Below are 111,251 nucleotides of genomic sequence, written 5' to 3'. Positions count from 1 at the left end.
GGCGGCACCCTGGCGGACGTGGCCCGGCTGCTGCGCGCCCCGGTGCTGGTGGTGGCCTCGGCGGGCCTGGGCACGCTGAACACCACCGAACTGACGGCCCGTGAACTCCGGTTGCGTGAGATCGAGTTGCTGGGTGTCGTGATCGGCAGCTGGCCCGACTCCCCTGATCTCGCGTCGCGTTGCAATGTGGCGGATCTGCCGGTCGTGTCGGGCGCACCGCTGCTCGGTGCGCTGCCCGCGGGTGCCGGGTCGCTCGCGCCCGCCGACTTCCGCCGGGTGGCCCCGGGTTGGCTGGCGCCACGCCTGGACGGCAGCTGGGACGCGGAGGCGTTCCGGGCGCGGGAGACGGACGGCAACGACGGCTGAGTACGGGGCGGGCGAGGGGCTCGGCCGGGCTGGGGGCGCTGTCGTAGGGCTCAGCCCGGCGGGGAGCCGCCTTCGGCGAGCAGCCGGACCAGTTCGATCCGGGAGCGGATGCCCAGGCGGGTGAACACGCCCCGCAGATGGTGGTCGATCGTGCGCGGGCTGAGCGCCAGCCGGGCGGCGATCTCCCGGTTGGTGGCGCCCTCCGCGGCCATCCGGGCGACGAGCAGTTGCTGCGCGGTCAGCCGTGCGGCCGGGTCGTCGGGCCCGCGCGCGGGTGCGGCGGGGGTGCCCAGCGCGCGCAGTTCGGTACGGGCCTGGTCTGCGCAGTGCGGTGCGCCGAAGGATTCGAACGCGGCCAGGGCGCCGTGCAGCCGGTCGCGTGCCTCCGCCCGCCTGCGCAGGCGGCGCAGCGCACTGCCGAACAGCAGCTCCGTTCTGGCGCGTTCGAAGTCGCGGGTGCCGTGTGCGTGCAGGTCGAGTGCCGTGCGGTAGTGCTCGACGGCCCCCGCGCCGGGGGTGAGCAGGGCCCGGCACCGCGCGCTGAGCGCCAGGTCGTCGGCGCTGCGCACGGCGCTCGCCCACCGGTGGTAGTCGGCGTGGGCCGTACGGGCGACCCGGGTGTCGCCGGTGCGGACGGCGGCCTCGACGTAGTGCGGGGTGGCCAGGTGCCGGACGGCCCGGTGCCCGTGGCCGGGGCCGAACCCCGCGAGGGCGCGCAGCCGGGTGGCGGCGGTGTCGAAGCGGCCGGTGGCCACGTCGAGGAAGGCGAGCGCCCACTGGGCGAGGGCGGCGGGCAGACCGAGGCCGTGGGCGAGGGCGTACCCACGGGCGGCGGCGGCGCGCTCCCGGCACAGGTCGCCGTCGCCGGTGATCGCGGCGAACATGGCCAGGGCCGCCTGGAGATGACAGGCACCGTTGTCCTGACCCGCGGCGTACGCCTGGTGCAGGGCGTGCGCGGTGGCCGCCTCGGCGGCGCGCGGCCGGCCGGTCCAGAAGTCGGCGTACGCCCGGAACTCCATGGCCTGCGCCGCGGTGGCCGTCGCCCCTCGCACCCGTGCCGAGTCGGCGGCGCGCAGGGTGGCGGTGGCGGCGCGGGCGTGGTCGCCCAGCATCAGGGCGGCGATCCCGGCGTGCACGAGCAGGGTGGGGTCGCCCCCGCCGTCGATCCGGCCCTCGCGGTCGAGTCCACTCCCGGAGCCACGGCGCCCGGCCGTTCTCTCCAGGTGGTCGCGCGCGTCCTCGTAACGCCCTTCGACGGCGGCCGTGATCCCGGCGAGCACTCCGGGTACGCCGACTCCCGAGCGCACGGCGACCCGTACCGCCTCCCGGCACCGGCGCAGGTCACCGGTGTAGACGGCGGCCTCGGTGGCCCGTACGAGGAGCAGCGGCACCGGGATACCGGCCGGTGGCGGTGAGGCGGACACCGACAGACCCGCCGTCGCCCGGCGCGTCCCGGCGCGGGCGCCGCCGGACGGGTCCGCGCCGCGCCGCGGCCCGGCGGCCGCGCGGGTACCGGACCCGCCCCCACGGACCTCGCCCCGGACCGCTACCACCGGAACCTCGCGGCCGTCCGCCGGGCCTGATGGGCCGTCCGCCGGGACCGAGGGGCCACCCGAGAGGGCCGGCGGGCCGCCCCCGGAGACCGTCGAGGCACCCGTGGCCGACAAGCCACCCGGGGAAACCGTCGAGGCGCCCTCCGAGGCCGACGAGTCGCCCGAAGAGGCCGAGGGGCCGCCCGCCGCGGCCGGCAGGCCGTCCGTGGAAGTCGGCAGGTCCTCCGAGGACGTCGGCGGGCCGTCCGGCGGAGGCGACGGGACCGGGCCGTCGCCGGTGCGCCGGGGTCGGCGGCGGCCCGACGGCCCGGCGGGGGCGCGGCCGGCCCCCGCCGCGCCGCCGCTCTCGTCCTCCGCCGGGACGGCGTCGGCGTCCCCCGCGGCGACCCCGCTGTCGTCGCCCTGTCGTGCCGCCGCCCGCAGCAGGGCGTCGAAGGCCTCGAAGGCGTTGCCTGCGCGCAGGGCGAGCATGCCGGTCAGCGCGTCGTCGACGGTGGCGGCGGTCAGCCGACGGGCGCGGTCGGCCTCGCCGCAGTGCCAGGCGTCCACGGCGGCACGGGCGAGCAGCCGGGCCTGTTCGCCCGGTTCGGGGGAGAGCGCGGCCGCGCGTTCGACGAGCGCGCGGGCCAGTGCGGGGCGGCCCGCCGCGCGTGCCCGCACCGCCGCCGCGTCCAGTTCGACCGCCAGCCGCCCGCTCGGGCCCCACGCACCCGCGCCCCGGTGCCAGGAGCGGCGGGGCGCCTCTCCCACCCCGCGCAGCACGCGGGCCAGCAGTCGGTGGGCGTCGCGCCGGTCCGCCGGTTCCGCGGTCTCGTAGGCGGCGACCCTCGTCCAGGCGTCGCGGAAGACGACCCCGCCCGTCGCCGCGTGCGCGACACCGGCGGCCTCGGCGGCGGCCAGCGGCCGGGTGTCGAGTCGGGCGGCCGTGACCGCGCGCAGGAAGGCGTGGGTGGGGACCGGATACTGGTCGGCCGCGGCGAGCAGGAGCAGCAGCCGGGTGTCGTCCGGCAGGGTTCGGATCTCCCGCCGGTGTTCGCGCAGCAGTCCGGGCGCGAGGTCGCCGGGCTCCGTGGGCAGCGGGTCGAGGCCGGCCGCCTGCCGTTCGGTCAGCCGCGGCAGCAGTTCGGCGGCGGCGCGCGGATCGCCGTACACGGCCCGCAACGCCCGGATCCGGACCCCTTCGGGGAGCCCGGCGACCGGGGACCGCGGGGCGTCGAGGAGCGGCGGGGGCGAAGTGCTCTCAGGAGGTGGGGGGTTCACCGGAGTCACCACACAACTGACGTTACTGGCGCGTTAATTGAGCAGTAAAGACCGGCGGTTCCACTGATGCGGCGCGCGTAGACCCGGCCGGACACTCCTGATGACCCCACCCGTCTCAGGAGGCACCATGCAACGCCACAGGCGTCGTATCGCCGCGGCCGTCCCCGCCGTCGCGGCATCGCTCCTCGTGTCACTCTCCGTCTCCGCCCCCACCGCGCACGCGGCGTCCCACAACCCGGTCGTCTTCGTGCACGGCATCAGCAGTTCGTCGAGCAGCTGGGACGACTGGACCGCCGACTTCGAGGCCGACGGCTACTCCTCGGCCGAGCTGGACGAGTGGTCGTACGACTGGTCGCAGTCGAACGTCACCACCGCCCGGCAACTGGCCACCGAGATCCAGGGTGTCCTGGCCAGGACCGGTGCGTCCAAGGTCGACATCGTCGCTCACTCCATGGGTGTGCTCAGCGCGCGTTACTACCTGAAGAACCTGGGCGGAACGTCGTACGTGGACGACTTCGTCTCCACCGCCGGCGTCAACCACGGCACGACCACCGCCTCGTGGTGCTCGTGGCTGTACACGTCGTGCGCCGAGATGTACACCGGCAGTTCGTTCCTGACCTCGCTCAACTCCGGCGACGAGACGCCGGGCAGCGTGTCGTACGCCAGTTACTGGTCCGACTGCGACGAAGTGCTCACCCCGGACACCACCGCGGTCCTCGGCGGCGCGACGAACGTCGAGGTCGGCTGCGTCTCGCACACCGACATGAACAACGACTACGGCGTGTACGAGCAGGTCCGGGACTTCGTCGCCTGATACCTGTCCGGCGGTTGCCGCCGTCCACCGGGAGGACGGGGCGGGCGGGAACCGCCGGACGGACCCCGGCCGCCCGTGCGCGACGCGGACGTCCGTCCTGGCGGATCGGCGCGGGCGGGGGGGTGCGAAGGGGCTCCGCGGGGGACAATCCCCGTAGGGCCCCGTTCTGCCCGGGAGGTCGCCATGCCCGCACGGCCCGTCAACTCAGGCCGGGTGGCCGGGGATCCCGTCCACCATCCGCTGTTCGCCCGCTACTACGCCCGCGTGAGCGTCACCGCCGAGACCAGGCTGGGCATGGGCCGCGTGCGGGAGCGGCTGCTCGCCGGACTCTCGGGGCGGGTGATCGAGATCGGGGCCGGCAACGGGCTGAACTTCGCCCGCTATCCGCGCGCGGTCTCCGAGGTCGTCGCGATCGAGCCCGAGCGGCTGCTGCGGCACGCGGCGATGGAGGCGGCGCTGCGCTGCGAGGTCCCGGTGGACGTCGTGCCGGGCGCGGCGGAGGCGCTGCCGGTCAAGAGCGAGGCGTTCGACGCGGTCGTCCTCAGTCTGGTGCTGTGCAGTGTGCGCGATGTGGAGCGGGCGCTGGCCGAGGCGAGGCGGGTCCTGCGGCCCGGGGGCCAGGTGCGGTTCTTCGAGCACGGCAGGGGCGGCGGCCCGGTGATGACGGCCACCCAGCGCCTGCTGGACCGCACGGTGTGGCCGCGGCTGGCCGGCGGCTGCCATCTGGCCCGGGACCCGGTCGGCGCGCTGCGTGACGCCGGGTTCCTGATCGGCCCCTACCGAAGCCTGGCACTGCCGGAGAAGGGACCCCGGCTGCCCACCTCGTTCTGTGTGCTGGGCACGGCCTGGCGCCCCGGGCCGACCGGCTGACCACCGCGGGCCTTGGGGTTCCGGAGCTCTCAGAGCTCCGGACAAAAGCGGGGGCCGATCAGCGGACGGTGTCCGGTGCGTGCGATCGCAAGACGCCGGAAGGTCCTTGTAGCGGAGCTACCAGGGCCTTTCGGCAACGCCGCGAGCGTGCGTGCCGGACACCGTCCGCCGGGCCCCGCTTTTGTCCGGAGCTCTCAGGCGCTCCACTGCCGCAGTTCGCGCGCGATGTCGTCGACGGAGGCCTCGCCGCTCTTCACCAGGCGGGCCAGGTCACGCACCCGCTCCGGCGTGGTGACCACCTTGAGGCCGCTGGCGACGAGGTAGCCGTAGGCGACCGCGGACGCGAACAGCGCGTTGGAACGCTCCAGCGCCGGTATGTGGATGAGGAGTTGGAGCAGCGCCGCACCGCGGGCGTGGGGACTGTCGTAGACGGGGACGTCGAAGATCTCGGCCTGGTGGCGGGCGACCGCGGCGACGAGGGCTCCCCAGTCGGTGACCCGGGCGTCGCCCGGTGTCCGCTGTTCGGCGAGCATGAGCAGCCAGGCCAGATCGATCCTGAGGTCGGACAACGGATCAGCCGCGGCCTTCGCGCCGGCGGTCGCCGTCCGTGCCCAGGTCCTCGGCGAAGACGGCCTCGTACTGCTTCATGAAGTCCGCGGCGGCCTCCACGAAGGCGTGCCCCGCCTCTCCGGTGTCCTGTCTGACCAGTTCCTCGATGTAGCGGTTGACGCTCACACCACGGGCCAGGGCGCGTTCGCGCGCCGCGCGGGCGGTGCCCTCGTCCACGCGTACGTTCAGCTGAGTCTTCGCCATGTCTCGAAGCTAGCGCCGGAGCGCTAGCACCGGCAAGTGCCTCCGTGGCCGCCGCGCTCCGCCCGGCGGAGCATGCCCCTTACATCGGTATCGGTCGCTCGCCCGACCTCCGGCGGAGAGCGCCTCGGTCCCAGGGGGGATACCGGCTGTGGGGCGGGTCACACTACGCTCGGCCCGACGACGAGTCGGCACGTCCACGCGAGCGAGGAGGCAGCCTTGTCCACACCTGCTGCGGAGCACGCCCCCGACCGGGCACCGGCCGGCGGAGTCGCGGCCCGCGCCCGAGGTCTGACCAAGGCGTACGGCTCGGGCGAGACGTCGGTGCTCGCCCTGGACTCGGTCGACGTCGACATCGCGCGCGGCCGCTTCACCGCGGTGATGGGCCCCTCGGGTTCGGGGAAGTCCACGCTGATGCACTGCCTGGCGGGGCTCGACACCGTGTCGGCCGGGCAGGTGTGGCTCGGCGACACCGAGATCACCGGGCTCAAGGACCGCGAGCTGACCCGGCTGCGCCGGGACCGGATCGGTTTCATGTTCCAGTCGTTCAACCTCATACCGACGCTGAACGCGGCCGAGAACATCACCCTGCCCATGGACATCGCGGGCCAGAAGCCGGACCCGAAGTGGCTGGACCAGGTCATCGACACGCTCGGCCTGCGCGACCGGCTCCGGCACCGGCCCGCCCAGCTCTCCGGCGGTCAGCAGCAGCGCGTCGCCTGCGCCCGCGCGCTCGCCTCCCGGCCGGAACTGATCTTCGCCGACGAACCGACCGGCAACCTGGACTCGCGCGCGGGCCTGGAGGTGCTCGGCTTCCTGCGCGAGGCCGTCGACGACCTCGGCCAGACGGTCGTCATGGTGACCCACGACCCGGGCGCCGCCGCCCACTCCGACCTGGTGCTCTTCCTCGCGGACGGGCGGATCGTGGACGAGATGGAGCGGCCCACCGCGGAGGCCGTGCTGGAACGGATGCGGCTGTTCACCACCGCCGGAGCCGCTTCCGCGTCCACGTCCGCGTCCCCGGGTCCCGGCACCCCCGGCCACCCCGGCGGGGAGGACTGAGCCGGTGCTGAAGGCGACCCTGAGAAATTTCCTCGCCCACAAGGGGCGGCTGCTGCTGTCCGCGCTGGCGGTCGTCCTGTCCGTCGCGTTCGTCGCGGGCAGCCTGATCTTCTCCGACACCGTCACCCGCACCTTCGACCGGCTGTTCGCGTCCACCTCCGCGGATGTGACGATCGAGGCGAAGCAGGACCTCAAGTCGTCCGTGCCGACCGGCGCGGTGCAGACGGTGCCCGCCGCGCTCGCGGACCGGGTGGCCGGGGTCGACGGTGTCGCGGCCGTCCACCCCGACGTGAGCGTCGAGAACGTCACGGTCGTCGACAGCAAGAACGAGTCGGTCGGGCCGACCACCGGCGCTCCCACCATCGCCAACGACTGGAACCCGACCGACCGCAGCCCGGTGAAGCTGACCTCCGGCCATGCCCCGCACGGCGCCGGCGAGGCCCTGCTCGACGCGGACACCGCGGACAAGAAGAACGTACGGATCGGCGACACGCTCACCGTGCTGGCGCAGCCCGGGACCTTCAAGGTCGAGGTCGTCGGCATCGCCACCTTCACCACCACCAACCCGGGCGCGGCGCTGGTCTTCCTGGACCCCGCCGTGGCCCGGACCGAGCTGCTGGGCGCCGCCGACCGCGTGACGAGCATCTCGCTGGACGCGGCGCCGGGGGTGAGCGACACCGAGCTCGAGCGACGGGTCACCGCCGCCGTGGGCGCCGGCTCCTACGAGGTGCGCACCGCCGACGAGCAGGCCAAGTCGGCGTCCGCCGACCTCGGCGGATTCCTGGACGTCATCAAGTACGTCATGCTCGGCTTCGCCGGGATCTCCGTGCTGGTCGGGGTGTTCCTGATCGTCAACACCTTCTCGATGCTCATCGCCCAGCGCACCCGCGAACTGGGGCTGCTGCGGGCCCTCGGCGCCGACCGGCGGCAGGTGCGGCGGTCCGTGCTCACCGAGGCGGTGCTGCTCGGCCTGGTCGGCTCCACGCTGGGGCTGGCGGCCGGGATCGGGCTGGCGGCCGGGCTGATCAAGCTCATGGGCGCGTTCGGCATGAACCTGAAGGCCACGGAGATGGTCGTCGGCTGGGCGACGCCGGTGGCGTCGTACGTCGTCGGTGTCGGGGTCACCTTCGTGGCGGCCTACCTCCCGGCCCGGCGGGCGGCCCGGGTGTCGCCGATGGCCGCCCTCGCGGACGCCGACATCGCCGGGGTGGGACGGCCGCTCAAGGTGCGCGCGGTGGTGGGTTCGGTGGTCGGGGCGCTCGGCGCGGCCGCCCTGGTGGGTTGCGCGACGGCGACGAAGACCGCCTCGGCCGCCTCCCTGCTGGGTCTGGGCGTCGTCCTCACCCTGATCGCCACCGTGATCGCGGGCCCGCTGCTGGTGCGTCCGGTGATCCGGGTGCTCGGCGGGGCCTTCCCGGCCCTGTTCGGCTCCGTCGGCCGGATGAGCCAGCGCAACGCCCTGCGCAACCCCCGCCGTACCGGCGCCACGGCGTCCGCGCTGATGGTGGGGCTCGCGCTGGTCGGCGGGATGTCGGTGGCCAGTGCCTCCATGTCCCGGTCCTTCGACCAGCAGATCGACCGGACGCTGGGCGCCGACTTCGTGATCCAGAACAGCAACTACACGCCGTTCTCCCAGGAGGTCACGGACCGGGTGCGCGCCACCGACGGCGTCGACCTCGTCGTGCGGCAGCGGTTCGCGCCGGTCGCGGTGCGGCTGCCGGACGGCAAGCGGGTCGAGACGACCGCGGCGGGCTACGACTCCCAGGTGGACGAGGTCGCGCATGTGACGTACGCCGAGGGCGGCTCGGCGGCCGCGCTCGCGGACGGCGCCATGGGCATGGACGCGAAGTTCGCCGCGGAACACGGCGTACGGCTCGGCAGCGTGCTCCCGGTCGAGTTCCCCGGCGACCGCAGGACCGAGCTGAAGGTGGGCGCGCTCACCGACCAGGAGTCGTCCGGCGGCTTCGGCACGCAGGGCGGGCTGTTCTTCGGCCTCGGCACGGTCGAGAAGTTCCTCCCCGGCGGCCAGGACTCCGCGCTGTACGTGAACGCGGCCGCCGGCACCGGTGCCGACCGGCTGCGGCCCCTCCTGGAGAAGACGCTCGACCCGTACCCGCAGGTGCAGGTGCGCGACCAGGCCGACTACAAGAAGCTCGTCCACGACCAGATCGCCGTGCTGCTGTACCTCGTGTACGCGCTGCTGGGGCTCGCGATCGTGATCGCGGTGCTCGGTGTGGTCAACACCCTCGCCCTGTCGGTGGTGGAGCGCACCAGGGAGATCGGACTGCTGCGCGCGATCGGGCTGGCCCGGCGGCAGTTGCGCCGGATGATCCGGCTGGAGTCGGTGGTGATCGCGGTGTTCGGGGCGGTACTGGGACTCGCGCTGGGACTCGTGTGGGGCGTGTGCACGCAGCAGGTGCTGGCGCTCCAGGGCATGAAGGCCCTGGCGATCCCCTGGGGCACGATCGTCGCGGTGGTGATCGGTTCGGCGGTGGTCGGCGTGGTGGCGGCCCTGCTGCCGGCCCTGCGCGCGTCGCGGATGAACGTGCTGGCGGCCATCGCGCACGAGTGACCGGAGCGGGAGCCGAGGTGGGGCGGGGGTCGTCCACATACTGGAATTGATCACCCCGCCCCGTCGGCCGTGGTGCGATCACCGTATGACTGACCTACGGATACGGGCCGCCGCGCCCGACGACCTGGACACCGTGCTGGCCTTCTGGAGGACGGCCGCCGAGGGCACGAGCATCTCCGACGACCGGGACGGGGTGGAGCGGCTGGTCGCCCGCGACCCCGGGGCGCTGATCCTGGCCGAACGGGACGGCCTGCTGGTCGGCACGGTGATCGCGGGCTTCGACGGCTGGCGCTGCCATCTGTACCGGCTCGCGGTGGATCCGGAGCGCCGACGTCAGGGCATCGGTGCGGCGCTGCTGGCCGCCGCCGAGGAGCGCTTCGTGCGGCTCGGCGGCCGGCGTCTCGACGCGATGGTGCTGACCCGCAACGAGACCGCGCACCATGCCTGGCGGGCGGCCGGGTACACGCCCGAGGAACAGTGGCGGCGCTGGGTGAAGCCGATCGCCGACTGATCGCGCCCCGCCCGGGGAGGGCCCTTTGCCTTTCCTTTACTATTGAGGGGCGTGCTTCCCGTTCCTCTACCGAAAGGCGTGAGCGTCCTCCCCATGGGCGAGCCTCCCAGTACCCGCCGTCGCGCACATCCCCCCTCCCTGCCGGATCATGGGACGGAGGTGACCCGATGACCGAAGTGCTCCTCCTGCTGCTGGCGATCCTGCTCTGCGTCGTCTGCGGCGCCTTCGTGGCCGCCGAGTTCTCTCTCACCACCGTCGACCGCAACGAACTGGCGCGCGCCGCCGAGCGCGGTGAGCGCGGCGCCGCGGGCGCCCTGAAGGCCGTACGGAACCTGACGTTCCAGCTGTCCGGGGCCCAACTCGGCATCACGGTCACCAACCTGGTGGTCGGCATGCTCGCCGAGCCGTCCATCGCCAAGCTGATCGCGGGCCCGCTGGAGGCCCTCGGCATCTCCGCCGCCACGGCGCGGTCGGCCGCCCTGGTCCTGGGCACGGCCCTGTCCACGGTGGTCCTGATGGTGGTCGGCGAGCTGGTGCCCAAGAACTGGGCCATCTCCTCCCCGCTGGCCGTGGCCAAGCGGGTGGGCACCCCGCAGCGCTGGTTCAGCGCCGCCTTCCGGCCCTTCATCACCCACCTGAACAACATGGCGAACCGTTTCGTGCGCCGCTTCGGCATCGAACCCGCCGAGGAGCTGGCCTCCGCGCGCAGCCCGCAGGAACTCGTGGCCCTCGCCCGGCACTCCGCCCGGCAGGGCGCCCTGGAGCCGGACACGGCCGAACTGTTCGTGCGCACCCTGAACCTCGCCGATCTGACCGCCGAGAACGTGATGACACCGCGCGTCCAGGTCATCGCCCTCGACGCCCAGGCGACCTGCGCGGACGTCGCGAACGCCACCCGGGCGACGGGCCTGTCCCGCTTCCCGGTGTACCGGGACAGCCTGGACGCGGTGGTCGGCATCGCGCACATCAAGGACGTGCTGAAGGTGGCCGCGGACCGCCGGCCGCGCACGCCCGTCTCCACGATCATGCGCGAGCCGCTGCTCGTACCGGAGTCCCTGACCGTGAACCGGCTCCTGGACCGGCTGGGCGGGAGACGCACCATGGCCGTGGTGATCGACGAGTACGGCGGTACGGCGGGCGTCGCGACCCTGGAGGACATCGTCGAGGAGGTCGTCGGCGAGGTCCGCGACGAACACGATCCGCACGAGACCCCCGATCTCGCCCCGGCCGGCACCGACGCGGACGGCCGCGCCGTGTACTCGGTGGACGGCGCCGCCCGCACCGACCAGCTCGCGCGCGTGGGCCTGCGCTCGCCGGAGGGACCGTACGAGACGCTGGCCGGTCTCGTCGCGGCGGAACTCGGCCACATCCCGCGGGTCGGCGACCGGGTGGACGTCGCCGGATGGCGCATGGACGTGGTGGACGCGTCCGGGCACAGGGCCGCGCGCGTGCTGCTGCACGCGCCGCTCGACGACGCCGACGACGCGGCCGACGAGAAGGGGGCGGACCGATGAGCGCCGCAGCACCGGCCGAGGCGGACGGACCGATGAGCGCCGCAGCACCGGCCGAGGCGGACGGACCGATGAACGTCGCAGCACCGTCGAAGGGGGCCGGACGATGATCGCGGCACAGCTGCTGATCGGCTTCGCGACCCTCGTCGTGAACGCCTTCTTCGTGGGCGCGGAGTTCGCGCTGATCTCCGTGCGCCGCAGCCAGATCGAGCCGTACGCCGAACAGGGCGACCGCCGGGCCAGGAACGTGCTGTGGGGTCTGGAGCACGTGTCCGTCCTGATGGCGGCCGCGCAGCTGGGCATCACCCTGTGCACCCTGGTGCTCGGCGTGGTCGCCGAGCCCGCGATCGCGCATCTGCTGGAGCCGGTGTTCCACGCGCTGGGCGTCCCGGCCGGAGCGGGCCACGCGGTGTCCTTCGTGATCGCCCTGACCCTGGCGACGTATCTGCACATGCTGCTGGGCGAGATGGTGCCCAAGAACATCGCGCTCGCGGAGCCGGCCCGCACCGCGATGCTGCTCGGCCCCCCGCTGGTGACGCTGTCGCGCGCGCTGCGCCCGGTGATCTTCGCGATCAACGCCTTCGCGAACGGTCTGCTGAAGCTGCTGCGGATCGAGACGAAGGACGAGGTCGCGGCGACGTTCTCGGACGCCGAACTCGCCCAGATCGTCAAGGACGCGGGTGAGGCGGGCCTCATCGACGACCGCGCGCAGGAGCGCCTGCACGACGCCCTGGAACTGGGCCGCAGGCCCGTGCGCGACGTCTCCCTGCCGCTGGAGAGCGTCGTGTACGCGCGCGTGGGTGTCACACCGGAGGAGCTGGAGCGGCTCGCGGCCGAGTCGGGGTTCTCCCGCTTCCCGGTCGCCGACGAGGGCCGCCGGATCGTCGGCTACCTCCATGTGAAGGACGCGCTGGACGCCGCGCCCCGGGATCTGCCGTTCCGGCTGCGGGACATGCGCCCCATCGCGCGGGTGCGGGAGAACACCCCGCTGGACGACGTGCTCACCGCGATGCGGAGCAGCCGTACGCACCTGGCGGTCGTGCTGGGCGACGACGGGCGACTGGCGGGCCTGGTGACCATGGAGGACGTCCTGCGGGAGCTGTTCGGCCAGCTGACGTGAGCGGACCCCTCGCCGCCTCCGCCCGCGCGGGGGTGGCGAGGGGTGTCCGAGCCGTACGGAGGTGGCGCGGGGGCGCGTGGGGCGCGCGGAGGTGGCGCGGGGGCGGGTGGAGGTTGTGAGAAGGCCGACCGACCGGCGGGTATGGAGCCGGGATACCATCTCTGACGCCATGCAGACGAACCCCACTCCCCTGTACACCAGCCTCGTCGCCGTCGGCGACTCCTTCACCGAGGGCATGTCGGACCGCATGTCCGACGGCTCCTACCGCGGCTGGGCGGACCTCCTCGCGGCCCGGATGGCCGCCCGGACGCCCGGCTTCCGCTACGCCAACCTCGCGGTGCGCGGCAAGCTGATCGGCCAGATCGTCGACGAGCAGGTGCCGGTCGCCGCCGCGATGGGCGCCGATGTGATCACCCTGGTCGGCGGCCTCAACGACACCCTGCGCCCCAAGTGCGACATGGGCCGGGTCCGAGGCCTGCTGACCGAGGCCGTCGAGCAGCTCGCCCCGTCGTGCAAGCAGCTCGTGCTGATGCGCAGCCCGGGACGGCAGGGGCCGGTCCTGGACCGGTTCCGGCCGCGCATGGAGGAGCTGTTCGAGTGCGTCGACGGACTGGCGGCGCGGCACGGCGCGCTGGTCGTCGACCTGTACGGGGCGCCCTCGCTCGGCGACCCACGGCTGTGGGACGTGGACCGGCTGCACCTGACGGCGGAGGGCCACCGCCGGGTCGCGGAGGCGGTGTGGCAGCGGCTCGGCCACCCGGCCGAGGACGCGCAGTGGCAGACGCCGATGCCGGCCACCGCGCCGCCCGGCTGGCTCGACCGGCGCGTCGCGGACGTGCGCTTCACCCGGGAGTACCTGCTGCCGTGGATAGGCCGTCGCCTGACGGGCCGCTCCTCCGGCGACGGCCTCCCCCCGAAGCGCCCCGACCTCCTGCCCTACGAGGACCCGGCGGCGTAGGGCCTCCGCCCCCGTGTCGCCCCCGCGGTCGTCGGCTTCCGGGGACCACGGGGGACGCCGACGACTCCGCCGCGTCGCTCTCGTACGTTCCTACGAAGAAGCCCGTGGCGCTGGCCTGCACTAATCGCCAGTAGAATCCGTACACGTGACTTCTGCGCCCGCCAAGCCCCGCATCCCGAACGTCCTCGCCGGACGCTACGCCTCCACCGAGCTCGCCATGCTCTGGTCGCCCGAGCAGAAGGTGAAGCTGGAGCGTCAGCTCTGGCTCGCCGTGCTGCGGGCCCAGAAGGACCTCGGGATCGAGGTGCCGGACGCCGCGATCGCCGACTACGAGCGCGTGCTCGACACGGTCGACCTCGCCTCGATCGCCGAGCGCGAGAAGGTCACCCGGCATGACGTCAAGGCCCGCATCGAGGAGTTCAACGACCTCGCCGGGCACGAGCACGTCCACAAGGGCATGACCTCCCGCGACCTCACGGAGAACGTCGAGCAACTGCAGATCCGGCTCTCGCTGGAGCTGGTCCGCGACCGCACGGTGGCCGTCCTGGCCCGGCTGGGCAGGCTGGCGGCCGAGTACGGCGAGCTGGTCATGGCCGGACGCTCGCACAACGTCGCCGCCCAGGCCACCACCCTCGGCAAGCGCTTCGCGACCGCCGCGGACGAGCTGCTCGTCGCCTACGGCCGGGTCGAGGAGCTGCTCGGCCGCTACCCGCTGCGCGGCATCAAGGGTCCGGTCGGCACGGCCCAGGACATGCTGGACCTGCTCGGCGGCGACGCGGCGAAGCTCGCCGAACTGGAGGACCGGATCGCCCGGCACCTCGGCTTCTCGCAGGCGTTCACCTCGGTCGGCCAGGTCTACCCGCGCTCGCTGGACTACGAGGTCGTCACCGCGCTGGTGCAGCTGGCCGCCGCGCCTTCGTCGCTGGCCAAGACGATCCGGCTGATGGCCGGGCACGAGCTGGTGACCGAGGGCTTCAAGCCGGGCCAGGTCGGCTCGTCCGCGATGCCGCACAAGATGAACACCCGCTCCTGCGAGCGCGTCAACGGCCTGACGGTGATCCTGCGCGGCTACGCCTCGATGACCGGCGAGCTGGCGGGTGACCAGTGGAACGAGGGCGACGTGTCCTGCTCGGTGGTGCGCCGGGTCGCGCTGCCGGACGCGTTCTTCGCGCTGGACGGCCTGCTGGAGACGTTCCTGACCGTGCTGGACGAGTTCGGCGCGTTCCCGGCGGTCGTGGCCCGGGAACTGGACCGCTACCTGCCGTTCCTCGCCACCACCAAGGTGCTCATGGGTGCCGTGCGCGCGGGCGTGGGCCGCGAGGTCGCGCACGAGGCCATCAAGGAGAACGCGGTCGCCTCGGCGCTGGCGATGCGTGAGCAGGGTGCCGAGCGCAACGAACTCCTCGACAAGCTCGCCGCCGACGAGCGCCTCCCGCTCGACCGCGCGCAGCTCGACGCGCTGATGGCGGACAAGCTGTCCTTCACCGGCGCGGCGGCGGCCCAGGTGGGCGTCGTCGTGGGCCGGGTCGAGGAGATCGTGAAGCAGCGCCCGGAGGCGGCCGGCTACACCCCCGGAGCGATCCTCTGACTCGCTTCACCCAGGCGGAACTGGAGGCCGCCCGCGACCGCGTCGTCCCGGACGTGGTCGCGGAGGGTCTCCGTGTGCTGTTCTGCGGGATCAATCCCGGGCTGATGTCCGCGGCCACGGGCCACCACTTCGCCCGCCCCGGCAACCGCTTCTGGCCGGTGCTGCACCTGTCCGGGTTCACCCCGAGGCTCATGCGGCCCGCGGAGCAGGGGGAGCTGCCGGCGTACGGGCTCGGCATCACGAACGTGGTGGCACGGGCCACCGCGCGGGCCGACGAGCTGAGCGCCGCCGAGTACCGCGAGGGCGGGACCCTGCTGGCCGCGAAGGTGACACGGCTGCGGCCGCGCTGGCTGGCGGTCGTGGGTGTCACGGCGTACCGGGTCGCGTTCGACGAGCGCAAGGCACAGGTGGGGCCCCAGGAGCGGATGATCGGCGACACGCGCGTGTGGGTGCTGCCGAATCCCAGCGGGCTGAACGCGCACTGGACGACGGCGACCATGGCGGAGGAGTTCGCGCGGCTGCGCGAGGCCGCACAGGCCTGACGCTGACGCGTGTGGCACACCCTCGGGGAGTCCGACCCGCCCGGCCCCCGGCATCCGGCGCACCGGACGCGAGCCCGGCCCGTCATGGCGGGCCCGCGTCCGTGACCACGGCGATGAGCCGGAACGGCAGTTCCTCGTCCCACCGGGACACGCCGAGCGCCGGCCGGCGTTCCGTCTCCGGCGGCCGCCACAGATGCGGGTCCGGCACGTGGCTGCTGAGCGCGCCCCAGGGCTCGGGTATCTCCTCGCCGGCCATGTCCCGGTCGAAGATGCTCGCCGGGCCGAATGTCTGTGGTGCTCCCCAGCGGGCGGTCAGCCGCTCCGTCAGGCGTCCCTGCGGCACAGCCGCCACGCCCCGGCGAGCAGGGCGGCCGCCGCCCACGACGCGGTCACCGCGAGGCCTTTCCACGGGCCGAGGCTGCCGTCCCAGGTCCGGTGCAGTGCCACCTGGCCTGCACGGTCGGGCAGGAATTCGGTGACGCCGCCCGCCGTGTCCCCGATCACGAACGAAACGACGAGGATGAAGGGGATCAGGAGGGAGAGCGCGCCCACCCCGCTGCGCAGCAGGGCCGTGAGGCCGACCGCGAGGAGCGCCATCAGCGTGAGGTAGATCCCGCAGCCCACGACACCGCGGACCTGTTCACCCGTGGTGAGGGCGTTCCCGGCGTCGCCGGGCCTCGCTCCGGCGACGAGCAGCGCGGCAAGGGCGGTGGCCAGTCCCACGGCCAGCACCGGTAGGGCGACGGCGGTCGCCTTGGCCGCGAACCACCGGCCGCGGTGCGGCACCGCGGCGAGCGAGAGCCGTAGCGCTCCCCCGTGGCACTCCGAGGCGACCGCCGTCGCGCCGAAGGAGATCGCGGCGATCTGGCCGGGCGTGACACCGGACAGCGCCATGAACAGCGGGTCGAAGTCCGGGTCGGGCGCGTCCGGGACACTCACGATCGCGGAGAACGCCGTGGTCGCCGCGAACAGCGCGAACAGCGTCCCGAGCAGCGAGCGGAGGGTGCGGATCTTCAGCCACTCGGAGTGGAGGACGGGTACGAACGGCATGTCAGGCCTCCTGCGGCTGAGCGGTGAACTCGGTCTCTGCGGACGTCAGATCGAGGTAGGCCTGCTCCAAGGTGCCCTCTTCGGCCGTCAGTTCGAGGAGCGGGACGCCCGCGGCGGACGCCAGCCGGCCGACGTCGTCCACGCGCGCGTGCTCCACGGTCCAGTGCCCGTCGGCGTGCCCGACGACCCGGTGGCCGTGCGGGGCGAGGGCCCTCTCGAGTGCCGCGGGGTCCGTCGTGCGGATCCGCACCCGGGGCCGCACCCGCGCGTGGATGAACTCCCGCGTGGGGGTGTCGGCCAGGAGGCGTCCCCGGCCCAGGACCACGAGGTGGTCGGCGAAGGACGCGGTCTCGTTCATGAGGTGGCTGGAGACCAGGACCGTGCGGCCCTCGGCGGCGAGCCGGCGCAGCAACGCGCGGATCCAGATGATGCCTTCGGGATCGAGCCCGTTGGAGGGCTCGTCGAGCATCACCACCGCGGGGTCCCCGAGCAGGGCCGCGGCGATGCCCAGCCGCTGGCGCATGCCCAGGGAGTACGTCCGCACCCGGCGGCGCGCCACCGCCGCGAGGCCGGTCTCCTCCAGCACCTCGCCGACCCGGCGGCCGGGGATGCGGTTGCTCGCGGCCAGGATCCGCAGATGGTCGCGGCCGGTGCGGGACCCGTGCGCGGCCCCGGCGTCGAGCAGCGCGCCCACCCGGCGCAGGGGGTCGGTGAGCGTGGCATAGGGACGGCCGCCGATCGTGGCGGTTCCGGAGGTCGGCCGGTCGAGGCCGAGCGCGAGCCGCATGGTGGTGGACTTGCCCGCTCCGTTGGGTCCGAGGAAGCCGGTGACCCGGCCGGGCAGCACGCGGAAGGTGAGACGGTCCACGGCGCGCCGGTCCCCGAACTCCTTGGTGAGGTCCTGTACGTCGATGCTGGTCATGGCGACAGCCTTGCCGTTCCACGGCGTCGGGTCCTCCCCCGCGGGTGGAGGACGTCTCCCCCGCCCGGGGGAGGTCCGTTGTCGGTGGGGGCTGGCACGATGTCGCAATGGTCCGACTGCTGCGCCCGTTCGGACGGGCGGTGACGTACACACGGCTGCTGCATCTGTTCATCGCGATCGTGTGGCCGAGCATGTGGCTGTTCGTCGAGGAGGCGTGGTGGACCTGGGTGTTCGCGGCCGTGCTCCTCGTCCCCGCCGGGCTGGTACCCGCGATGCGCACCGTGGAGGGGCTCCAGGCCAGACTGCTGCTGACCGGTCACGGGCACGACAGCGGGAGCACCGGCATCGTCGTCGCGCCGTCCGCCGCCTGGGGCGACCGGGGGCGGCTCGTGGTGTGGCTGGAGGTGCGGCTGCTGCTGGGCTGTGTGACCGCCATGTCGGTCGTCCGGCTCCTCCTCACCGTGGTGGACCTGGTGCGGTCGGCCTTCGGCCGGAACGCCGGGGAGGGGTGGCTGTTCTTCCTCGAGGGCCATCACCGCTGGCACGTCCTGCTGGTGCCGCCGGTGCTGGCCGCGTTGGGGGTGGCCGTGGTCGTCCCGGGCCGGATGATCACCGCGCTGGCACCCCGGCTGCTGGGCCCCTCCCCCGCCGAACGTCTCGCCGCCCTGGAGGAGCGCACCGAGCAACTCCTCGAACGCAACCGGATCGCGCGGGAGTTGCACGACTCCATAGGTCACGCGCTGACCGTGGCGGTGGTCCAGGCGGGCGCCGCGCGTGCCGCGGGGGACCCGGCGTTCACCGAGCGGGCGCTCGGCGCCATCGAGGACACCGGGCGGGCCGCCCTCGAAGACCTGGAGCGGGTCCTCGGCGTCCTGCGCGAGTCGGGGCGGCCCGTCGGCAGCCGGCCGACGCTGACCGACGCCGACCGGCTGCTCGACTCCGCGCGCGCTTCCGGGGCCAAGGTCGACGCCGAACTCGCCGGACCTCTCGACACGCTGCCCGGACCCGTCTCCCGGGAGGGTTACCGCATCCTCCAGGAGGCCCTGACGAACGTGCTGCGGCACGCGGGAGCCGTACCCGTCCGGGTGCGTGTCGAGGTCGCCGACGGCGCACTCGCGCTGGAGGTGCGCAATCCGCTTCCGGCGGGTGCCACGGAGGCCGGCCGGGGCAGCGGCCTGCGCGGGATGCACGAGCGGGCCGCGTTGCTCGGCGGCCGGGCGCGAACGGGTCCCGAGGATGGCGACTGGCAGGTGCACGCGGAACTGCCGCTGCGCTGATCTACGCTGGCCGGATGCCGCTCACCGTTCTCCTCGTCGACGACGAACCCCTCGTACGCGCCGGTCTGCGGGCCGTGTTGGAGTCACAGCCCGACATCACGGTGGTCGGCGAGGCGGCGGACGGCGCGGCGGTGATCCCGCTGGTGCGGCGGTTGCGGCCCGACGTCGTCGCCATGGACGTACGCATGCCCCTGATGGACGGGATCGAGGCCACCCGCGCGGTGCTGCGGACGGTCGACGACCCACCGAAGATCATCGTGGTGACCACGTTCGAGAACGACGAGTACGTGTACGACGCGCTGCGCGCGGGCGCCGACGGCTTTCTGCTCAAGCGGGCCCGGCCGGCCGAGATCGTGCACGCGGTACGGCTGGTCGCCGAGGGCGGCTCGCTGCTCTTCCCGGCCTCGGTGCGGCAGTTGGCCGCCGAGTACGGCGGCCGGACCGGGAACGTGCAGGCCCGGGCGGTACTGGAGCGGGCCCGGCTGACGGAGCGGGAGGCGGAGGTGCTGCGCCTCATGACCCGGGGCCTGTCCAACGGGGAGATAGCAGCCCGGCTGACGGTCGGTACCGAGACGGTGAAGTCGCACGTCAGCGCCGTACTGGCCAAGCTGGGGGCACGGGACCGCACACAGGCGGTGATCACGGCGTACGAGTCGGGGTTCGTGACACCGAGCTGAAACGGTACGCCCGGGGCGGACCCGGGTGCCCGGAGCTCGCCGGGCCCCTCCGCGCCGAGTACGATCCGGCCAACACGCGCACGAGCTGGGAGGACGGACGTTGGGGCGGCTGACCGGCGGGGATCCCTCGCTGCTGCGGAGGATCAACTCCGCGGTGGTGCTGCACGCGCTGCGTGCCACGGACTGCGCGACGCTGACCGAGATCACCCGGGTGACGGGGCTGTCCCGGCCCACGGTCGAGGGCGTCGTCGAGGACCTCATCGTGGGCGGGCTGGTCGTCGAGACGGCCGCCGAGGAGGGCGCGACGCGGCGCCAGGGGCGGCCCGCGCGCCGGTTCAGGTTCCGTGCGGAGGCCGGTCATCTGCTGGGGCTGGAGATCGGCCCGCACCGGGTCGCCGCGCTCCTGGCCGACCTGGACGGCCGGATCATAGGGGCCCAGGCCAAGGACGTCGAGGAGACGGCCCCCGCCGACGACCGCCTGGAGCGGCTGCGCACGGCGGTCGCCGAGCTGCTGCGGCGGGCCGGGGTGCCCCGGAACTCGCTGCGCGCGGTGGGAGTGGCGACGCCCGGGATCGTCGAGGCGGACGGCACCGTACGGCTGGGCACCGCGCTGCCCGAGTGGACCGGGCTGCGTCTCGGCGAACGGCTGAGCCGTTCCTTCAAGTGCCCGGTGCTGGTCGAGAACGACGCGAACGCGGCGGCCGTCGCCGAGCACTGGAAGGGCTCCGCCAGGGAGTCGGACGACATCGTGTTCGTGCTGGCCGGGCTGAGCCCGGGGGCCGGTTCGCTGATCGGCGGGCGGCTGCACCGCGGGTTCGGCGGGGCGGCCGGCGAGATCGGGGCGCTGCATCTGCTGGGCCGGGAGGTCACTCCGGAGACGCTGCTGTCGACCACGGACGAGCCGCTGCACCCGCTGGACGAGCAGGCGGTCGCGCAGGTCTTCGCGCAGGCGCGCCAGGGCGACCAGCGGGCGCTGGCGGCCGTCGACCGTTTCATACAGCGGCTCGTCCACGACGTCGCGGCGCTCGCTCTCGCGCTCGACCCGGAACTGGTGGTCATCGGGGGCTGGGCAGCCGGTCTGGACGGGGTGCTGGAGCCGCTGCGGCGCGAGCTGGCCCGCTACTGTCTGCGGCCGCCGAAGGTGACCCTGTCCCTGCTCGGCGAAGCGGCCGTGGCGACGGGGGCGCTGCGGCTGGCCCTGGACCATGTGGAGAAGCAGTTGTTCGCGGTGGAGGGCACGGCGACCGCGCGGCACTGACCCGACCGTCCGCCGGGCACGGGCCGGGCGCGGGCCGCCCCGTGGTCGTCTCGTGGCCGGCCGCCCGGCGGACGGGAGCCACGGCGGGCGGCGCACGGACGTCGATCGCGGCGGACGGACGCGGACGGGCGAGTTGACGGTTCGTCGCGGGGTGTCGTCATGGAGAACGCCGCGCGCCCCGGTGGAGTTCCGGGGCGCGGGCGGGACGTCGGTCAGGAGGCGCGCCGCTCCGGTCCGTGGTGGATCTCCACGCCGCCCGAGGCGCCGAAGGTGAGCCGGCAGGTGTCCGCGCGGTAGGTGGCCACGGAGAGCGCGGCGACACCGCCGCCGCTGAGGAAGCGGGTGGTGACGACGAGGACGGGGGCGCCGGGCAGCCGGTCCAGTTCCTTCGCCTCGTCGGCGCGGGCGGAGCCGAGCTCGACGGAGTTCTCCCGGCCCTCCAGCCCCAGCCGCTGCACCTCGCGCAGCACGGCACGGGCGCGTGCCGTGGCCGACGGGGTGTCTATGGCGGACAGATCGGGGACCGAGGACGGCGGGATGTAGAGGAGTTCGGCGGCGACGGGCTGACCGTGGCTCGTCCGGGACCGGCGTACCGTGTGCACGGATTCGTCCGCACCGGTGCGCAGGATCCCGGCGACGGCCGCGGGCGGCACGGCCAGGGTGGAGTCGACGGGCTGCCAGGCGTCCTCGGCCGATCCCGGCCAGGCGTGCTGTTCGGTGCCGACGGCCACGCCGACCCGGGGCGGGGCGACGGTCGTGCCGACGCCGCGACGGCGCTGGAGCCGGCCCTCCAGCTCCAACTGCTCCAGGGCCTGGCGGAGGGTGGCTCGGGCGACGCCGAAGCGGGCGGCGAGGTCTCGCTCGTTGGGCAGGATCTCGCCCACGGCGAACTCGGAGTCCAGTGCCTCGCTGAGCACGGTCCTGAGGTGCCAGTACTTCGGTTCCGGTACCGATTCCAGCTGCGTGGTCCCCACCGTGTCCTCCGCAATCGCCGTGGTCCGGCGGCGTTTAAGCGCCCTTGTTTATTAAAGGTTGTTTCACTTCTCTGCGACGATAAGGGGGGCTCCACCCTTGGTCAATACCAATCCTCGATCCTTCCGGCCCGATATGGGCCGATCGCCGTGGAGCGTTCACGAGGCGTTCGTACAGGGCCGCATACCTGACATCCCGGCGAAACCCCCGGGTCAGGGGACCGGCCCCGTTCCGGAGGCCGGGCGTCCGGAGACCAACGCCGAGGCGCGCGGGGCCCGCTGAGGTGCCGGCAGCCCGGAACACGCCCGGCGACGTGGGGCTACCCGTCGGTAGTAATTGCTGACAAGCTGTCTACGGCGTCCGTCAGCGAGCCCATCCGAGGAGCACTCCCATGTCCGCCACCGTCTCCTTCCCGGTCCCGTCCCCCCGGGGCCCGCAGAACGTGACCGTCTCCTACGCGCGCGTGGGCCGCGGCGAACCACTGCTCCTGCTGCACGGAATAGGGCACCACCGGCAGGCCTGGGACCCCGTGGTGGACATCCTCGCCACCGAGCGGGACGTGATCGCCGTGGATCTGCCCGGCTTCGGCGCGTCCCCGGGCCTTCCGGACGGCCTCTCCTACGACCTGCCCACCACGAGCGCCGTGTTCGGCGCCTTCTGCGAGGCGCTGGAGCTGGACCGGCCCCATGTGGCGGGCAACTCCCTGGGCGGCCTGCTCGCCCTCGACCTGGGGCGCGAGAAGCTCGTACGGTCCGTCACGGCCCTGTCCCCCGCCGGGTTCTGGTCGCAGGCCGAACGGCGCTACGCCTTCGGCGTCCTGGTCGCGATGCGGCGCATCGCCCGCCGGATGCCGCTGCCGCTGGTCGAGCGCCTGGCGCGCACGGCGGCCGGCCGTACGGCGCTGACGAGCACGATCTACGCCCGTCCCGCGCGCCGTTCACCCGACGCCGTGATCGCCGAGACGCTCGCCCTGGCGCACGCCACGGGCTTCGACGCGACCCTGCGGGCCGGAACGGACATCCGGTTCACCGACGACATCCCCGGGATCCCGGTCACGGTGGCCTGGGGCACCAGGGACCTGCTGCTCGTGCGCCGCCAGGGGGTGCGCGCCAAGCAGATCATCCCCCGGGCCCGGCTGGTGCGGCTGCCCGGCTGCGGGCACTGCCCGATGAGCGACGACCCGGCCCTGGTCGCCCGGGTCATCCTCGACGGAAGCCGCTGACCCGCGCGCGTGCGGCCGACGGCCGAGCCCAGGGCGACCCCGGCACCCGCGAGGACGCCGCCCACGGCCTGGGCCGCACCGCAGGTGCCGGTGCCGACGAGCAACGGGTGAACCGGGCCGCTTCGGCGGCCGGTTCGCGCGTCCCGGCGGCGCGGCCCGTTGTTCACCCGTGGTTTGCGTGTGCGCTGCGGCGTACCAGTAGGTGTGGGGTGGCACAGCACACCGGCCGGTTCCCGTCACTGGAGGCGCATCCATGTCACACCGTCCGTTCCCCGGCCGTCGCAGCGTGCTGCGCGGCTCGCTGGCCGCGTCGGCGGCCCTGACCGTCCCCCTCGGCCTCGGGGCCGCGCCGGCGTTCGCCCGGTCCGGGCGCCCCCGGGCGGACTGGGGCGTGCAGAGCGGCGACGTGACGTCCGACTCGGGGCTGGTGTGGGTGCGTTCCGACCGCCCGGCCCGGATGACCGTCCAGACGTCCGCCACGGAGTCGTTCCGCAACCCGCACACCTGGCACGGTCCGCTGCTGGGCCCGGACACCGACTTCACCGGCACCACCCGGCTGCACGGGCTGCCCGCGGGCGAACAGATCCACTACCGGGTGCTGCTCGCCGACCCGGACGATCCGCGCCGCACCGGCGAACCCGTCACCGGCACCTTCCGCACCGTGCCGGCCGGCCGGCGGCACGGGGTGCGCTTCCTGTGGTCCGGTGACCTGGCGGGACAGGGCTGGGGCATCAACCCCGACCTCGGCGGCTACCGGATCTACGACGCCATGGCCGCGCTCGATCCGGACTTCTTCCTGTGCAGCGGCGACAACGTCTACGCCGACGGCCCGATCGCGGCGACCCAGGCGCTGCCCGACGGCAGCACCTGGCGCAACGTCACCACCGAGGAGAAGTCCAAGGTCGCCGAGACCCTGGCCGAGTTCCGCGGCAACTTCCGCTACAACCTCCTCGACGAGAACCTGCGGCGGTTCAACGCCCAGGTGCCGTCGATCATCCAGTGGGACGACCACGAGGTGCGCAACAACTGGTACCCGGGCGAGGTGATCGCGGACTCCGACACCCGCTACACCGAGAAGAGCGTCGACGCCCTGGCGGCCCGCGCCCGGCGGGCGTTCGGTGAGTACTTCCCGGTCTCGACGCTGCGGCCGGGCGCGGCGCAGGGCCGGGTCCACCGGGTCGTGCGCCACGGGCCGCTGCTCGACGTGTTCGTGCTGGACATGCGGACCTACCGCAACGCCAACTCGCCGGACGACCAGACCGTGGACCCGCAGGGCATCCTCGGCCGCGAGCAGCTGGAATGGCTCAAGCGGGAGCTGTCGCGTTCGCGTGCGGTGTGGAAGGTCATCGCCGCCGACATGCCGATCGGCCTGGTCGTGCCGGACGCCACCGAGGGCAGGGCGAACTTCGAGGCGGTGGCGCAGGGCGACCCGGGCGCGCCGCTCGGCCGTGAGCTCCAGATCGCCGAGCTGCTGCGGTACGTCAAGCACCGGCGGATCACCGGCACCGTGTGGCTGACGGCCGACGTGCACCACACCTCGGCCCAGCACTACCAGCCGTCGCGGGCGGCGTTCACCGACTTCGAGCCGTTCTGGGAGTTCGTCTCGGGCCCGCTGAACGCGGGCGCCTTCCCGGCCAGCGCGCTGGACGGCACCTTCGGGCCCGAGCGGGTGTTCGTGAAGGCGCCGACGGCGTCCAACGTCTCGCCCGCGGGCGGCTACCAGTTCTTCGGCGAGGTCGACATCGACGGCGGCAGCGGGGAGCTGACGGTACGGCTGCGCGAGCAGGACGGCACCGTGCTGTTCACCCAGGTCCTCCGGCCGGGGCGGGTCGGACAGTAGCTCCGGGCCTCCCGGCGGCGGCGGGCGGTACGCGTCCTGCGTACGGTCCGCCGCCGAGCGCGTGCTGCGCGCCGGGCCGGGGCCTGTTGCGGCAGGTGGCGTCACCATGTGCCTCAACAGGCCCCGCAGGACAGCGTTTTCGCAGGTCAGACCGATTGTCAGTGGTCGCCTCTACGGTTTTCCCATGACGCGATCTTTGCAGGCCGTGGCCTATCGACGACCCTCCGTGCTGGAATCCGCCGCGGGCGGAGGACGCCTGGCGCTGGAGACGTCCGCGGGCCTGACCCCCGTGGGAGCCGAGGCCCATCCGCGCTTCTTCGCCGGGTTCCTGACGGCTCCGCAGGTCGCCGCGGCGGGTTTGCTGGCGGTGGCGGACGTGGCGGCCACACGCTACTACCAGCGGCAGCTGCCCGCGTCGCTGGACCCGGTGGTGACGGGCAACGGCGACCGGCTGCGCTTCGAGTCCTTCTCCGGCTGCGGCGGGGTGTACGCGCGGCTGGACGTCCTCGAAGGCGGTCTGGACGGCGGCGCGGTGGGACACGGCACGACGAACGTGGACGTCAACAACCCGCTGCGGGAGGCCCTGTCCCGGCTGGGCGGGGACGACCCGCTGCACCTGCGGGTCGGCCCCGAGGAACTCGCCGTGACCACACTGGACGGCCCGGTCGTGGAGAAGAAGGTGCCGCTGCCCGACCGCTGGCTGCGCGGCTTCGCCGAGGCCCAGGTGGTGGCGGCCGGATTCGATCTGCGGGCCGAACTGCCCGCCGCCGAGGCGGTGCGGTTCCTGCGCGCGCTGCCCCGGGGCTCGGGCCGCGGCGGCTCGGGCGGCCCGCTGTGGGTGGTGCCCGCGGGCCGCGGGCTGCGGCCGACGACCCGGGCGGTGTCCGGCGCGGTGTGTCTGCCCGGCCCGGAGCGACTGGTCGCGCTCCAGCGGGTGCTGCGGCACGCGACGGCCCTGCGGGTGTACGGGCCCGCGGTCGCCCCGGCCGGCTCCGCCGCCGCGACGGCGAGCGCCTGGGAGGCGGTCCTGCCGGGCATGCGGCTGACCCTGACGCTGTCGCCGGACGCCTCGCGCGGCTTCTCCGGCGAGGGCGGGGTCCTGGAGGCCCTGGCCGCGGACGAGGCGGCGGCGGACGCCGAACTGCTGTCGGTGCTGCTGGCCTGGGAGCCCCGCATCGACGTCGCCGACCTCGCCGCGGCCTCGGGCCTGACGGTGGAGCGGGTCCGGGCGGCGCTGGTCCGGCTGGGCACCTCCGGCCGAGTGGGGTACGACACGGCGGAGGCGGCCTACTTCCACCGTGAACTGCCCTACGACGCGGGGCGGGTGGAGCGCCACAACCCCAGGCTGCGTTCCGCCCGGGCCCTGGTGGCGGCGGGCGCGGTCGCCCTGGACGGCGCGACCGGGACGGTGACGGCCGAGGACGGACACATACACCGGGTGCGGGACGAGGCGGGGGTGCTGACCTGCAGTTGTCTGTGGTGGGCCAAGTACCGGGGCGGGCGCGGGCCGTGCAAGCACGCGCTCGCGGTGCGGATGGCGCGACGGGGCGCCGCGGTGGAACTGATCGGGACCGGAATCGACGGGGGTGCGCGATGAGTGGACTGACGGACGTGGTGCGGACGGGCCGGACGGCCGAGGTGGTCCGGCTGCTGGACGGGATGACGGACGCCGAGCGGCGGGCGGCCTTCCCCGCGTTGAAGCAGCTCCGCAAGGAGCTGCGGCCACGTCGCTGGGAGGCGGACGCGGTACGCGCCTACCCCGCCCTGCATCTGGCCGGCGCCGCCTGTCAGACCGGGGCGGCGGGAGTGGCGAGCTGGATCGCGGCCGCCGACCTCCAGTGGTCGTCGTCGTCCAGGTCGGACCTGCTGCTGCACGTCCTGGGCGACCGTGACCCCGCCTGGCTCGCAGAGGTGACCCGCCGGCTGGCCGAGCGCCCGGCTGCCTCGCGTGTGCCGCACGAGCTGATGGCGGGACTGGTCCGGCTCTCGGGCCACCCGGTCCCGACCACCGACGCCTATGTACGGGGCTGGGTGGAACGCATCGGCTCCACCTGGTACCGCGGGGCCACGGTGCTGGAGCAGTTGCGCCGGGATCCGCACCTGGTGCGGCTGGTGGCGGCGCTGTTCGAGACGGACGACATCGGCAGCCGCCTGCAGTGGGGGGCCGCGGAGGGGCCCAACAGCTGGACCGACGCGATCGCCCGGCTGACCGTCGAGGGCGCCCTCGACCGGACGGCGACCGTCGACGCGTGCGTGGCCCGGCTCCTGCGCGGCGGTACCGCCGCAGACCACCGGGTGTTCCTGCGGTTGCTCAAGACCCTGGCGCTCACCCGCGACGAACAGCGGGAGCGGACGGCCGACTGGCTGGCGCTGGCCTCGGACGCGGTCTCCGTGGTGGCCGCGCACGCCCAGTCGGTGCTGGGCGCGCTGGCCGTCGACGGCGAGCTGACCACCCGTCGGCTGTCGGAGATGTCGGCCGCCGTGCTCTTCCGTACCGAGAAGAAGCTCGTACGGGCGCAGTTGGTGCTGCTCGGGAAGATACTCGCCCGGGACGCGGCGGCCGACGAGCTGCTGCCCGTGGTGGCGCAGGCCTTCGGGTACGACGACCCGGATGTGCAGGAGCGGGCGCTCAAGCTCGCGGAGCGGCACCTGGGGAAGGTCACCTCGGTCGAGGTGCGCGCCGAAGTCGCCGACGCGGCGGCGGGATTGATCCCGATGCTGCGCACCCGGGCGGTGCGGTCGCTGGGCGCCACGCCCGGAGCCGAGGATGCCGCGGCGAGCCCGGAAGTCCTGCCGCCGGTGCCCGTGCCGCTCCGGCTCGCCCCTGCTCCCGGTTCGGCCCTCGAACTCGCCGAGGAGCTGGGCGCCGTGCTGGCGTCGTCCGGGGACGTCGCCGCGTTCGAGCGGGCCCTCGACGGCCTGGTACGGCACGTGTACAGCGACCGCGAGGGCCTGCTGGAGGCGCTCGCCCCGGTGACGGCACGCCGGTGGTGGAGCGACGCCCACCCCGATCGCGAGTACCACCAGCCGGCCGAGCATCACTACGGGGCGTCCTTCCACGCCATCCAGGACGCCGAGGACGCCCTCGACCTCGTTCTGGCGACGCTGGCGGGACAGTGCACGACCGCCCAGCTGCATCGGGCCGTCGTGCAGGGCGCGAGGGAGCGGCGTTGTCCGCACAGCGCGCTCGCCCGCGCCTTCGAGGCCCGGGTGTGGGAGGTGGCGTACCGGATACGGACCGATCCGCTGCCGTTCCTGCTCTCGACGCCCACCTGGAGCACCGGCCTGCTGGAGCCGGACGAGCTGGTGGAGCGCCTCGACGCCTACCGGCGGCTGGGGGCCAGGCCCGCAGCGGCCGACTTCGCGCAGGCGCTGCTGCGGGTGCGTCGCACGGACCGGTCGGCGGCCGCGGCGGCCGCCGACCGGGCGGCGGCGCTCGGCACCCCCGAGGGAACACGGCTCGCCGCCTGGCTCGTCTCCGAGGCGCCCTCGCTGCCGTCGCGGCGCAGACGCACCTCGGGTCCCCGGGTCCTGATCGAGTCCGCGGAACTCCTCGAGTTGCAGGATGACTTCCCGGCGGAGTTCGCGCACCTGGGCCGCCCGGTGGGCGTCTTCGACGGACGGCGGTACTGCCTGCACTGGAGCGACGAGCTGCGCCCGCACTGGCTGGCGCTGCTCCCGGAGCGGCGCGAGCTGGTGGCGGTGCGGGTACTGCTGGACCTGTCCCGGGTCGCGGTGGACGACACGCACGGCGCCGGCTTCCTGCCGCTGCTCGCGGAGTCGGGCGGGGAGGCGGGCGAGGCCGTGCACCTGTGCCTGGCCTACGGGCTCGGCGCCCGCCACCCGGAGGACCGGCTCGCCGCCGTGGACGCGCTGCTGGTGCTGGCGGCCCGTGGCGAACTGGACCCGGCCAGGCTGGGCGCGGACCTCGCGGAGCTGGTGCGCTCTGCGGCCGTGAAGCCTCAGCGGCTGGCCGACTCGCTGCGGACGGCGGCGGCCACCGGGGCCAACGCCACCATCTGGGGCATGCTCGGCCGGGCACTGCCGCCCCTGCTCGCCGATCTGCCGACCGACCGGGCGCCCGGACGTGGGCTCGGGGAGCTGTTGACGGTGGCCTCGGAGTGCGCCGAGCGGTCCGGTGCGCGCGGGGATCTGCCGCATCTGGCGCAGGCGGCGGCCCGGCGCGGCTCCTCCCGTCTGGTGACCCAGGCCCGGCGACTGCGCAGTGCGCTGACGGAGGGGGTGGCCGCCTGACGTAGTCGGTGGGCCGGGGCCACCGGGCGCCGACCGGGGGTGAACTGGTTCGATGGGTGGGCGGTCCGGTGGCGCAACGTAGCAACCAAAAAAGCAGTAAAAGGTACAGATTCTGTCTTTACCACTCAGTCACAAAGCGTTCGTGATCACGCAACACACGTCCTTCACAGTGGCTGCATGAATCGAGACATGTCTGATGTGACGCGAGCGAAGCACGGTCGCCCCGTGCACCACTGGCGCAGGGATGTGGTGGAACTCGCCGGCGTCTTCACGGCCGTGGCGGTGGCGGACGCCGTGGCGAACCTGATCGGGCACGGCCCGGACGGCCCGGCCCTGCTGGTGATCTCGGCGGCGGCGCTCGCCGCCACCGCGGGCTTCCACGTCTGGTGGGCACGCCGCCACGGTCACGCACCTCCGGAGACCGATACCGGGACCCGGCCGCGCTCCGCCGAGCAGGCCGGGCCGTTCGGCCCGTCGCACGCGACCGTTCCGTCCCAGGGCGGGGCGAGCACCCTCTGGCGCATGAGGACGACGGTCAAGGACGCGCCGGGATCACTCGCGGCGCTGTGCACCGCGCTGGCCGGGCAGCGGGTGGACATCCTGAGCCTCCAGACGCATCCGCTGGGTGAGGGGACGGTCGACGAGTTCCTGCTGCGGGCCCCCGACGAGCTGCCCGCGGCCGAGATCACCCGCGTGGTGGCGCAGGCGGGCGGCACCGCCACCTGGATCGAACGGGCCGACGCGCACGACCTGGTGGACGCCCCCACCCGGGTGCTCGGACTGGCCACCCGCACCGCCCTGGACGCGGCCGAACTCCCCCTGGCCCTGCGTCAGTTGCTGGGCCGGTGCACCATCCGGTCGCTGCCCGCCCGGCCGCTCGGCCAGGGACGCGGGGCGGACGTCGTACCCGTCGAAGGAGTGCTGGAGGACACCGTGATGCGGCTGCGGGCGCCGGAAGGCGGAGTGATCACCGTGGAGCGGCCGTATCTGCCGTTCACCCCGACCGAGTTCGCGCGGGCGCGGGCCCTGGTGGAACTGGACGCCCGGCTCGGCCCGCGCGTTCCGGTCGGCCGGGACGTACTGACGCTGCCCGAGGGCAACGACATCAGCGTGCGCCGGGCCGACACCGCGGACCTGAGGGCCGCGAAGGACATGCACGAGCGGTGCTCGCCGCGCACCCTCTCGATGCGCTACCACGGGCCGGTCAAGGACGCGGACCGCTATCTGAACCACCTGCTCAGCCCGCGCTTCGGACGGACCCTCGCGGTGCAGACGGCGTCCGGGCGCATCGTCGGTCTCGGCCACCTGCTGTGGGACGGGGACGAGACGGAGGTCGCGCTGCTCGTCGAGGACGAGTGGCAGCGGCGCGGTGTCGGGGCCGAACTCCTCGGCCGGCTGGTCGCGATGGCCGCCGAGGCGCACTGCGAGAGCGTGTACGCCGTGACCCAGGCTTCCAACACCGGCATGGTCGCCGCGATGCGCGGCCTGGGACTGCCCCTCGACTACCAGATCGAGGAGGGCACCCTGGTGATCACGGCCCGGCTGGACACGGCGACGGCCGCCGCACGGCGCCCCTACGAGCGGCACCAGGAGTGGCACCAGGAGTGGCACGGCGAACGGATCGTCCGCGACTGAGCTCCCCCTCACGTCCGGGTGCCGCCGAACCGGCCCGGCGGAGGGGCACTCCGCCGGACCGGTTCGACGCAACCCCGGCGGTCCGGTCCGGACCGTGCGGATCCCGGCGGTCCGCTCCGGACCGCACAGGTCCGGGCGGCCCGGTTAGGACCGCACAGGTCCAGGCCGTCCGGTTCGGCCCGCGCCGTTCAGGCGCCCCGACCGGGCCGCGCGGTTCAGACGGCCGACGGCCGTGGGTCCGCCGTCGCGGTCGGGGCGGCCGTGACCGCCCCGCCCAGCGCCCCGTCCAGGTCGGCCCAGAGGTCCTCGACGTCCTCCAGGCCCACCGAGAGCCGCAGCAGCCGGTCGCCCACGCCGGCCCCGTGCCGGTCCGCCGCGTCCACGATCCGGTGGCTGATGGAGGCGGGGTGCTGGATGAGCGTGTCGACACTGCCGAGGCTCACGGCCGGAGTGATCAGCCGGACGCCCGCGATCACCTCGTGCGGGTCGCCGTGGACCTCGAAGGCGATCATCGCGCCGCCGATCCGCGGGTAGTGGACGCGGGCGACGCGCGGGTCGGCGGTGAGGCGGCGGGCGAGCTCGGCCGCGTTCTCTGACGCTGCCCGCACCCGCACCGGCAGCGTCGACAGGCCGCGCAGCAGCAGATAGCCGGCCAGCGGGTGCAGCACTCCGCCGGTGGCGAACCGCACCTGGCGCAGCCGCCCGGCGAACTCCTCGTCGCAGGCCACCACGCCGGCCATCACGTCGCCGTGTCCGCCGAGGTACTTGGTGGCGCTGTGCAGCACCAGCCGCGCGCCCTGCTCGGCCGGGCGTTGCAGGACGGGCGTGGCGAAGGTGTTGTCGGCGAGCAGCGGCACCGAGCCACAGGAGTGGGCGACGGCCCGCAGGTCCACCTCGGCGAGGGTCGGGTTCGCCGGGGTCTCGACCATGACCAGGCCCGTGTCGGGGCGCAGGGCGTCGGCGATGCCTGCCGGGTCGGTCCAGGTCACCTCCGAGCCGAGCAGTCCGGCGGTCAGCAGATGGTCGCTGCACCCGTACAGCGGGCGCACGGCCACCACGTGCCGCAGGCCCATCGAGCCGCGGACCAGGAGCACGGCGCTGAGCGCGGCCATGCCGCTGGCGAACGCGACCGCGCTCTCGGTGCCCTCCAGGCGTGCCAGGGCCGTCTCGAAGCGGGCGACCGTGGGATTGCCGAGCCGGGCGTAGACCGGCGGTCCGTCCGGCTCGGCGCCGGTCTGCGCGAACGCGTCGATGCGGGCGGCCTCACCCCGGCTGTCGTAGGAGGGGTAGGTGGTGGACAGGTCGATGGGCGGGGCGTGGAGTCCCTGGCGGGCGAGGTCGTCCCGGCCCGCGTGCACGGCCTCGGTGGCCAGTGCTCTCGAAGGAATGCGTACGTCGTCGTACGGCGCGAACGTGCTCGCTGAGTCCATGGACGGAAGGGTGAACAGCGGCCGGGGCGATGGATTCGAACACCGTGCTACGTTCGGGGCATGGCCGAATCTGTCGTACTGGATCCGGTGGACCTTCACCTGCTGCGGCTGTTGCAGAACGACGCCCGGACCACGTTCCGTGATCTCGCCGCGCAGGTCGGGGTCGCACCGTCGACGTGTCTGGACCGCGTGGCACGGCTGCGCCGCTCGGGGGTGATCCTCGGCCATCAGCTGCGGGTCGACCCGGCGAAGCTGGGGCGCGGTCTTGAGGCGTTGCTGTCGGTGCAGGTCAGACCGCACCGACGGGAGCTGGTGGGACCGTTCGTGGAGCGGATACGCGCGCTGCCGGAGGCGCGCACCGTCTTCCACCTCACCGGTCCCGACGACTACCTCGTCCATGTCGCGGTCGCGGACATGGCCGACCTCCAGCGCCTGGTGCTGGACGAGTTCACCTCGCAGCGCGAAGTCGCCAGGGTCGAGACCCGGTTGATCTTCCAGCAGTGGGAGTGCGGCCCGCTGCTGCCGCCCGGCAGACCGGGCCCGCCCTAGCGCCGCTGTGACAGAACCGGACAGGCGCCGGATCCTGCCCGGTAAACCGGGCTGACGCGGCACCGGTATCCGTACGAGGATGTCCGCATGTCAGAGACGAAGAGCCCGCTGCCCCGCCAGGTCGCCGACGCCTATGTCGACGACCTGGTCGCCCTCGACCCGATCACCGGCACCTATCTCGGCGTGCAGGAGAGTTCGAGCCGCCTGCCCGACACCTCGCCCGCGGGACAGGAGGCGCTCGCCGCGCTGGCCCGCACCACGCTCGCCCGGCTCGACGAGGCCGAGCGGCAGCCCGGCGCCGACCGTGACATCGAGCGCCGCTGCGGACGGCTGCTGCGCGAGCGGCTGACCGCGGAGCTCGCCATGCACGAGTCCGACGAGCATCTGCGCGCGGTCGGCAACCTGCACACCGCGCCGCATTCGGTGCGCGAGGTCTTCACCATCACGCCGGCGCAGACCGCGCAGGACTGGTCGGCGATCGCCGAGCGGCTGCGCGCGGTGCCGGCCGCGCTGAACGGCTACCGCGAGTCGCTCGCGCTGGGCCTGGAGCGCAAGCTGTACGCGGCACCGCGTCCGACGGCCACGTTCATCGACCAGCTCACCGAGTGGTCGGGTCCGGACGACGGCAGCGGCGGCTGGTTCGAGGAGTTCGCGGCGGACGGCCCGCAGGAGCTGCGCGCGGAGCTGGACGAGGCGGCGCGCGGGGCGACGGCGGCCGTCGTGGAGCTGCGGGACTGGATGCGTGATGTGTACGCGCCCACGATCGAGGGCGCGCCGAACCCGGTGGGCCGCGAGCGGTACGCCTGCTGGTCGCGCTACTTCAACGGCACGGACCTCGATCTGGACGAGGCGTACGCGTACGGCTGGGCCGAGTACCACCGGCTGCGCGGCGAGATGGAGCGGGAGGCCGAGCGGATCCTGCCGGGCGCGGCGACGCCGTGGGTGGCGCTCGCCCACCTCGACGAGCACGGCAAGCACATCGAGGGCGTCGACGAGGTCCGCGACTGGCTCCAGGGCCTGATGGACCAGGCGATCGACGCGCTGGACGGCACGCACTTCGAACTCGCCGAGCGGGTGCGGAAGGTGGAGTCCCGCATCGCGCCTCCGGGCGGCGCTGCGGCTCCGTACTACACCGCGCCGACGGAGGACTTCTCCCGTCCGGGCCGTACCTGGCTGCCGACGATGGGCCAGACCCGCTTCCCGGTCTACGACCTCGTCTCCACCTGGTACCACGAGGGCGTTCCCGGCCACCACCTCCAGCTCGCGCAGTGGGCGCACGTCGCGGCGGACCTCTCCCGCTACCAGGCGACGCTCGGCGGGGTGAGCGCCAACGTCGAGGGCTGGGCACTGTACGCGGAACGGCTGATGGACGAGCTGGGCTTCCTCACCGACGCCGAACAGCGGCTCGGCTATCTCGACGCGCAGATGATGCGGGCCGTGCGTGTCATCGTCGACATCGGCATGCACCTGGAACTGGAGATCCCCGCGGACTCCCCGTTCCACCCGGGCGAGACCTGGACCCCGGAGCTGGCCGAGGAGTTCTTCGGCGCGCACAGCAGCCGGCCGGCGGACTTCGTGGAGAGCGAACTGACCCGCTATCTGACGATCCCCGGCCAGGCGATCGGCTACAAGCTCGGCGAGCGGGCCTGGCTGCTGGGCCGGGAGAAGGCGCGCGAGCGGCACGGCGAGGCCTTCGACCTCAAGGCGTGGCACATGGCGGCGCTGTCGCAGGGCTCGCTGGGCCTGGACGACCTGGTGGACGAGCTGTCGCGGCTCTGATCCGCGGGGCTCACCTGCGGAAGCCGCCCTCCGAGTCGATGACCTGACCGGTGACCCACTCCGCCTCGTCCGTGGCCAGCCACGCGATGAGGCGGGCCGGATCGTCGGGCAGCCCCCACCGGCCGGCCGGGAAGCGGGCGGCGACGGCCGCGAGGTCGTCGCCGCTCGCGTAACCGGTGTCCACCGGGCCCGGGTTGACGGTGTTGACGGTGACGCCGTGATCGGCGAGCGTGGTCGACAGGGAGCGGGTGACGGAGGCCAGCGCGCCCTTCTGGAGGGCGTACGCGATCTCGTCGGGCATCCCGCCCGCGTGGTCCTGTCCGGACGTCATCATCACCACCCGTCCGCCCGCGGTGCGCGACGGCAGGGCGGCGCGCAGCCGGGCGTACGCCTGGACGAGGAGCAGCACGGAGCGGGCGTCGACCGCCCAGTGCGCGTCGAGCATCGTCGCGTCGACCGTGTCGAGGGTGCCGTCGGATCCGCTGAGGGCGTGGTTGGCGACGAGGATGTCGAGCCGTCCGCCGAGCGCCGCGGCGGCGGTGCCGACCAGCGCGGCGGGGGCGGCCGGGTCGGCCAGGTCGCCCGGCCCCGCGACCACCCGGGCCTCCGGGTCGCCGAGTGCGGCGCGTACGGAGGCGGTCACCGCCTCGGGCCGGTCGGCGCCCCAGGGCATGGCGGTGTCGTGCGGGACGTGGTGGTGCAGGTAGACGCTCGCCCCGTACGCGGCGAGCCGCCGGGCCACCGCGTGCCCGATGCCGGCGCGGCGGCTGGCCCCGGTGACCAGGGCGGTCCGGCCGCGCAGGGGCAGCGGGTCACGACGGAGGTCCTGCGGACCGGGGAGCGGCGCGGGGTGCGGGGTCGGGGTCGGGGTCATGGACGACCATGATGGTGGCCCTGCGGGAACGGCGCCCACGAATATCGCTTCTCCCTCCCCGCGGCCGTCGACCCGCCGGGCCACGTCGGCCCGCCGGGCCACATCGGTCGCCGGGTCACGCGCCCGCCGGCTCATGCGGTCGCCGGCTCATGCGGTCGCCGGGTCATACGGTCGCCGGGTCAGCAGCCGCAGTCCTGCGCGTCCACCGGTGCCGTCAGCGAGTCCGCGTCCCGGCGCGCGGGGCCCTCCCAGGTCTCGTAGGCGAAGCCCTCGCGCACCCAGTACTCGAAGCCGCCCAGCATCTCCTTGACCTGGTAGCCGAGTTCGGCGAGGGCGAGGGCGGCCCGGGTGGCACCGTTGCAGCCGGGTCCCCAGCAGTACGTCACGACCGGCACCGACTTGTCGAGGAGCCCCGCGGCCTGTTCGGCGATGAGCGCGGTCGGCAGGTGGACCGCGCCGGGGATGTGGCCCTGGTCCCAGGACTCGGTGGAGCGCGAGTCCAGGACGACGAAGCCGGGGTCGCCCTCGGCCGCGAGCGTGGCGGCGACGTCGGAGACGTCGGCGTGGAAGACGAGGCTGGCGCGGAAGTAGGCGGCGGCCTCGGCCGGGGCCGCCGGGGCGACGCGCAGGACGGGGTTGGTGACGGCAGCGGCAGCGGTGGCGGTCATGGTGCGGCCTTCCCTCGGGCCGCCGCGTCGGCGGTGCGGCGGATCTCCATGCCCAGAAATCTACGGGTGATGATCGCCGTCCTGAAGTGGCGATCCCCGGCCGTCCACTTGATCGGCCGGGGATTCTCCTGCTATTCCTCGATCATGACCGCGTATTCCCCGGACGCCACCGACTGGCGGATCCTCGACGCCCTCCAGCGCGAGGGCCGTGCCAGCTTCGCCGAACTCGCCCGTGCCGTCTCGATGTCCGCGAGCGCCGTCACCGAGCGGGTGCGTCGTCTGGAGGAGGCGGGGGTCATCCAGGGGTACACGGCGGTCGTCGATCCCGAGCGGCTCGGCCTGCCGATCCTCGCCTACGTCCGCCTGCGCTACCCGAACGGCCACTACAAGCCCTTCCACGACCTCGTCGCCGTGACGCCGGAGATCCTGGAGGCGCACCATGTGACGGGCGACGACTGCTTCGTCATCAAGGTCGCGGCCCGCTCGATGCGTCATCTGGAGGAGGTGTCGGGCAAGATCGGCACGCTGGGCTCGGTCACCACCAGCGTCGTCTACTCCTCGCCCCTGCCCAGGCGCCCGCTCGGCCGGTGACCGGGGCGGGTCCCGGAGCCCCGGCCGGCTCCCGGAGCCCCGGGTTCAACCCGCGCCTCCCGCGTCCCGCTGCCGCACCGCCGAGCCCGAGCGGCCCTTGACGACCTCCAGTTGCGCGTGGACGCGCCGCCGCAGATCGCCGACGTGGCTGACGATGCCGACGCTGCGGTCCCGCTCCCGCAGTGAGTCGAGGACGTCGAGCACTTCGTCGAGGGTCTGGTCGTCGAGGCTGCCGAAGCCCTCGTCGATGAAGAGGGTGTCCAGGCGGACCCCGCCGGCCTCGTCGGTGACGACGTCCGCGAGACCGAGCGCCAGGGAGAGCGAGGCGAAGAACGTCTCGCCGCCCGACAGGGTCGCCGTGTCCCGCTCCCGCCCGGTCCAGGCGTCGACGACGTGCAGCCCGAGCCCGCTGCGGCCGCGGCCGGCCCGGTCGTCGGAGTGGACGAGGGTGTAGCGGCCGGACGACATGCGCTCCAGCCGGGCGCTCGCGGCGGCGGCGACCTGCTCCAGGCGGGCCGCCAGGACGTACGACTCCAGGCGCATCCGGCGCTCGTTGTCGGCCGAGGTGCCCGCGGCGAGGCCCGCCAGGCGGGCGACCCGGTCGTACTCCTCGCGCAGCGGGGCCAGGCGCCGCGCCCCGGTGGCCGCACGGGTGGAGAGCCGGTCGAGTTCGGCGCAGCGCCGGGCGGCCGCGTCGCGTCCGGAGGCGGCCTCCCGCAGCCGGCGGCCGGCCAGGGCGGCGGCCCGCTCGGCGGCGTCGCTGTCGGCGGGCGGCTGCTGGGCGGCGGCCGCGGTGTCGGCCTCGGCGAGCACGGCGCGTACCGCGGACTCCTCGGACTGCCAGGCGTCCAGACGGCGTTGCAGCTCGCGGTGGGCGGCGTCGTCGAGCAGGGCGGCGGCCGCGGCCTGCGGGGTGTCGAACCCGGCGCGGAAGGCGGCGTCGGCCAGGCGCGCGTCGGCTTCCTTGAGTCGGCGCGCGGTGTCCTCGGCGGTGCGGGCGGCGTCGGCCGCGTCGGTGAGCAGGCCGACCTGCCGCTCCAGTTGGGCGCTGCGCGCGGCGACGCTGCCCGCCTCACCGCTGGCCTGCGCCAACTCCGCCTCCAGCGTGACCCGTTCGCGCTCCAGCCGGTCGCGGTGGCCGACCCGGGCGGCGGCCCGGACGGCCGCCTCCTGACGCAGCGCGCTGCGCCGTTCGCGTTCCTGCTCGGCCTGCCTCAACTCCTCGTTCGCCGGGTGCAGTCCGGAGGCGTCGCGACGGGCCTCGGTGTACTGCCGCTCCAACTCGTCCGCCTGTTGGACCAGTTGTTCGGTCGGGGTGTCGCCGGCCTCGGCGGTGGCGGCGGCCCGCGCCTCGCGTACGGCGGCCAGCCGCCGTTCCTCCCCCGCGTGGCGTTCCTGGGCGTCGCGGTAGGCGGCCAGGGCGCGTTCCTCCGCCTCTCGCCCGACGTGTCCGGCGACCTTGCGGGCGGGCGCGGGGTGCGCGGTGGCCCCGCAGACGGCGCAGGGCTCGCCGTCCCGCAGGCCCGCGGCCAGTTCGGCGGCGATGCCGTTCAGCCGCTGTTCCTTCAGGTCCAGCCAGTCGGCGCGGGCCTGAGCAGCGTGCTTCTCCGCCTCGAAGGCTCCCAGGCGTGCCGCTTCGACGTCCACGGTGAGCCGGTCGCGGGTCCGGGCGGCGTCCAGGCGGGCCCGCGCGGGCTCGCGTCGTACGGCGAGCTGCTCGGCGAGGACGGCGGCCGCCTGGGCCGAGGAGATCCGGGCCTGGAGAGCGGTCCGGACCGCCTCCCAGGCGCCGAGCCAGCTCTCCGCCTCGGCGAGGACGTCGTCGTCGGCGCGTTCCTGGCGGTCCAGGCCGGTGCGCTCGGCGGTGAGTTCGTTCAGGCGGTGCTCCGCGCGGCGGGCCGACTCCAGTCGGCCGAGCTCCTCGGCGGCCCGGCGCGCGGCGGCCGCGAGTCCGGCCGCGCCCGCTTCAGCGAAGGTGTCCGGCAGCAGGGCGCGTGCGTGCGTCTCGGCGGCGGCCGCCCTGCGGTGCTCGGTGTCGGCGGCCTCGCGCAGCTCCAGCGCCGGCGCGACCGCCTCGGCCTTGCGTCCGCGCTCCATGCGGGACTGCTCCGCCCGGTGCGTGTCGGCCCGTTCCGCCAGGAGCGCGGCCCGCTGCCGCGCCTGGCCGAACCGCTGCTGCAACCGGGCCACTTCGCGTACGTCGGACAGTGCGCGCTCGGCGGCGTGCTGCGCGCTCTCGGCGGCGCCGAGGCGGCAGTGGGCGACGGCCAGTTCCTCGCGGGCGGTGCTGCGGGCGACGGCGGCGGCGCTCAGCACGGCGTCGGCCAACCCCGGCTGTCCGGGGGTCAGTTCGGGCAGCTCCAGGGCGCCGCCCGCCGCCTGCTGCATCCGGTGGGCGTCCGCGAGCAACGCGGCGTCGCCCTCGCGCACCTGGGCCTCGGTGGCCTTCCTGCGGTCGGCCAGCCGCTTCTCGACCTCGGCGAAGCGGCGGGTGTCGAAGAGGCGGCCGAGCAGCTTGCCGCGGGCCTCGGCGTCGGCGCGCAGGAACCGCGCGAAGTCGCCCTGCGGGAGCAGGACCACCTGGCAGAACTGCTCGCGGCTCATGCCGAGCAGCTGGGTGATCTCCTCGCCGATCTCCTGGTGCGAGCGGCTGAGGTCCTTCCAGGCGCCGGCGGCGGCGTCGTACTCGCGCAGCCAGGTCTGGGCCTTGTCGACGGTGGTGCCCGAGCCGCGCAGCTTGGGGCGCTCCCAGGGCGGCTGCCGGGTGATCTCCAACCGGCGCCCGGCCACGGTCAGTTCGAGGCGCACCTCGGTACGGACGGCCGCCGCGGCGTGGTCGCTGCGCAGCGTCAGGCCCTGGGCGCCCTGGCGGGCGCCGGGGACCGCGCCGTAGAGCGCGTAGCAGACCGCGTCGAGGACGGAGGTCTTGCCCGCGCCGGTCGGGCCGTGCAGCAGGAAGAGACCGGCGGCGGACAGCGCGTCGAAGTCGACCGTCTGCGCCCCGCCGAACGGCCCGAAGGCGGTGATGTCCAAGCGGTGGAGCCTCACCGGGCCACCTCCCGCACGGCGTCGTCGGCGCGCACCGCGTCGAACGCGTCCCGCAGGACGGCCCGTTCCCGTTCGTCGGGCCCGGCGCCGCGCACATGCGCCACGAAGTCCTCCGCGATCTGCTGGTCGCTGCGGTCGGCGAGGCGTGCGGCGTACGACAGGCCGGGGTCGTCCGGGGCGCGCTCGGGGTCGAAGACGAGGCTGAGGGTGTGCGGGAAGCGATCGGTGAGCCGGGCCATGGGATCGGCCGGGCGGACCGGGTCGGTGAGCGTCGCCTCGACCCACGCCTCCTCGTGCCGGGCGAGCGCGGGATCGGCGAGCAACCGCTCCAGCGGGCCGCGGATGCGGGCCAGCGCGCGGGGCACCGGGCAGTCGACGCGCTCGGCGGTGACCGCGCCGTCGGCGTCGAGGTCGACGAGCCACATGCTCTTGCGGTGCTCCGCCTCCGAGAAGGAGTACGCCAGCGGGGAGCCGGAGTAGCGCACGCGGTCGGTGATGGTCTGGCAGCCGTGCAGATGGCCCAGGGCCACGTAGTCCACGCCGTCGAAGACCCCTGTGGGCACGGCGGCCACTCCGCCGACGGTGATGTCCCGCTCGCTGTCGCTGGCCTCTCCCCCGGTGACGAAGGCGTGGGCCAGCACGACGGATCGGGTGCCCGTCGCCCGGCCGGCGAGGTCGGCGCGGACCCGGTCCATGGCACCGGCGAGCACTGCCTCGTGCCCCGGTCTGGTCACCGCGAACTCGTCCTTGACCAGGGCGGGTTCGAGATACGGCAGGCCGTAGAAGGCGACGTCCCCGTGCGCGTCGGCCAGCACCACCGGTGTGCCGCAGGCCGCCGGCTCGGTACGCAGATGGATGCCGGCTCGGTCGATCAGCCCGGCTCCGACCCCCAGCCGGCGGGCGGAGTCGTGGTTGCCGGAGATCATCACGGTCGGCACGCCGAGCTCGGCCAGTCCGTGCAGGGCGTCGTCGAACAGCTCGACCGCGCCGAGCGGTGGCACCGCCCGGTCGTAGACGTCTCCCGACACGACCACGGCGTCCACGGCGTGCTCACGCACGGTCGTGACGAGGTGGCCGATGAAGTCGGCCTGGGCGCCGAGCATGCCGACCCGGTGGAACGACCGGCCCAGATGCCAGTCGGACGTGTGCAGCAACCTCAAGAAACCGCTCCGACCTGCACGTCTCCCCCACCTGCGCCTTCTGGACCGGTACCCGCGGGCACGCGGCGGAAGGCACCGGCGCGCACTCGGGCCGAACCGGGAGGGATCCTCCGGTCGGCGTCCACCACGCTAACGCTTTTCGGCAACCGATCCCCCACGGATCCCGGCCCGTCACACCCGCACAACAGTCAATTGTCCAATATGCCCACATCGGTGTGACAGATGACCGCCGCCGGGGTGAGCAACGAGATACGTCCCGGCACCACCGGAGCGCCGGGCGTCGGGCGCCGACACTCGGCCCTCGGCCCTCGGCCCTCGGCCCTCAGGCGTCCCCGTACGCCTCGCCGCCCAGTTCGAACCCGGCGGTGCCGGCCGTCACGTCCGCGAGCCACCCCCGGAAGGCCGGCACGTCCGCGTCCGGCAGCCCGATCTCGATGGTGACCGCCTCCCCGTACCGCACGTCCCGCACCTCCCGCCCGGTCGAGCGCAGGTCGTTCTGGACCTTGCCCGCCCGCTGGTGGTCGACGGTCACCGTGGCCACCCGGAAGCGCCGCCGGGTCAGGGTGCCGAGCGCGTCCAGGGCCTCGCCGACGGCACCTCCGTACGCCCGGATGAGGCCGCCCGCGCCGAGCTTGACGCCGCCGTAGTAGCGGGTGACGACGGCGACGACGTACCGCATGTCACGACGCAGCAGCATCTGGAGCATGGGGACCCCGGCCGTGCCGCCCGGCTCGCCGTCGTCGCTGGCCTTCTGGACGGAGGCGTCGGCTCCGATGACGTAGGCCCAGCAGTTGTGCGTGGCGTCGGCGTGCTCCTTGCGGACGGCGGCGACGAAGTCCTGGGCCTCCTGCTCGGTGGCCGCCGGAGCGAGCGCGCACAGGAAACGGGAACGGTTGACCTCGGTCTCGTGCACACCCGGGTGGGCGACGGTGCGGTACTGGTCCTGCATCCGGCCAGCCTAGACCGCGCCCGTGCGGCCGCCCGTACGGCCGTCCGGACGGCCGCTCGTGCGGTCGCCCGCGTCGCGGGTGCGGGCGACGATGTGGGGAGGTCCGCAAGACGGGAGACACCGGCATGACCGGTACGCACGTGGGGAGCACCGGCGGCGCCGGGGCCACCCCCTCGGGCCGCTCCGCGCGCACGGCCCGCTGGCGGGCCTGGCTGCTGGAGGGCCTGAGCGAGCAGACCGCGCGGCACCCCGGCCCGCACGCGAAGGCGCGGGCCGGGCAGGAGGGCCACCGGTGGTGGCGGGTGATGTGCCTGACCGGTGTCGACTACTTCTCCACGCTCGGCTACCAGCCGGGCATCGCCGCGCTCGCCGCCGGTCTGCTGTCCCCGCTCGCGACCATGGTGCTGATCGCGCTGACCCTGTTCGGCGCGCTGCCGGTCTACCGCCGGGTGGCGCGCGAGAGCCCGCACGGCGAGGGGTCGATCGCCATGCTGGAGCGGCTGCTGTCGTGGTGGTCGGGGAAGATCTTCGTGCTGGTGCTGCTGGGCTTCGCGGCGACCGACTTCATCATCACGATCACCCTGTCGGCGGCGGACGCCGCCGCGCACGTGGTGGAGAACCCGTTCGCGCCGCCGTGGCTGCGCGGCGAGAACCTGTGGATCACCCTGGTGCTGGTGGGGCTGCTGGGCGGGGTCTTCCTGAAGGGTTTCCGGGAGGCGATCGGCATCGCGGTCGCGCTGGTGGCGACGTACCTGACCCTGAATCTGGTGGTGCTCGCCGCCTCCGCGTGGGCGGTGTTCACCGGCCCGGTGCGCGTCGACGACTGGACCGACGCGCTCGGCGCGCGGCACTCCTCGCCCCTGATGATGATCGGCGTGGCGCTGCTGGTCTTCCCGAAGCTGGCCCTCGGCATGTCCGGCTTCGAGACCGGTGTGGCCGTGATGCCGCAGGTCAGGGGCGCTCCGACGGACACGTACGAGAACCCGGCGGGCCGTGTCCACGGCACCCGCAGGCTGCTCACCACGGCCGCGCTGATCATGAGCTGCTTCCTGCTGCTGTCCAGCCTGGCCACGACGATCCTCATCCCGCAGTCGGAGTTCAGGAGCGGCGGCAAGGCCAACGGCCGCGCGCTGGCCTATCTCGCGCACCAGCATCTCGGCCAGGTGTTCGGCACGGTGTACGACGTCTCCACGATCACCATCCTGTGGTTCGCGGGCGCCTCCGCGCTGGCCGGGCTGCTGAACCTCGTACCGCGCTATCTGCCGCGCTACGGCATGGCCCCCGAGTGGACGCGGGCGGTGCGTCCGCTGGTGCTGGTCTTCATGACCGCGGCGGTGCTCATCACCCTGTGGTTCGACGCGAACGTGGACCGGCAGAGCGGCGCGTACGCGACCGGTGTGCTGGTGCTGATGCTGTCGGCGGCGTTCGCCTCCACGGTCGCCGTGCACCGGCGTGGCCGCCACCGTGCCGCGCTCGGCTTCGGCGCGATCACCGCCGTGTTCGCGTACACGCTGGTGGCGAACGTCGTCGAGCGGCCGGACGGCATCAAGATCGCGACGATCTTCATCGTGGCCATCCTGGTGACCTCGTTCGTCTCGCGGGTGCACCGGGCCTTCGAACTGCGCGTCGCCGAGGTCGTCCTCGACGAGCACGCGAGGCGGATCGTCGACGGCGCGGCCCGGGCCGGCCCGCTGCGGCTGATCGCGAACGAACCGGTGGAGCACACCCGGCGGGAGTACCGGGCCAAGGAGCACGAACAGCGCGGGCACACCCCCATCCCGAAGGGCGGCCCGGTGCTGTTCCTGGAGGTGTTCGTGCGCGACTCCTCGGACTTCAGCGCCGACGTCACCGTGCGCGGCGACGAGATGCACGGCGTACGGCGGCTGCGGGCGCAGGGCCCGACGGTGCCCAACACCATCGCCGCGGTGCTGCTGGCCCTGCGCGACCGCACCGGCGAGGTGCCGCACGCCTACTTCAGCTGGACGGAGGGCAACCCCGTCAGCCATCTGGTCCGGTTCCTGGTCTTCGGCGACGGGGAGGTCGCGCCGGTCACCCGGGAGGTGCTGCGCCGCGCGGAACAGACCCCGCAGCGCAGGCCGTACGTCCATGTGGGCTGAGGCCGGTCCCTGTCGCCCCGTCGCCCCGTCGCCTGTCGCCCCGTCGCGGCGCTAGCCCAGCCGCCGTCCCCGCGGCACCGTCATCGACGTCAGCAGGGCCGAGTTCGGGGCGAGCGCCCGCCAGGTGCTCCCGTACCAGGCGAGGACCGCGATCGCCGAGGTCGGGAACTTCGCCCGGACCTCGTCGAGCGCTCCGTCGAGGCCGTCGTCGGCCAGGTCGAGGACGAGTTCCTCCAGGCCGGGATTGTGGCCGACCAGCAGCAGCGTCTCGACCTCGGGCGGTGTCTCGCGCACCACGTCCAGCAGTTCCGGCGCACCGGCCCCGTACAGCCTCGGGTCGTAGCGCACCGGCGGCGGGGTGCCCCACTCGGCGGCGGCCAGGTCCCAGGTCTGCCGGGCCCGCAGGGCGGTGGAGCACAGGGCGAGGTCGGGCAGGAAGTCGGCCTCGGCGAGGGCCCGGCCCGCGGCCGGCGCGTCCCGGCGGCCCCGCGGCGCGAGCGGCCGCCGGTGGTCGGGCACGCCCTCCGGCCAGGCGGACTTGGCGTGCCGCAGCACGACCAGGCGGCGCAGCGGGCCCGCCCCGGCGCGCGCGGTCATACCAGGGTTCCCAGGTCGCGGGTGAGCTCCAGGCCCAGCAGCCGGTCGGCGTAGGCGTACGTCTCGAAGCGGGCGCCCTCCGGCAGGTCCGGCCCGGCCTCCTCCACCCAGCGCAGGACGTTCAGGACCTCGGGCACGTCCAGGTCGTCCTCCCAGGCGGTGCGCAGCCGTACGCGCACCTGGTCGGGGACCGGCCGGGAGGGGCGGGTCGCCCAGCCGGCGACCGCGCGGCGCCAGCGCCCGAGGGTGCGCTCGGCGTCCGTCAGGGCGTCCGGTCCGAGGTGCAGGGGCGCGCCGCGCGGGTGGCCGAGCAGCGCCAGGCGCAACACGGTCGGGTCGGTGCCCTGTGGGACACCCGACCCGTCGGGGACGACGGGCGCGACCTCGACCCGGACGCCGTCGGGCACGGCGCCGCCCGTGCCCACCACGTGCAGGACCTGGGCCTCGCCCAGTCCGGTCCCGATGTCCCGCGCGTCCTCGAAGGGCCGCACCCCGAGGGCCGCGGCGCCCGCGCGCAGCTCGGCCCCCTCGCGCGGTGCGGTCAGCAGCGCCCACACCGGCGTGCCGCCGAGCTCGAGGGCGCGTACGAGAAGGTCGGTGACGAGGAGCAGGCGCAGGGCGGTGAGGTCGAACCCGGGCACGTGCGCCTCGACCCGGGTCAGGCCCCGGCGGACCGGGGCGGCGTCGACGAGTTCGCCAATACGGGCGTCGATGATGCGGAGCACTAGGTGAGCGTAGGCGCGTGGAGGCCGTCGCGCAGACAGGCTGCGCGGAATCAGGACATCGAACCGGTACCGCGGGCGGGACACGGTCGCCGGAATCCCACCGCGTACCGTGCTGTTGTCCCCGGGAGAGCTCTTTTCCCGTCTGTGTCGAGGAGGCCGCCGGTGTACGGCGACGAGGCAACGATCCGCAAGATACTCACCGGGCTCGGTGACACCTGGGCCGTGGTGGGCCTGTCCTCCAACCGCGGCCGCGCCGCGTACGGCGTCGCCGAGGTGCTCCAGCGCTTCGGCAAGCGGGTCGTGCCCGTGCACCCCAAGGCGGAGACCGTGCACGGGGAGCGCGGCTACGCGTCCCTCGCGGACATCCCCTTCGACGTGGACGTGGTCGATGTGTTCGTCAACGGCCATCTCGCCGGGGCGGTCGCCGACGAGGCGGTCGCCAAGGGGGCGCGGGCGGTCTGGTTCCAGCTCGGCGTCGTCGACGAGGAGGCGTACGACCGTACCCGGGCCGCGGGCCTGGAGATGGTGATGGACCGCTGCCCGGCGATCGAGATCCCGAGGCTGGGCTGACGGTCCGACCGCGGGTCGGTCGTGGACGGGCCGACCGAAGGTCGTTCGTGGACGGGCCGACCGCGGGTCAGTCGTGGACGGGCTGGTCGCGGAGCCTGTGGTCGGCCACGTCGAGCGCCTCGTCCAGCAGACGGCGCAGATGGCCGTCGCGGAGCGCGTAGACGACCCGGCGGCCCTCCTTGCGGGTGCTCACCAGTCCGGCGAGGCGCAGCCGTGCCAGATGCTGGCTGACGGCCGGCCGCGCCGCTCCGCAGGTCTCCGTGAGCGTGGTGACGTCCGCCTCCCCGGCCGCCAGCGCGTGCAGCAGGGTGAGGCGGGTGCGGTCGCCGAGCAGGGAAAGGATCTCGGCCGCGAGGGCGAAATGCTCCTCGCCGGGGGTACGCGGATGCCCGTGATGCGCAGGCGACAGGTGCGTGTGTGCGCTCATGCGCACATAATGGCTCCGAGGGCGGGTCGCGTCCACTCCCGCGCACCCGCGCCCGGCGCACCGGAAGGGGATCGCCGTGAGCGACCGGCACGACAAGGGACACGAGCAGGACCACGCGCACGGCCACGGTCGTGGTCATGTGCACCACGACGGGCACGGGCCCGGCCCCTCCCGCCGTCAGGGCCACGGTTCGAGCCGTCATGAGCACGCACACCCCCACCGTCGGGAGCACCCCCACGGCCACGAGTCGGCGCGTCCCGTCGGCCGGCTGCGGCACCGCCTCTCCCATCTCCTCGCCCCCCATTCCCACGAGACCGCCGACCGGCTCGACCCGGCCCTGGAAGCCTCGGCCCGGGGGCTGCGCGCGCTGTGGGTGTCGCTGGCCGTGCTCGGGACGACGGCGGCGGTGCAGGCGGTGGTCGTGGTCCTCTCCGGGTCGGTGGCGCTGCTCGGCGACACGGTGCACAACACCGCGGACGCGCTGACCGCCGTGCCGCTCGGCATCGCCTTCGTGCTGGGCCGGCGGGCCGCGACCCGCCGCTTCACCTACGGCTACGGCCGCGCGGAGGACCTGGCGGGCCTGGCGATCGTGCTGACGATCGGCGCTTCGGCGGCCTTCGCGGGGTGGACCGCGTTCGAGCGGCTGCTGTCGCCGCGGCCCGTCGAGCACGTCCCGGCGGTCGCCGTGGCCGCCCTGGTCGGCTTCGCGGGCAACGAGTGGGTGGCCCGGTACCGGATCCGGGTCGGCCGCTCGATCGGTTCGGCCGCGCTGGTCGCCGACGGACTGCACGCCCGTACCGACGGGTTCACCTCACTGGCGGTGCTGATCGGCGCCGGCGGCTCGGCGCTCGGCCGGCAGGCGGCCGACCCGGTGGTGGGGCTGGCGATCACGGCCGCGATCGCGCTGATGCTGCGGGACGCCGCGCGCGAGGTGTTCCGGCGGGTCATGGACGCCGTGGACCCGGCGCTGGTGGACCGGGCCGAGCGGGCGCTGTCGGCGGTCGAGGGGGTGCGCGGGGTCGGCGAGCTGCGGCTGCGCTGGATCGGGCACCGGCTGCGCGCCGAGGTGGCCGTGGTGGTGGACGGCGAGGCGACCGTGCGGCAGGCCCACGCGATCGCCGTGGACGCCGAGCACGCCCTGCTGCACGCCGTTCCCCGGCTCACCGCGGCCCTGGTGCACGCCGATCCCGCGCCGGTCGCGGGCCAGGCCGACCCGCATCTGGCGCTGGCCCACCACGCGCGGGTGTGACCTCAGGGCGCGCCCAGGCCCTCCAGCACGACCGCACCCGGCAGTTGGGCGAACGCCTTGCCCGGCACCAGCAGCTTGCCGCGCCTGCGTCCGCTGCCGACCAGGACGTACGGCAGGTCGACGACCGCCGGGTCCACCAGCACCGGCCAGTCGGCGGGCAGCCCGATCGGGGTGATCCCGCCGTACTCCATGCCGGTCTCCCCCGTCGCCGTGTCCATGGGTGCGAACGAGGCCTTGCGGGCGCCGAGTTGCCGGCGCACCACGCCGTTGACGTCGACGCGGGTGGTGGACAGGACCACGCACGCGGCCAGGGCGGTCCCGCCACCGCGCTTGCCCGCGACGACCACGCAGTTCGCGGACCGCTCCAGCAGGTCCCGGCCGTAGTGCTCCACGAAGACGGCGGTGTCGGCCCATCGCGGGTCGGTCTCCACGTAGAGGATCTCGTCGGCGGGGACGGTGCCGGTCCAGTGGCGTACGGCGTCGGCGACCGGGCCGGTGAGTTCGTCGAGGCAGTCGGGGGCCGGGGTGGCGTGGTCGAAGTCTCCGATGGGTGCGCGCATGGCCGCACGGTAACAGCCGTGAGGCGGCGCCCCGGGGGCGTCTCAGCGCACGGGCGGGACGGAGACCGCCATCACCATCTCCATCGGGACGTCGCCCCGGTTGCCGTACGTGTGCGGGGTGTCGGCCTCGAAGGACGCGCTCGCGCCGGTCGGGACGACGTGGTCCACGCCGTCGACGGTGAGGGTCAGCTCCCCCGCCAGGACATGGACGAGCTCGACCGTGCCGACGGGATGCGGGTCGGAGAGGCTGTCCTCCCCGGGCATCAGCCGCCAGTCCCACATCTCCAGCGGGCCCGGGGCCTCGGTGCCCGCGAGCAGCCGGTTGTAGCTGCCCGCGTCCGTGTGCCACAGCCGCACGGCCTGCTCGGCGGGGACGACGCGCACCTTCGGGCCCTGTTCGTAGTCGAGCAGGGTGGTGATGCTGATGCCGAGGGCGTCGCCGATCTTGACGACCGTGCCGATGCTGGGGTTGGTGCGGGCCTGCTCGATCTGGATGAGCATGCCGCGGCTGACGCCGGCCCGCGCGGCGAGCGCGTCCAGGGTGAAGCCGCGCTCGGTGCGCCAGCGCTTGACGTTGCGCGCCAGGGACTGGGTCAGCAGGTCGAGGTCCGACACATTCCGTCCAATATCTGGTGTGACCGGATATCCGTGGATATTCGAAGAGCACCCGGGGTTCATTATTCTGGATGACAGGGTTCACTTCACTGAACTACTGTGTGGTGCACCCGATCGTTCACCGAACTGTACTGCGAGGCACCCCGTGACAGCACTCTTCGCCCTGGCCACCAGCCTGTTGTGGGGCCTGGCCGATTTCGGCGGCGGGGTGCTGACCCGGCGGATCCCGGCGCTGACCGTCGTCGTGGTCTCCCAGGGGATCGCCGCGGTCGTGCTCGGCGCGATCGTGGTCGCCACCGGGGGCTGGAGCGAGGCCGGACCACGGCTGTGGTTCGCGTTCGCCGCCGGCCTCGTCGGCCCGGTCGCGCTGCTCTCCTTCTACAAGGCACTCGCCCTGGGCCCGATGGGAGTCGTCTCCCCGCTGGCCACCCTGAGCGTCGCCGTCCCCGTCGGCGTGGGACTCTTCCTCGGCGAGCGTCCCGGCCTGACCCAGGCCGCGGGGATCGCCGTCGCCGTCACCGGTGTCGTGCTCGCGGGGGGTCCGCAGCTCAGGGGCGCCGGTGTGCAGCGCCGGGCGATCCTGCTGACGCTGATCGCCGCGCTCGGCTTCGGCACGGTCTTCGCGCTGATCGCCGAGGCGTCGGCCACGGTCACCGGCCTGTTCCTGGCGTTGTTCGTGCAGCGGCTGACGAACGTGGCGGTGGGCGGCGCAGCGCTGTACGCCTCCGTGCGCCGCGGCGGCCCCGCCCTGCCGGCGGGCGGCTTCCCCTGGGCCTCGCTCCCGGCGCTCGCCTTCGTCGGCCTCGCCGACGTCGCGGCCAACGGCACGTACTCCGTCGCCGCCCAGCACGGGCCGGTCACGGTCGCCGCCGTGCTCGCCTCGCTCTACCCCGTGGTCACGGCGCTGGCCGCGCGCGGCTTCCTCAGCGAACGGCTGCGCGCGGTCCAGGCGGCGGGCGCGGGCCTGGCCCTGGTGGGCACGCTGCTGCTGGCGACCGGCTGAGCCGACCGGCCCGGTGTCGCGGGGCGCGCCGGCCGGCCCTGAGGGCCTCAGGGCTCCAGCCGGGCCAGCCTCGCCACCGTCTCCTCGTCGAGCTCCGACAGCGCCACCAACTGGTCGGAGGTGACCCCGTCCGGGACCGGCACCGGCGCGGGGGTGCGCAGCGGCGGCTGCCAGCCCTCGTCCGGCGTCCAGCGGCGTACGACCCGGGCGGGCGCCCCGGCCACCACGGCGTGGTCGGGCACGGTCCCCCGGACGACCGCGCCCGCGGCCACCACGACGTTGCGTCCGATCCGGGCACCGGGCAGGATCACCGCCCCGGTGCCTATCCAGCAGCCCGGACCGATCTCCACCGGCTCCATCCGCGGCCACTGCTTGCCGATGGGCTCGTGCGGGTCGTCGTAGGAGTGGTTCGTGGAGGTGACGTAGACGTACGGCCCGAAGTAGCAGTCGCTGCCGATGGTGACCGTCGTGTCGGCGATGACATGGCTGCCGCGGCCGAGCACGACCCCGTCGCCGATGCGCAGGATCGGGTCCGGACCCAGATCGAGGTCGGGCATCAGACCCGCGGTGAGGGTGACCTGTTCGGCGACGATGCAGTGGGAGCCGAGATGGATCCACGGCTCGCCGAACACGGTGCCGAGCGGGAAGGCGAGCCGGGTGGCCGGTCCGATCGAACCGAAGCGGAAGCGCCCCGGGTGTTCGGCGCTGACGGAGCCCGCGCGCTGCACCCAGGCCCAGCCCGCGTGGACGGCCCGCTGCGCGGCGCGGCGCCACCAGGATGAGAACGTGTTCTTGCTCTTCGGCACCCGCTCACCGTAGTCGGCGCCTGCCGTGGCCACGCCTTCCGCGCCCTGTGATCTTCACCCCACCCGGTGGCGTACGGTGCCGGTGTACGACGGACACGAGGAGACGGCGATGACGCACAGGGCGCTGATCACAGGCATCGGCGGCAGGGAACCGAGGGTGGACGCGGAGGCCTTCACGGCCCCCACCTCCACGGTGATCGGCGACGTGACGCTGGGGGCCGGGGCGAGCGTCTGGTACGGGGCGGTGCTGCGCGGCGACGTGGAGCGGATCTCGGTCGGCGCGAGCAGCAACATCCAGGACAACTGCACCCTGCACGCCGACCCCGGCTTCCCCGTGACGGTGGGCGAGCGGGTCTCCGTCGGGCACAACGCCGTCGTGCACGGGGCGACGGTCGGCGACGACTGTCTGATCGGCATGGGGGCGACGGTGCTGAACGGCGCGGTGATCGGCGCCGGCTCGCTGGTCGCGGCGCAGGCCCTGGTGCCGCAGGGGATGCAGGTGCCGCCGGGCTCCCTGGTCGCGGGCGTCCCCGCGAAGGTCCGGCGGGAGCTGACCGAGGAGGAGCGGCAGGGGATCACCCTGAACGGCACGATGTACGCGGAACTGGCCAAGGCCCACCGCGAGGTGCACGAAGACTGAGCCGCGCAGCCGACCTGCTCCGACGGCAGTCAGATGCTCACGGCGGCCGGGTGATCACAGCGGTCGTTCCGGCCGCCTATTCGGCGGCCGGAACGACCTCTCGCTCGTCCGCCGCCTGCTGCTGCGCCGTCTTCTTCGCCCGGCGCTTGAGCACCAGCATCGACGTCACTCCGACGAGCACGGCCGCCGCCAGTCCCAGGTACGAGAACCGCTTCAGCCAGTCCTCGGCGACGAGCCCGACGTAGTAGACGACCGCGGTCGTGCCGCCCGCCCAGGCGATCCCGCCGAGCACGTTGGCGACGAGGAACTTCCAGTACGGCATCCGCAGCACGCCCGCGAGCGGGCCGGCGAAGATGCGCAGCAGGGCGACGAAGCGGCCGAAGAAGACGGCCCACATGCCCCACTTCTCGAAGGACCGCTCGGCGGTGGCGATGTGCGCCTCGCCGAAGTGCCTGGGGAACTTGTTGCCGAGCCAGGCCAGCAGGGGCCGTCCGCCCTTGCGGCCGATGGCGTAGCCGATGGAGTCGCCGATCACCGCACCGGCGACCGCGCAGGCGCCGAGCACGACGGGGTTGACTCCCCCGTGCTGCGAGGACAGCAGGGCCGCCGACACCAGGACGATCTCGCCCGGCAGCGGGATGCCCAGGCTCTCCACTCCGATGACCAGGGCCACCACGGCGTAGACGGCGCCGGCGGGCACCGTGTCGAGCCATTCCTGGACGTGCACCGCGGCTTCCTCCCGTTGTGTCCCGTGTCTCCCGGCGCGCGCCGGGAAGGGCGCACGCCGGGAAGCCTACCGGGTCACCCGAAGGGGCAGGTGTTCAGCCGTTGGGGCGCAGGGTCCACAGGACCGTCATCTCCGTGGTCACGGCGCCGTCCTCGCGCTGGATGGCGACGGAGACGGGGAACTCCGGGCGCTTGCCCTCGTCGAGCTCGGCGACGACCTCCGCGATCGGGCGGCCGAGCGTGGCCGTGGCCCGCACCGGGCCGAGCGCGATCTTCTTGAAGGCGATCTGGGCGTTGACCGGCAGCGGCACGGCACGGTCGAGCTGGTCGCCGAAGGCGGCCAGGACGATCGCGCCGCTGGCCGACTCACCGAGGGTGAACATCGCCCCGGCGTGCGGCCCGCCGACGTGGTTGCGGTACTCGCTCTGGTCGGGGAGGGCGAGGACGGCCCGCTCCGGGGTGGTCTCCAGGTACTCCAGGTTCAGGGTCCGAACCATGGGCACCGTGGCGGCGAGCATCTCGCCGATCGACATCTGGTCTGCGCTCATGAACCAGATGTTACCCACGAGTAGTCTCCGCTGACCAGATCCGGGGCCGGGACAGGGCTCCGCCATCGGTACGTGCCTGACAAAGGGCGGTGACCGATTCGTGTCCCGGGCGGCACTAGGGTTGCTCGCCATGTGGCCAGGACAGCAGCCGCCCGGGGGCGAGCAGAACCCGCAGGGACAGAACCCGCAGGGACAGAACAACCCGTACCAGCAGCCGGGGTACCAGCAGCCGAATCCGTATCAGCAGCCCGGCTATCAGCAGCCCAACCCGTATGAGCAGCAGCCCCAGTGGGGCACGCCCATACCCGCCGGCGCGCCCCAGCCGCAGCCGGGCGGCGACGGTGGCGGCGGCAACCGGACCAAGCTGGTCGCGATCGTGGCGGCGACGGCCGTGGTCGTGGCGGCCGGCGTCACCGGATATCTGGTCCTGGGCAAGGACAAGGACGAGGTCGAGGTCTACGGCAAGGACAAGAAGCCGAGCGCCTCCACGTCCGCGAACCCGGGCGACCCGAGCGCCACGGCGTCCGGCGCGGACGACAATCCGCGCGGCAACGAGACCGAGAAGCCGACGGTCGCGGGCTGGAAGGTCGTCGTGAACCCCAAGTGGGGCATCGCCTTCGACGTGCCGGCCGACTGGGAGGTCCAGTCCCCCGGTCTGAGCATCGGCTTCGAGGAGGACAACTCGGACGACGCCAAGCCGATCATCATCATGTCCGGGACGGCCGAGTACCAGTCCAAGTGGTGCACGTCCGACGACGACAAGGACGGCCGGACCGAGGACACCCCGCTGGCCGTGGTGGGCACCAAGGGCGGCGGCGGAGCCAAGAGCACCGACGAGGTGGCGGTCAACACCCCGGCGTGGTGGGTGTACGGCGGCTACACCCAGCCGGACAAGAAGTCGATCACGTTCGACAAGAAGGCCACGCCCTACACGACCGCCTCGGGCGTCAAGGGCAGTTACGCCTGGGCGCAGTCCGCCAGGACGCCCCAGAAGGGCAAGTGCGCCAGCGACGGCAAGGCGATCACGTTCGGGTTCAAGAACTCCGCCGACGACTTCGTCTCCTGGAACCTGTACGGGGCCACGGGCGTCGACAAGGAGGTCCCGAAGGCGACCGTCATGAAGATCCTCAGCACGGTCCGGCTGCACGGCGACCCGACCCGCAGCTGACCGGCAACGCCCGGCGGCGGTACCGGTGTTCCAGGCACACGGCCGACGGGTGACCTCACGGCGCCTGCCCGCGCCCGGGGTTCGCCCGCCGGGCCGGGCAACGCCGTCCGGCCGTACGGCTACTCGTCGTCCGCGTCACCCTCCCCGCGGGTACGGCCGACCTCCGGGCCGGCGCCCTCCTGGGCACGCAGGTGCAGGACGTCGCCGATGAACAGGTCGTACACCAGCACTCCGATCACACCGCCGACCAGCGGGCCGACGATCGGAATCCAGAAGTAGTTGCTGAACGACCCCGCCGATGTCCCCGGCATCGCCAGGTCTCCCCACCCCGCGGCCCAGGTGAACAGGCGGGGGCCGAGGTCACGGGCCGGGTTGATGGCGTATCCGGCGTTCGCCCCGTAGGACATGCCGATCGCCGCGACGACGAATCCGATGACCAGCGGGCCGAGATTCGCTTTCACGGCGGTGTTGCGCAGATCGACCACGGCGACGATCAGCATCACCAGGAATGCCGTGCCCACGATCTGGTCGATCAGCGGCCCCCAGATTCCGCCGTGGAAATACGGCGCGGGGAACGTTGCGAAGATGGAGAACGACGCGAGCGTATGCCCGTTGGTCTTCGGGGCCTTCATGGCGGCGTCGAAGGTGTTGATCGCGTCGTGGTAGACCCCGTAGACGAGTGCGGCCCCCGTGAACGCGCCGATCAGTTGCGACAGCATGTACGGCGCGACCTTGACCCAGGCGAACTTGCGCCGCACCGCGAACGCCAGGGTCACCGCCGGATTGAGGTGCGCCCCGCTCACCCCGCCGGCCACGTACACCCCGAAGACGACGGCGAACGCCCAGCCCCAGCCGATCAGCAGCCAGTCCCCGGCTCCCCAGAAGAACGTCGTCGGCCCCGACGTACGGCCCGATCCCGGCAGCGCCGCGACCGTCATGGCCACCACGCCGGATCCGAAGGCGATGAGGACGAACGTCCCCAGGAACTCGGCCAGGCATTCGCCCAACAGGCCTTCCCGCCGTCTGAGCCGGGAGGGCTTGATCAGCGGCGAGATCTCCGCAGCCATGGTTCCTCCAAGACCGTCGTCAAGACCGTCATCCGAGGCGCCGAAAGACGCTGGACCCCCACCCTCCGATGGACGTCATACTACCGTCGCCAGGACTTCCGGGCGCGACGGCGGCATTTCCGTACCCCGGCCCGACATGCGAATGCGGTGGGAAAAGCGGTGGGGTACCAACCCTGTTCCGCGCACCTCCATTTGCGCACCGGACTGTTCTGTGCGTTTCTTTTCTCCGCCGGTCGTCCGGCGTTCAGCCGATACCGAAAGCGCCGTCGGGAGGCACCGGCGAAGGTACGGCGTCCTCGTCCCGTACCGGGCGCGCGTCGCCCATGAAGTCGCGCAGCGCCGCCCCGTGCTCGACGCGCGCCGGGAAGGCGTCGGCGGCGGTCCGGCGGGCCAGGGCGGCGGTGTCGAGCGGGTGCCGCGCGGCGACGAGCACCGCGTTCCCGAAGCGGCGGCCGCGCAGCACGCCCGGCTCGGCGATCAGCACGAGTTCCGGGAACACCGCCGCGAAAGTGGCGAGTTGGGAGCGCAGGAAGGCGAACGGGGCGGCGTCGGCGAGGTTGGCGAGGTAGACACCGCCGTCGCGCAGGACCCGTCCGGCCTCACGGGCGTAGCCGAGGGACGTGAGGTGCGCGGGGACGCGGGAGCCGCCGAAGACGTCGGCGACCAGCACGTCGGCCGAGTCGTCGGGGGCGGCCTCCAGCCAGCGGCGGGCGTCGGCGGCGTGCGGGGTGACGCCCGCGCCGTCCGGGAGCGGGAGGTGCTCGGCGACCAGGTCCAGCAGGCCCCGGTCGGCCTCGACGACGTCCTGCCGGGATCCGGGCCTGGTCGCCGCCAGGTAGCGGGGCAGGGTGAACGCGCCGCCGCCGAGGTGCAGCGCGTCCAGCGGACGCCCGGCCCGGGTGACGGTGTCCAGGACGTGCCCGAGCCGGCGCGCGTACTCGAACTCCAGGTGCGTCGGCTCGTCCAGGTCGACGTACGACTGCGGTGCCCCGTCGACGGTCAGCAGCCAGGCCCGCTCCCGGTCGACGTCGGGCATCAGCTTGGCGAACCCGTGATCGACGGCTCGGCTTACGGGTATGGGCTCGTTCACCGTCCCATTGTGCCCGCGCCGCCGGCCCCGACCGGCCCGCACCGACCCCGGCCGTCGTCCGGCCGCCCCGGCCGTCGTCTGCCCTCACCAGGACGGCCGACTCATGCCCGGCCCCGCGGGGCCGTCCGCACGGAGGCGTGCCGGACCCGGGCACGGGGACCCTCTCGGTCCCCGTGCCCGGACGGCGCGCCGTCACCCGACGGCGGTCACGCTCCCCGCGCCGACCGTCCGGCCGCCCTCGCGGATGGCGAAGCCGAGCCCCGGCTCCAGCGGTACCTCGCGTCCCAGCTCGACGGTCATCGTGACCGTGTCGCCGGGACGGGCGACCGCGACCTCGCCGAGGTCGACGTCGCCGACCACGTCCGCGGTACGGATGTAGAACTGCGGCCGGTAGCCGGTCGACACCGGGGTGGTGCGGCCGCCCTCGCGCCCCGACAGCACGTACACCCGCGCCGTGAAGCGACGCCGGGGCACGACGCTGCCGGGCGCCGCGACGACGTGCCCGCGCCGGACGGCGTCCCGTGGCACCCCGCGCAGCAGCAGCGCGACGTTGTCGCCGGCCTGCGCCTCGGCCATGGGCTTGCCGAAGGTCTCCACGCCGGTGACGACGCTCTCGACACCGGCGCCGAGCACCTCGACCCGGTCACCGACGTGGATCGTGCCGCGTTCGACGGCACCGGTGACCACCGTCCCGCGGCCGGTGATGGTGAGCACGTTCTCCACCGGCAGCAGGAACGGCGCGTCCACGTACCGCTCCGGCATGGGCACATAGGTGTCCACCGCGTCGAGCAGCGCCTCGATCGACGCGGTCCAGCGCGGGTCGCCCTCCAGCGCGCCGAGTCCGGAGACCCGTACGACGGGGACGGCGTCGCCGCCGTAGCCCTGCGCGGTGAGCAGTTCGCGGACCTCCAGCTCGACCAGGTCGGCGAGCTCCTCGTCGGCCCGGTCGGCCATGGTCAGCGCGACGACCACATGGTCGACGCCCACCTGACGGGCGAGCAGCACGTGCTCGGCGGTCTGCGGCATGATCCCGTCGAGCGCGGAGACGACGAGGATCGCCCCGTCGAGCTGCGCGGCCCCGGTGACCATGTTCTTGACGTAGTCGGCGTGGCCCGGCATGTCCACGTGCGCGTAGTGCCGGGTGTCGGTCTCGTACTCGACGTGCGCGATGTTGATGGTGATGCCGCGGGCGGCCTCCTCCGGCGCCCGGTCGATGCGGTCGAACGGGACGAAGGTGCCGGTCCCGCGGTCGGCGAGGACCTTGGTGATGGCGGCGGTCAGGGTGGTCTTGCCGTGGTCGACGTGACCCATGGTGCCGATGTTCAGATGCGGTTTGGTGCGCACGTATGCCGTCTTGGGCATGGCGGTACCTGGAAGCCTCTCAGTGGACCGAGCGAAGGTCCCGGCGCGGTGGGCGCGGCGGGACGGGGACCCCGAGGGACTGGCCGACCCTCCCCCTGCGGGGTCCGCCGGAATGTCCGGAGAGGGTCAGCTTCGGGCGCCGTCGACTGCTGCGACGAACACGGGGACGGCAGCCTTCGGCGCATCCGCGACCGCGGATGCTGCGAGGTGGAAGGCGTACCGGAACATGACGCCGATCCTCGCCGACGCGTCCCCGCACGTCGAATGGTTTTCCGACCGGCACCTCGCGCGCGGTTCGTGGTTCACCGGCCCGCATCCGGTCCGAAGCCCGTGCTTCACCGGCCCGTATCCCGTCCGAAGCGCCCGGTTCACCGGCCGCCGCGCACGCGAGGCCCGCCCTCTGCCCGCACGCGTGCGTGGCGGCGGTCTTCTCCAGGGCCGTACGGCGATCACACGCGTCCGTCGGTTACTGTCACCGAATGCTCGATGCCACCACCCGCTCTGGGGGCACCGCCACGGCCACTCCCCGGGCCGCCGCCACGGAGCTCGCCCTCGCCGTGCCCCTGCCCACGCCCGTCGGCTTCACCACACGCTGCACGAGAGCGCTGCTCTCGCCGTGGTCCCGGTTCGGCCTGCTCGTCGTGCTGCTCGCTGCGGCCGCGTCGAGTGTGCTGCTCTTCGAGCCACAGAAGCTGCTGGCCCACGGCTGGCCGCCGCACGCCGGGGGCGCCACCGCGGCCCTGGTGTTCGCGGTGGCGTACGGGCTGTGCACGGTGGCGTTCGTGCCCCGGCCGCTGCTGAACCTGGCGGCGGGCGCGCTGTTCGGCTCGCAGCTCGGTACCGCCTCGACGCTGGCGGGCACCGTGCTCGGCGCCGGGCTCGCCTTCGGGCTGGGCCGGACCCTCGGGCAGGGCGCGCTGCGTCCGCTGCTGCGGGGCCGCTGGCTGAAGGCCGCGGACGGCCAGCTCAGCCGGCACGGCTTCCGCTCGATGATGGCGGCCCGGCTGTTCCCGGGGGTGCCGTTCTGGGCGGCGAACTACTGCGCGGCCGTGTCCCGCATGGGCTGGCTGCCGTTCCTGCTCGCGACGGCGCTCGGCTCGATTCCCAACACCGCCGCGTACGTCGTCGCGGGGGCCCGCGCCTCGGCGCCGACGTCCCCCGCGTTCCTCGTCGCGATGGCCGCCATCACCGTACCGGCGCTGGCGGGCGCGGTGGTGGCCTGGCGCAAGCGCCACCACCTGCGGTCGAGTTGACGGCCCGCCACACCGCCGCCCGGGATCAGGGCGCCGGCGTGGCCGCCCGCCCGGTGAGTCGTCCGGAAGGCGTGGCGGGCGCCGCGTAGCAGTGCACGTCCACCCGCCGGTTTGGCCCCCACCGCTGCTCGACCGTGGCCAGCCGCTCCCAGCCCAGCCGCTCGTACAGGGCGGTCGCGGCGGTGTCGGAGGCCACGACGTCGAGCACCGGATGCAGCCCGTGCCGCCGGGCGTCCCGTACGGCCCGGCCGACGAGCAGACCTCCGACGCCGTGTCCCCGCGCTCCGGCCGCGACGAAGAGCCGGCCGACGACGACGGCCGACTCCACGGGCAGACCGGTGCGTCCGCTCCACACCACGGGGGCGACGTCGCCCGTCGCGGCCCGGGACAGGCCGACGTGTCCGACCGGACGGCCGTCCGCCCCGGCCTCGGCCACCCAGGCCCCGAGCGCGGACGCCGGGGTGAGCCATGTCCCGGGCCGTTCGGGCCAGTTCACGGGATAGCCGTCGCGACGGTGGACCTCGGCGAGGATCCGTACGCAGTCCGCCAGGTCGTCCTCGGTCCGCTCCCGGACCGTCACGACGGGCGACGCGCCGGCCGGGCCCGCGGGTGGTCCGGCAGCCTCGCGCCCCGGCGGTCCGGCCTCGCTTCCCGCAGCCGCCCGGTTCACCCGTGGGCCTCCCGGAACTCGTACACGTCCAGCCGTCCGCACATCCCGAACCTCCCGCGCTCCAAGGGCTGTTCGGATCGTACGACGGCCCCGCCGAGATGCGCGGGATCGCCCCGCTCCAGACGGTCGAGCTGTTCCCCCGTCGCCCTCGCGGCGGCCTCGGCGCCGCGCCGCCAGCGCTCGCGCCACTCGGCGACCTTCGGACGCACCAGCGCGCAGGCGGCCAGGTGGAAGGCGGCCAGCGCCTCGGGGCCTTCGGCGTCCCGCAGCGCCCGGTAGCCCGTCAGGGCGAGGTCCCGGCGGGCACGGGCGATCCGCTCCCGTTCGGCCTCGGGCGCGTCGGCGGGGATCGTCGTGGCGGCGGCGTACGTCCCCGGGTCGGCCAGGTACGGCGGCGGCAGGGTGAGCACCGCGTCGCCCGCCTCCGGCAGCCCGCCGTTCTGCATCAGGACGGTGATGCGCAGGTCGTCCTCGTTGACCAGCCGGTGGATCGTGCCGGGGGTGAACCAGGCGACGGTGCCCGGCGTGAGCGGCGTGACCTCGTACCCGGACACGGTGAGCGTCTGCACTGCGCCCCGGCCGCCGGTGACCACGTAGCCCTCCGAACAGGCCAGGTGCATATGGGGTGTTCCGCCGCACACGCCGTCGGCCGCCGGCCAGTCGTACACCGACAGCCGGGACAGGCCGACCCCGCCCGGCGGCCCGGCGAACCGCGCCGGGCTCACCACGGGTGCGCCTCCAGGTATCCGGCGATCTCCTCCCGCGCCCAGGCCCCGTCGGCCACCACGACCCGGTAACGGCGGGTGAGGGTGGCTCCGGGGGCGAGCGCGAGCTCGTCGTGGAAGGCCCAGGACGGGGCGACGGCGGCGAAGGGGTCGTTGCGCACGAACCAGTGGGCGGGGTGGGTGTCCCTGGCTCCGGCGTGGTCGTTCTCGGGAGCGTGCGCGAAGACCAGGGTCGCGTGACCGTCCGTGCCGTCGTGCTCTCCGCACAGCGCGAGCCAGGGTGACTGACTTCCCATCAACTTCGGCCCCGTGCCGTCGGGTCCGATGACGAGTCCGTCCCGGAAGGCGCGCGGGCCGCGCCAGAACAGTCCCGTGTAGCCGGCCATCTCGCGCCCGGCGGTGGTCGGGCTGCCGAACAGCAGCGGCTCCTCACGCCGGTTGGTGACGGCGGTCGTCCAGGTCAGCGCCCAGGAACCGGCGGCCGGGTCCACGTCGTGGATCTCCACGCGACGTTGTTCCTCGGCCCACAGCTCCCCGCCGTACGGGTGCCAGGTGAGCCGTTCGGCGATGACGGCGCGGTCACCGTCGGCGCCGACCTCGTCGAAGGCGACGTGCGCCATCGAGCCGACCCGCTCGGGGAGTTCGAGGTACCCCTGTCCGTGGACGTAGGTGTTGCCGCCCCACAGGTTCGCCCCGGACAGATGGGAGGCGGTGAGCGACAGGCCCTTGTGCCAGCGGTGGTCGTTCGGCCGGTAGCCGGTGACGACGTCCCCGGCCAGGGTGCGCAACGGGTGGATGTACGGCTTGGGCGCCTCCCAGGCCGCCTCCGGCCGGTAGACGTAGGCGAGCAGTTCGACGCCCGTGGCGGTCTCGGTCACCGTGATGCGATCACCGTGCGCGTGGACGACGCGCAGCCCGGTCGTCATGCGGACACCTCCTCGTCCGTGGGGACCCCGGGGACGGCGGTCGCGGGCGCCCAGCCGGGCACACCCCCGTGCAGCGCGGTGTAGAACGGGTCGCCGGGACCGATCTCGCCCCGCCGTACCGTGACGTCGGTGAACGCCGACTTGTACAGCGCGCTGATCAGTTCCAGGCCGGTACGCGCCTCCTCGCCGCTGCTGCGCGGCCGCCGCCCGGCCTGCATGCTCGACACCAGTTCACGCAGTTGCTCCAGGTGCGAACTGGGCACGTCGGCGCCGAAGTCCCGCCAGGCGGCGGCCTCGTCGTCCGGCACGTGCGAGGCCGGGGTCACGCGCCAGTTCGCGTTGCCGTGCCCGTAGAGGTGGGTGAGCTCGACGGTGGCGTGCTCGCAGTCGATGCGGATGCGGCTGACCTCGTCGGGGCTGAGGACGCTGTTGACGACGGTCGCCAGGGCCCCGTTCTCGAAGCGGACCAGCGCCGTCGAGACGTCCTCCGTCTCCACGTCGTGCACCAGCCGCCCCGCCATGGCCCGCACCTCGCTCCACGGTCCGAGCAGATCGAGCAGCAGGTCCATCTGGTGGATCCCGTGCCCCATGGCGGGGCCGCCGCCCTCGGTGTCCCAGCGGCCCCGCCAGGGCACGGCGTAGTAGGCGGCGTCGCGGTACCAGGTGGTCTGGCAGTGCGCCACGAGCGGCCGCCCCATGGCCCGCTCGGCGAGCAGCCGACGGACATGGCGGGAGCCGGAGCCGAAGCGGTGCTGGAAGACGATGGAGGCGTACGGACCGCTTTCGTCGCCCGCCGCGGCCTCGACCGCGTCGAAGTCGGCGAGCGTCGGTACCGGCGGCTTCTCGCACCACACCCACGCCCCGGCGCGCAGCGCGGCCACCGTCTGCTCACGGTGCAGGGTGGGCGGGGTGCAGATGGTGACCAGGTCGGGCCGCTGCTCCCGCAGCATCCGCTCCAGGTCGGTGTAGGCGTGCGGGATCCCGCCCGAGGCGCAGAACTCGCGGACGGCGACGGGGTCGACGTCGACGGCGGCGACGACCTCCGTCCGGCCCTCCTCGGCGAGCCGGGCGAGCGCGGGCAGATGGCTCCCGCGCGCGATCGCCCCGGTGCCGACGACGGCGGCGCGGACGGGGCGGCCGTCGAACGGGGCGGAGCGGGCCCGGGACGTCCCGGGCCCGGCGGCGGACACGGGCGCGGACGTTCCAGGGCGGGCGACGGATGGCGGCGCGGGCGTCCCGGGGCGGGCGGCAGGCGTGGACATGGGTGTGATCAGCACTCCTCCGAAGCGGCGAACAGGACGGCGGGCACGGCGGTGACCCTGGCGGTGAGCACGGCCGCGCGCACGACGGTAAGCGCTTTCCCTCCCGGCAACGTATGCGGCGGCGCCATGGCCGGTCAACACCCCGAAGCGGCTGCTCACCGGCTGTGTTCGAAACCCCTGTGGCGGGCCTGTCACCCGGGGACGCTACGCTGCATCACGGCGCACGTGATCAACGCGCGCGACGGAACGCGTGTCCGTGCCCCCGCACGGCGGACCGGGCGGACCCGGCGGACCCTCGCCCCTTTCCGCATCGGCACTTGGACTTCCTCACTTCATGTCTTGGTTCGAATCCCTCGTCCTCGGCCTCGTCCAGGGGCTGACCGAGTTCCTCCCCGTGTCCTCCAGCGCGCACCTGCGGCTCACCGCCGCCTTCTCGGGCTGGAAGGACCCGGGAGCGGCGTTCACCGCGATCACCCAGATCGGCACCGAGGCCGCCGTGCTGATCTACTTCCGCAAGGACATCGGCAGGATCCTCTCCGCGTGGTGCCGCTCGCTCTTCGACAAGGCGATGCGCAGCGACCACGACGCGCAGATGGGGTGGCTGGTGATCGTCGGCTCGATCCCGATCGGCGTGCTCGGCCTGACGCTCAAGGACCAGATCGAGGGACCGTTCCGCGATCTGCGGGTCACGGCGACCATGCTGATCGTCGTCGGCATCGTCATAGGCATCGCCGACCGCCTCGCGGACCGCGACGAGAAGGGCGGTCGGCACCGGGCGCCCAAGCAGCGCAAGGCGCTCGAGGACCTCGGCGTGAAGGACGGCCTGATCTACGGCTTCTGCCAGGCCTGCGCCCTCGTGCCCGGCGTCTCCCGGTCCGGCGCCACCATCAGCGGCGGCCTGTTCATGGGCTACAAGCGCGAGGCGGCGGCCCGTTACTCCTTCCTGCTCGCCATGCCGGCGGTACTCGCGTCGGGCCTCTTCGAGACCAAGGACGCGCTGGAGAGCGACCATGTGCTGTGGGGGCCGACGCTGTTCGCGACGGTGATCGCGTTCGCGTCCGGCTACGCGGTCATCGCATGGTTCATGAAGTTCATCTCCACCAAGTCCTTCATGCCGTTCGTCTACTACCGCGTCGCCCTCGGCATCGTCGTCATCGGCCTGGTGGCCGCGGGCGTGCTGAGCCCGCACGCGGCGGAGTCCGCGGGCTGACACCCGCGCACGACGGCGCCCGCGGAACGCCGACAGGGCTCTCCCTCGCCGAAATTCACGGAGGGGGAGCCCGCGACCGTCCGCCGTGACCGGCCCGTCCACTGCCGCACCCCGCGAACTCCCGTCCCGTGCAGGGCCGTTCGCCCCGACCGTCCCGCCGCCACCGCGGGTCGGCGGTCCCGCGCCCGTGACCTACGGCATACGATCTGTGTAGTGACCCGGTAGCGCACTGTCAGTACTTGCCCCTAGGCTGACCCCCATGTCCCCCGAATCCGTGACCCCTGGTTCCGTGCGTGGCGCCGCCGAGGTGAACGAGCAGATCCGGGCGCTCTGGATGCGCGCGGGCGGCTCGCTGTCGCCCCAGGAGCGGACGGAGTACGAGCTGCTGGTGGCCGAGTGGGCCGCGGCGATCCGCGGCGAGGTAGTGAAGGCGGCCTGAGCCGCACCACCCCCGCTCTCCGTCCGGCGGCACCTGGGGAGGTCGCCGCCGGACGGACATCTCCTTCCGGGTTCACACACACGCCACCCCCGCCCCCTCCTTGATCGCCACTCCCGGCCTCCCCAATACGCGGCGATATTCCGACCGGAGCGCAAAATGGACACATGGGTCTTCGGCGCGCCTCGGTGGACCACCTCCTCGAGCAGCCACTGAGCCGTGGACTGGTGGCGATTCCTCTCGGACTGATCGTGGCGATCACCGTGGTGGATCTCCAGGTCCCCCAGGACGTCCACCTGGGCCCCCTGCTGGTCATCGCCCCCGCGCTCACCGCCTCGCTGGGCGGCACCGTCATGACCGCGCTGGCCGGGGCCCTGGCCATCACGGCCCAGTCGCTGATCGCCGTGTTCCACGGCGGACTGACCACGCCCAACCACCTGGCCCAGATCGCCGCGCTGACCCTGCTCTCCGGGCTCACGGTCTTCCTGCGCCACATCCAGGAGCGCAGGGAGCGATCGCTGGGCCTGGCGCGGTCCGTGGCCGAGACGGCACAGCGCGTGCTGCTGCGGCCACCGCCGCGGCGGGTCGGACCGCTGCGGGTGGCCTGGCTGTACCTGTCCGCCGAGGACGAGACGCAGATCGGAGGTGATCTCTTCGCCGTCGCCCGTGCCGACCGGGCCGCCACCCGTGTGATCATCGGTGACGTCCGGGGCAAGGGCCTCGGCGCCATCGCCGAGGCCTCCCTGGTCCTGGGCGCGTTCCGCGAGGGCGCGCACCGGTACGACACCCTGCCCGGACTGGCCGGCGCGGTCGAGGACAGCGTCCACCGGAACCTGGCGGAGGTGGTGGAAACCGAGCAGGAACTCGGCGAGCACTTCATCACCGCCCTCATGCTCGACATCCCCGACGACACCGCCCGGTCCGAGATGATCAACTTCGGGCATCCGGCCCCCCTGCGGGTACGCGGCCGACGGGTCACCGCCCTGTCCGTCCGGCAGCCCGTACCGCCGTTGGGCCTGTGCGAACCCGCCGGTTCGGCCCGCTCCGCCGAGACCTTCGCCGTCGAGGGCGGCGACCTGCTCGTGCTCTACACGGACGGGGTCGTCGAGGCCCGGTCGCCGGGCGGGGCCTTCTATCCGCTCGCGGACCGGATCACCTCGTTCCTGCCCGTGAGCGGCCCCGACGCCCTGTTGCGGCACATCCACCACGACCTGCTCCGCCACGTCGGAGGCAGCCCCGGCGACGACGTCGCCGTACTGGTGATCGAGCGCACCCGCTCCCGGCACTTCCCCCGGCCGCAGCCGGCCGTCCACCTCGACGGTCACCCCGACCGGCCGGCCGAGTCCTGACCGGGCGCCGCACCGCCGGCCCGGCCGGGCCGTGTCGCCCTGCCCCGCTCACCGAGCCGTCCATTAAGGTCACATCACCAAAAAGGTGACGACCGTTACGGAGGACAGAACGGCGGAGATCAATCGCGAGCGCGTCACCAGGACCCTGACGTTCTGGCTGCGCCCCTCCTTCGCACTGCGCGTCGTCAACAGGTTCCAGAAGATCGTGGGCTTCGACCGCGCGATGGCCCTGGCCTCCAGCGCGCTCACCGCGGTCATCCCGCTCGCGATCCTGAGCAGCGCCGTGCTGAACAGCGCCACGGACCACGCCGCCGCGGAACGGATCATCAGCCGTTACGGCCTCACCGGAGCGGGCGCCACCTCCGTCCGGTCGCTCTTCACCCCCGCCGAGGACGACGTCACGAGCACGGGCGTCTTCGGGGTGGTGTTCCTGACGATCTCCGCGCTGAGCTTCGCGCGGGCCTCGCAGCGGCTGTTCGAACAGACCTGGCAGCTGAAGCCGCTCAGTGTCCGCAACACGCGCAACGGCCTGGGGTGGATCATCTCGCTGGGTGCCTACATGGCCGTCTCCGGATGGCTGCACGCGGTCCTCGGCGGCGGACGTCTGGAACTGGCGGCGGCGGTGTGCGAGGTGCCGCTGACCGCCGCCTTCCTCCTGTGGAGCGGCCGACTGCTGTCCGCGAAGCGGATCGGCTGGGCCGACCTGCTGCCCTTCGGGACCACCGCGGCCGTCCTGACGGCCGTCTACTCCGTGGGCGCGGCCGTGTATCTGCCGCGCCTGTTCAACTCCTACGCCTCGCGCTACGGGGCGATCGGCGCCGTCTTCGCGATGATCTCCGCGCTCTTCGCCGCCATGCTCGTCATCGTCGGGTCGGCGGCGGTGGGCCGCGAGGTGCGCGACGAACTCGTCCGGATCAAGCACGGTCACCGCCCCTCGGACAACGAGGTCCGCCGTCAGTGGGACCTCGTGGTCGAGCAGGCCCGCTCCCGCTGGCACATCGCGCGCGAACAGGTCTCACGTCGGCGGTCCAAGGATCCGGAGAAGGACTCGGAACCTGACCCGGAGAACGGCCCGGGTGACGGCCCGGCGAAGGGGCCGGAGAACACCTGACCCGAATGTCACCGCACGCCCCTTGGCGCGGCCCGCGCCATGCCCAACACTGAGCCGATGACGCAGCGTGTGGAGCTCGCGACCGTGATGGACCGGCTGGCGGTGGACGGCCTGGTCACCGACTACGCGGTGGCGGTGGACGACGGCGACTGGGCGGCCTACCGGGACCTGTTCACCCCGGACGGGCGCGCCGACTACCGCTCGGCCGGCGGGATCGAGGGCGACGCCCGGACGGTGGCCGGCTGGCTCGCCGACAGCATGCGGCTCTTCGCCATGCGGCAGCATCTGATCGTCAACCGCCGGGTGCGCTTCGGGATCCTGGAGCAGGACACCGGGGACACCGCCCGTGTCCAGGCCGACTACATCAACCCCATGCGCTTCGCCGGTCCCGGTGGCGACGGCTCCGCGGCGGCGCCGGACTTCGTGTGCGGCGGCCGCTACGCCTTCGCACTGCTGCGGACGTACGACGGCTGGCGGCTGCGCGAGGTGGTCGTCGAGGAGAAGTGGCGCCGCGTCTCCGGCCCGTCGGCCGGTCCCGACGACCACGGCCCGGCCGACTGAGCCGAGGCGCCCTGTCGCACTCCCCTCCCCGGCGCGCACACTGGAACCGTCCCCGGAGACGGAGCGGGAGTGAGTCCTGTTGCCAGAGCCCGAGTTCGTCCCGACGCCCCGGCCGGCCGGTGCCGACCCCGGCCCCGAGCCGTACGAAGGGCTGCCGACCTCCGTGACCGGACGGGGAGGCCGGCGATGAGGGCGCCGGAGCGGTGGCTCGTCTCCCCCTGGCGCCGTGGGACGCTCGCGGCACTCGCCGGGGCGCTGCCCGTGCTCGCGTTCCCCGCCCCCTCCCTGTGGTGGTTCGCGTACGCCGCCCTGGTCCCGTGGATCCTGCTGGCGCGCGCCGCGCCGAGCGGGCGGCGCGCGGCGTACGACGGCTGGTGCGGCGGTTTCGGGTTCCTGCTGGCCATGCACCACTGGCTGCTGCCGAACCTGCATGTGTTCCTGCTGGTCATCGCGGTTCTGCTGGGTGCGCTGTGGGCGCCGTGGGCCTGGCTGGTGCGCCGGTTCCTGGCCGGGGTTCCCTCGGGCGGCCGGGTCCTGGCCGCCCTGGTGGTGCTGCCTTCGAGCTGGCTGGCGATCGAGCTGGTGCGCTCCTGGCAGGGGCTGGGCGGCCCGTGGGGCATGCTCGGCGCCAGCCAGTGGCAGGTGACGGCGGCCCTGCGGCTGGCGTCGGTCGGCGGGGTGTGGCTGCTCAGCTTCCTGGTGGTGGCCGTGAACGTCGCGTTCGCCGTCCTCGCCGCGGTCCCGCGGTGCCGGGTACCGGCCGTGGCCGGTCTCGTCGCGACGGCCGCGACCGCCTCGGCGGCCTGGGTGTGGTCACCGCGCCCCGAGACGGACTCACGGGTGCGGATCGCCGTCGTCCAGCCCGGGGTGGTCGGCGGACCCGACAGCGGCGACCGCCGCTTCGCCCGGGAGGAACAGCTGACGCGCGAACTGACCGGCCAGGACGTCGATCTGGTCGTCTGGGGCGAGAGCAGCGTCGGCTTCGACCTCGGCCACCGCCCCGACCTGTCCCGTCGGGTCGCCGCGCTCTCCCGGGAGACCGGCGCCGACATCCTGGTCAACGTGGACGCGCGCCGCTCCGACCGGCCCGGCATCTACAAGAGTTCGATCCTGGTGGGCCCGGACGGCCCGACCGGCGACCGTTACGACAAGATGCGGCTCGTCCCCTTCGGCGAGTACGTCCCGGCCCGGTCCCTGCTCGGCTGGGCGACCTCGGTCGGCAGGGCGGCCGGCGAGGACCGCAGGCGCGGCACCGAGCAGGTGGTGATGAACGCCGGGCACGGGCTGCGCATCGGCCCGCTGGTCTGCTTCGAGACCGCGTTCCCCGACATGACCCGGCACCTGGCCGAGGACGGCGCCGACGTGCTGGTCGGCCAGTCCTCGACGTCGACGTTCCAGCGGAGCTGGGCGCCCGAGCAGCACGCCTCGCTGGCGGCGCTGCGCGCGGCGGAGACCGGCCGGCCGATGGTGCACGCCACGCTGACCGGGGTCTCCGCCGTGTACGGACCGAGCGGGGAACGGATCGGTCCGTGGCTGGGGACGGACGCGAGCGCGGCGCGGGTGTACGAGGTGCCGCTGGCCACCGGCGTCACCCCGTACGTCCGGTTCGGCGACTGGCCGGCCCAGGTGTCGTTGCTGGTCCTGGCGGCGCTGTGCCTGACCGAGGGCGCGCGGGCGGTCAGACTGCGCCGGGGCTCTCCCGTACCGCACGCACCACGCGTTCGCACAGTTCATGAGTCGCCAGCGCGTCCCGGGCACTGAGCACCTTGCCCGCCCGTACCGCGTCGAGAAAGGCCAGTACGGCCTGCTCGATGCCGCGCTGCCGGGCCACCGGGACCCAGTCGCCGCGGCGGCGCAGGGTGGGCTGGCCCCGGTGGTCGACGGTCTCGGCGAGGTTGATCACCTGCCGCTTGGAGTCCTGACCGGAGACCTCGAGGATCTCCTCGTTGGAGCCGCTGAGCCGGTTCATCACGCCCAGCGCGGTGAAGCCGTCCCCGGCGAGCTGGAGCACGACGTGGTGCAGCAGTCCGTCGCGGACGCGGGCCCGCACGCTCACGTCGTCGACCGTGCCGGGCACCAGGAAGCGCAGGGTGTCCACGACGTGGATGAAGTCGTCGAGGATCATCGTGCGGGGCTTCTCCGGCAGCCCGATGCGGTTCTTCTGCATCAGGATGAGCTCACGCGGGTGCTCGGCGCACTGGGTGTAGCCCGGGGCGTGGCGCCGGTTGAAGCCGACGGCGAGTGACACCCCGTGCTGCTCGGCGAGCGCCACGAGCCGCTCGGAGTCGGCGAGTTCGTAGGCGAGCGGCTTGTCTACGTACGTCGGTACGCCCGCCTCGAGCAGCCGGGCGACGATCTCGGGGTGCGCGGTGGTGGGCGCGTGCACGAACGCGGCGTCGAGGCCCTGGGCGAGCAGGGACTCGAGGTCCCGGTGGCGCTGGGGTCCGGGCACCCGAAGGCTCTCGGCGACCCGGTCGAGGGTGGCGGGGGTCCGGGTCTGGAGGTGCAGTTCGATCCCGGGCTGGGCCCCGAGCACCGGCAGATAGGCCTTCTGCGCGATGTCACCGAGTCCGATGCAGCCGACCTTCACAGGGGCTCCCTTCTCCGCTTGTCCGCGCCTGCCTGCACGGCAGCATACGCAGGGCCCGCCCGAAAACCCCTGGTGGATCGGGACGGGTCGGGTGAGCATGAGGACATGACGACCGAGCGCAGGGAACCGGCCCAGGACGCCGATGAACGCACCATGCTGGAGGGCTGGCTGGACTATCACCGGCAGACCCTCGCCGTGAAGTGCCGGGATCTGACCGACGAACAGCTCAGGACCGCCTCCGTGCCCCCGTCCGAGCTGTCCCTGATGGGTCTCGTGCGGCACATGGCCGAGGTCGAACGCAACTGGTTCCGCAGGGTGCTGACGGACGACGACCCGGGGCCGATCTACTACAGCAAGGAAGATCCGGACGGCGAGTTCCATCTCACCGAGGCGGACACCTGGCAGGACGCCTACGACGGCTGGCAGGCCGAGATCGCGATCGCCCGGCGCAACGCGGCCGGCCTCGGCCTCGACGAGCTCTCCGCGGGACGCAGCAGGTCCAGCGACGAGCCGTTCAGCCTGCGCTGGATCTACACGCACATGATCGAGGAGTACGCGCGTCACAACGGTCACGCCGATCTGATCCGTGAGCGCATCGACGGTGTCACGGGCGACTGACGTCAGCCCGGGCGGGCCCCGACCCCTCGTAGGGGGTGCGGGATCACCCGTGCGGGGCAACCTCCGCTCGTCCGCCGTGCCTCACGGAGCCCGAGCCATCAGAGTTGCGCGGGTGCATCGAACGACGACCCTCGCGACGCTCCTGGCCACCGTGGCCGTGTCGGCCCTCACCGGCTGTGTGACGGTCCAGCGTCCGCCCACGGCCGGCCCTCCGGCGGCGCCCGCGTCCTCGCCCGTGCCCCGGGCGGACGGCGCCCCGCGGTCCCAGGTGGTGCAGGCGCCGGCGCGGGAGGCGCTGGAGCTCGTGGGGCCGCGGCGACGGTCGCAGCCGTCGACGCCCGCGCCACGGCAGTCGGCTCCGCGAGGGCTCGCGCCGGCCAGGCGGGCGCAGCCGGACACCGTGCCCCAACCGCCGCGTCCGCAGTCCCGTCGGCATCACCAGCCGCGGATCGAGATCCCGGACGTGTCCGGGGCGGTGCGCGGCGACCCGGACCTGTGCGCCCTCGGCAGGACGTACGGGGGCTGGCGGGCGGACAGCCCGGAGTCGACGATCTGCGAGCGGGCGTACGGGCGTTGAGGCGACGGAGTGCCGTCCCCGAACACGGCGACGGCGCCCCGAGCACAACAAGGCTCCCGGGCAGGCGGCGGCTCCCCGGCTCCTCAGGACCGCTGCCACGGCGGGCCCCAGGTCCCCCCGCCGGAGCCGTCTCCCTCCCCCAGCCTCAGTTCCATCCGGCTGATCGCCGCCCGGATCCCGTCGGCGTAGGTGTCGTCGCCCAGGGCCCCGGCGGCCCCGCGGGCCCGGCGGACATGGCTGCGGGCGGCCTCGCGGCGGCCGAGCTTCGCATAGTCCGCCGCGAGGTTCAGGTGCAGTGACGGATACAGCGCCCGTACGGCGACCAGTTGGTCGGGCTCCGCGCGTCGCTCGTCCGTGAGTTCCTCCGCGGCGGTCAACGCCCGCAGATCCCAGGCGAGTTCGTCGTCGGGGTCGTCCTGGGTGTCGGCGAGGTAGTGGGCCAGGGTGCAGCGGTGCAGCGGCTCGCCGTGTTCGCCGATCTCCGCCCACAGCTCCAGCAGCCGACGGCGGGCCTCCTCGCGGTCGCCCGCGTGATGCAGGATCACGACCTGCCCGATCCGCGTCAGCACGGCATCGGATGCCGTCTGCCCCTGTCGCTCCGTCACCGCGTCCTCCGCGTGCTCGCCGGCGTCCCTGCCGACCGACGCTAACCGCAGGGACCGGGGATCCGGAGCAGGCGGCACCGGGCCGGCCGATGAAAGGGACCGGCCCGGCAGCGGGTCAGCCCAGGTTCGGCACGGTCCAGTCGATCGGCTCGTGCCCCTGCGCCGCCACGGCCTCGTTGATCTGCGTGAAGGGACGGGAGCCGAAGAACTTCTTGGCCGACAGGGGCGAGGGGTGAGCGCCCTTGACCACCACGTGCCGGCTCTCGTCGATCAGCGGGAGCTTCTTCTGGGCGTAGTTGCCCCACAGGACGAAGACCGCCGGGTCGGGCCGGTCGGCCACCGCGCGGATCACCGCGTCCGTGAACTTCTCCCAGCCCTTGCCCTTGTGCGAGTTCGCCTCACCGGAGCGGACGGTGAGCACCGCGTTGAGCAGCAGCACGCCCTGCTGGGCCCACGGCATCAGATAGCCGTTGTCCGGGACGGGCGTGCCCAGTTCCTCGTGCATCTCCTTGTAGATGTTGCGCAGGGACGGCGGGACCTTCACCCCGGGACGGACCGAGAAGCACAGGCCGTGGCCCTGGCCCTCGCCGTGGTACGGGTCCTGGCCGAGGATCAGGACCTTGACCCGCTCGTACGGCGTGGCGTCGAGCGCGGCGAACACCTCCTCGCGCGGAGGGTAGACGGGCCCCTTCGCCCGCTCGTCCTCGACGAACTCCGTCAGCTCCTTGAAGTAGGGCTGCTGGAGTTCGTCGCCCAGGACGCCGCGCCAGGACTCGGGCAGCATGGCGGTGTCGGTCACGTCGATGTCCTTATGTCGTACGGTCGCTTGCAGGCTTCAGAACTTACAGGCGACCACTGACAACCGGCCCGGCGATCGGCTCTACCAGCTGGTCTTGCGGGACAGCTCCCACATCATCATGATCGTGGAGGGGTCCAGCGCGCGCTCCCCGCCCGAGATGTCCACGCTCGCGGCCACGTACTGCCTGCCCTGCCACAGCGGCAGCAGCCGCGCGTCGTCGACGAGGATCTGCTGGGCGTCCTCGAAGTCCTTGATCACGGCGCCGCGGTCGCTCTGCCGGCGGGAGTGGGTCAGCGCCTCGGCGATCTTCGGCTCCGGGTAGGGCGTGCCGAGGGCGTTCTGCTTGCCCACGAAGGGCGCGATGAAGTTGTCGGCGTCGGGGAAGTCGGGGAACCAGCCGCGCCCGAACACCGGGTACTCGCCGTTCTGGTAGCCCTCGACGTAGGTCTTCCAGGGCCGGCTCTTGAGCGTCACGGTGAACAGGCCGGTGGTCTCCAACTGGCGCTTGAGCTCGGCGAACTGAAGGGCCGTCTCGGAGCCGTAGCGGTCGGTGGTGTACCACAGGGTGAGGGGGACGCGCGTGGTGATGCCCGCGCGGGTCAGCAGCGTACGGGCCTTGGCGGTGCTCGGCTCGCCGAAGTCGTCGAAGAAGCCGGTGGTGTGCCCGGTCAGACCCTTGGGGACCATGGAGTACAGCGGGTCCACGGTGTCCTTGTATATCTTGTGGGTGATCGCCGACCGGTCGACGACCTGCGCGATGGCCCTGCGCACGGCGAGTTTTCCGGCCCACTTGTCCTTCGGGTTGAACACCAGGTAGCTGATGTCGGTGCCGGTGCCCTCGACGAGCTGGAGCGAGCGCTCCTCGTCCTTGCGCTCCAGGCCGATGATGTCGGCGGCGGCGAGACCCCGGTAGGTCACGTCGATGTCGTGTGCGCGCAGTGCCTTGACCATGGTGGCCGAGTCCTGGAAGTAGCGGATCGTCACCGCGTCGTTCTTGATGTCGGCGAAGCCCTTGTAGTTCCCGTTCTTGACGAGGGCGGCCTTGTCGCCCTCGTCGTAGGACTGGAGCCGGTAGGGCCCGGACCCGTAGACCTTGCCGTCCTTGCGGAGGGAGTCGGCCGGGTAGTCGTCGGGGTCGACGATGGACATGGCCGGGGTGGCGAGGACGAACGGGAAGGTCGTGTCGGCCTGGTTGAGGTGGAAGACGATCTCGCGGTCGCCCAGCACCTGCACCCGGTCCAGGCTGCCCAGCAGCCCGGCCGGACCGCTGGCCGCGTTGATCTTCCTGATCCGGTCGATGGAGTACTTGACCGCGGCGGCGTCGAGCGCGTCACCGTCGGAGAACTTCATGTCCGCGCGCAGCTTGCACCGGTACTTGGTGTTGGTGTCGTCGGTGAAGTCGCAGCTCTGGGCGGCGTCCGGCTGCGGCGTCGTCGCGCCGTTCGGATACGCCAGCAGCGTCTGGTAGATGTTCCGGAACAGCTCCCAGGAGCCGTCCCATGAGGCGGCGGGGTCCAGCGTGCTGGGGGCACTGGTCGTCCCCACCACGATCGGGCCCTTCCCCGCGGAGTCGCTTGCCGAGAAGTAGCTGCATCCAGTCACCAGGGATATGGATGCGATCGCCGCAACCTGGCGCAGGCTTCGCTTCCGGTTGAACACGCGCACGCTCCTCGATCTGCCATACCAAGGGTCGGCAGACCATACCGCAGAGTGACGGGAGTTGAACCAGCTTCTTGCGGGGCCCGAGATCAACCTGTGTTCAACGGAGTTGGCAAACGCCTGTAGGTCTCCTGTACGACGAAACGGGCGCCGTTTCCGTCAAGTCCCGTATGGATCCGGCAGGATCCACGGGGGAGGAAACAGCGCCCGTATCGGGTGCGCGCAGGTCAGCCGACGCCCGCGTTGAGGAAGATGCCGCCGTCGACCACGAGGGTCTGGCCGGTGATCCAGTCGGACTGCGTCGAGGTCAGGAACGCGGCGGTGCCACCGATGTCCGAGGGCACGCCGAGCCGGCCGAGCGGGTAGGACGCGGCCGCCTCCGTCTCCCGGCCCTCGTACAGGGCCTGGGCGAACTTGGTCTTCACGACGGCCGGGGCGATGGCGTTGACCCGGACCCTCGGCGCGTACTCGTGCGCCAGCTGCTGGGTCAGGTTGATCATCGCGGCCTTGCTGACCCCGTAGGCGCCGATGAAGGGCGAGGCCGAGAGGCCCGCGACGGAGGCGATGTTGACGATCGCGCCGCCGTTGTCCTTCTGCCAGGCGTGCCAGGTGCGCTGCGCGAAGCCGAGCGCCGAGATCACGTTGGTCTCGAACACCTTGCGCGCGACATCGAGGTCGAGGTCGGCGATCGGGCCGAACACCGGGTTCGTACCGGCGTTGTTGACCAGGAAGTCGACGCGGCCGAAGGCCTCCATGGTGCGCTCGACGGCGGCGGCCTGGTGCTCCACGTCGTGGGCCTTGCCCGCCACGCCGATGACCCGGTCGGCGCCGAGCGCGTCGACGGCCTCCTTCAGGGCCTCCTCGTTGCGGCCGGTGATGCAGACCCGGTCGCCGCGGGCGACCAGCGCCTCGGCGACGCCGTAGCCGATGCCGCGGCTGGCGCCCGTGACCAGGGCGACCTTGCCGGAGAGTTCAGTCATTTTCGCCGATCCTTAGTCGAGCGGCCCGCCGGCCACGTACAGCACCTGGCCGGAGACGAAGCCGGCCGCCTCGTTCGTGAAGAAGGCGATGGCGTTGGCGATGTCCTCGGGCTCGCCGACGCGCTGCACCGGGATCTGGGTGGCGGCCGCGGCCTTGAAGTCGTCGAAGCCCATGCCGACGCGGTCGGCGGTGGCCTTGGTCATCTCGGTGGCGATGAAGCCGGGGGCGACGGCGTTGGCGGTGATGCCGAACTTGCCGAGCTCGATGGCCAGGGTCTTGGTGAAGCCCTGGAGACCGGCCTTGGCGGCGGAGTAGTTGGCCTGGCCGCGGTTGCCGAGGGCGGAGGACGAGGAGAGGTTGACGACCCGGCCGAAGCCCGCGTCCACCATGTGCTTCTGGACCGCCTTGGTCATCAGGAACGAGCCGCGCAGGTGCACGTTCAGGACGGTGTCCCAGTCGGCGGCCGTCATCTTGAACAGCAGGTTGTCACGGAGCACACCGGCGTTGTTGACCAGGATGGTCGGGGCGCCGAGCTCCTCCACGACACGCGCGATCGCGGCCTCGACCTGCGCCTCGTCGGAGACGTCCGCGCCGATCGCCACGGCCCTGCCGCCCGCCGCGGTGATCTTCTCGACGGTGTCCTTGCAGGCGGCCTCGTCGAGGTCGATCACGGCTACGGCGCGGCCCTCGGCGGCCAGCCGTACGGCGGTGGCGGCGCCGATGCCGCGCGCCGCGCCGGTGACTACGGCGACCCGCTGCTCAGTGGTGGACATTGCTGGTTCTCCTCGCGCTTGAGTGCGGCTCCCACGGTACGCCCCTGAGGTGAGCGACCGCTTAGTACCTTCAGCAGACGTGACGCTAGAAGCCCTGGCACGCGGTGTCAACGGCACACCGCGGGCGTGTGATCCATTACCTGACGAGCAGATCCAGCAACCGCTCGGTCTCGGCCGCCGGATCGCCGGTCAGCCCGGTGTGCACGGGGCCCGGCTGGACGACCGTGGAACGCGGCGCGATCAGCCAGCGGAAGCGCCGTCCGGCGTCGTCGCCCGCGGCCTGCCCGGCCGCCGTGCCCCCGGCGCACACGCCCTCGACCGCGCGCAGCGCCGCCCGTACGGCGTCGACGTCCACGGCCGGGTCCAGCGCCAGCAGCCTGCGCTCGTCAAGGTGCGTGCGCACCCCGACGTAGGACGCGGCCCGGCAGTAGACGAGGACTCCGGCGTTGATGCACTCGCCGCGCTCCACCCGGGGCACCACCCGCAGCACCGCGTACTCGAAGACGTTCCGCCCGCTCACTGTCCCCCCTGGATGCGCTCGTGGATGCGGCCCGCGCGCGCGAGCAGCGGCCGCGCGTAGGCCCGCCGGAGCTCGTCCGGCGTGTCGAAGCCCGGCTCGTCGGTCAGCCACACGTCCGGGATCGCGGCGGTGACCTCGGCGAGCAGTTCCTCGGTGACCAGGGGCGCCAGCTCGGCGGCGGCCGCGGCGACATCCGGCCCGAACGGCCGCAGCGCGTGGTCGCCGATGTCGTAGGGGCGGGCCGCGGAGGCTTCGGCGCCGCGCCAGTTGTGGTGCCAGATCATGGTGGCGCCGTGGTCGATGAGCCACAGCTCGCCCCGCCACATCAGCAGATTGGGATTGCGCCAGGAGCGGTCGACGTTGTTGACGAGCGCGTCGAACCAGACGATCCGCCCGGCCTCCTCGGGACCCACCCGGAAGGCGAGCGGGTCGAAGCCGAGGGCCCCGGAGAGGAAGTCCATGCCGAGGTTGGTCCCGCCGCTGGACTTGAGCAGTTCCTGCACCTCCTGGTCCGGTTCGCCGAGTCCGAGCACCGGGTCCAGTTCGAGCGTCACCAGGCCGGGGACGCGCAGGCCGAGCCGGCGGGCGAGCTCCGCGCAGACGACCTCGGCGACGAGCGTCTTGCGGCCCTGTCCCGCGCCGGTGAACTTCATGACGTACGTCCCGAGGTCGTCGGCCTCGACGAGCCCCGGCAGCGAGCCGCCCTCACGCAGCGGCGTGATGTAGCGGGTCGCGATGACTTCCTTGAGCATCGCCCCAGGTTACTGGGGTGGCAGGGCGTGCCCGCGCCGACCGCTCCCGGCGGCCGCCCGTCGCGGCGTCCTCCAGGCACCCCGTCCGGCGCATCCGGACGGAACCGGGTCCGCCCGGATGAACGGCGCGTGCGCCCCGGCCGTACTGAAGTGCAGATCAGGTGAGTTCCAGGGAAGGGAACGTCAGCATGACCAGCGAATCGCTTCAGCCCGTCACCGGCCCCAGCCGCCGCACCGTCGTGGCGACCGTCGGGGCGGCCGGGATCGCCGTCGCGCTGACCGCGTGCGGGTCGCAGGACTCGGACGGCAAGGCCACCTCCGGTTCCGGCTCCGCGGGCACGGTCATCGCGAAGACCTCGGACATCCCGGAGGGCGGCGGCAAGATCTTCACGGAGCCGGGCGTGGTGGTGACCCAGCCGACGGCGGGCACGTTCAAGGCGTTCTCCACGAAGTGCACGCACAAGGGGTGTCCGGTGACCAGCGTCGCGAACGGCGTGATCGTCTGCCCGTGCCACCACAGCGAGTTCTCCATCGAGGACGGCAGTGTCAAGCGGGTCCCGGCGACGCAGCCACTGCCCGCCGTGGAGATCACCGTGTCCGGTGACGAGATCAAGCTGGCCTGAGCCGGTCACCCGCGTGCGGCCCGCCGGGGCCGCGGCAGGGCGCCGAGCATCTCGTCGGTGGTCACCAGGGTCGCCACCAGGGCGAGCGTGTGACGGATCATCATGGTCGTGTATGCGGCGGGCACCCCGGCGACGGCGTCCGTCGGCACGACCGCCGTGTAGCCGCGGTTGACCGCGTCGAAGACGGCGTTGGGGATCGCCACGTTGGCGGAGACACCGGTGACGACCAGGGTGCGGCAGCCGAGATTGCGCAGCAGCGGGTCGACATCGGTGCCCTGCAGGGGCGACAGACCGTGCAGCCGCCGTACGACGAGGTCGTCCGCGGCGACCTCGATCGGCGGCGCGACGCGTACCGCGACGGTGCCGGTCAGCTGCTGGACGGGCAGGCGTTCGGCGGCGCGGAAGAGGCGGGCGTTGCGGTTGGCGCCGCGGCCGTCCGGACGGCGTTCGGCGACGGCGTGGATCACCTGGATCCCGCTGCCGTGCGCGGCGGCGACCAGTCGGGCGACGTTGGCGAGGGCGCCGGAGGAGCGGGCCTCGCGGGCGAGTTCGGGCAGCGCGCCGTCGGGTCCCACCACGCCCTGCTGGCATTCCACGGTGAGCAGCACCGTGCTCACCGGGTCGAGGAGGCGGGCGAGCTGTTCTGACGACGGCATGGCACGTCCTCGCTCTTCCTCGGCACGGACCGGCGGGGCGTGACACTAGCCACCATTGCGCGACGACGGAAGACGTTCCATTCTTTTCTGACGTGATGTCAGAGGATCTCCCCGCTCGGGGAACACGGTCCTCTGGCACGACGTGGGACAAGAAGAGGGGGCCGCATGACCGCCACTCAGCGCCGGGGTCGCAAGATCATGATGACACCGGGGGAACTGGACGAGTTCCTCACGACCCAGCGCACCTGCCGGGTCGCCACCGTGTCGGCCGACGGCGCGCCGCACGTCAGCACGTTGTGGTTCGCCTGGGACGGCACCTCGATGTGGCTGTACTCGGTGGTGCGCAGCAAGCGCTGGATCCATCTGCGCCACGACCCCCGGGTGGCGATCGTGGTCGACACCGGTGAGGCGTACGACGAACTGCGCGGCGTCGAGCTGTCGGGGTCCGTGGACTTCGTGGGCGAGAGCCCGCGCACCGGGGAGCTGCGCGCGGAACTCGACGTCCCCGAGACGCTGTTCGCCCGCAAGAACTTCGGCCTGGAGGAGATGCCGCACGACGGCCGGCACGCCTGGGTGCGGCTGACCCCCGAGAAGATCGTGTCCTGGGACTTCCGCAAACTCGGTGGCGCGTAGGCGCGTTCGGCCGGCGCGTTCGGCCGGCGCGTTCGGTCGGCGCGCTCGCCCGGCGCGCCCGACCGGCGTTCTCAGCCGACCTGTTCCGCGGCCGTCCGCAGCGCCCGGACCGCCGCGCGGATCGACGGGCGGCGGTCGGCGTCGGTGCGCCAGACGGCGTAGACGTGCCGGCTCACCGGCTGGGTGAGCGGGACGGTGACGACCCCGGGCGGCATCGGGCTGCGGCCGAGCAGGGGCGCGACGCACACGCCCAGTCCGGCCGCGACCAGGACGAGCTGGGTGTGCGTCTCGCCGGCCCGGTGGCCGACGATCGGTTCGATGCCCTGCGAGCGCAGGGTGTACATCAGCCACTCGTGGCAGAACTCGCCCTCGCCCCAGGTGATCCACTCGTCCTCGGCGAACTCCGCCAGGTCCACCGCGTCCCGTCCGGCGAGCCGATGGCCGGCCGGCAGGGCGACGTCCGCGGGGTCGTCGAGGATGGGCGCCTTCGTCAGTCCCTCGGGCAGCGGGATCGACTTGTTGTACCAGTCGAGCACCACCGCGAGGTCGAGGTCGCCGCGCAGCACGGCGGTGACCCCGGCCTCCGGTTCCAGCTCGCACGAGCGCACCCGCAGCGCCGGATGCTCGGCGCGCAGGGCGGAGAGCGCGGTGGGGAACAGCCCGCGTGCGGCGGTCGGGAAGGCCGACAGCCTGAGTTCGCCGACGACCTGCCCGCGCTGCGCCTCCAGGTCGGACTGGGCGAGCTGCACCTGCGACAGGATGCGGGCCGCGTGGTCGGCGAGCAGCCGGCCCGCGTCCGTCAGCCGTACGCCCCGGCCGTGCCGGGCCAGCAGCCGCTGCCCGACCTCCCGCTCCAGCTTGGCCAGCTGCTGCGAGACGGCGGACGTGGTGATGTGCAGCCCCTCGGCCGCTCCGCTGACCGAGCCGTGCCGGGCGAGGGCGTCGAGCGTGCGCAGCCGCTCCAGGTTCAACATGTAAGCGATACTACGAGATAACGCTTGCGAATTCTCGATTGTGCTAAGACGTCCGCTCCCCCATCGTTGCCTGCATGAGCACCGTCAGCACCGTCACCGCCACCCGCGAGCCTCTCGCGGCCGCCCCCGCCGCCCACCGCCCGCGCCGGGTCCGGGACTGGCGCCTGCGCTTCGCGGCCCTGTCCCTGATCTGGGGCTTCAGCTTTCTGCTGATCAAGGTGGGCACCGACGGGTACGCCCCCTTCCAGGTCACCCTCGGCCGACTGGTGTTCGGCACCGCGGTGCTCGCGGCGGCCATGGCCGTCAAGGGCGAACGGCTCCCGCGCGGCCGGCGGACCTGGGCGCATCTGACGGTCGCCGCCTTCCTTCTCAACGCGCTGCCCTTCTCCCTCTTCGCCTACGCGGAGCTGACGATCCCGTCCACGCTGGCGGGCATCTGCAACGCCACCTCACCCCTGTGGGGCATGGCCCTGTCCCTGGTCGCGCTCTCCGAGGACCGGCCGACCCGGCTCCGGGTCGCCGGGCTCGGCCTGGGTTTCCTGGGCGTGCTGACCGTGCTCGGCGCCTGGCAGGGCTTCCACGGCCTGGACGCCAGGGGCACCGCGCTGGCGCTGCTGGCCTCGCTGAGCTACCCGGTCGGCTGGATCCACGTCCGTCGCACGCTGGCCGGCTCCGGTGTCTCCCACCTGTCCCTGACCGGGGCCCAGCTGCTGCTGGCCACCGTCCAACTGGCCGTCGTCACACCGCTGTTCACCACCCTGCCGACACACTTCGCGCTGCTGCCCCTGCTGGCGATCGCCGCCCTGGGCGCGTTCGGCACCGGGCTCGCGGTCCTCGTCCAGCACGGTCTGGTGGCCGAGGTCGGCCCGACCACCGCCCAGATGGTCACGTACTTCATCCCGGTCATCGCCACGGCCGCGGGCGTCGCGATCCTCGGCGAGCCGCTGGCCTGGACCACCCCGGTCGGCGCGGTCGTCGTCCTGGCGGGCGCGGCACTGAGCCAGGCCCGCGGCAGGTCGTAGAGCAGGGGACGGGGCCGGCCGGGAGCCTCGGGGACGGGCGTCCGGCGCCCGGGTGTCACACCCGGGGCCCGGGCGTCGGCGGCCGTGGCGGGTGTTCAGGCATGGTGGCGGGCCGGAGCCGGGCCCACCGCCGCGGCGACCGCGTCCGCGAGCGGTCCGGTCTCGTGCGCGGCCAGGGTCGAGACGGTGATCCGGATGCCGGGCGGCGCGCCGATCCGGAAGCGGGCGCCGGGCGCGACCGCCCAGCCCGCGTGCAGCAGCCGGGCGACCGCGCCGGTCTCGTCCGGAACCGGGATCCAGACGTTCATGCCGCTGCGGCCATGGGCCTCGATCCCCCGGTCGGCGAGCGCGCCGATCAGCGCGTCCCGCCGCCGCCCGTACGCCGCCGCGACCGCGGGCGCGTCCACCGCGCCGTCGGTCCACAGCCGCAGCACGGCCCGCTGGACGATCCGGCCGACCCAGCCGGGTCCGAGCCGCTGCCGTCCGCTGACCCGGTCGAGGGTGACGGCGTCCCCGGTGAGCACCGCGAGTCTGAGGTCGGGGCCGTAGGCCTTGGCGACCGAGCGGACGAAGGCCCAGTTCCGGGTGGTGCCGGCCAGGGGGTGCAGGGGCAGGTCGACGATGCGGTGGCCGTGGTCGTCCTCGATCAGGAGGGTGTCGGGGTACTCGCGGAGCACGGCCCGCAGGGCGCGCGCCCGGGTGGCGCCCACCGCGGCGCCGGTGGGGTTCTGCGCCCGGTCCGTGACGATCAGGGCGCGCGCCCCGGCGTCCAGGGCCCGGCGCACGGCGTCCGGGACCGGACCCTCGTCGTCGACGGCGACCGCCGCCGTGCGCAGACCGAGGGCCGGCACCAGGTCGAGCAGGCTGCCCCAGCCGGGGTCCTCGACGGCGACCGTGTCGCCGGGCTTGAGGTGTGCGGCGAGCACCCGCTCCACCGCGTCCAGCGAGCCGGAGGCGACGGCGACCGGGCCGTCCGGCACCCCGTCGGCGTCCAGATCTGCCCGCGCGGCCCGCGCCAGCCCGGGCTCCACGGGATCGGTGCCGTACAGCACCGGCTCCCGGTCGCCCTGCGCGGCGGCCGCGCCGAACGCCGGGGCGAGCGCCGGCAGCAGCGCCGGGTCCGGGTTGCCGTCGGCGAGGTCGCGCACGCCCTCCGGGACCTCCACCCGGATCTGCTCCCGTCCGGTGGTGGCCGGTTTGGCCCGCACCCGGCTGCCCCGCCGTCCGGCGGTCTCGATGACCCCGCGCTCGCGCAGGGTGCGGTAGGCGGCCGCGACGGTGTTCGGGTTCACCCCGAGCGCCTCCGCCAACTCCCTCATGGGCGGCAGCAGTTGACCGGGCCGCAGCGCGCCGTCGCCCACCGCGCGCTCGACACTCGCCGAAATCTCCGCCGCACGCCGACCCTGGATCGGATATTCTCCTAGCACAAAGCCAATTATGCACTAGTGCAATGGAGAGCGCCATGCAGGGGACCCGGCAGACACCGTCGCAGCCCGCCGCCTACCAGCCGACCGACCGCACGGTCCCCACCCGCTCCCCTGACCGGGCCTCGTACGACCCGGAAGTCGTGCACGCGATACTCGACGAGGGCTACGTCTGCCACCTCGGCTTCGTCCGCGACGGCGCGCCGGTGGTGCTGCCCACGCTCTACGCGCGGGTCGGCGAGCGGCTGTACGTGCACGGGTCGACGGGCTCGCGTCCGCTGCGGATGACGGGACAGGCCGACCCGGGGCTGCCGGTGTGCCTGACGGTCACCCACGTCGACGCCCTGATCCTGGCCCGCTCGGCGTTCCACCACTCGATCAACTACCGCTCGGTGGTGGTGCACGGCACCGCCCACGACGTGACCGACCCCGAGGAGAAGCGGCTGGCCCTGGACGCCCTCGTCGACCAGGTCGTGGCGGGCCGCGCGGCCGACTCCCGGCCCGCGAACAAGAAGGAGCTGGCCGCCACCGCCGTGATCCGCCTGGACCTCGACGAGGTCTCCGCCAAGCTGCGCACCGGCGGGGTGAACGACGAGCCCGAGGACCTCGGCCTCCCCCACTGGGCCGGCGTGGTGCCGCTGCGCAAGGGTTACGACGCTCCGCTCGCCGATCCCGCCCTGGCCCCCGGAACCGCGCTCCCGGACTACCTGGCGGGCCGGTGATGCTGGTCCACCCGTGGGACGCGCCGCGCGACGACGCCGAGTGGCAGGGCTGGCTGGCGACCCACGACTTCGGGCAGCTCGCGGTGAACGGCCTGCCCGGCGAGCCCCCGCACGTCCAGCCCCTGCACTTCGCCTACGACCCCGGCCGCGGTGAGGCCGTCACCCATCTGGCCCGTCCCAACCCGCTGTGGGAGGCGCTGGAGACGGATCCCGAGGTGGTGCTGAGCGTCGTCGACGACTACGTCTTCGTCCCCGGCCCCTGGCAGGCGGCGCCGGACGGCCCGTCCGCGCACGGCACGCCGACGAGCTTCTACGCGGCCGTCCAGCTTCGCTGCACGGCCCATGTCGTGGACGATCCGGCCGACAAGGCCGAGCTGCTGGACCGGCAGCTCGGCCACTTCCAGCCCGAGGGCGGCTCCGCACCGGTGGCGGTCGGCGCGGCCCCGTACGGCCGACTGCTGTCCGGCATCCGCGGTATCCGGCTGGAGGTGACGGGCGTACGGGCGAAGTTCAAGTACGCGGGCAAGCACACCGGCGAGGTGCGGGAGCGGATCGCGACCCGGCTCGCGGACCGCGGCGGCCCCGGCGACGCGGCGGCCCTGGCGCACCTGCTGCGCAGAGGGACGGACTGACACCGGGGGTCCTGTCGGCGGGCGGCCGCTCGCCGACAGGACCCACGTCCGGCGCCGGCTGCGCGCCCCTCGGGCTGACCGTCCGCGCCGGTTGCGCGCCCTTCAGGCGGTGGCCGGTGCCGTGGTGCCCCGGGTCTCCGCCAGGGCCAGCCCGGTGACCGAGCCCAGCATCAGCAGGGTGCCGACGACGGTCGCGGGGGTGATGCGTTCGCCGAGCAGGGCGACGGCGAGGACCGCCGCGCCGACCGGTTCGAGGAGCATGATCACGGACACCGTCGCGGAGCGCACGACGGCCGCGCCCGCGAAGTACAGGGCGTACGCGAGGGCCGTGGGGACGGCCGCGATGTACACCACCAGCCACAGCGTCCGCAGCGGTTCGGCGGTGTGCGGGACCAGCCCCTGGGCCAGCGCGAACGGCAGCAGGCACAAGGTGGTGACCGCGAACGCGCCCACCGACGTACCGGCCGCGTCCGCTCCGCCGTCGCGGCCCCACCATCGGGTGAACAGGGTCATCGCGCTGTAGCCGGCGGCCGAGACCAGCGCGAGGAGCACACCCGCCGGACGCACGGTCGTGTCCCCGCCCCAGGCCACGAGCACGGCGAGCCCGGTGAGCGCCCCCGCGACGGCGGCGAGCCCGGCGCGGCCGAGCCGCTCCCCCATGGTCAGCCGCGCGCCGAGCGCGATGAGGACCGGACCGGCGCCGAGGGTGACGACCGTGGCGACGGCGAGACCGGTCGCGGAGACGGCCGCGAAGTACGTGGTCTGGAAGACCGCGAGCCCCAGCCCGGTGGCCCCGGCGCGCAGCACCTTGTGCCGCAGGGGCAGTGGCGCGGCCACGGCGGTGCGGGCGGGCCGCGGGCGCAGCCGACGGGCGGCGAGCAGCAGGACGAGCCCGACGGCGCAACGCCAGAAGGACAGGGACACGGCGCCCAGGTCACTGGACCGGTAGACCAGCGAGGCGGCGGCGCCGGCCGTACCCCAGGCGAAACCGGCGACGATCAGGTAGAACAGGCCCCGCCCGACGGGCAGGCCGGAAACAGCAGTGGACATGCGTTCTCTCCGCAGACGCGCAACGACAGTGCGCGGAAGTTCGGGAAAGGACCCCGGTTCGGCGAGGTCCGCGGACTTCGGCTGCGGGCGGCACCGTTCGGCCCGGCGGCAGGCCGGGGGCGGATCGACGGAGGGCCCGCCTCAGACGGCCGGGGGCGAGAGAGCGCGTGCGTCCGAAGGATTGGTCCGCACGTCACGCCACCGGTTCGGGGACGGACGGTTCCCGTTCGGGCAGGCCGCCCGCCACCGGCTGCGCCGCCCCCTTGGCGGGCGTCGACGACTGCGCGATGAACGCGCCGACCAGCACCAGCGCGCCGCCCGCCAGCTGCGGGGCGGACAGGTGCTCGCCGAGCAGCACCCAGGCCAGGACGGTCGCGATGACGGCTTCCAGACAGGCCACGACACCGGCGACCTGGGGGGAGAGCCGACGCACGGACAGGACACCGGTGATGTACGCGACCACCGTGGCGACGAGCACGATCCAGGCCAGCAGCACCCAGGCCGCGACCGGGGTGCCGTCCATCCGCGCGGTGTGCGTGAGCACGGACCGGTCCATGGTCCAGGGCCGGGCCACCACGGTCAGCACGGCGGCGCCGCCGAGGAGGCCGTAGGCGATCACGCCGAGCGGGTCGGGGGCGTCGTCCGCGGAGTCGCTGCCCTGGTCGGCCAGGACGAAGTAGCCGACCTGGCAGCAGGCGGCGCCCAGCGCGAGCAGCAGTCCGAGCGCGTCGAAGCTGAGCCCCGACCACACCTCGACGACGCAGGCCAGCCCGCCGGCCGCGAGGACCACCCCGACCGCCGCGGCGCGGGTCACCGGCCGCCGCTGCACGAACCGCACCCAGCCGAGCACGAGGGCGGGCGCGAGGTACTCGACCAGCAGCGCGACCCCGACGGGTATCCGGGAGAGCGCGGCGAAGTAGCAGGCCTGGACACCGGCCACGGCGAGCAGCCCGAACCCGGCGAGCAGCGCGGGACGGCGGCGCACCAGCGCGCGGTGGCGCACCGCCAGCGGCACCATCACCAGGGCCGCTCCGGCGACCCTGAGCCACACCACGTGAAGCGGGTCGAGGCCTGCCTCGATCAGCGGCTTGGCCGCGACTCCGGAGCCGCCGAAGGCCAGCGCCGAGGCGATCGCGAGCCCCAGCCCGGCGCCCTTGCCGTGGCCGGCCGGACTGCTGTCTGTCATATGCACCGGCACATGATTGCAGGCAATGACATGAGCGTCACCCCTCATGACACCTGTCTCACCGGCTGGACGCGCCCACGGCCCGTGCGCCCGCGACCTGTGCCGATGGGACACCCGCCGTCACCGGCCCTCCTCGACACCTCCGTGGTTCGCCGCGCTTCCGTGGTTCTCCGGGCCGCCGTCGATGCGGGCGGTGATCTCGCGCGGGTCGAGCCCGGCGCGGACCAGCACCTCCACGGCCCGTGCCCGAGGGTCGACGACGATCGCCGCGAGGAGGTCGACGCAGCGGGGCGGCTCGCCGCCGCGCGTCCCGGCACGCGTCCAGGCGTGCTCCACGGCGCCCGCGGCCAGCGGCGAGAGCCCCTCGACCGCGACCCGCGGCATCACCGGCCGGGGCGCCCCGGAGTCCTCGGCCCCCTCCTGCCAGCGCAGGCCGTATCCGATGCTGCGCTGGACGAGATAGCCGAGCAGCCGGGCGAGCCGCGGCCCCTCGCCGAAGACGGCGCGCGCCTCGGGGTCGCACTCCAGCACCGAGTGCAGCAGATGGGCGGTGTCGATGTGACGGTCCCCGCCCCGCAGCGCCCTGCGCCGGGCACCGGCGACCACCGCCGCGAGCTCGGCGCCGAGCCCGGCCTCGCCACCGGCGCGGATGTCCCGGTCGCCGACGCGGACGACCTGGTCGCCGGTGGACTGCCGGGGAATTCGGGGTTGCACAGGTCCCAGCTCATCAGCCCCGGCGGATCCGGGCATCCCCGGCGCGAAGCATTTCGGCCTCCCACACAGAGTGGACGAGGCGGGCCGAAATCTCCTCCCCAGGGATGAGATCACGCCGTTCACCCCACGACGACGCGCGCCGCATCGCCCCGCACCCTTGACGGAGCCCGCCTCCACACTTCCTGACGGTTCATCAGTATTGAATGTTCGGAGCCCTGGGACTACGTTCCGCGACACCACAGCCCGACACGAAGAGGTGGTCGCATGGCCGAAGTCAGCGCGGAGGCACGTATCCAGGCCTCCGCGGAGAAGGTGTGGGCGCAGCTCACGGACTGGTCCGCCTACGGCGAGTGGAACGCGACCCACACCAGCTTCCCCGAGGGCGGCCCCGAGACGCTCGAAGTGGGCGCCACGTTCCAGGAGAACATGAAGCTCATGGGCTTCCCGGCGGAGGTCGAGTGGACCGTCGAGGAACTGGAACCGGCCCGCGTCCTCGCCATCCGCGGCAAGGGGCCGATGGCGGTGACCGTCGCCACCCGTTACACGCTCACCCCCGACGGCGACGCCACCACCCTGCGCATGGACGGCGAGTTCACGGGTGCCGCCGTCTCGCTGATGGCGGGCAAGCTCAAGGACTCGGCGACGGCGGCGCTCGACGAGTCGCTGCGCAAGCTGACCGGGCTGGTGACCTGAGGGCACCCGCACACGGGCGCCCGGCGGAGCGGTCCGCCGGGCGCCCGAGTCGTCGTCGCGCCGCCCACCCTGCCGTCAGTGCTCGTCGGCGAGGATCAGATACAGCTTCTTGCGGGCCTCGTTGATCACCGTCAGCGCCTTCTCGCGCTGCTCCTTGCTGCCGGTCTTCCAGACCTGCCCGAAAGCTTCCATCAGGCCGAAGCCGGCCTGGCGGATCTCACTGAGAGCCTCCCAGTCGACTCCGCGCGAGGCCTCCTCCCAGGGCGCGTCGGCACCCTCCTCGGCAGCCGCGCGGCCCTGCTCGGTGAGCGCGAACAGCTTCTTGCCGCCCTCGGTCTCACTGACGATCAGGCCTTCGTCCTCCAGCAGTTGGAGGGTCGGGTACACCGAGCCGGGGCTGGGCTTCCACGCCCCGCCGCTGCGCTCGGCGATCTCCTGGATCATCTCGTAGCCGTGCATGGGCCGGTCCTTGAGCAGGGCCAGGATGGATGCCCGTACGTCACCTCGCCTCGCCCTGCCCCTGGGCCCGCCGCGCCCTCGGCCGCCCCAGGGCCCGCCGCCCGGCCCGAAGCCCGGCCCACCGGGGCCGAACGGCCCGAAAGCCGCGCGCCGTCCCTCGAAACCGCCCCGGCCGCGCCAGGAGGGGTCGTCCTGTCGATGTCCACGCTCGAATCCGTGGGAACGCATCGCCATCACTCCATTCAGTCGTTGATCTGTCGCGATGCTTCAACGATATATCGGAAGACTGTTGCCGACAAGCCCCTCCCACGAGGGGACCGCTGCCGTGTTCCGGCATTGCTGTTGTGTTCTGGGACTGTTGTTCACCGTGGGACCGTTGTGGTGTCGCGGCGCTAGGCTCCCGCCATGTCGATCACCGCCGGATTCACGTGCTCCTGCTGCGACGAGCACCACGCCGAATCCCCCCTGAGCTACTCGACCAAGGCTCCCGACGTCTGGGACCCGAGCTTCGAGACCGACCCCGACTCCCTGCTGACGTCCGACCAGTGCGTGATCAGGGGGCTGCACTTCTTCGTCAAGGGCCTGATCGAGATACCGGTGATCGGCACCGACGACGTCTTCACCTGGGGGGTCTGGGTCTCGCTGAGCAGGGAGAACTTCACCCGCGCCAGGGAGGTGTGGAACACCCGGGGCCGCGAACGCGAGCGGCCCTACTTCGGCTGGCTCAGCACCGAGCTCGCGCTCTACCCCGAGAGCACCACCGACCTGAAGACCAACGCCCACACCCGGCCGGTCGGCCGGCACCACGCCATCGAGCTGGAGCCCACCGACCACCCGCTCGCCGTCGAACAGCGCAACGGGATCACCCGGGACCGGGTGCGCGAGATCGCCGCGGCCGTGCTGCATCCGGCCTGAGCGACCGCGGTGCGAGGCGTCGCCCCGTCCCGCACCGCCCGCCCGCATCGGTCCAGTCGGTACGGATTGGCCTTGGCCGCGGGGTCACGCGGCCAACTACCGTCGTGACATGCGTATTCGTATCGTCGACGCCTTCACCGACCGCCCCTTCGCCGGCAACCCGGCCGGCGTGCTGCTCCTCGACTCCTTCCCCGACGACGGGCGCCTCCAGAACGTGGCGCTGGAGGTCAACCACGCGGAGACGGCCTTCGCCCACCCGCTGCCGCCCGGCGGCGAGGCGGACTGGGCGCTGCGCTGGTTCACCCCGCTCACCGAGGTCGACATGTGCGGCCACGCCACCCTGGCCACGGCCCACGTCCTGCACACCACGGGCGCCCACACCGGCCCGGTACGGTTCGCCACCCGCAGCGGTGTCCTCGTCGCCACGCCCGCCGAGGACGGTTCGTTCACCCTGGACTTCCCGACCGCGCCGCTCACCCCGGTCGCCCTGCCGGACGGCGTCGCGCAGGCGCTCGGCGCCGAACCGCTCACCGCCTTCGACACCGGCCCGCACATCGGGGACCTGCTGGTCGAACTCCCCGACGAGAAGACCGTGCACGCCCTGCGGCCGGACCACAAGGCGCTCGGCGCCCACTCCCGCCGCGGGATCATCGCCACCGCCCGCGCCGAGAACCCCGCCCTGGGCTACGACTACGTCTCGCGCTGCTTCTTCCCGAACGTCGGCATCGACGAGGACCCGGTCACCGGCAGCGCCCACACCGCGCTGGCGCCGTACTGGTCCGAGCGCCTCGGCCGGGCGGCGCTCACCGGCCTCCAGGCCTCGCCCCGCACCGGCCGCGTCCGTACCGAGGTACGCGGCGGGCGCACCCTGCTCGGCGGCCGCGCGGTCACCGTCATCGAGGGCGAGCTGCTCGCCTGGTGAGTCCGGCGGGGCCGGGGTGGCCGCTCAGGCCGTCGGCAGCCACCCCACCTTGCCCGCCAGCAGGGCGTACCCGACGAACGCGCCGATGTCGAGCAGGGAGTGCGCCACCACCAGCGGACCCACCCGGCCCCAGCGGCGGTAGAGCCAGACGAACACCACGCCCATCACCATGTTGCCGATGAACCCGCCGATGCCCTGGTAGAGGTGGTACGAGCCGCGCAGCACGGCACTGGCCACCAGCGCGCTGCCCGGGGTCCAGCCCAACTGCCCCAGCCGGCGCAGCAGATAGCCGACGACGATGACCTCTTCCAGGATCGCGTTCTGCATCGCCGAGAGGATCAGTACCGGAAACTTCCACCACACGTCGGGCAGTGCCTCCGGCACCACCGTGAGGTTGAAGCCGAGGCCGCGCGCGGCCAGGTAGAAGGCGATCCCGGTACTGCCGATCACCGCCGCGACGCCCGCGCCGCGGCCCAGGTCGGGCCAGGGCCGGGTGCGGTCGAAGCCGAGGGTGCCCAGCCGCTCGCCCTCACGCAGCAGGAAGTGGGCGACCAGGGCCACCGGCACCAGGGCCGAGGCGATCCCGAAGAGCTGCCAGGCGAGGTCCAGCCAGGGCCGGCCCGGCGCGGCCGAGGCGTTGAGGGTGGCCGCCTGGTCCTTCAGTCCCCCCGGTTTGGTGACCGAGCCGACGAAGCTGATCAGTGCGGCAAGCGCGCTCGCGCCGAGCGACAGCGCCAGCACGAGCAGCGTCTCGTCCCGGAGCGTCCGCCGCGAGGGCCGTTCCGACGGATACGCCTCGGCCACCGAGCCTGCCTCCACGTGCACACCTGCCTCCTGTCGACGGTCGTCACAGCTTGCCCGATCGACACGGAGGGGTCGCGGCCGACCCCCCGCGCGGGCGCCCCCGCGCCCGTCGGCACGGGGGCCGGCCCACGCGTACGGGCCCGGACCACGCGTACGCGGCCCGGGCCCGAAGGCGGACGGCGGAGTCGGGGCGGCCCGTCAGCCCAGCGGCACCGGCTCCGGCAGCCCCACCGGCCAGCTGTGCACCGGTTCGCCGAGCAGGGTCAGCTCGCGGTACCGCCGGGTGGTCGCGGCGAGCGCGGCATCCCGGGACAGCCCCGTCTCCAGGGCCCGGTGGAAGGTGGCGGCCTGCCAGGACGCGCCGTTGGTCCGCCGTCGGCAACGCTCCTCGATCACTCCCAGGTACAGATCGCGGTCGGCGGGATCGACCCCCCACGCGTCGAGGCCGGCCTCGGCCAGCGGCAGCAGTTCGTCGCGTACCAGGCCGACGGCGTCGACCTGCGTCGTACCGCCCAGCCGCCCGCGCCGCGGCCACTCGAGGCGGGCGTCGATGCCGTACCGGCACGCGGCGTCGAAGTTGGCGGCGGCCGCCTCGAAGGGCAGCCGGGTCCACACCGGCCGCGAGTCCTCGGCCAGTGCGCGCACGACACCGTAGTAGAAGGCCGCGTTGGCCAGGACGTCCGTGACGGTGGGGCCGGCCGGCAGCACCCGGTTCTCCACCCGCAGATGGGGGACGCCGTCGGCGATGCCGTAGACCGGACGGTTCCAGCGGTACACCGTGCCGTTGTGCAGGACGAGTTCGCCCAGCTGCGGGACGCCGCCCGCGTCCAGGACGTCGAGCGGGTCCTCCTCGGAGCAGATGGGCAGCAGCGCCGGGAAGTAGCGCAGGTTCTCCTCGAACAGGTCGAAGGCCGAGGAGATCCACCGCTCGCCGAACCAGGTCCGCGGCCGCACCCCCTGCGCCTGCAACTCGGGCGGACGGGTGTCGGTGGACTGCTGGAACAGCGGGGGCCTCGACTCGCGCCACAGCTCACGGCCGAACAGGAAGGGTGAGTTGGCGCCGACGGCGATCTGCGCGGCGGCGACCGCCTGCGCGGCGTTCCACACGTCGGCGAACCGGCCCGGGGTGACCTGGAGATGCAGCTGCACGGAGGTGCAGGCGGCCTCCGGGACGATCGACTTGGATGTGCAGGTCAGTCGCTCGACGCCCTCGATGTCGAGCGCGAAGTCCTCGCCCCGGGCGGCCACGATCTGGTCGTTGAGCAGGGTGTAGCGGTCGACGGCGGAAAGGTTGGAGGACACCAGGTCGTCCCGGTCGAGGGTCGGCAGAATACCGATCATCACGATTCCGGCGTCGAGCTCGCCCGCTTTCCGGTCGGCATATGCCAGGGACGTACGAAGCTCCTCGGCCAGCCGGTCGAAAACCCGCCCGCCCAGCCGGTGTGGGGCAATGTTCACTTCCAGATTGAACATGGCGAGTTCTGTTTGGAAATCGCGGCTCGCGATCCGTTCGAGCACCTGCCCATTGAGCATTCTCGGCATGCCGTCGGCCCCGAGGAGATTCAGCTCGATCTCCAGCCCCATGAGGTTCTTCGGGCGATCGAACCGCTTCTCCGCCAGAAGCCGCTCCAGCCCCGCCAGACACCGCCGGAGCTTGTCGCGGTAGCGCTGGCGATCGGACAGATCGAACCGACCTGCCACGACCTTCTCCCCCATGGAAGCGTCCCTCCTCGTCGGGGCGGCTCTCAGGTTCCGGGCCGCCGGTGTCCGGGGTCAGGTGGGATGATGCCCAGCGAAGCCGATCGATAACGCCCCCACTGGGCCGGACAGCCGCTACATTGGTCGGACGTGACCGGCGGCACATTCACGGGGCATAAATCAGTACGCACTTTCGGGTACCCCGTGCGCCTCGTGAAAAACGCCGACGACAATTGGCCGACCGCCGCATCCGCACAAGCCGAGGTCATCGCCTCGCGGCAGGCCCGGAATCGGGATGATTACCGCGTACCGCCGACCGAATGAACCCTTGCCGAAACCGCGGGAAACGGCTAGACGAATCACAGGATGAACACTCGTCGTATAAACTCCGCGAACAAGGCGGAGAAGGTTAGGCGCCCACGGTCGAAGGAACCTGTCGTCGAGGTGACGAACGGCAGGCACACCCACACTCCCGGTTCACAGACCCCGGCCCCTGCCTCTCCGACCCCTCGAGAGCTGACAGCGCCGTCCGCCCCGCACCGCCCCGCCCTCGTGCCACCATGCCTGTCGAATGAGAGGCGACCCACCATGCCGCTGCATGTGCCCCCGGCTCCCGCGCCTGCCCTCCGCTCCGTCCTCACGGCACTCGGTTCCCCCACCGCCGTGCACGAGGCGCAGACCCCCTCCCTGCGCGCGGCCCAGGGACCCGCGACACCCGAACTCCCGCTGCCCGTACACGTACTGGACCGGATCACGCCCGAAGGCATGTCCGGGACGAGGCTGGCCGGCTGGCGGTTCCTGATCCGCTGCGGCGACCGCGCGGTGGCCGCAGCGGAGACCAGGCTCACCCCCGACGGCTGGGCCTTCTCGCATTTCTTCGAGGGTCCCTACATCGCCGCCACCGAACGGGCGCTGCGCCAGGCCGAGTCGGTGCAGCAGCCCTACCAGGCGCGCCTGTTGTCCGTGCCCGGCCTGTACATGCTCACCCTGTGGCTGCACGGCGACTGCGCCGCGGACGGCGCCGAGGGCCATCCCGTCGCCACCGACCTGTTGGTTCCGCTGGCCCCGGCCCCGCCCGGCATCGCGGCCCATCGTCCGCACCGGGTCGCCGAACTGCTCCCGGTCCTGACCCATCGCGCGACACCGACACCGCTGCTGAGCCAACCGGCCTGAGCCCCGGGACCCGCCTCTCGCACCCCGCCGCCGGAATCCGTTTCCGGCGGCGGGGTGCGCATGTCCGCCCGGTGACTAGCCCTGCCTGACCATGGTGAACCCCCCGAAGGGACCACTCGGTCGGAATGAACCGTCCGCCTGAGCGATGCGTCATGAACCTGTGAGAAGCGGTGCACCGAAATCCCTGCGGATTGACGCCCGTAGGGCAACACTGGGTTCCGACCGACTTATCGTCACGGGGGACGGACATGACCACGACAGAGACAGAGATCCCACCCATGTGCCAGCACCAGCCACCGTGCCCGACAGCCGACTCCGCCGACCGGGAATCCGCCCGCCTGATGGCGCACCACCCGGAGCAGGGATGGAGCCTGCTGTGCAACGGCGTCCTCCTCTTCGAGGACACCGGTGAGCTCCTGCCCGACGGCCAGATCATCGCCCCGCACCGCCCGCTGGAGTCCGGCCGGGTCGTGACGGCCGCCTAGGGCCTGTCAGGACGTACACCCGGCGACGCCGCGCGACGCCGGAAGGACATGAGGGGCCGGACCGCAGACTCCCTGCGAACCGGCCCCGACGCATGTCCGGGGGTGTTCACTCACCGTAGCGACCCGGAGGCGGATCCGCCACCGGCGCCCGCCCCCGCTCCGTTCCCGGCCACCCGGGCCGTGTCACCCCAGGGCGTCCCGCAGCGCGAAGTACGCGGGCTTGGGCCGGAGTTGCTCGTCCCACGGCAGCGCGGCGCCCTGCCCCTCGAAGAACGCCGGGATCCAGGAGTACTTGTCGGTCCAGTCCCAGACCGTGATGCCCACGCACCGGCGCACCGCCAGGCATGCCCGGGTCATGTCCCGGTACCAGTCGGCCTGTTCGGCCAGCTTCTCCTCGGTGGCGGGCAGCAGCATCCGTACGTCGACCTCGGTCAGCGCGGCGTCCAGACCGAGCCGGGAGAACCGGCGCAGATTCTCCTCCAGGGTGGCCGGATAGCCGTACTGGAGGGCGAGATGGGCCTGGAGGCCGATGCCGTCGAGGGGGACTCCCTGCGCCTTCAGTTCCTGGGCCAGCCGGTAGTAGGCGTCGCTCTTCGGGCCGGTCGCCTCGATGTTGTAGTCGTTGAGGTAGAGCTTGGCGTGCGGATCGGCCTGGTGGGCCCAGCGCAGCGCGTCGGCGATGTAGCCGGGACCGAGCGTCTTGTAGAAGACCGTCTCGCGGTAGGTGCCGTCCTCGTTGAACGCCTCGTTGACGACGTCCCAGGAGTAGACCTTGCCCCGGTAGTGGCGTGCCTCGGTGAGGATGTGGTTCTTCAGCACGGCCCGCAGGTCGTCGGCGCTCCACGACCGGCCGGTGAGCCAGTCGGGCAACTGGCTGTGCCAGACCAGGGTGTGGGCACGGACCTGCTGGTGGTGGGCGCGGGCGAGGTTCACGATCTGGTCGCCTGCGGTCCAGTCGAAGACGCCCTGCCGGGGCTCGGTGGCGTACCACTTCATGCCGTTGCCCGGGGTGATCATGTCGAACTCGCTGCTGAGGACCGCGGTGTAGGCGGCGTCGGTGAGTTCGGGGTTGTCGGTGGCGCTGCCGAAGTAGCGGCCGTGGCTGCGGGCGAGGTCGGCGAGGGTGGACCGCCCCGCGTGCCGGCCGTTCCCGTCGTGCCCCTCGCCGGCCCGGGCGGCCGGGCCGGCGACGACACCCGCCGCCACCAGCACCGCGGCGAGGGCGCCGGCGAGTCTGAGGCGGGCGCGGGACGGCCGGATGCCGGGTAAGGAACTCGTGGTGCCCGCTGATCCGGTGGCGCCCACTGATCCGGTGGTGCTCATGGTGCGACTCCTCACGGTCGGGGACGGGGTCCCCTGGCCCGGCCGGAGCCGGGAGCCGGGGGGCCGGGTGAGCCGTACGTCCGCGGGCGCGGGTCATCCCTTCGTCGCGCCGGCGGTGAGGCCGCCGACGAGCTGGCGCTCGGCGACGGAGTAGAAGGCCAGGGCGGGCACCATCGCCAGGACGAGGTAGGCGAAGACGCGGGCGTACTCCGCCGAGTACTGGCCCTGGAACTGCTGCACGCCGATGGGCAGGGTCCACCAGGTGCCGTCGGTGAACACCAGCAGCGGTAGGAAGAAGTTGTTCCAGCTGGTGACCACGGCGAGGACCGAGACCGTGCCCAGCGCCGGCCGCGCCATGGGCAGCAGGATCCGCCAGAAGAAGCCGAAGGGGCTGCATCCGTCGAGGGTGGCCGCCTCCTCCAGCTCGCCGGGGATCTGCCGGAAGAAGCCGCGCAGGATGATGATCGTCATCGGCAGTCCGTAGGCGGCCTGCGGCAGGATCACCCCGAGCGGGTTGTCCAGCAGGTCCATCGAGCGCAGCAGCAGGAACAGCGGCAGGGCCGCCACCGCGAAGGGGAACATCAGCCCCAGGGTGAACAGGGTGAACAGCATCTCCCGCCCGCGGAAGGCGAACCGGGCGAAGGAGAAGGCCGCGAGCGCGGACACCGCGACCACCAGCACGGTCGTCGCCACCGCGATCAGTGTGCTGTTGCCGAGCAGCCGCCAGAAGTCGCCGGAGCGCAGGATGTCGGTGTAGTTCCCGGTCCGCCACCGGTCGGGCAGCCCGAACGGGTTGCGGGAGAGCTCGTCGGTGGACTTGAAGCCGGACAGGGCGGCGTACACCATGGGTACGACCATGACCGCGCCGACGAGCAGGAGGACCAGGTGCAGCGGCAGGGTGCGCAGGGTCTTGCGGGTCACTTGCCGTTCCCCCTCATCGTCGTGGTGGCGCCCTCCAGGTCGCGACGGAGCACGAACCGCTGGTAGGCGAGGGCGAAGACGAGGCAGATGCCGAACATGACCACGCTGATCGCGCTGGCGTAGCCGACCTGGTAGCGCTTGAAGCCGTACTGGAACATGGTCACGGCCATCGTCTCGGAGTGGTGGTCGGGGCCGCCCTGGGTGACCACCCACACGAGGTCGAACAGCTGGATCGCCCCGATGACGGACAGGAAGACGCTGATGCGCAGGGTGGGGGCCAGCAGCGGCAGGGTGACGTTGCGGAAGCGCTGCCAGGGCCCGGCGCCGTCGATCAGCGCCGCCTCGGTCAACTCGGCCGGGACGGCCTGGAGTCCGGCCAGGCAGAGCATCATGTGGAAGCCGAAGTACTTCCAGGTCATGACCAGGAAGAGGGTGGCCAGGACCCAGGAGGGGTCGGCGAACCACTCGCCGCCCAGACCGTCGAGGCCGACGGCGCCCAGGACGTGGTCGGCGAGTCCGTCGGACGGCGCGAAGATCATGCTGAACAGCACGCCGGTGATGGCCTCGGACAGGACGTAGGGCGCGAAGAACAGCATCCGGTAGACGGCCCGGCCGCGCAGCCGCTGGTTGAGCAGCACCGCCATGGCGAGGGCGAAGGGCAACTGGACGAGCAGCGACAGGCCTACCAGGAGCAGGCAGCGCCACAGGTCGCCCAGGAAGACCGGGTCCTCGAAGAGGCGGGTGAAGTTGTCCGTGCCCGCGTAGTCGGAGGGCATCCCGAAGCCGCCCCAGCGGAAGAAGGCGGCGTACAGCGCGAACAGCATCGGCAGCAGGACCAGGCCGATGAACAGCACCAGCGCGGGGAGCTGGAAGCCGACGGCGGTGAGCCAGTTCAGCAGGCGCCGCCGGGCCCGCCCCCGGGCCGCGGCCACGGCCGGGGGCGGGAGGGCGAGGTCCGGGCCCGACCGCCGGTCCGGAAGGAAGGTCGAGGTCATCGCGGGCTACTGCTCTTCCTTCGCGGTCTTCGTGACCGACTGCGTGACCTGCTCGGGGGACTTGGAGCCGGCGATCAGCGCGGCGACGCTGTCGTTGATCTCCTGGCCGACGGCGGGCGCGTAGGCCTGGTCGAGGTAGAGCTGGAAGCCGGTGGCGGACTTCAACTGCGCCTGTACTGCGGTGAGGTTGGGGTCGGTCAGGGCGCTCTCGGCGGCCGGGACCACCGGCAGGACGCCGGTCTTCTTGACCAGTTCCTGGTCGGTGGCCCGGGAGGCGAAGAACTTCAGGAAGTCGACGGCGGCCTGCGGGGCGCCCTTGCGCAGCGCGTGACCGCCGCCTCCGCCGAACACCTCGGTGATCGAGCCCTGACCGCCCTCGACCGCGGGGAACGGGAAGAACCCGAGGTCGGCGCCGAGGCCCTTGCCGGCGTCGGCCTCGACGACGGGGGCCCACTGGCCCATGAGCTCCATCGCCGCCTTGCCGTTGCCGACCGTGGCGGCCTGGCCGGTCGGGGTCGAGTAGGCGGCGCCGAGGAAGCCCTTCTGGAACGGCTGGAGGTCGACGAGTTCCTTCAGGTGCCCGCCCGCCTGCACGAACCCGGCCCCGGTGAAGTCCTTGTCGTCCGCGGCCTTGCGCAGCGCGTCGACGCCCGCGGTGCGCATCGCCAGGTACGCCCAGTAGTACATGCCGGGCCACTTCTCCTTGCCCGCGAGGGCGAGCGGGGTGACACCGGCGGACTTCAGCCTGCGCACGGCGTCGAGGAAGCCGCTCCAGGTGGTCGGGGGCGCGCTGAGGCCGGCCTGCTTGAACAGCGCCTTGTTGTACCAGAAGCCGATCATGCCGATGTCGAACGGGATGCCGTACGTCTTGTCGTCGATCAGGTACGGCTGCTTCGCGACCGGCAGCAGTCCGTCGGCCCAGGCCTTGGTGCTGTCGGTGAGGTCCTCGACGAGCCCCGCGCCGACCTGCTGCTCGAGGACCCCGCCGCCCCAGGTGTGGAAGATGTCCGGCAGCTTCCCGGAGGCGGTCAGCGCCGTCATCTTCGACTTGTAGGCGTCGTTCTCCAGCTGGACGATCTTTATCTTCACCCTGGGGTTCTGCGCCTCGAACTTCTTGGCGAGGCCTGCCCAGACGTCCTTGGTGGGCTGGGTCGTGGAGATGTTCCACCACTCGATCGTGGTCGTCCCCGACGACCCTCCGTCCGAGTCGCCGCCACAGCCGCTGAGTGCCGTCATGCCCAGACCGGCCGCGGCGGAGACCGCCAGGAAGCCGCGGCGGGACAGTGCCGGGTCGCCCATGATGCGCTCCTTGGGTACGGGACGGCTCGTCCTGTCCGTCCGAGGTTCCGAAAGTTTCGGAGCAGATCAGGAAACCTTCGTTGCTGCCGCACCCTAGAGACAGCCTCGGACGGGTGGCAACCCCTTGTACGCGGCGAATCCGCCGCCAACGCCCCCGGAGTGCGCCGCAGTTGGGATCAGCGCGGTACGGCGCCGGGGTCCGAGGGGCGCGGACCGTGGTCGAACCAGTCGTACGCAGCGCTGCCCTCGGTGACGTACATCCCGATCACCCGTCCGGTGAAGCCCCCGGCGACCTGCGTGGACAGATAGCGGCCGTCGAGTGCGGCGAGCCGCAGGACGCCTTCGGAACTCTCGGCGGAAAAAGCGATCGTGTCGGGACCGCCGGCCCTGACACCGGGTGCTTCCTCGCCGAGGGCCGTGACCGTGGGCGGCAGAACGCCGTCGGTGCGGGTCTCGACGGTCAGGGTGAGCGGTCCCGGCGGCACGGCGTGCCGTGCGACGCACTGCCGCAGCGGGCCGATCCTGGCGTGGACGCTCACCGTGCCGTCGTGCGCCTCCAGGTCGTAGTGGTGGGCCTCGTCCATGCGGACGGAGAGTCCGGCCCGCCCGCGGCCGGGGTCCAGCCGGACCGCCGTGCGGCTGTCGGGGTGCCGCTGCCTGCGGCCGACGAAGGTGTGCCCGGGGCGGTCCAGGCTGTCGCCGGTCGCGGTCAGCGTCAGCCAGCCCGGCCGCCGGGTCAGCGACCAGGAGCCGTCCGGCCTGGCGCGCGGGGAGATCCAGCAAGGCGCCAGGTCCGGGGCGTCGAAGTCGTCGCGCACCGGGTCCGGCGGGAGCGGGTGCCAGGCGGTGGGCGCCGGGTGCCGCCCGGCCACCGGCCCCACCCGCGGCCAGCCGTCCACCCACTCCACCGGCACCAGGAAGGTCTCCCGTCCGAGCACGTGGAACTCCGGGAAGAAACCCCCCGGCCGGGTGCCCAGCAGCACCATCCACCAGGTGCCGTCGGCCGCCTCGACCAGGTCGGCGTGGCCGGTGCACTGGACGGGCAGGTCCGTGCCGCGGTGGGTGAGCACCGGGTTGCCCGGCGCCGGTTCGAACGGCCCGCGCGGGGACCGGGCGCGGGCCACGCTGACGCTGTGGCCGAGGGCCGTGCCGCCCTCCGCCAGCAGCAGGTACCACCAGCCGCCGATCCGGTACAGGTGCGGCGCCTCCGGATCCCGCATCCCCGTCCCGGACCAGACGGGCAGCGGCCCTTCGAGCACCTTGCCGGTCACCGGGTCGATGCGGGCCACCCGGACCCCGGCCAGGGCGCACCAGCAGGAGCCGTCGTCGTCCCAGGCCAGGTCGGGATCGATGCCGGGCAGGTCGATCCGGACCGGATCGGACCACGGCCCCTCGGGCCGCTCGCTGTGCACCAGGAAGGTGCCCCCGCCGCCGACGAGGGTGGTGATGACGTGGAACCGGCCGTCGTGGTGCCGCAGGGTCGGGGCGTAGACGCCGGCGGAGGCGGGGGCGTCCGGCGGTATCGCCAACTGCTCCGGCCGGTCCAGCACGTTGCCGATCTGCCGCCAGTGCACCAGGTCGCGGCTGTGGAAGAGCGGGACGCCCGGCACGTACTCGAAGCTGGAACAGACCAGATAGAAGTCCGCCCCGACCCGGCAGACGCTCGGGTCGGGGTGGAAGCCGGGGATCACGGGATTGTCGTACGTCCGGATCGCCATGCGCGTCAGCTCCTTCGCGGGAAGCCGTCCGAAACTTTCGGCTTCATCGACGAACATTACGGAGCGGACTGTAGGGCGGCGGCGGGAGGCGGGCAAGGCGTCCCGCCGCCGCTGTGAGTCATCGGCTCTCGGCCACCAGCGCCTCGAGGGCGATGTTGAGTTCGAGGACGTTCACTCGGGGCTCCCCGATGAAGCCGAGGGTGCGCCCTTCGGTGTGGTCCCCCACCAGCCTCTCCACCCGGGAGACCGGAAGGCCGTTGCGCTCGGCGACCCGGTTGACCTGGAGCCGCGCGTACTGCGGGCTGATGTCCGGGTCGAGGCCGGAGCCGGAGGACGTCACCGCGTCGGCGGGCACCTCGGACGCCCGGACCTCGTGGCCGGCGGTCGAATTGTCCTTGATGACGGCGGCCTTGGCGTCCTCGACCTGCTCGACGAGGACCTTGTTGTCGGCGGCGAGGTTGGTGGCGCCGGACAGCAGCAGTTTGTACCGCGTGTTCACGCTGTTGCTGCCGAGGCCGTTCGCCGGCCGGCCCTGGAACCATTTCAGGTCCGGGGCAGGGGTCTCCTGCCCCTTCTTCAGCGGCAGGTCGTACGACTGGCCGATCAGGGAGGAGCCGACGACCTTGCCGTCCGCCTTGATCTCCGAGCCGTTCGCCTGGTCGCCGAACAGGGACTGGGCGACACCGGTGATCGCGAGCGGGTAGAGGACGCCGGTCACCAGGGTCAGCACGAGGAGGGCGCGCAGGCCTGCCCCCAGCAACCGGGCTGTGTTCGTCACGGAATTGTTCATGGTGATCAGCACGCCTTCGAAAGGTTACAGCCCGGGGACGAGGGAGATGAGCAGGTCGATGAGTTTGATGCCGATGAAGGGGGCGATCAGGCCGCCGAGGCCGTAGATCCCCAGGTTGCGCCGGAGCATCTTGTCGGCGCTCATCGGCCGGTAGCGCACGCCCTTGAGGGAGAGCGGCACCAGAGCGATGATGATCAGCGCGTTGAAGATCACGGCGGAGAGGATCGCGGAGTCGGGCGACGACAGCGCCATGATGTTCAGCTTGTCCAGGCCCGGGTAGACCGCCGCGAACAGCGCCGGGATGATCGCGAAGTACTTCGCGACGTCGTTGGCTATGGAGAACGTGGTCAGCGCGCCGCGCGTGATCAGCAACTGCTTGCCGATCTCCACGATCTCGATCAGCTTGGTCGGGTCGGAGTCGAGGTCGACCATGTTGCCGGCCTCCTTGGCGGCCGACGTACCGGTGTTCATCGCCACGCCGACGTCCGCCTGGGCCAGCGCCGGGGCGTCGTTGGTGCCGTCGCCGGTCATCGCGACGAGCCTGCCGCCCGCCTGCTCCCGCTTGATGAGGGCCATCTTGTCCTCGGGAGTGGCCTCGGCGAGGAAGTCGTCGACTCCCGCCTCCTCGGCGATCGCCTTCGCGGTCAGCGGGTTGTCACCCGTGATCATGACCGTCCTGATGCCCATGCGGCGCAGTTCCCCGAACCGCTCCCGCATTCCGTCCTTGACGACGTCCTTCAGGTGGATGACGCCGAGAACCCGGGCTCCGCGCGCGTCGGACACGGCGACCAGCAGCGGGGTGCCGCCCGCCGCGGAGATTCCGGCGGCGATCCCGCCGGCGTCCCCGGCGATCTCGCCGCCCTGCTCCCCGACCCAGGCGAGGACCGAGGCGGTGGCGCCCTTGCGGATCCGGCGCCCCCCGACGTCCACGCCGGACATCCGCGTCTGCGCGGTGAACGCGATCCACTCGGCGCCCGCCAGTTCGCCCCGCTGCCGCTCGCGCAGCCCGTACCTCTCCTTGGCCAGGACGACGACGGAGCGGCCCTCGGGCGTCTCGTCGGCCAGCGAGGAGAGCTGGGCGGCGTCGGCGAGCTCGGCCTCGGTGGTGCCGGACACCGGCACGAACTCGGCCGCCCGGCGGTTGCCCAGCGTGATGGTGCCGGTCTTGTCCAGCAGCAGCGTGGAGACGTCGCCGGCCGCCTCGACCGCACGGCCCGACATGGCCAGGACGTTGCGCTGCACCAGCCGGTCCATGCCCGCGATGCCGATCGCGGACAGCAGCGCGCCGATCGTGGTCGGGATCAGACAGACCAGCAGGGCCACCAGCACGACCATCGTGAGGTGCGTGCCCGCGTGGTCCGCGAACGGCGGCAGCGTGGCACAGGCCAGCAGGAACACGATCGTCAGCGAGGCCAGCAGGATGTTCAGCGCGATCTCGTTCGGGGTCTTCTGCCGGGCCGCGCCCTCGACGAGAGCGATCATCCGGTCGATGAAGGTCTCGCCGGGCTTCGTCGTGATCCTGACGACGATCCGGTCGGACAGCACTTTGGTGCCGCCGGTGACGGCCGACCGGTCGCCGCCGGACTCCCGGATGACCGGAGCCGACTCACCGGTGATCGCCGACTCGTCCACCGAGGCGACGCCCTCGACGACGTCACCGTCGCCGGGGATGATGTCGCCCGCCTCGCAGACCACCAGGTCGCCGACCCGCAGCCCGGTGCCGGGCACCCGCTCCTGCGTGGAGCCGACGATCCGGCGGGCCACCGTGTCCGTCTTGGCCTTGCGCAGGGTGTCGGCCTGCGCCTTGCCGCGGCCCTCGGCGACGGCCTCGGCCAGGTTGGCGAAGACGACGGTCAGCCACAGCCAGGCGCTGATCGTCCAGCCGAACCAGTCCCCCGGGTGCTGGAAGGAGAACACGGTGGTGAGCACCGACCCGATCCACACCACGAACATGACGGGCGACCTGACCATCACCCGCGGGTCGAGCTTGCGCAGCGCCTCCGGCACGGACCTGATCAGCTGCTCGGGGTCGAAGAGACCCGCTCCGACGCGGCTCTCCGCGGGCTTGTGCCCGGTCGGTGCGTCCTGATGGGGCGCAAGGGTGGGAGTGGACATCGCGTCCTCGTGGTCTTCCGTTCGGGTGGTCATGACGCCAGTCCCTCGGCCAGCGGGCCCAGAGCGAGGGCCGGGAAGTAGGTCAGACCGGTGATGATCAGGACCGCGCCCACCAGCAGACCGGTGAACAGCGGCTTCTCGGTGCGCAGGGTGCCCGCGGTCACCGGGACGGGCTTCTGCCCCGCGAGCGAGCCGGCCAGCGCCAGCACGAACACCATCGGCAGGAAGCGGCCGAGCAGCATCGCGAGCCCGGTCATGGTGTTGAACCAGTCGGTGTTCGCGTTCAGGCCGGCGAACGCCGAGCCGTTGTTGTTGGCCGCCGAGGTGAAGGCGTAGAGGACCTCGGAGAACCCGTGCGCTCCGGGGTTGAGCATCGAGTGCGGCGGGGTCGGCAGCGCCATGGAGGCCGCCGTGAACACCAGCACCAGCGCCGGGGTGATGAGGATGTAGCAGGCGGCGAGCTTCATCTCCCGGCCGCCGATCTTCCTGCCCAGGTACTCGGGCGTGCGGCCGACCATCAGACCGGCGATGAACACCGCGATGACCGCCATGATCAGCATGCCGTAGAGACCGGAACCGGTGCCGCCGGGCGCGATCTCGCCCAACTGCATGCCCAGCATCGTGACACCGCCGCCGAGGCCGGTGAACGACGAGTGGAAGGAGTCCACCGCGCCCGTCGACGTCAGTGTCGTCGCCACCGCGAAGATGGACGAGGCGCCGACACCGAAACGGGTCTCCTTGCCCTCCATCGCCCCGCCCGCGATCTCGAGAGCCGGACCGTGGTGGTGGAACTCGGTCGCCATCATCAGCGCGGTGAAGCCGATCCAGATGGTGGCCATCGTGGCGAGGATCGCGTGCCCCTGCCTCACCGAGCCGACCATCACGCCGAACGTGCGGGTGAGCGCGAAGGGAATCAGCAGGATCAGGAAGATCTCGAACAGGTTGGTGAACGGGGTCGGGTTCTCGAAGGGGTGGGCGCTGTTGGCGTTGAAGTAGCCGCCGCCGTTGGTGCCCAGCTCCTTGATGGCCTCCTGCGAGGCGACCGCGCCGCCGTTCCACTGCTGCGAGCCGCCCATGAACTGGCCGACCTCGTGGATGCCGGAGAAGTTCTGGATCGCCCCGCAGGCGACCAGGATCACCGCGGCGACGACGGAGATCGGCACCAGGACGCGCAGGGTGCCGCGCACCAGGTCGGCCCAGAAGTTGCCGAGTTCACCCGTACGGGAGCGGGCGAATCCCCGGACGAGGGCCACGGCGACGGCGATGCCGACGGCCGCGGAGACGAAGTTCTGCACGGCCAGACCGGCGGTCTGCACGACATGGCCCATGGTCTGTTCGCCGTAGTACGACTGCCAGTTGGTATTCGTCACGAACGACGCGGCCGTGTTGAACGACTGCGCCGGATCGACCGACGAGAAGGCCGGCGAGCCGGGCAGGACGCCCTGGAGCCGCTGCAACAGGTACAGGAAGAGCACACCGACCGCGGAGAAGGCGAGGACCCCGCGGAGGTAGGCGGGCCAGCGCATCTGTGTGTCGGGGTCGGCGCCGATGCCCTTGTAGATCCACTTCTCGACCCGCCAGTGGCGGTCGGAGGTGTAGACCCGGGCCATGTAGGTGCCGAGGGGTACGTAGGCGAGTGCCAGCGCCGCCACCAGGGCGAGCATCTGGAGCGCTCCGGCGGGTACGGGACCCATCGCGGCCGCCGCGGCCACAGCTGATGTCACGGTCAGAACCTCTCCGGGAAGACCAGCGCGACGACGAGATAGCCCAGCAGGGCGACGGCCACGATCAGGCCGACGATGTTCTCGGCGGTCACAGCCTGGTCACCCCCTTGGCGACGAGGGCGACCGAGACGAAGACCGCGATCGTGATGACGACGAAGGCCAGATCGGCCATCGTGAGCTCCTGGAGTGAGGTGCGTCGGGCAGGGACGGTTCGAGGAAACATCGCGAATGACCGGATGCGACCGCCGTTGACGGGTCCCTGATGGAACGCAGCACGCCTTTGACGGGTCCCTTACGCCGCGCAGGACACCAGCAGGCCACGAGCTCTCGGACGGCCCCTCGGAGGACTCACCCCGCCCCCCGCGCCCCCTGCGGGCACATCGCCCGGGGTGTACCTCGACGGTCACCGTCCGTTTCCTTCCCCGGACGGCCCGAGCGGCCCCCGGCCCGGCCCGGCCCGTCGTACGGACGTCTCCGTGGTGCGAGCCCCTGCTCACCCGGTCAGTCTTAACGGAGAATTGACGCCCGCCGCCCCGAGATCCGTGGGCCCTGGCGTCACGCTCTGCATACGCTGGTGCGGCCGTCCGCGTGATGGCCGACACCACACGCCGGGCCGCACCCCAGGAGCACACCCATGGCCACGACCGAACACCCGCCTCCCAGTCGCCTGCGCGCCTGGATGCTGGAGGGCCTGTCCGACATGGGCAGGAGCGGCGGCCACCAGGGTCCCCACGCCCAGCCGGAGCCCTCGCACAAGGGCCAGCGCTGGTGGCGCGTGATGTGCCTGACCGGTGTCGACTACTTCTCGACCCTCGGCTACCAGCCCGGCATCGCCGCCCTCGCGGCCGGTCTGCTGTCACCCGTCGCGACCATCGTGCTGGTGATCGTCACCCTGGCGGGCGCCCTTCCCGTGTACCGGCGGGTGGCCGAGGAGAGCCCACGCGGCGAGGGTTCGATCGCCATGCTGGAGCGGCTGCTGTCGTTCTGGCAGGGCAAGCTCTTCGTGCTGACCCTGCTCGGGTTCGCGGCCACCGACTTCCTGATCACGATCACCCTGTCCGCGGCGGACGCCTCCACCCACCTGGTCGAGAATCCGCACCTGAACAGCGCCCTGCACGACAAGCAGCTGGTGATCACCCTGTTCCTGCTGGCGCTGCTCGGCGCGGTGTTCCTCAAGGGCTTCCTGGAGGCGATCGGCGTCGCCGTCGTCCTGGTGGGCATCTACCTCTCCCTGAACGTCGTCGTCGTGGTCAGCGGCCTCTACCACCTGGCCACCGCCGGACACGTGGTCACCGACTGGACCACCGCCCTGACCGCCGAGCACGGCAACGTCTTCGCCATGGTCGGCGTGGCCCTGCTGGTGTTCCCCAAGCTCGCGCTCGGCCTCTCCGGCTTCGAGACCGGCGTGGCCGTGATGCCGCACGTCAAGGGCGACCCGGACGACACGGAGGAGCAGCCGACCGGCCGGATCCGGGACACCAAGAAGCTGCTCACCACCGCCGCCCTGATCATGAGCTGCTTCCTGATCTGCACCAGCTTCATCACCACCCTGCTGATCCCGGAGAAGGAGTTCCAGCCGGGCGGCCAGGCCAACGGACGTGCCCTGGCGTATCTCGCGCACGAGTACCTGGGCAACGCCTTCGGCACGGTCTACGACGCCTCGACCATCTGCATCCTGTGGTTCGCCGGCGCCTCCGCCATGGCCGGCCTGCTGAACCTGATGCCGCGCTACCTGCCCCGCTACGGCATGGCTCCGCACTGGGCCCGCGCGGTGCGCCCCATGGTCATCGTCTTCACCCTGATCGGCTTCCTGGTCACCTGGATCTTCGACGCCGACGTCGACGCCCAGGGCGGCGCGTACGCCACCGGCGTGCTGGTGCTCATCAGTTCCGCGGCGATCGCCGTGACCATCGCCGCGCGCAAGGCGGGCCAGCGCAACTGGACCATCGGGTTCGCGGTCATCTCGACGGTGTTCCTCTACACGACGGTCGTCAACGTCATCGAGCGTCCGGACGGCGTCAAGATCGGTGCCTGCTTCATCGTCGGCATCATCCTCGTCTCGCTGCTGTCCCGGCTGGCGCGCGCCTTCGAACTGCGCGTGACCAGCGTGACGCTGGACGACATGGCGGACCGCTTCGTCAGGGACATGGCCAGCCGGAAGATCCGGTTCATCGCCAACGAGCCCGACCGACGGGACAAGGCCGAGTACCGCGAGAAGATCGAGCAGATCCTCCAGGACAACGACATCCCGATCCAGGAGGACTTCGTCTTCGTCGAGGTCACGGTCACGGACCCGTCCGAGTTCGAGGCGGGCCTGAACGTCCGCGGCGAGGTGCTGCACAACCGCTACCGCGTGCTGACCCTGGAGTCCGCCTCCATCCCCAACGCACTGGCCGCGCTGCTGCTGCACGTGCGGGACGCCACCGGACGCACCCCGCACATCTACTTCGAGTGGACCGAGGGCAACCCGTTCGCCAACTTCCTGCGCTTCTTCCTCTTCGGCCAGGGCGAGGTCGCCCCGGTCACCCGTGAGGTGCTGCGCGAGGCGGAACCGGACCGCGAACGACGCCCCCGGGTCCACACCGGCTGAGCCGAGCGCGTCGTACCCGTCGGCCGACCCCATGTCACCGGGGCGTGTTCCCGGCCCTATCGTGACGCGTATGCAGTCCTACACAATCGGCCAGGCGGCACGGCTGCTCGGCGTGAGTCCCGACACCGCCCGGCGCTGGGCGGACGCGGGCCGGGTGACCACCCACCGCGACGACAGCGGCCGCCGGCTCATCGACGGGAAGGACCTCGCCGCGTTCTCCGTCGAGCTGGCCCGGCCCGGCAGCGGCGAGGAGGACACCCCGTACACCTCGGTCCGCAACGCCTTCCCCGGCATCGTCACCGCGATCAAGCTCGGCGATGTCGCGGCCCAGGTCGAGATCCAGGCGGGCCCGCACCGCCTGGTCTCCCTGCTCACCCGCGAGGCCGTGGAGGAACTGGGCCTGGAGGTCGGGATGGAGGCCACCGCCCGGGTGAAGTCGACGAACGTGCACATCGACCGGGTCTGAGCGGGCGGTCGACCGGGTCCGAGCGGGCGGCGACCGCACCGGTCGTCCGTGGACGGTGCCGGCGTGCGGTTCACGGAGCCGCCGCCGACCCGGGGCCGGGTGCGGCGGCCATCGGCTGCCGCCAGTCGTAGCCCCCGTCGACGCGTATCGCGCTGATGCCGCTGATGTGCCGGGCCCCGCAGCGGTCCTGCGGCAGGACGAGCTGGGGTCCGGCGCCGTCGAGGGCGTCGTCGTCGATGCTCACCGCGAGCAGCACGGGCGCGTGGGCGAAGTCGGGGTCGATCTCGGCCCAGGACAACAGGGCGTGGTGGCCGTCGGAACCGGTGACGGCGATCAGGAAGCGCAGCCGGTCCTTGCGCCGGACCGGGTCGAATCCGGGACCGGCGTCGGACAGCACGTCGTACAGGCGCGGGCCGCTGAACCGGTGGTACTGCGTACCGCTGGTGGAGCACTCGAAGCGGACCCGGACCCGGTGCTGGGGCCAGCCGAGCAGATCCGGCACGGTCAGACGGGCCGGGCGGGCGAGGTCGCCGGTCAGGGAGAGTTCCGCGAGCGTCACGTGCCACCACCTCCCGCTTGACGGTACCCGGCGAAGGGCACAGCGGAAACGCACATGCCCACCACAACCCGGCATCGCAATAGATCATGCGATGCAACAGGAGACTTACGGCTCGCATATGCGGCAGTATCATCATCGCGGCACGGTCCGAAGGAGGCCGTGGAGGGGCCCACCGGACCCTGCCGTGAAGCAGCCAAGGGAGTAGACCCGTGATGACCCGTCCCGCACGCCGGCTCCGCCGGACCCACCGGACCTTGCAGACGGCCGGTGCGGGCGTTGCCGCGCTGCTGGCACTGAGCGCCTGCTCCTCCTCCGGTTCGGACTCCGACTCGGCCGCCAAGTCCCACTCCTCCACGTCGGCGTCCCCGAAGCTCTCCGGCACGGTGACCGTCTTCGCGGCCGCCTCGCTGAAGGAGAGCTTCACGGCCCTGGGCGAGCAGTTCGAGAAGGAGCACCCGGGTACGAAGGTCACCTTCAGCTTCGGCGGCAGCGACACCCTCGCGGCGAGCATCACCGGCGGCGCCCCCGCCGACGTGTTCGCCGCCGCCAGCCCCAAGACCATGGCGATCGTCACGGACAAGAAGGACGCGGCCACCACGCCCGCCACCTTCGTCCGCAACCAGCTGGAGATCGCGACCCTGCCGGGCAACCCCGACAAGATCGCTTCCCTGAAGGACCTCACCGAGTCCGGCCTGAAGGTCGTCCTGTGCGACAGGACGGTGCCGTGCGGCGCCGCCGCCCAGAAGGCCCTCGACTCCGCCGAGCTCAAGCTCACCCCGGTCTCCTACGAGCAGGACGTCAAGAGCGCCCTGACCAAGGTCGAGCTGAAGGAGGCCGACGCGGCGGTCGTCTACAAGACCGATGTGCACGCCGCGGGTGACAAGGTGGAGGGCGTGGAGTTCCCCGAGTCCGCCGGCGCCGTCAACGACTACCCGATCGCCCTGCTCAAGGACGCCCCCAACGCCGAGGCCGGCAAGGCGTTCATCGCGCTGGTGCAGTCCGCCGAGGGTCGGCGGGTCCTGACCCAGGCCGGGTTCCTGGAGCCGTGATCCCCACCGACGAGGCCGCCGCCGCGGACGACACCCGCCAGGGACGTCCGCGGCGCGGCCGTGTCCGCAACGGGAACCGGGGCATCCCCCTGCCCCTGCTGCTGCCCGCTCTGCTCGGCCTCGCGTTCCTGCTCGTTCCGCTGGTCGCCCTGATCGTCCGGGCGCCCTGGAGCGACATGCCGGGGCAACTGACCGGCCCGGAGGTCTGGCAGGCCCTCCAGCTGTCCCTGCTGTGCGCCACGGCGGCGACCGCGGCGAGTCTCGTCGTGGGCGTCCCGCTGGCCTGGGTACTGGCCCGTACGGACTTTCCCGGCCGGGGCCTCGTACGGGCCCTGGTCACCCTGCCGCTCGTGCTGCCCCCGGTCGTCGGCGGTGTCGCGCTGCTGCTCGCGCTCGGCCGCAACGGGGTCGTCGGACAGTGGCTGGACGCCTGGTTCGGCATCACCCTGCCGTTCACCACGGCGGGCGTCGTCGTCGCGGAGACGTTCGTGGCGATGCCGTTCCTCGTGATCAGCGTGGAGGGCACCCTGCGGGCCGCCGACCCCCGCTACGAGGAGGCGGCCACCACGCTGGGCGCGTCCCGTTTCACCGCGTTCCGCCGGGTCACCCTGCCGCTGATCGCCCCGGGCATCGCGGCGGGCGCCGTGCTCGCCTGGGCCCGCGCCCTCGGCGAGTTCGGTGCGACGATCACCTTCGCGGGCAACTTCCCCGGCCGCACCCAGACCATGCCGCTCGCGGTCTACCTGGCGCTCCAGAGCGACCCGGAGGCGGCGATCGCCCTGAGCCTGGTGCTGCTGGCCGTGTCGATCGCGGTGCTGGCGGGTCTGCGGGACCGTTGGATCACCACGTCATGACACGGCGGCCCCGCCCCGCACCATCCCGCCCCTGCGCCCGCCTCTGCCCCTGCCCCTGCCCCTGCCCCTGCCCCCGACTCTGCCGGACGATTGCCTCATGACCGACCTCGACGCCGACCGGGTCCACCCCTCCCCCGTGGGCACGCACGGCCAGGGCCTCGACGCCCGTCTCGTCGTGGACCGCGGCACGTTCCGCCTGGACGTCGCGCTGACGGCCGCGCCCGGTGACGTCGTCGCCCTGCTCGGCCCCAACGGCGCGGGCAAGACCACGGCCCTGCGCGTACTCGCCGGACTCGTCCCGCCCTCCGGCGGCCATCTGCGCCTCGACGGCGTCCCGCTGGACGGCACGCCCCCCGAGTCCCGCCCGGTCGGCGTGGTCTTCCAGGACTATCTGCTCTTCCCCCACCTGACGGCCCTGGACAACGTGGCCTTCGGCCCGCGCTGCCGGGGCAGCTCCAAGGCGCAGGCCCGCGCCCTGGCCGCGCAGTGGCTGGACCGCATGGGTCTGGCCGACCACGCCGGCGCCAAGCCCCGCCGTCTCTCCGGCGGTCAGGCCCAACGGGTCGCCCTGGCCCGCGCGCTGGCCACCCGCCCGCGCCTGCTGCTCCTGGACGAACCCCTCGCCGCCCTGGACGCCCGTACCAGGCTGGAGGTACGGAGTCGGCTGCGCCGCCATCTGGCCGAGTTCGAGGCCGTCGCCGTGCTGGTCACCCACGATCCGCTCGACGCCATGGTGCTCGCCGACCGGCTGGTCGTCGTCGAGCACGGGCGCGTCGTCCAGGAGGGCGCCCCAACCGACATCGCCCGTCACCCGCGTACCGACTACGTCGCGCAACTGGTCGGCCTGAACCTCCACCGGGGGCGGTCCGACGGGCACACGGTCCGCCTCGACGCGGGCCCCGCCGTCACCACCACCGAGTCCCTGTCGGGCGAGGTCTTCGTGGCGTTCCCGCCGAACGCGGTCACCCTGTACCGGGACCGTCCCACCGGCTCCAGCGCCCGCAATCTGTGGCGCTGCGAGGTCGCGGGCCTGGAGACCCACGGCGACCGGATCCGGGCCGACCTCACCGGCGAACTCGCCATCGCCGCGGACCTCACCACGGTCGCCGCGGCCGAGCTCGATCTGCATCCGGGCGCATCGGTCTGGGCGACGGTGAAGGCGACGCAGACGCACGCGTACCCGGCCTGACGGCCCGACCTGGTTACGGTGGGGCCACCCGAGGCCCAGCGCCCGACGAACCCCACCGTCTGCGAGGCATCCCCCATGAGCCTGAGCATCCGCAACCAGCTTCCCGGCACCGTCACCGCCGTCACCCCGGGCGAGGTCATGGCGACGGTGAGGGTCCGGCTGGCCGGAGGCCAGGACCTCACCGCGGCGATCACCCGGGAGGCCGTCGAGGAGCTCGGCCTGACGACGGGCGCCGCGGTGCACGCCCTGGTGAAGTCCACCGAGGTCGCCCTCGCCACCGGGCCGGTCGAGGGCCTCTCCATCCGCAACCGGCTGCCCGGCACGGTGCGGGACGTCGCCGCCGGCGGCGCCATGGCCACCGTCAAGGTCGCCGTCGACGGTGCCGTGCTGACCGCGGCGATCACCCGGGACTCCGCGGCCGATCTCGGCCTGTCGGCGGGGTCGGCCGTCACCGTGCTGATCAAGTCGACCGAGGTGTCCCTCGCGTCCGTGTGACGCACCAGGGGGCTCCGCCCCCGGCCGCGTCGGCCGGGGG

109 protein-coding genes (1 of these 109 running past the window's edge) are annotated in these 111,251 nt (G+C 73.0%); 53 read left to right on the top strand and 56 right to left on the bottom strand.

Features of this window, described 5'->3' with window-relative positions; translation table 11 throughout:
• Positions 1-366, top strand: partial view of a dethiobiotin synthase gene (gene bioD, locus ACZ60B_RS12940; RefSeq protein WP_469386103.1) — the 3' portion only. It extends 363 nt beyond the left edge of the window; only the last 366 of its 729 coding nucleotides appear in the window; its start codon lies beyond the left edge, outside the window; it ends in the stop codon at positions 364-366.
• Between the two features lie 50 nt (positions 367-416).
• On the opposite strand, the gene ACZ60B_RS12935 is transcribed toward bioD, so the two are convergent.
• A complete protein-coding gene (locus ACZ60B_RS12935; protein WP_469386279.1) occupies positions 417-3,188 on the bottom strand; it encodes a helix-turn-helix transcriptional regulator in 2,772 nt (923 codons plus the stop codon).
• Positions 3,189-3,306: 118 nt separating this feature from the next.
• Here ACZ60B_RS12935 and ACZ60B_RS12930 point away from each other — a divergent pair, with 118 nt between their 5' ends.
• Both ACZ60B_RS12930 and ACZ60B_RS12925 read left to right on the top strand, forming a co-directional pair.
• On the top strand, positions 3,307-3,993 hold the full coding sequence (locus ACZ60B_RS12930) for an esterase/lipase family protein (protein WP_469386101.1): 687 nt from the start codon (positions 3,307-3,309) through the stop codon (positions 3,991-3,993).
• Positions 3,994-4,176: 183 nt separating this feature from the next.
• The gene (locus tag ACZ60B_RS12925; RefSeq protein ID WP_469386099.1) at positions 4,177-4,863 is read left to right on the top strand and encodes a class I SAM-dependent methyltransferase; all 687 of its coding nucleotides are present in this window, start codon (positions 4,177-4,179) and stop codon (positions 4,861-4,863) included.
• A 194-nt stretch (positions 4,864-5,057) separates the two neighbouring features.
• On the opposite strand, the gene ACZ60B_RS12920 is transcribed toward ACZ60B_RS12925, so the two are convergent.
• Both ACZ60B_RS12920 and ACZ60B_RS12915 read right to left on the bottom strand, forming a co-directional pair.
• Positions 5,058-5,432, bottom strand: coding sequence for a fic family toxin-antitoxin system, toxin component (locus ACZ60B_RS12920; RefSeq protein ID WP_454397362.1), 375 nt, complete (start codon positions 5,430-5,432; stop codon positions 5,058-5,060).
• A gap of 4 nt (positions 5,433-5,436) precedes the next feature.
• Positions 5,437-5,676, bottom strand: a complete 240-nt coding sequence (locus ACZ60B_RS12915) for a toxin-antitoxin system HicB family antitoxin (RefSeq protein ID WP_392618113.1) — start codon at positions 5,674-5,676, stop codon at positions 5,437-5,439.
• A gap of 216 nt (positions 5,677-5,892) precedes the next feature.
• Between ACZ60B_RS12915 and ACZ60B_RS12910 the strand changes: the two genes are divergently transcribed.
• The 8 genes from ACZ60B_RS12910 to mug all read left to right on the top strand — a co-directional run bounded on the left by ACZ60B_RS12910 (position 5,893) and on the right by mug (position 15,537).
• Positions 5,893-6,735, top strand: coding sequence for an ABC transporter ATP-binding protein (locus ACZ60B_RS12910; RefSeq protein WP_469386097.1), 843 nt, complete (start codon positions 5,893-5,895; stop codon positions 6,733-6,735).
• Positions 6,736-6,739: 4 nt separating this feature from the next.
• Positions 6,740-9,307 (top strand): ABC transporter permease, encoded by a 2,568-nt coding sequence (locus ACZ60B_RS12905; protein ID WP_469386095.1) that lies wholly within the window; start codon positions 6,740-6,742, stop codon positions 9,305-9,307.
• An 85-nt stretch (positions 9,308-9,392) separates the two neighbouring features.
• Positions 9,393-9,818, top strand: coding sequence for a GNAT family N-acetyltransferase (locus ACZ60B_RS12900; RefSeq protein ID WP_469386093.1), 426 nt, complete (start codon positions 9,393-9,395; stop codon positions 9,816-9,818).
• A gap of 167 nt (positions 9,819-9,985) precedes the next feature.
• Positions 9,986-11,332 carry a hemolysin family protein gene (locus ACZ60B_RS12895; RefSeq protein ID WP_469386091.1) on the top strand — a complete coding sequence of 449 codons (1,347 nt, stop codon included), beginning with the start codon at positions 9,986-9,988 and terminating at the stop codon, positions 11,330-11,332.
• Positions 11,333-11,435: 103 nt separating this feature from the next.
• The gene (locus ACZ60B_RS12890) at positions 11,436-12,449 is read left to right on the top strand and encodes a hemolysin family protein (protein WP_469386089.1); all 1,014 of its coding nucleotides are present in this window, start codon (positions 11,436-11,438) and stop codon (positions 12,447-12,449) included.
• Between the two features lie 169 nt (positions 12,450-12,618).
• The gene (locus tag ACZ60B_RS12885; protein ID WP_469386087.1) at positions 12,619-13,407 is read left to right on the top strand and encodes an SGNH/GDSL hydrolase family protein; all 789 of its coding nucleotides are present in this window, start codon (positions 12,619-12,621) and stop codon (positions 13,405-13,407) included.
• 145 nt (positions 13,408-13,552) lie between these two features.
• A complete protein-coding gene (purB, locus tag ACZ60B_RS12880) occupies positions 13,553-14,995 on the top strand; it encodes an adenylosuccinate lyase (protein ID WP_469386085.1) in 1,443 nt (480 codons plus the stop codon).
• The gene (mug, locus tag ACZ60B_RS12875) at positions 14,992-15,537 is read left to right on the top strand and encodes a G/U mismatch-specific DNA glycosylase (RefSeq protein WP_469386277.1); all 546 of its coding nucleotides are present in this window, start codon (positions 14,992-14,994) and stop codon (positions 15,535-15,537) included. The genes purB and mug overlap by 4 nt, the downstream gene beginning before the upstream one ends.
• An 82-nt stretch (positions 15,538-15,619) precedes the next feature.
• On the opposite strand, the gene ACZ60B_RS12870 is transcribed toward mug, so the two are convergent.
• From ACZ60B_RS12870 to ACZ60B_RS12860, 3 genes are read right to left on the bottom strand one after another with little or no spacing between them, the layout of a single operon-like run.
• The gene (locus tag ACZ60B_RS12870) at positions 15,620-15,880 is read right to left on the bottom strand and encodes a hypothetical protein (protein ID WP_469386083.1); all 261 of its coding nucleotides are present in this window, start codon (positions 15,878-15,880) and stop codon (positions 15,620-15,622) included.
• A complete protein-coding gene (locus tag ACZ60B_RS12865; protein ID WP_469386081.1) occupies positions 15,862-16,587 on the bottom strand; it encodes an ABC transporter permease in 726 nt (241 codons plus the stop codon). Before ACZ60B_RS12865 ends, ACZ60B_RS12870 begins: the two co-directional genes overlap by 19 nt.
• 1 nt (position 16,588) lies before the next feature.
• Positions 16,589-17,509, bottom strand: a complete 921-nt coding sequence (locus ACZ60B_RS12860) for an ATP-binding cassette domain-containing protein (protein WP_469386076.1) — start codon at positions 17,507-17,509, stop codon at positions 16,589-16,591.
• A 107-nt stretch (positions 17,510-17,616) separates the two neighbouring features.
• On the opposite strand from ACZ60B_RS12860, the gene ACZ60B_RS12855 reads away from it, so the two are divergent.
• From ACZ60B_RS12855 to ACZ60B_RS12845, 3 genes are all read left to right on the top strand, one after another.
• Positions 17,617-18,786, top strand: a complete 1,170-nt coding sequence (locus ACZ60B_RS12855; RefSeq protein WP_469386071.1) for a sensor histidine kinase — start codon at positions 17,617-17,619, stop codon at positions 18,784-18,786.
• A gap of 14 nt (positions 18,787-18,800) precedes the next feature.
• Positions 18,801-19,463, top strand: coding sequence for a response regulator transcription factor (locus ACZ60B_RS12850; protein WP_469386070.1), 663 nt, complete (start codon positions 18,801-18,803; stop codon positions 19,461-19,463).
• Between the two features lie 100 nt (positions 19,464-19,563).
• Positions 19,564-20,721 (top strand): ROK family transcriptional regulator, encoded by a 1,158-nt coding sequence (locus ACZ60B_RS12845; RefSeq protein ID WP_469386069.1) that lies wholly within the window; start codon positions 19,564-19,566, stop codon positions 20,719-20,721.
• A gap of 212 nt (positions 20,722-20,933) precedes the next feature.
• Here the strand turns inward: ACZ60B_RS12845 and ACZ60B_RS12840 are convergent, their stop codons facing one another.
• Positions 20,934-21,695: a GntR family transcriptional regulator gene (locus ACZ60B_RS12840; protein WP_469386067.1), complete on the bottom strand. Its 762-nt coding sequence runs from the start codon at positions 21,693-21,695 to the stop codon at positions 20,934-20,936.
• Positions 21,696-22,084: 389 nt separating this feature from the next.
• Here ACZ60B_RS12840 and ACZ60B_RS12835 point away from each other — a divergent pair, with 389 nt between their 5' ends.
• The 5 genes from ACZ60B_RS12835 to ACZ60B_RS12815 all read left to right on the top strand — a co-directional run bounded on the left by ACZ60B_RS12835 (position 22,085) and on the right by ACZ60B_RS12815 (position 30,644).
• The gene (locus ACZ60B_RS12835) at positions 22,085-22,915 is read left to right on the top strand and encodes an alpha/beta fold hydrolase (protein ID WP_469386065.1); all 831 of its coding nucleotides are present in this window, start codon (positions 22,085-22,087) and stop codon (positions 22,913-22,915) included.
• 253 nt (positions 22,916-23,168) lie between these two features.
• Positions 23,169-24,755 (top strand): alkaline phosphatase D family protein, encoded by a 1,587-nt coding sequence (locus ACZ60B_RS12830; protein ID WP_469386063.1) that lies wholly within the window; start codon positions 23,169-23,171, stop codon positions 24,753-24,755.
• A gap of 184 nt (positions 24,756-24,939) precedes the next feature.
• Positions 24,940-26,352, top strand: a complete 1,413-nt coding sequence (locus tag ACZ60B_RS12825) for an SWIM zinc finger family protein (RefSeq protein WP_469386061.1) — start codon at positions 24,940-24,942, stop codon at positions 26,350-26,352.
• Positions 26,349-29,009 carry a DUF7824 domain-containing protein gene (locus tag ACZ60B_RS12820; RefSeq protein ID WP_469386058.1) on the top strand — a complete coding sequence of 887 codons (2,661 nt, stop codon included), beginning with the start codon at positions 26,349-26,351 and terminating at the stop codon, positions 29,007-29,009. Before ACZ60B_RS12825 ends, ACZ60B_RS12820 begins: the two co-directional genes overlap by 4 nt.
• A gap of 189 nt (positions 29,010-29,198) precedes the next feature.
• Positions 29,199-30,644, top strand: a complete 1,446-nt coding sequence (locus ACZ60B_RS12815; protein ID WP_469386043.1) for a GNAT family N-acetyltransferase — start codon at positions 29,199-29,201, stop codon at positions 30,642-30,644.
• A 215-nt stretch (positions 30,645-30,859) separates the two neighbouring features.
• Here the strand turns inward: ACZ60B_RS12815 and ACZ60B_RS12810 are convergent, their stop codons facing one another.
• Entirely contained in the window at positions 30,860-32,074 is a 1,215-nt protein-coding gene (locus ACZ60B_RS12810) for a trans-sulfuration enzyme family protein (RefSeq protein ID WP_469386041.1), read from the bottom strand.
• Positions 32,075-32,134: 60 nt separating this feature from the next.
• Here ACZ60B_RS12810 and ACZ60B_RS12805 point away from each other — a divergent pair, with 60 nt between their 5' ends.
• Positions 32,135-32,623, top strand: coding sequence for an Lrp/AsnC family transcriptional regulator (locus tag ACZ60B_RS12805; RefSeq protein WP_469386039.1), 489 nt, complete (start codon positions 32,135-32,137; stop codon positions 32,621-32,623).
• 87 nt (positions 32,624-32,710) lie between these two features.
• Complete coding sequence (locus ACZ60B_RS12800; protein WP_469386037.1) at positions 32,711-34,402, top strand: DUF885 domain-containing protein; 1,692 nt, start codon at positions 32,711-32,713, stop codon at positions 34,400-34,402.
• Between the two features lie 10 nt (positions 34,403-34,412).
• On the opposite strand, the gene ACZ60B_RS12795 is transcribed toward ACZ60B_RS12800, so the two are convergent.
• Both ACZ60B_RS12795 and ACZ60B_RS12790 read right to left on the bottom strand, forming a co-directional pair.
• On the bottom strand, positions 34,413-35,276 hold the full coding sequence (locus ACZ60B_RS12795) for an SDR family oxidoreductase (RefSeq protein ID WP_469386035.1): 864 nt from the start codon (positions 35,274-35,276) through the stop codon (positions 34,413-34,415).
• A 179-nt stretch (positions 35,277-35,455) separates the two neighbouring features.
• Positions 35,456-35,944, bottom strand: coding sequence for a rhodanese-like domain-containing protein (locus ACZ60B_RS12790; protein WP_469386033.1), 489 nt, complete (start codon positions 35,942-35,944; stop codon positions 35,456-35,458).
• Between the two features lie 144 nt (positions 35,945-36,088).
• Here ACZ60B_RS12790 and ACZ60B_RS12785 point away from each other — a divergent pair, with 144 nt between their 5' ends.
• A complete protein-coding gene (locus tag ACZ60B_RS12785) occupies positions 36,089-36,535 on the top strand; it encodes an Lrp/AsnC family transcriptional regulator (protein ID WP_469386032.1) in 447 nt (148 codons plus the stop codon).
• Positions 36,536-36,580: 45 nt separating this feature from the next.
• Here the strand turns inward: ACZ60B_RS12785 and ACZ60B_RS12780 are convergent, their stop codons facing one another.
• The 3 genes from ACZ60B_RS12780 to ACZ60B_RS12770 form a co-directional block, all read right to left on the bottom strand.
• Positions 36,581-39,583 (bottom strand): AAA family ATPase, encoded by a 3,003-nt coding sequence (locus ACZ60B_RS12780; protein WP_469386031.1) that lies wholly within the window; start codon positions 39,581-39,583, stop codon positions 36,581-36,583.
• Positions 39,580-40,743 (bottom strand): exonuclease SbcCD subunit D, encoded by a 1,164-nt coding sequence (locus ACZ60B_RS12775; protein ID WP_469386030.1) that lies wholly within the window; start codon positions 40,741-40,743, stop codon positions 39,580-39,582. The genes ACZ60B_RS12780 and ACZ60B_RS12775 overlap by 4 nt, the downstream gene beginning before the upstream one ends.
• Positions 40,744-41,065: 322 nt before the next feature.
• Positions 41,066-41,692, bottom strand: coding sequence for a YigZ family protein (locus ACZ60B_RS12770; protein ID WP_450662316.1), 627 nt, complete (start codon positions 41,690-41,692; stop codon positions 41,066-41,068).
• A gap of 125 nt (positions 41,693-41,817) precedes the next feature.
• Here ACZ60B_RS12770 and ACZ60B_RS12765 point away from each other — a divergent pair, with 125 nt between their 5' ends.
• Positions 41,818-43,809 carry an APC family permease gene (locus ACZ60B_RS12765; protein WP_469386029.1) on the top strand — a complete coding sequence of 664 codons (1,992 nt, stop codon included), beginning with the start codon at positions 41,818-41,820 and terminating at the stop codon, positions 43,807-43,809.
• Between the two features lie 51 nt (positions 43,810-43,860).
• On the opposite strand, the gene ACZ60B_RS12760 is transcribed toward ACZ60B_RS12765, so the two are convergent.
• Both ACZ60B_RS12760 and ACZ60B_RS12755 read right to left on the bottom strand, forming a co-directional pair.
• A complete protein-coding gene (locus ACZ60B_RS12760; protein WP_469386028.1) occupies positions 43,861-44,406 on the bottom strand; it encodes a SixA phosphatase family protein in 546 nt (181 codons plus the stop codon).
• A complete protein-coding gene (locus ACZ60B_RS12755) occupies positions 44,403-45,131 on the bottom strand; it encodes a hypothetical protein (RefSeq protein ID WP_469386027.1) in 729 nt (242 codons plus the stop codon). The genes ACZ60B_RS12760 and ACZ60B_RS12755 overlap by 4 nt, the downstream gene beginning before the upstream one ends.
• Before the next feature lie 162 nt (positions 45,132-45,293).
• On the opposite strand from ACZ60B_RS12755, the gene ACZ60B_RS12750 reads away from it, so the two are divergent.
• Entirely contained in the window at positions 45,294-45,701 is a 408-nt protein-coding gene (locus ACZ60B_RS12750; protein ID WP_392618299.1) for a CoA-binding protein, read from the top strand.
• 67 nt (positions 45,702-45,768) lie between these two features.
• Here ACZ60B_RS12750 and ACZ60B_RS12745 read toward each other — a convergent pair whose 3' ends face one another.
• On the bottom strand, positions 45,769-46,128 hold the full coding sequence (locus tag ACZ60B_RS12745) for an ArsR/SmtB family transcription factor (protein ID WP_469386026.1): 360 nt from the start codon (positions 46,126-46,128) through the stop codon (positions 45,769-45,771).
• 76 nt (positions 46,129-46,204) lie between these two features.
• On the opposite strand from ACZ60B_RS12745, the gene ACZ60B_RS12740 reads away from it, so the two are divergent.
• On the top strand, positions 46,205-47,377 hold the full coding sequence (locus ACZ60B_RS12740) for a cation diffusion facilitator family transporter (RefSeq protein ID WP_469386025.1): 1,173 nt from the start codon (positions 46,205-46,207) through the stop codon (positions 47,375-47,377).
• A gap of 2 nt (positions 47,378-47,379) precedes the next feature.
• Here the strand turns inward: ACZ60B_RS12740 and ACZ60B_RS12735 are convergent, their stop codons facing one another.
• Both ACZ60B_RS12735 and ACZ60B_RS12730 read right to left on the bottom strand, forming a co-directional pair.
• Complete coding sequence (locus ACZ60B_RS12735) at positions 47,380-47,937, bottom strand: YbaK/EbsC family protein (protein ID WP_469386024.1); 558 nt, start codon at positions 47,935-47,937, stop codon at positions 47,380-47,382.
• A 42-nt stretch (positions 47,938-47,979) separates the two neighbouring features.
• Positions 47,980-48,552 (bottom strand): helix-turn-helix domain-containing protein, encoded by a 573-nt coding sequence (locus tag ACZ60B_RS12730; RefSeq protein ID WP_469386023.1) that lies wholly within the window; start codon positions 48,550-48,552, stop codon positions 47,980-47,982.
• Between the two features lie 145 nt (positions 48,553-48,697).
• On the opposite strand from ACZ60B_RS12730, the gene ACZ60B_RS12725 reads away from it, so the two are divergent.
• On the top strand, positions 48,698-49,555 hold the full coding sequence (locus ACZ60B_RS12725; protein WP_469386022.1) for a DMT family transporter: 858 nt from the start codon (positions 48,698-48,700) through the stop codon (positions 49,553-49,555).
• Positions 49,556-49,602: 47 nt separating this feature from the next.
• Here the strand turns inward: ACZ60B_RS12725 and ACZ60B_RS12720 are convergent, their stop codons facing one another.
• Entirely contained in the window at positions 49,603-50,394 is a 792-nt protein-coding gene (locus ACZ60B_RS12720) for an acyltransferase (RefSeq protein WP_469386021.1), read from the bottom strand.
• Positions 50,395-50,470: 76 nt separating this feature from the next.
• On the opposite strand from ACZ60B_RS12720, the gene ACZ60B_RS12715 reads away from it, so the two are divergent.
• The gene (locus ACZ60B_RS12715; RefSeq protein ID WP_469386020.1) at positions 50,471-51,001 is read left to right on the top strand and encodes a gamma carbonic anhydrase family protein; all 531 of its coding nucleotides are present in this window, start codon (positions 50,471-50,473) and stop codon (positions 50,999-51,001) included.
• A gap of 76 nt (positions 51,002-51,077) precedes the next feature.
• Here the strand turns inward: ACZ60B_RS12715 and ACZ60B_RS12710 are convergent, their stop codons facing one another.
• Both ACZ60B_RS12710 and ACZ60B_RS12705 read right to left on the bottom strand, forming a co-directional pair.
• A complete protein-coding gene (locus ACZ60B_RS12710) occupies positions 51,078-51,728 on the bottom strand; it encodes a DedA family protein (protein ID WP_469386019.1) in 651 nt (216 codons plus the stop codon).
• Positions 51,729-51,822: 94 nt separating this feature from the next.
• Positions 51,823-52,260 carry a DUF4442 domain-containing protein gene (locus tag ACZ60B_RS12705; protein ID WP_469386275.1) on the bottom strand — a complete coding sequence of 146 codons (438 nt, stop codon included), beginning with the start codon at positions 52,258-52,260 and terminating at the stop codon, positions 51,823-51,825.
• A gap of 145 nt (positions 52,261-52,405) precedes the next feature.
• Between ACZ60B_RS12705 and ACZ60B_RS12700 the strand changes: the two genes are divergently transcribed.
• Positions 52,406-53,443 carry a DUF8017 domain-containing protein gene (locus ACZ60B_RS12700; RefSeq protein ID WP_469386018.1) on the top strand — a complete coding sequence of 346 codons (1,038 nt, stop codon included), beginning with the start codon at positions 52,406-52,408 and terminating at the stop codon, positions 53,441-53,443.
• A 119-nt stretch (positions 53,444-53,562) separates the two neighbouring features.
• Here ACZ60B_RS12700 and ACZ60B_RS12695 read toward each other — a convergent pair whose 3' ends face one another.
• The 3 genes from ACZ60B_RS12695 to tuf all read right to left on the bottom strand — a co-directional run bounded on the left by ACZ60B_RS12695 (position 53,563) and on the right by tuf (position 56,962).
• Entirely contained in the window at positions 53,563-54,510 is a 948-nt protein-coding gene (locus ACZ60B_RS12695) for an MIP/aquaporin family protein (protein WP_469386017.1), read from the bottom strand.
• Positions 54,511-54,754: 244 nt separating this feature from the next.
• Complete coding sequence (locus ACZ60B_RS12690; protein ID WP_469386016.1) at positions 54,755-55,600, bottom strand: spermidine synthase; 846 nt, start codon at positions 55,598-55,600, stop codon at positions 54,755-54,757.
• A 192-nt stretch (positions 55,601-55,792) separates the two neighbouring features.
• Complete coding sequence (tuf, locus tag ACZ60B_RS12685; protein WP_469386015.1) at positions 55,793-56,962, bottom strand: elongation factor Tu; 1,170 nt, start codon at positions 56,960-56,962, stop codon at positions 55,793-55,795.
• 479 nt (positions 56,963-57,441) lie between these two features.
• Between tuf and ACZ60B_RS12680 the strand changes: the two genes are divergently transcribed.
• Positions 57,442-58,215 (top strand): TVP38/TMEM64 family protein, encoded by a 774-nt coding sequence (locus tag ACZ60B_RS12680; RefSeq protein ID WP_469386014.1) that lies wholly within the window; start codon positions 57,442-57,444, stop codon positions 58,213-58,215.
• A gap of 25 nt (positions 58,216-58,240) precedes the next feature.
• Here ACZ60B_RS12680 and ACZ60B_RS12675 read toward each other — a convergent pair whose 3' ends face one another.
• The 4 genes from ACZ60B_RS12675 to ACZ60B_RS12660 all read right to left on the bottom strand — a co-directional run bounded on the left by ACZ60B_RS12675 (position 58,241) and on the right by ACZ60B_RS12660 (position 61,798).
• Positions 58,241-58,795, bottom strand: a complete 555-nt coding sequence (locus tag ACZ60B_RS12675; RefSeq protein ID WP_469386273.1) for a GNAT family N-acetyltransferase — start codon at positions 58,793-58,795, stop codon at positions 58,241-58,243.
• Positions 58,796-58,881: 86 nt separating this feature from the next.
• Positions 58,882-59,613: a cupin domain-containing protein gene (locus tag ACZ60B_RS12670; protein WP_469386013.1), complete on the bottom strand. Its 732-nt coding sequence runs from the start codon at positions 59,611-59,613 to the stop codon at positions 58,882-58,884.
• Positions 59,607-60,536, bottom strand: coding sequence for a DUF6807 domain-containing protein (locus ACZ60B_RS12665; RefSeq protein WP_469386012.1), 930 nt, complete (start codon positions 60,534-60,536; stop codon positions 59,607-59,609). Before ACZ60B_RS12665 ends, ACZ60B_RS12670 begins: the two co-directional genes overlap by 7 nt.
• A complete protein-coding gene (locus ACZ60B_RS12660; protein WP_469386011.1) occupies positions 60,533-61,798 on the bottom strand; it encodes a Gfo/Idh/MocA family protein in 1,266 nt (421 codons plus the stop codon). Before ACZ60B_RS12660 ends, ACZ60B_RS12665 begins: the two co-directional genes overlap by 4 nt.
• A gap of 334 nt (positions 61,799-62,132) precedes the next feature.
• On the opposite strand from ACZ60B_RS12660, the gene ACZ60B_RS12655 reads away from it, so the two are divergent.
• The 6 genes from ACZ60B_RS12655 to lnt all read left to right on the top strand — a co-directional run bounded on the left by ACZ60B_RS12655 (position 62,133) and on the right by lnt (position 68,226).
• Complete coding sequence (locus tag ACZ60B_RS12655; RefSeq protein ID WP_469386010.1) at positions 62,133-63,008, top strand: undecaprenyl-diphosphate phosphatase; 876 nt, start codon at positions 62,133-62,135, stop codon at positions 63,006-63,008.
• 259 nt (positions 63,009-63,267) lie between these two features.
• Positions 63,268-63,447, top strand: coding sequence for a hypothetical protein (locus tag ACZ60B_RS12650; protein WP_469386009.1), 180 nt, complete (start codon positions 63,268-63,270; stop codon positions 63,445-63,447).
• 164 nt (positions 63,448-63,611) lie between these two features.
• On the top strand, positions 63,612-64,793 hold the full coding sequence (locus tag ACZ60B_RS12645; RefSeq protein ID WP_469386008.1) for a PP2C family protein-serine/threonine phosphatase: 1,182 nt from the start codon (positions 63,612-63,614) through the stop codon (positions 64,791-64,793).
• 85 nt (positions 64,794-64,878) lie between these two features.
• Positions 64,879-65,904, top strand: a complete 1,026-nt coding sequence (locus tag ACZ60B_RS12640) for a hypothetical protein (RefSeq protein WP_469386007.1) — start codon at positions 64,879-64,881, stop codon at positions 65,902-65,904.
• 57 nt (positions 65,905-65,961) lie between these two features.
• The gene (locus ACZ60B_RS12635) at positions 65,962-66,465 is read left to right on the top strand and encodes a nuclear transport factor 2 family protein (RefSeq protein ID WP_469386006.1); all 504 of its coding nucleotides are present in this window, start codon (positions 65,962-65,964) and stop codon (positions 66,463-66,465) included.
• A gap of 186 nt (positions 66,466-66,651) precedes the next feature.
• On the top strand, positions 66,652-68,226 hold the full coding sequence (gene lnt, locus ACZ60B_RS12630; protein ID WP_469386005.1) for an apolipoprotein N-acyltransferase: 1,575 nt from the start codon (positions 66,652-66,654) through the stop codon (positions 68,224-68,226).
• Here the strand turns inward: lnt and ACZ60B_RS12625 are convergent.
• On the bottom strand, positions 68,144-69,055 hold the full coding sequence (locus ACZ60B_RS12625) for a Gfo/Idh/MocA family protein (protein ID WP_469386004.1): 912 nt from the start codon (positions 69,053-69,055) through the stop codon (positions 68,144-68,146). The two genes, lnt and ACZ60B_RS12625, sit on opposite strands and share 83 nt — an antisense overlap.
• Before the next feature lie 105 nt (positions 69,056-69,160).
• Between ACZ60B_RS12625 and ACZ60B_RS12620 the strand changes: the two genes are divergently transcribed.
• Both ACZ60B_RS12620 and ACZ60B_RS12615 read left to right on the top strand, forming a co-directional pair.
• The gene (locus ACZ60B_RS12620) at positions 69,161-69,673 is read left to right on the top strand and encodes a DinB family protein (protein WP_469386003.1); all 513 of its coding nucleotides are present in this window, start codon (positions 69,161-69,163) and stop codon (positions 69,671-69,673) included.
• 112 nt (positions 69,674-69,785) lie between these two features.
• Positions 69,786-70,250 carry a hypothetical protein gene (locus tag ACZ60B_RS12615; RefSeq protein ID WP_469386002.1) on the top strand — a complete coding sequence of 155 codons (465 nt, stop codon included), beginning with the start codon at positions 69,786-69,788 and terminating at the stop codon, positions 70,248-70,250.
• Positions 70,251-70,333: 83 nt separating this feature from the next.
• Here the strand turns inward: ACZ60B_RS12615 and ACZ60B_RS12610 are convergent, their stop codons facing one another.
• From ACZ60B_RS12610 to ACZ60B_RS12580, 7 genes are all read right to left on the bottom strand, one after another.
• Positions 70,334-70,855: a hypothetical protein gene (locus tag ACZ60B_RS12610; RefSeq protein ID WP_469386001.1), complete on the bottom strand. Its 522-nt coding sequence runs from the start codon at positions 70,853-70,855 to the stop codon at positions 70,334-70,336.
• 115 nt (positions 70,856-70,970) lie between these two features.
• Positions 70,971-71,654, bottom strand: coding sequence for a uracil-DNA glycosylase (locus tag ACZ60B_RS12605; RefSeq protein WP_450662348.1), 684 nt, complete (start codon positions 71,652-71,654; stop codon positions 70,971-70,973).
• Positions 71,655-71,735: 81 nt separating this feature from the next.
• Positions 71,736-73,313, bottom strand: a complete 1,578-nt coding sequence (locus tag ACZ60B_RS12600; RefSeq protein ID WP_469386000.1) for an ABC transporter substrate-binding protein — start codon at positions 73,311-73,313, stop codon at positions 71,736-71,738.
• Between the two features lie 227 nt (positions 73,314-73,540).
• Positions 73,541-74,293 carry an SDR family oxidoreductase gene (locus ACZ60B_RS12595; protein WP_469385999.1) on the bottom strand — a complete coding sequence of 251 codons (753 nt, stop codon included), beginning with the start codon at positions 74,291-74,293 and terminating at the stop codon, positions 73,541-73,543.
• A 12-nt stretch (positions 74,294-74,305) separates the two neighbouring features.
• Positions 74,306-75,067 carry a 3-oxoacyl-ACP reductase FabG gene (fabG, locus tag ACZ60B_RS12590; RefSeq protein WP_469385998.1) on the bottom strand — a complete coding sequence of 254 codons (762 nt, stop codon included), beginning with the start codon at positions 75,065-75,067 and terminating at the stop codon, positions 74,306-74,308.
• A gap of 136 nt (positions 75,068-75,203) precedes the next feature.
• Positions 75,204-75,587, bottom strand: coding sequence for a DUF3037 domain-containing protein (locus ACZ60B_RS12585; RefSeq protein ID WP_469385997.1), 384 nt, complete (start codon positions 75,585-75,587; stop codon positions 75,204-75,206).
• Entirely contained in the window at positions 75,584-76,339 is a 756-nt protein-coding gene (locus tag ACZ60B_RS12580) for a HipA family kinase (RefSeq protein WP_469385996.1), read from the bottom strand. The genes ACZ60B_RS12585 and ACZ60B_RS12580 overlap by 4 nt, the downstream gene beginning before the upstream one ends.
• Before the next feature lie 188 nt (positions 76,340-76,527).
• Between ACZ60B_RS12580 and ACZ60B_RS12575 the strand changes: the two genes are divergently transcribed.
• On the top strand, positions 76,528-76,962 hold the full coding sequence (locus tag ACZ60B_RS12575; protein WP_469385995.1) for a Rieske (2Fe-2S) protein: 435 nt from the start codon (positions 76,528-76,530) through the stop codon (positions 76,960-76,962).
• Between the two features lie 5 nt (positions 76,963-76,967).
• On the opposite strand, the gene ACZ60B_RS12570 is transcribed toward ACZ60B_RS12575, so the two are convergent.
• Positions 76,968-77,618, bottom strand: a complete 651-nt coding sequence (locus ACZ60B_RS12570; RefSeq protein WP_469385994.1) for a cysteine hydrolase family protein — start codon at positions 77,616-77,618, stop codon at positions 76,968-76,970.
• 165 nt (positions 77,619-77,783) lie between these two features.
• Between ACZ60B_RS12570 and ACZ60B_RS12565 the strand changes: the two genes are divergently transcribed.
• Positions 77,784-78,251 carry a pyridoxamine 5'-phosphate oxidase family protein gene (locus tag ACZ60B_RS12565; protein WP_469385993.1) on the top strand — a complete coding sequence of 156 codons (468 nt, stop codon included), beginning with the start codon at positions 77,784-77,786 and terminating at the stop codon, positions 78,249-78,251.
• A gap of 71 nt (positions 78,252-78,322) precedes the next feature.
• Here the strand turns inward: ACZ60B_RS12565 and ACZ60B_RS12560 are convergent, their stop codons facing one another.
• Positions 78,323-79,225 (bottom strand): LysR family transcriptional regulator, encoded by a 903-nt coding sequence (locus tag ACZ60B_RS12560; protein WP_469385992.1) that lies wholly within the window; start codon positions 79,223-79,225, stop codon positions 78,323-78,325.
• A gap of 74 nt (positions 79,226-79,299) precedes the next feature.
• On the opposite strand from ACZ60B_RS12560, the gene ACZ60B_RS12555 reads away from it, so the two are divergent.
• Entirely contained in the window at positions 79,300-80,247 is a 948-nt protein-coding gene (locus ACZ60B_RS12555) for a DMT family transporter (protein WP_469385991.1), read from the top strand.
• A gap of 95 nt (positions 80,248-80,342) precedes the next feature.
• On the opposite strand, the gene ACZ60B_RS12550 is transcribed toward ACZ60B_RS12555, so the two are convergent.
• The gene (locus ACZ60B_RS12550; protein WP_469385990.1) at positions 80,343-81,674 is read right to left on the bottom strand and encodes an aminotransferase class I/II-fold pyridoxal phosphate-dependent enzyme; all 1,332 of its coding nucleotides are present in this window, start codon (positions 81,672-81,674) and stop codon (positions 80,343-80,345) included.
• A gap of 35 nt (positions 81,675-81,709) precedes the next feature.
• Here ACZ60B_RS12550 and ACZ60B_RS12545 point away from each other — a divergent pair, with 35 nt between their 5' ends.
• A complete protein-coding gene (locus tag ACZ60B_RS12545; RefSeq protein WP_469385989.1) occupies positions 81,710-82,393 on the top strand; it encodes a pyridoxamine 5'-phosphate oxidase family protein in 684 nt (227 codons plus the stop codon).
• Entirely contained in the window at positions 82,393-83,025 is a 633-nt protein-coding gene (locus tag ACZ60B_RS12540) for an FMN-binding negative transcriptional regulator (protein ID WP_469385988.1), read from the top strand. The genes ACZ60B_RS12545 and ACZ60B_RS12540 overlap by 1 nt, the downstream gene beginning before the upstream one ends.
• A 102-nt stretch (positions 83,026-83,127) precedes the next feature.
• Here the strand turns inward: ACZ60B_RS12540 and ACZ60B_RS12535 are convergent, their stop codons facing one another.
• From ACZ60B_RS12535 to ACZ60B_RS12525, 3 genes are all read right to left on the bottom strand, one after another.
• A complete protein-coding gene (locus ACZ60B_RS12535; protein ID WP_469385987.1) occupies positions 83,128-84,075 on the bottom strand; it encodes a DMT family transporter in 948 nt (315 codons plus the stop codon).
• Positions 84,076-84,268: 193 nt separating this feature from the next.
• Positions 84,269-85,273: an EamA family transporter gene (locus ACZ60B_RS12530; RefSeq protein ID WP_469385986.1), complete on the bottom strand. Its 1,005-nt coding sequence runs from the start codon at positions 85,271-85,273 to the stop codon at positions 84,269-84,271.
• Positions 85,274-85,381: 108 nt separating this feature from the next.
• The gene (locus tag ACZ60B_RS12525; protein ID WP_469385985.1) at positions 85,382-85,975 is read right to left on the bottom strand and encodes a hypothetical protein; all 594 of its coding nucleotides are present in this window, start codon (positions 85,973-85,975) and stop codon (positions 85,382-85,384) included.
• A gap of 264 nt (positions 85,976-86,239) precedes the next feature.
• Here ACZ60B_RS12525 and ACZ60B_RS12520 point away from each other — a divergent pair, with 264 nt between their 5' ends.
• On the top strand, positions 86,240-86,668 hold the full coding sequence (locus ACZ60B_RS12520) for a type II toxin-antitoxin system Rv0910 family toxin (protein ID WP_469385984.1): 429 nt from the start codon (positions 86,240-86,242) through the stop codon (positions 86,666-86,668).
• Between the two features lie 75 nt (positions 86,669-86,743).
• Here the strand turns inward: ACZ60B_RS12520 and ACZ60B_RS12515 are convergent, their stop codons facing one another.
• Positions 86,744-87,355, bottom strand: coding sequence for a PadR family transcriptional regulator (locus tag ACZ60B_RS12515; protein WP_469385983.1), 612 nt, complete (start codon positions 87,353-87,355; stop codon positions 86,744-86,746).
• A gap of 177 nt (positions 87,356-87,532) precedes the next feature.
• On the opposite strand from ACZ60B_RS12515, the gene ACZ60B_RS12510 reads away from it, so the two are divergent.
• Both ACZ60B_RS12510 and ACZ60B_RS12505 read left to right on the top strand, forming a co-directional pair.
• Positions 87,533-88,042: a DUF2199 domain-containing protein gene (locus ACZ60B_RS12510; RefSeq protein WP_469385982.1), complete on the top strand. Its 510-nt coding sequence runs from the start codon at positions 87,533-87,535 to the stop codon at positions 88,040-88,042.
• Positions 88,043-88,151: 109 nt separating this feature from the next.
• A complete protein-coding gene (locus tag ACZ60B_RS12505) occupies positions 88,152-88,964 on the top strand; it encodes a PhzF family phenazine biosynthesis protein (protein ID WP_450662365.1) in 813 nt (270 codons plus the stop codon).
• A gap of 24 nt (positions 88,965-88,988) precedes the next feature.
• On the opposite strand, the gene ACZ60B_RS12500 is transcribed toward ACZ60B_RS12505, so the two are convergent.
• Both ACZ60B_RS12500 and ACZ60B_RS12495 read right to left on the bottom strand, forming a co-directional pair.
• Positions 88,989-89,789 (bottom strand): CPBP family intramembrane glutamic endopeptidase, encoded by an 801-nt coding sequence (locus ACZ60B_RS12500; protein WP_469385981.1) that lies wholly within the window; start codon positions 89,787-89,789, stop codon positions 88,989-88,991.
• Positions 89,790-89,966: 177 nt separating this feature from the next.
• The gene (locus ACZ60B_RS12495; protein WP_469385980.1) at positions 89,967-91,484 is read right to left on the bottom strand and encodes a glutamate-cysteine ligase family protein; all 1,518 of its coding nucleotides are present in this window, start codon (positions 91,482-91,484) and stop codon (positions 89,967-89,969) included.
• A 570-nt stretch (positions 91,485-92,054) separates the two neighbouring features.
• On the opposite strand from ACZ60B_RS12495, the gene ACZ60B_RS12490 reads away from it, so the two are divergent.
• On the top strand, positions 92,055-92,639 hold the full coding sequence (locus ACZ60B_RS12490; RefSeq protein ID WP_469385979.1) for a hypothetical protein: 585 nt from the start codon (positions 92,055-92,057) through the stop codon (positions 92,637-92,639).
• Between the two features lie 278 nt (positions 92,640-92,917).
• Positions 92,918-93,124, top strand: coding sequence for a DUF5999 family protein (locus ACZ60B_RS12485; protein WP_351608496.1), 207 nt, complete (start codon positions 92,918-92,920; stop codon positions 93,122-93,124).
• A 183-nt stretch (positions 93,125-93,307) separates the two neighbouring features.
• Here the strand turns inward: ACZ60B_RS12485 and ACZ60B_RS12480 are convergent, their stop codons facing one another.
• The 10 genes from ACZ60B_RS12480 to ACZ60B_RS12435 all read right to left on the bottom strand — a co-directional run bounded on the left by ACZ60B_RS12480 (position 93,308) and on the right by ACZ60B_RS12435 (position 104,232).
• A complete protein-coding gene (locus tag ACZ60B_RS12480; protein ID WP_469385978.1) occupies positions 93,308-94,447 on the bottom strand; it encodes an endo-1,4-beta-xylanase in 1,140 nt (379 codons plus the stop codon).
• 93 nt (positions 94,448-94,540) lie between these two features.
• Positions 94,541-95,305 carry a carbohydrate ABC transporter permease gene (locus tag ACZ60B_RS12475; protein WP_469386271.1) on the bottom strand — a complete coding sequence of 255 codons (765 nt, stop codon included), beginning with the start codon at positions 95,303-95,305 and terminating at the stop codon, positions 94,541-94,543.
• A gap of 59 nt (positions 95,306-95,364) precedes the next feature.
• Positions 95,365-96,363, bottom strand: coding sequence for a carbohydrate ABC transporter permease (locus ACZ60B_RS12470; protein WP_469385977.1), 999 nt, complete (start codon positions 96,361-96,363; stop codon positions 95,365-95,367).
• Positions 96,364-96,369: 6 nt separating this feature from the next.
• A complete protein-coding gene (locus ACZ60B_RS12465; RefSeq protein WP_469385976.1) occupies positions 96,370-97,662 on the bottom strand; it encodes an extracellular solute-binding protein in 1,293 nt (430 codons plus the stop codon).
• 176 nt (positions 97,663-97,838) lie between these two features.
• The gene (locus ACZ60B_RS12460; RefSeq protein ID WP_469386269.1) at positions 97,839-99,374 is read right to left on the bottom strand and encodes a glycoside hydrolase family 43 protein; all 1,536 of its coding nucleotides are present in this window, start codon (positions 99,372-99,374) and stop codon (positions 97,839-97,841) included.
• A gap of 124 nt (positions 99,375-99,498) precedes the next feature.
• On the bottom strand, positions 99,499-100,170 hold the full coding sequence (locus ACZ60B_RS12455) for a potassium-transporting ATPase subunit C (RefSeq protein ID WP_469385975.1): 672 nt from the start codon (positions 100,168-100,170) through the stop codon (positions 99,499-99,501).
• 24 nt (positions 100,171-100,194) lie between these two features.
• The gene (gene kdpB / locus ACZ60B_RS12450) at positions 100,195-102,318 is read right to left on the bottom strand and encodes a potassium-transporting ATPase subunit KdpB (RefSeq protein WP_469385974.1); all 2,124 of its coding nucleotides are present in this window, start codon (positions 102,316-102,318) and stop codon (positions 100,195-100,197) included.
• Positions 102,315-103,979 carry a potassium-transporting ATPase subunit KdpA gene (kdpA, locus tag ACZ60B_RS12445; protein ID WP_469386267.1) on the bottom strand — a complete coding sequence of 555 codons (1,665 nt, stop codon included), beginning with the start codon at positions 103,977-103,979 and terminating at the stop codon, positions 102,315-102,317. The genes kdpB and kdpA overlap by 4 nt, the downstream gene beginning before the upstream one ends.
• A 32-nt stretch (positions 103,980-104,011) precedes the next feature.
• Positions 104,012-104,101 (bottom strand): K(+)-transporting ATPase subunit F, encoded by a 90-nt coding sequence (gene kdpF / locus ACZ60B_RS12440; RefSeq protein ID WP_469385973.1) that lies wholly within the window; start codon positions 104,099-104,101, stop codon positions 104,012-104,014.
• Positions 104,098-104,232 (bottom strand): hypothetical protein, encoded by a 135-nt coding sequence (locus ACZ60B_RS12435; RefSeq protein WP_469385972.1) that lies wholly within the window; start codon positions 104,230-104,232, stop codon positions 104,098-104,100. Before ACZ60B_RS12435 ends, kdpF begins: the two co-directional genes overlap by 4 nt.
• Before the next feature lie 411 nt (positions 104,233-104,643).
• Here ACZ60B_RS12435 and ACZ60B_RS12430 point away from each other — a divergent pair, with 411 nt between their 5' ends.
• On the top strand, positions 104,644-106,599 hold the full coding sequence (locus tag ACZ60B_RS12430; protein ID WP_469385971.1) for an APC family permease: 1,956 nt from the start codon (positions 104,644-104,646) through the stop codon (positions 106,597-106,599).
• Between the two features lie 70 nt (positions 106,600-106,669).
• Complete coding sequence (locus ACZ60B_RS12425) at positions 106,670-107,065, top strand: TOBE domain-containing protein (protein ID WP_469385970.1); 396 nt, start codon at positions 106,670-106,672, stop codon at positions 107,063-107,065.
• Between the two features lie 70 nt (positions 107,066-107,135).
• On the opposite strand, the gene ACZ60B_RS12420 is transcribed toward ACZ60B_RS12425, so the two are convergent.
• Complete coding sequence (locus tag ACZ60B_RS12420; protein ID WP_469385969.1) at positions 107,136-107,624, bottom strand: molybdopterin-dependent oxidoreductase; 489 nt, start codon at positions 107,622-107,624, stop codon at positions 107,136-107,138.
• A 212-nt stretch (positions 107,625-107,836) separates the two neighbouring features.
• Here ACZ60B_RS12420 and modA point away from each other — a divergent pair, with 212 nt between their 5' ends.
• From modA to ACZ60B_RS12400, 4 genes are all read left to right on the top strand, one after another.
• Entirely contained in the window at positions 107,837-108,673 is an 837-nt protein-coding gene (modA, locus tag ACZ60B_RS12415) for a molybdate ABC transporter substrate-binding protein (protein ID WP_469385968.1), read from the top strand.
• On the top strand, positions 108,670-109,527 hold the full coding sequence (locus ACZ60B_RS12410; RefSeq protein ID WP_469385967.1) for an ABC transporter permease: 858 nt from the start codon (positions 108,670-108,672) through the stop codon (positions 109,525-109,527). The genes modA and ACZ60B_RS12410 overlap by 4 nt, the downstream gene beginning before the upstream one ends.
• Before the next feature lie 97 nt (positions 109,528-109,624).
• Positions 109,625-110,716: an ABC transporter ATP-binding protein gene (locus tag ACZ60B_RS12405; RefSeq protein ID WP_469385966.1), complete on the top strand. Its 1,092-nt coding sequence runs from the start codon at positions 109,625-109,627 to the stop codon at positions 110,714-110,716.
• A 75-nt stretch (positions 110,717-110,791) separates the two neighbouring features.
• Positions 110,792-111,211: a TOBE domain-containing protein gene (locus tag ACZ60B_RS12400; RefSeq protein ID WP_469385965.1), complete on the top strand. Its 420-nt coding sequence runs from the start codon at positions 110,792-110,794 to the stop codon at positions 111,209-111,211.
• Positions 111,212-111,251 lie beyond the last annotated feature (40 nt).

It is taken from the genome of Streptomyces sp. NPDC104096 (assembly GCF_055584385.1).
Note: the sequence above shows the minus strand (reverse complement) of the source record. Positions and strands in the feature narration are given on the sequence as shown.

Bases quoted from the DNA above. Each gene is read 5' to 3' on its own strand.
- ACZ60B_RS12930 (WP_469386101.1), top strand. From the start codon at position 3,307: ATGCAACGCCACAGGCGTCGTATCGCCGCGGCCGTCCCCGCCGTCGCG.
- ACZ60B_RS12925 (WP_469386099.1), top strand. From the start codon at position 4,177: ATGCCCGCACGGCCCGTCAACTCAGGCCGGGTGGCCGGGGATCCCGTC.
- ACZ60B_RS12915 (WP_392618113.1), bottom strand. From the start codon at position 5,676: ATGGCGAAGACTCAGCTGAACGTACGCGTGGACGAGGGCACCGCCCGC.
- ACZ60B_RS12900 (WP_469386093.1), top strand. From the start codon at position 9,393: ATGACTGACCTACGGATACGGGCCGCCGCGCCCGACGACCTGGACACC.
- ACZ60B_RS12895 (WP_469386091.1), top strand. From the start codon at position 9,986: ATGACCGAAGTGCTCCTCCTGCTGCTGGCGATCCTGCTCTGCGTCGTC.
- ACZ60B_RS12890 (WP_469386089.1), top strand. From the start codon at position 11,436: ATGATCGCGGCACAGCTGCTGATCGGCTTCGCGACCCTCGTCGTGAAC.
- ACZ60B_RS12885 (WP_469386087.1), top strand. From the start codon at position 12,619: ATGCAGACGAACCCCACTCCCCTGTACACCAGCCTCGTCGCCGTCGGC.
- ACZ60B_RS12865 (WP_469386081.1), bottom strand. From the start codon at position 16,587: ATGCCGTTCGTACCCGTCCTCCACTCCGAGTGGCTGAAGATCCGCACC.
- ACZ60B_RS12860 (WP_469386076.1), bottom strand. From the start codon at position 17,509: ATGACCAGCATCGACGTACAGGACCTCACCAAGGAGTTCGGGGACCGG.
- ACZ60B_RS12855 (WP_469386071.1), top strand. From the start codon at position 17,617: ATGGTCCGACTGCTGCGCCCGTTCGGACGGGCGGTGACGTACACACGG.
- ACZ60B_RS12850 (WP_469386070.1), top strand. From the start codon at position 18,801: ATGCCGCTCACCGTTCTCCTCGTCGACGACGAACCCCTCGTACGCGCC.
- ACZ60B_RS12835 (WP_469386065.1), top strand. From the start codon at position 22,085: ATGTCCGCCACCGTCTCCTTCCCGGTCCCGTCCCCCCGGGGCCCGCAG.
- ACZ60B_RS12830 (WP_469386063.1), top strand. From the start codon at position 23,169: ATGTCACACCGTCCGTTCCCCGGCCGTCGCAGCGTGCTGCGCGGCTCG.
- ACZ60B_RS12825 (WP_469386061.1), top strand. From the start codon at position 24,940: ATGACGCGATCTTTGCAGGCCGTGGCCTATCGACGACCCTCCGTGCTG.
- ACZ60B_RS12820 (WP_469386058.1), top strand. From the start codon at position 26,349: ATGAGTGGACTGACGGACGTGGTGCGGACGGGCCGGACGGCCGAGGTG.
- ACZ60B_RS12815 (WP_469386043.1), top strand. From the start codon at position 29,199: ATGTCTGATGTGACGCGAGCGAAGCACGGTCGCCCCGTGCACCACTGG.
- ACZ60B_RS12810 (WP_469386041.1), bottom strand. From the start codon at position 32,074: ATGGACTCAGCGAGCACGTTCGCGCCGTACGACGACGTACGCATTCCT.
- ACZ60B_RS12805 (WP_469386039.1), top strand. From the start codon at position 32,135: ATGGCCGAATCTGTCGTACTGGATCCGGTGGACCTTCACCTGCTGCGG.
- ACZ60B_RS12800 (WP_469386037.1), top strand. From the start codon at position 32,711: ATGTCAGAGACGAAGAGCCCGCTGCCCCGCCAGGTCGCCGACGCCTAT.
- ACZ60B_RS12795 (WP_469386035.1), bottom strand. From the start codon at position 35,276: ATGACCCCGACCCCGACCCCGCACCCCGCGCCGCTCCCCGGTCCGCAG.
- ACZ60B_RS12790 (WP_469386033.1), bottom strand. From the start codon at position 35,944: ATGACCGCCACCGCTGCCGCTGCCGTCACCAACCCCGTCCTGCGCGTC.
- ACZ60B_RS12785 (WP_469386032.1), top strand. From the start codon at position 36,089: ATGACCGCGTATTCCCCGGACGCCACCGACTGGCGGATCCTCGACGCC.
- ACZ60B_RS12770 (WP_450662316.1), bottom strand. From the start codon at position 41,692: ATGCAGGACCAGTACCGCACCGTCGCCCACCCGGGTGTGCACGAGACC.
- ACZ60B_RS12765 (WP_469386029.1), top strand. From the start codon at position 41,818: ATGACCGGTACGCACGTGGGGAGCACCGGCGGCGCCGGGGCCACCCCC.
- ACZ60B_RS12760 (WP_469386028.1), bottom strand. From the start codon at position 44,406: ATGACCGCGCGCGCCGGGGCGGGCCCGCTGCGCCGCCTGGTCGTGCTG.
- ACZ60B_RS12745 (WP_469386026.1), bottom strand. From the start codon at position 46,128: ATGAGCGCACACACGCACCTGTCGCCTGCGCATCACGGGCATCCGCGT.
- ACZ60B_RS12735 (WP_469386024.1), bottom strand. From the start codon at position 47,937: ATGCGCGCACCCATCGGAGACTTCGACCACGCCACCCCGGCCCCCGAC.
- ACZ60B_RS12715 (WP_469386020.1), top strand. From the start codon at position 50,471: ATGACGCACAGGGCGCTGATCACAGGCATCGGCGGCAGGGAACCGAGG.
- ACZ60B_RS12705 (WP_469386275.1), bottom strand. From the start codon at position 52,260: ATGTCGATCGGCGAGATGCTCGCCGCCACGGTGCCCATGGTTCGGACC.
- ACZ60B_RS12700 (WP_469386018.1), top strand. From the start codon at position 52,406: ATGTGGCCAGGACAGCAGCCGCCCGGGGGCGAGCAGAACCCGCAGGGA.
- ACZ60B_RS12695 (WP_469386017.1), bottom strand. From the start codon at position 54,510: ATGGCTGCGGAGATCTCGCCGCTGATCAAGCCCTCCCGGCTCAGACGG.
- tuf (WP_469386015.1), bottom strand. From the start codon at position 56,962: ATGCCCAAGACGGCATACGTGCGCACCAAACCGCATCTGAACATCGGC.
- ACZ60B_RS12680 (WP_469386014.1), top strand. From the start codon at position 57,442: ATGCTCGATGCCACCACCCGCTCTGGGGGCACCGCCACGGCCACTCCC.
- ACZ60B_RS12665 (WP_469386012.1), bottom strand. From the start codon at position 60,536: ATGACGACCGGGCTGCGCGTCGTCCACGCGCACGGTGATCGCATCACG.
- ACZ60B_RS12660 (WP_469386011.1), bottom strand. From the start codon at position 61,798: ATGTCCACGCCTGCCGCCCGCCCCGGGACGCCCGCGCCGCCATCCGTC.
- ACZ60B_RS12655 (WP_469386010.1), top strand. From the start codon at position 62,133: ATGTCTTGGTTCGAATCCCTCGTCCTCGGCCTCGTCCAGGGGCTGACC.
- ACZ60B_RS12650 (WP_469386009.1), top strand. From the start codon at position 63,268: ATGTCCCCCGAATCCGTGACCCCTGGTTCCGTGCGTGGCGCCGCCGAG.
- ACZ60B_RS12645 (WP_469386008.1), top strand. From the start codon at position 63,612: ATGGGTCTTCGGCGCGCCTCGGTGGACCACCTCCTCGAGCAGCCACTG.
- ACZ60B_RS12635 (WP_469386006.1), top strand. From the start codon at position 65,962: ATGACGCAGCGTGTGGAGCTCGCGACCGTGATGGACCGGCTGGCGGTG.
- lnt (WP_469386005.1), top strand. From the start codon at position 66,652: ATGAGGGCGCCGGAGCGGTGGCTCGTCTCCCCCTGGCGCCGTGGGACG.
- ACZ60B_RS12620 (WP_469386003.1), top strand. From the start codon at position 69,161: ATGACGACCGAGCGCAGGGAACCGGCCCAGGACGCCGATGAACGCACC.
- ACZ60B_RS12595 (WP_469385999.1), bottom strand. From the start codon at position 74,293: ATGACTGAACTCTCCGGCAAGGTCGCCCTGGTCACGGGCGCCAGCCGC.
- fabG (WP_469385998.1), bottom strand. From the start codon at position 75,067: ATGTCCACCACTGAGCAGCGGGTCGCCGTAGTCACCGGCGCGGCGCGC.
- ACZ60B_RS12580 (WP_469385996.1), bottom strand. From the start codon at position 76,339: ATGCTCAAGGAAGTCATCGCGACCCGCTACATCACGCCGCTGCGTGAG.
- ACZ60B_RS12575 (WP_469385995.1), top strand. From the start codon at position 76,528: ATGACCAGCGAATCGCTTCAGCCCGTCACCGGCCCCAGCCGCCGCACC.
- ACZ60B_RS12570 (WP_469385994.1), bottom strand. From the start codon at position 77,618: ATGCCGTCGTCAGAACAGCTCGCCCGCCTCCTCGACCCGGTGAGCACG.
- ACZ60B_RS12565 (WP_469385993.1), top strand. From the start codon at position 77,784: ATGACCGCCACTCAGCGCCGGGGTCGCAAGATCATGATGACACCGGGG.
- ACZ60B_RS12560 (WP_469385992.1), bottom strand. From the start codon at position 79,225: ATGTTGAACCTGGAGCGGCTGCGCACGCTCGACGCCCTCGCCCGGCAC.
- ACZ60B_RS12555 (WP_469385991.1), top strand. From the start codon at position 79,300: ATGAGCACCGTCAGCACCGTCACCGCCACCCGCGAGCCTCTCGCGGCC.
- ACZ60B_RS12545 (WP_469385989.1), top strand. From the start codon at position 81,710: ATGCAGGGGACCCGGCAGACACCGTCGCAGCCCGCCGCCTACCAGCCG.
- ACZ60B_RS12540 (WP_469385988.1), top strand. From the start codon at position 82,393: ATGCTGGTCCACCCGTGGGACGCGCCGCGCGACGACGCCGAGTGGCAG.
- ACZ60B_RS12535 (WP_469385987.1), bottom strand. From the start codon at position 84,075: ATGTCCACTGCTGTTTCCGGCCTGCCCGTCGGGCGGGGCCTGTTCTAC.
- ACZ60B_RS12520 (WP_469385984.1), top strand. From the start codon at position 86,240: ATGGCCGAAGTCAGCGCGGAGGCACGTATCCAGGCCTCCGCGGAGAAG.
- ACZ60B_RS12515 (WP_469385983.1), bottom strand. From the start codon at position 87,355: ATGCGTTCCCACGGATTCGAGCGTGGACATCGACAGGACGACCCCTCC.
- ACZ60B_RS12510 (WP_469385982.1), top strand. From the start codon at position 87,533: ATGTCGATCACCGCCGGATTCACGTGCTCCTGCTGCGACGAGCACCAC.
- ACZ60B_RS12505 (WP_450662365.1), top strand. From the start codon at position 88,152: ATGCGTATTCGTATCGTCGACGCCTTCACCGACCGCCCCTTCGCCGGC.
- ACZ60B_RS12495 (WP_469385980.1), bottom strand. From the start codon at position 91,484: ATGGGGGAGAAGGTCGTGGCAGGTCGGTTCGATCTGTCCGATCGCCAG.
- ACZ60B_RS12490 (WP_469385979.1), top strand. From the start codon at position 92,055: ATGCCGCTGCATGTGCCCCCGGCTCCCGCGCCTGCCCTCCGCTCCGTC.
- ACZ60B_RS12485 (WP_351608496.1), top strand. From the start codon at position 92,918: ATGTGCCAGCACCAGCCACCGTGCCCGACAGCCGACTCCGCCGACCGG.
- ACZ60B_RS12480 (WP_469385978.1), bottom strand. From the start codon at position 94,447: ATGAGCACCACCGGATCAGTGGGCGCCACCGGATCAGCGGGCACCACG.
- ACZ60B_RS12475 (WP_469386271.1), bottom strand. From the start codon at position 95,305: ATGGTCGTACCCATGGTGTACGCCGCCCTGTCCGGCTTCAAGTCCACC.
- ACZ60B_RS12470 (WP_469385977.1), bottom strand. From the start codon at position 96,363: ATGACCTCGACCTTCCTTCCGGACCGGCGGTCGGGCCCGGACCTCGCC.
- ACZ60B_RS12465 (WP_469385976.1), bottom strand. From the start codon at position 97,662: ATGGGCGACCCGGCACTGTCCCGCCGCGGCTTCCTGGCGGTCTCCGCC.
- ACZ60B_RS12455 (WP_469385975.1), bottom strand. From the start codon at position 100,170: ATGAACAATTCCGTGACGAACACAGCCCGGTTGCTGGGGGCAGGCCTG.
- kdpB (WP_469385974.1), bottom strand. From the start codon at position 102,318: ATGACCACCCGAACGGAAGACCACGAGGACGCGATGTCCACTCCCACC.
- kdpA (WP_469386267.1), bottom strand. From the start codon at position 103,979: ATGGGTCCCGTACCCGCCGGAGCGCTCCAGATGCTCGCCCTGGTGGCG.
- ACZ60B_RS12435 (WP_469385972.1), bottom strand. From the start codon at position 104,232: ATGTTTCCTCGAACCGTCCCTGCCCGACGCACCTCACTCCAGGAGCTC.
- ACZ60B_RS12430 (WP_469385971.1), top strand. From the start codon at position 104,644: ATGGCCACGACCGAACACCCGCCTCCCAGTCGCCTGCGCGCCTGGATG.
- ACZ60B_RS12425 (WP_469385970.1), top strand. From the start codon at position 106,670: ATGCAGTCCTACACAATCGGCCAGGCGGCACGGCTGCTCGGCGTGAGT.
- modA (WP_469385968.1), top strand. From the start codon at position 107,837: ATGACCCGTCCCGCACGCCGGCTCCGCCGGACCCACCGGACCTTGCAG.
- ACZ60B_RS12405 (WP_469385966.1), top strand. From the start codon at position 109,625: ATGACCGACCTCGACGCCGACCGGGTCCACCCCTCCCCCGTGGGCACG.
- ACZ60B_RS12400 (WP_469385965.1), top strand. From the start codon at position 110,792: ATGAGCCTGAGCATCCGCAACCAGCTTCCCGGCACCGTCACCGCCGTC.